The 114,085-nt window shown below is 71.7% G+C and carries 99 protein-coding genes, 1 tRNA gene, 1 other RNA gene and 1 pseudogene (2 of these 102 cut by a window edge); 42 read left to right on the top strand and 60 right to left on the bottom strand.

Annotation, left to right across the window (positions count from 1 at the left end; all coding sequences use genetic code 11):
* Together ASE68_RS05225 and ASE68_RS05220 are read left to right on the top strand one after the other, a co-directional pair.
* On the top strand, window positions 1-2,056 hold the 3' portion of the coding sequence (locus ASE68_RS05225) for an alkaline phosphatase family protein (RefSeq protein WP_162238249.1). The gene continues 788 nt to the left of window position 1, outside the view; only the last 2,056 of its 2,844 coding nucleotides appear in the window; its start codon lies off the left edge, out of view; its stop codon occupies window positions 2,054-2,056.
* 137 nt (window positions 2,057-2,193) lie between these two features.
* The gene (locus tag ASE68_RS05220; RefSeq protein ID WP_055855836.1) at window positions 2,194-2,694 is read left to right on the top strand and encodes a hypothetical protein; all 501 of its coding nucleotides are present in this window, start codon (window positions 2,194-2,196) and stop codon (window positions 2,692-2,694) included.
* A 74-nt stretch (window positions 2,695-2,768) separates the two neighbouring features.
* Here ASE68_RS05220 and ASE68_RS05215 read toward each other — a convergent pair whose 3' ends face one another.
* From ASE68_RS05215 to ASE68_RS05205, 3 genes are read right to left on the bottom strand one after another with little or no spacing between them, the layout of a single operon-like run.
* Window positions 2,769-3,131: a nuclear transport factor 2 family protein gene (locus ASE68_RS05215; protein ID WP_055855833.1), complete on the bottom strand. Its 363-nt coding sequence runs from the start codon at window positions 3,129-3,131 to the stop codon at window positions 2,769-2,771.
* 46 nt (window positions 3,132-3,177) lie between these two features.
* Window positions 3,178-3,774 carry a recombination mediator RecR gene (recR, locus tag ASE68_RS05210; RefSeq protein WP_055855830.1) on the bottom strand — a complete coding sequence of 199 codons (597 nt, stop codon included), beginning with the start codon at window positions 3,772-3,774 and terminating at the stop codon, window positions 3,178-3,180.
* Window positions 3,775-3,777: 3 nt separating this feature from the next.
* Entirely contained in the window at window positions 3,778-6,408 is a 2,631-nt protein-coding gene (locus tag ASE68_RS05205) for a DNA polymerase III subunit gamma and tau (protein WP_055855827.1), read from the bottom strand.
* 78 nt (window positions 6,409-6,486) lie between these two features.
* On the opposite strand from ASE68_RS05205, the gene ASE68_RS05200 reads away from it, so the two are divergent.
* Window positions 6,487-6,861, top strand: a complete 375-nt coding sequence (locus ASE68_RS05200) for a TraR/DksA C4-type zinc finger protein (RefSeq protein ID WP_235480768.1) — start codon at window positions 6,487-6,489, stop codon at window positions 6,859-6,861.
* 40 nt (window positions 6,862-6,901) lie between these two features.
* Here ASE68_RS05200 and ASE68_RS05195 read toward each other — a convergent pair whose 3' ends face one another.
* The 4 genes from ASE68_RS05195 to pta form a co-directional block, all read right to left on the bottom strand.
* Window positions 6,902-8,434, bottom strand: a complete 1,533-nt coding sequence (locus tag ASE68_RS05195; RefSeq protein WP_055855825.1) for an MFS transporter — start codon at window positions 8,432-8,434, stop codon at window positions 6,902-6,904.
* A complete protein-coding gene (locus ASE68_RS05190; RefSeq protein ID WP_055855822.1) occupies window positions 8,431-9,081 on the bottom strand; it encodes a helix-turn-helix transcriptional regulator in 651 nt (216 codons plus the stop codon). Before ASE68_RS05190 ends, ASE68_RS05195 begins: the two co-directional genes overlap by 4 nt.
* 303 nt (window positions 9,082-9,384) lie before the next feature.
* The gene (locus ASE68_RS05185; RefSeq protein WP_055855819.1) at window positions 9,385-10,593 is read right to left on the bottom strand and encodes an acetate/propionate family kinase; all 1,209 of its coding nucleotides are present in this window, start codon (window positions 10,591-10,593) and stop codon (window positions 9,385-9,387) included.
* The gene (gene pta / locus ASE68_RS05180) at window positions 10,590-12,755 is read right to left on the bottom strand and encodes a phosphate acetyltransferase (RefSeq protein WP_055855815.1); all 2,166 of its coding nucleotides are present in this window, start codon (window positions 12,753-12,755) and stop codon (window positions 10,590-10,592) included. The genes ASE68_RS05185 and pta overlap by 4 nt, the downstream gene beginning before the upstream one ends.
* 171 nt (window positions 12,756-12,926) lie before the next feature.
* On the opposite strand from pta, the gene ASE68_RS05175 reads away from it, so the two are divergent.
* The 5 genes from ASE68_RS05175 (at window position 12,927) to ASE68_RS05160 (ending at window position 16,476) form a co-directional block, all read left to right on the top strand.
* Window positions 12,927-14,282, top strand: a complete 1,356-nt coding sequence (locus tag ASE68_RS05175; RefSeq protein WP_055855812.1) for an NAD(P)/FAD-dependent oxidoreductase — start codon at window positions 12,927-12,929, stop codon at window positions 14,280-14,282.
* Window positions 14,279-15,313 carry a bile acid:sodium symporter family protein gene (locus ASE68_RS05170; RefSeq protein ID WP_082462026.1) on the top strand — a complete coding sequence of 345 codons (1,035 nt, stop codon included), beginning with the start codon at window positions 14,279-14,281 and terminating at the stop codon, window positions 15,311-15,313. The genes ASE68_RS05175 and ASE68_RS05170 overlap by 4 nt, the downstream gene beginning before the upstream one ends.
* Entirely contained in the window at window positions 15,310-16,290 is a 981-nt protein-coding gene (locus ASE68_RS05165) for an NAD-dependent epimerase/dehydratase family protein (protein ID WP_055855809.1), read from the top strand. The genes ASE68_RS05170 and ASE68_RS05165 overlap by 4 nt, the downstream gene beginning before the upstream one ends.
* A 6-nt stretch (window positions 16,291-16,296) precedes the next feature.
* Window positions 16,297-16,393, top strand: an RNA gene (ffs, locus tag ASE68_RS19775) — signal recognition particle sRNA small type.
* Window positions 16,392-16,476, top strand: a tRNA-Ser gene (locus ASE68_RS05160). The genes ffs and ASE68_RS05160 overlap by 2 nt, the downstream gene beginning before the upstream one ends.
* A 215-nt stretch (window positions 16,477-16,691) precedes the next feature.
* Here the strand turns inward: ASE68_RS05160 and ASE68_RS05155 are convergent.
* Window positions 16,692-17,264, bottom strand: coding sequence for an AAA family ATPase (locus tag ASE68_RS05155; RefSeq protein ID WP_055855805.1), 573 nt, complete (start codon window positions 17,262-17,264; stop codon window positions 16,692-16,694).
* Between the two features lie 182 nt (window positions 17,265-17,446).
* On the opposite strand from ASE68_RS05155, the gene ASE68_RS05150 reads away from it, so the two are divergent.
* Window positions 17,447-17,968, top strand: a complete 522-nt coding sequence (locus ASE68_RS05150) for a hypothetical protein (protein ID WP_055855802.1) — start codon at window positions 17,447-17,449, stop codon at window positions 17,966-17,968.
* Window positions 17,969-17,978: 10 nt separating this feature from the next.
* Here ASE68_RS05150 and ASE68_RS05145 read toward each other — a convergent pair whose 3' ends face one another.
* From ASE68_RS05145 to ASE68_RS20515, 6 genes are all read right to left on the bottom strand, one after another.
* The gene (locus tag ASE68_RS05145) at window positions 17,979-18,653 is read right to left on the bottom strand and encodes an N-acetyltransferase (protein WP_055855799.1); all 675 of its coding nucleotides are present in this window, start codon (window positions 18,651-18,653) and stop codon (window positions 17,979-17,981) included.
* A 56-nt stretch (window positions 18,654-18,709) separates the two neighbouring features.
* Entirely contained in the window at window positions 18,710-20,629 is a 1,920-nt protein-coding gene (locus ASE68_RS05140) for a helicase HerA-like domain-containing protein (RefSeq protein ID WP_055855796.1), read from the bottom strand.
* Window positions 20,630-20,702: 73 nt separating this feature from the next.
* Entirely contained in the window at window positions 20,703-21,206 is a 504-nt protein-coding gene (locus tag ASE68_RS05135; RefSeq protein ID WP_055855793.1) for a hypothetical protein, read from the bottom strand.
* A gap of 99 nt (window positions 21,207-21,305) precedes the next feature.
* Window positions 21,306-21,761, bottom strand: coding sequence for an SRPBCC domain-containing protein (locus ASE68_RS05130; RefSeq protein WP_157421552.1), 456 nt, complete (start codon window positions 21,759-21,761; stop codon window positions 21,306-21,308).
* Window positions 21,762-21,823: 62 nt separating this feature from the next.
* Window positions 21,824-21,970: a hypothetical protein gene (locus ASE68_RS20130; RefSeq protein WP_157421551.1), complete on the bottom strand. Its 147-nt coding sequence runs from the start codon at window positions 21,968-21,970 to the stop codon at window positions 21,824-21,826.
* A gap of 187 nt (window positions 21,971-22,157) precedes the next feature.
* On the bottom strand, window positions 22,158-22,715 hold the full coding sequence (locus ASE68_RS20515; RefSeq protein ID WP_082462025.1) for a helix-turn-helix transcriptional regulator: 558 nt from the start codon (window positions 22,713-22,715) through the stop codon (window positions 22,158-22,160).
* Window positions 22,716-22,783: 68 nt separating this feature from the next.
* On the opposite strand from ASE68_RS20515, the gene ASE68_RS05120 reads away from it, so the two are divergent.
* Both ASE68_RS05120 and ASE68_RS05115 read left to right on the top strand, forming a co-directional pair.
* A complete protein-coding gene (locus ASE68_RS05120) occupies window positions 22,784-23,743 on the top strand; it encodes an AraC family transcriptional regulator (protein WP_235480767.1) in 960 nt (319 codons plus the stop codon).
* Window positions 23,744-23,801: 58 nt separating this feature from the next.
* Window positions 23,802-25,037, top strand: a complete 1,236-nt coding sequence (locus ASE68_RS05115) for a DNA polymerase domain-containing protein (protein WP_055855787.1) — start codon at window positions 23,802-23,804, stop codon at window positions 25,035-25,037.
* Between the two features lie 33 nt (window positions 25,038-25,070).
* Here ASE68_RS05115 and pucL read toward each other — a convergent pair whose 3' ends face one another.
* Genes pucL through aceB form a run of 7 tightly spaced genes read right to left on the bottom strand, consistent with a single transcriptional unit; the run spans window position 25,071 to window position 31,897 of the window.
* Entirely contained in the window at window positions 25,071-25,970 is a 900-nt protein-coding gene (gene pucL / locus ASE68_RS05110) for a factor-independent urate hydroxylase (RefSeq protein ID WP_055855784.1), read from the bottom strand.
* A 2-nt stretch (window positions 25,971-25,972) separates the two neighbouring features.
* Window positions 25,973-26,341, bottom strand: coding sequence for a hydroxyisourate hydrolase (gene uraH / locus ASE68_RS05105; protein ID WP_055855781.1), 369 nt, complete (start codon window positions 26,339-26,341; stop codon window positions 25,973-25,975).
* The gene (uraD, locus tag ASE68_RS05100; RefSeq protein WP_055855777.1) at window positions 26,338-26,835 is read right to left on the bottom strand and encodes a 2-oxo-4-hydroxy-4-carboxy-5-ureidoimidazoline decarboxylase; all 498 of its coding nucleotides are present in this window, start codon (window positions 26,833-26,835) and stop codon (window positions 26,338-26,340) included. Before uraD ends, uraH begins: the two co-directional genes overlap by 4 nt.
* A complete protein-coding gene (gene allB, locus ASE68_RS05095; protein WP_055855774.1) occupies window positions 26,825-28,189 on the bottom strand; it encodes an allantoinase AllB in 1,365 nt (454 codons plus the stop codon). Before allB ends, uraD begins: the two co-directional genes overlap by 11 nt.
* Entirely contained in the window at window positions 28,186-29,037 is an 852-nt protein-coding gene (locus ASE68_RS05090; RefSeq protein ID WP_055855771.1) for a bifunctional allantoicase/(S)-ureidoglycine aminohydrolase, read from the bottom strand. Before ASE68_RS05090 ends, allB begins: the two co-directional genes overlap by 4 nt.
* Window positions 29,034-30,296, bottom strand: a complete 1,263-nt coding sequence (locus tag ASE68_RS05085) for an aldolase (protein WP_369800083.1) — start codon at window positions 30,294-30,296, stop codon at window positions 29,034-29,036. Before ASE68_RS05085 ends, ASE68_RS05090 begins: the two co-directional genes overlap by 4 nt.
* A gap of 2 nt (window positions 30,297-30,298) precedes the next feature.
* Window positions 30,299-31,897 carry a malate synthase A gene (gene aceB / locus ASE68_RS05080; protein WP_055855765.1) on the bottom strand — a complete coding sequence of 533 codons (1,599 nt, stop codon included), beginning with the start codon at window positions 31,895-31,897 and terminating at the stop codon, window positions 30,299-30,301.
* 125 nt (window positions 31,898-32,022) lie between these two features.
* Here aceB and ASE68_RS05075 point away from each other — a divergent pair, with 125 nt between their 5' ends.
* The 3 genes from ASE68_RS05075 to xdhC are packed head-to-tail and all read left to right on the top strand — an operon-like array spanning window position 32,023 to window position 36,833.
* Window positions 32,023-33,507 carry a xanthine dehydrogenase small subunit gene (locus ASE68_RS05075; protein WP_055855764.1) on the top strand — a complete coding sequence of 495 codons (1,485 nt, stop codon included), beginning with the start codon at window positions 32,023-32,025 and terminating at the stop codon, window positions 33,505-33,507.
* Window positions 33,504-35,894, top strand: coding sequence for a xanthine dehydrogenase molybdopterin binding subunit (gene xdhB, locus ASE68_RS05070; RefSeq protein WP_055855761.1), 2,391 nt, complete (start codon window positions 33,504-33,506; stop codon window positions 35,892-35,894). The genes ASE68_RS05075 and xdhB overlap by 4 nt, the downstream gene beginning before the upstream one ends.
* A gap of 15 nt (window positions 35,895-35,909) precedes the next feature.
* The gene (gene xdhC, locus ASE68_RS05065; RefSeq protein ID WP_082462024.1) at window positions 35,910-36,833 is read left to right on the top strand and encodes a xanthine dehydrogenase accessory protein XdhC; all 924 of its coding nucleotides are present in this window, start codon (window positions 35,910-35,912) and stop codon (window positions 36,831-36,833) included.
* Here the strand turns inward: xdhC and ASE68_RS05060 are convergent.
* Window positions 36,827-37,426: a nucleoside deaminase gene (locus ASE68_RS05060; protein ID WP_082462023.1), complete on the bottom strand. Its 600-nt coding sequence runs from the start codon at window positions 37,424-37,426 to the stop codon at window positions 36,827-36,829. The two genes, xdhC and ASE68_RS05060, sit on opposite strands and share 7 nt — an antisense overlap.
* Window positions 37,427-37,571: 145 nt before the next feature.
* On the opposite strand from ASE68_RS05060, the gene moaA reads away from it, so the two are divergent.
* The gene (gene moaA, locus ASE68_RS05055; RefSeq protein WP_055855758.1) at window positions 37,572-38,636 is read left to right on the top strand and encodes a GTP 3',8-cyclase MoaA; all 1,065 of its coding nucleotides are present in this window, start codon (window positions 37,572-37,574) and stop codon (window positions 38,634-38,636) included.
* On the opposite strand, the gene ASE68_RS05050 is transcribed toward moaA, so the two are convergent.
* Window positions 38,621-39,244, bottom strand: coding sequence for an FMN-binding negative transcriptional regulator (locus ASE68_RS05050; RefSeq protein ID WP_055855756.1), 624 nt, complete (start codon window positions 39,242-39,244; stop codon window positions 38,621-38,623). The two genes, moaA and ASE68_RS05050, sit on opposite strands and share 16 nt — an antisense overlap.
* A 20-nt stretch (window positions 39,245-39,264) precedes the next feature.
* Window positions 39,265-40,503 carry a ThiF family adenylyltransferase gene (locus ASE68_RS05045; RefSeq protein WP_055855754.1) on the bottom strand — a complete coding sequence of 413 codons (1,239 nt, stop codon included), beginning with the start codon at window positions 40,501-40,503 and terminating at the stop codon, window positions 39,265-39,267.
* Window positions 40,504-40,544: 41 nt separating this feature from the next.
* On the opposite strand from ASE68_RS05045, the gene ASE68_RS05040 reads away from it, so the two are divergent.
* Window positions 40,545-40,793 carry a MoaD/ThiS family protein gene (locus tag ASE68_RS05040; protein WP_055855752.1) on the top strand — a complete coding sequence of 83 codons (249 nt, stop codon included), beginning with the start codon at window positions 40,545-40,547 and terminating at the stop codon, window positions 40,791-40,793.
* Window positions 40,794-40,872: 79 nt separating this feature from the next.
* Here the strand turns inward: ASE68_RS05040 and ASE68_RS05035 are convergent, their stop codons facing one another.
* The gene (locus tag ASE68_RS05035) at window positions 40,873-41,520 is read right to left on the bottom strand and encodes a TetR/AcrR family transcriptional regulator (protein ID WP_055855749.1); all 648 of its coding nucleotides are present in this window, start codon (window positions 41,518-41,520) and stop codon (window positions 40,873-40,875) included.
* Window positions 41,521-41,682: 162 nt separating this feature from the next.
* On the opposite strand from ASE68_RS05035, the gene ASE68_RS05030 reads away from it, so the two are divergent.
* Window positions 41,683-44,109, top strand: coding sequence for a glycoside hydrolase family 3 C-terminal domain-containing protein (locus ASE68_RS05030; RefSeq protein ID WP_055855746.1), 2,427 nt, complete (start codon window positions 41,683-41,685; stop codon window positions 44,107-44,109).
* Between the two features lie 3 nt (window positions 44,110-44,112).
* Window positions 44,113-46,872: a glycoside hydrolase family 3 protein gene (locus ASE68_RS05025; RefSeq protein ID WP_055855743.1), complete on the top strand. Its 2,760-nt coding sequence runs from the start codon at window positions 44,113-44,115 to the stop codon at window positions 46,870-46,872.
* Window positions 46,873-46,960: 88 nt separating this feature from the next.
* Here the strand turns inward: ASE68_RS05025 and ASE68_RS05020 are convergent, their stop codons facing one another.
* The 10 genes from ASE68_RS05020 to ASE68_RS04975 all read right to left on the bottom strand — a co-directional run bounded on the left by ASE68_RS05020 (window position 46,961) and on the right by ASE68_RS04975 (window position 60,288).
* On the bottom strand, window positions 46,961-48,238 hold the full coding sequence (locus tag ASE68_RS05020) for an FAD-binding protein (RefSeq protein WP_055855741.1): 1,278 nt from the start codon (window positions 48,236-48,238) through the stop codon (window positions 46,961-46,963).
* Window positions 48,239-48,317: 79 nt separating this feature from the next.
* Complete coding sequence (locus tag ASE68_RS05015; protein ID WP_082462020.1) at window positions 48,318-49,331, bottom strand: arabinan endo-1,5-alpha-L-arabinosidase; 1,014 nt, start codon at window positions 49,329-49,331, stop codon at window positions 48,318-48,320.
* Window positions 49,307-50,818: an alpha-N-arabinofuranosidase gene (locus ASE68_RS05010; RefSeq protein WP_055860749.1), complete on the bottom strand. Its 1,512-nt coding sequence runs from the start codon at window positions 50,816-50,818 to the stop codon at window positions 49,307-49,309. The genes ASE68_RS05015 and ASE68_RS05010 overlap by 25 nt, the downstream gene beginning before the upstream one ends.
* Window positions 50,819-50,930: 112 nt before the next feature.
* A complete protein-coding gene (locus ASE68_RS05005; RefSeq protein ID WP_082462019.1) occupies window positions 50,931-51,872 on the bottom strand; it encodes a carbohydrate ABC transporter permease in 942 nt (313 codons plus the stop codon).
* Entirely contained in the window at window positions 51,872-52,888 is a 1,017-nt protein-coding gene (locus ASE68_RS05000; RefSeq protein WP_235480766.1) for a carbohydrate ABC transporter permease, read from the bottom strand. The genes ASE68_RS05005 and ASE68_RS05000 overlap by 1 nt, the downstream gene beginning before the upstream one ends.
* A 19-nt stretch (window positions 52,889-52,907) precedes the next feature.
* The gene (locus ASE68_RS04995) at window positions 52,908-54,239 is read right to left on the bottom strand and encodes an ABC transporter substrate-binding protein (RefSeq protein ID WP_055855738.1); all 1,332 of its coding nucleotides are present in this window, start codon (window positions 54,237-54,239) and stop codon (window positions 52,908-52,910) included.
* Window positions 54,240-54,620: 381 nt separating this feature from the next.
* Entirely contained in the window at window positions 54,621-55,652 is a 1,032-nt protein-coding gene (locus ASE68_RS04990) for a LacI family DNA-binding transcriptional regulator (protein WP_055855735.1), read from the bottom strand.
* A 124-nt stretch (window positions 55,653-55,776) separates the two neighbouring features.
* Complete coding sequence (locus ASE68_RS04985) at window positions 55,777-56,649, bottom strand: phosphatase PAP2 family protein (protein WP_235480765.1); 873 nt, start codon at window positions 56,647-56,649, stop codon at window positions 55,777-55,779.
* A gap of 309 nt (window positions 56,650-56,958) precedes the next feature.
* Window positions 56,959-58,233, bottom strand: a complete 1,275-nt coding sequence (locus tag ASE68_RS04980; RefSeq protein ID WP_055855731.1) for a multidrug effflux MFS transporter — start codon at window positions 58,231-58,233, stop codon at window positions 56,959-56,961.
* A gap of 309 nt (window positions 58,234-58,542) precedes the next feature.
* Window positions 58,543-60,288, bottom strand: a complete 1,746-nt coding sequence (locus tag ASE68_RS04975) for an FAD-binding protein (RefSeq protein WP_082462017.1) — start codon at window positions 60,286-60,288, stop codon at window positions 58,543-58,545.
* A gap of 55 nt (window positions 60,289-60,343) precedes the next feature.
* On the opposite strand from ASE68_RS04975, the gene ASE68_RS04970 reads away from it, so the two are divergent.
* Window positions 60,344-60,928, top strand: coding sequence for a TetR/AcrR family transcriptional regulator (locus ASE68_RS04970; RefSeq protein WP_235480764.1), 585 nt, complete (start codon window positions 60,344-60,346; stop codon window positions 60,926-60,928).
* A gap of 141 nt (window positions 60,929-61,069) precedes the next feature.
* Here ASE68_RS04970 and ASE68_RS04965 read toward each other — a convergent pair whose 3' ends face one another.
* The gene (locus tag ASE68_RS04965; protein WP_157421550.1) at window positions 61,070-62,245 is read right to left on the bottom strand and encodes an ROK family transcriptional regulator; all 1,176 of its coding nucleotides are present in this window, start codon (window positions 62,243-62,245) and stop codon (window positions 61,070-61,072) included.
* Window positions 62,246-62,380: 135 nt separating this feature from the next.
* Between ASE68_RS04965 and ASE68_RS04960 the strand changes: the two genes are divergently transcribed.
* Genes ASE68_RS04960 through ASE68_RS20510 form a run of 5 tightly spaced genes read left to right on the top strand, consistent with a single transcriptional unit; the run spans window position 62,381 to window position 69,725 of the window.
* A complete protein-coding gene (locus tag ASE68_RS04960) occupies window positions 62,381-63,676 on the top strand; it encodes an extracellular solute-binding protein (protein ID WP_157421549.1) in 1,296 nt (431 codons plus the stop codon).
* Between the two features lie 13 nt (window positions 63,677-63,689).
* Window positions 63,690-64,730: a carbohydrate ABC transporter permease gene (locus ASE68_RS04955; RefSeq protein ID WP_055855725.1), complete on the top strand. Its 1,041-nt coding sequence runs from the start codon at window positions 63,690-63,692 to the stop codon at window positions 64,728-64,730.
* Entirely contained in the window at window positions 64,727-65,596 is an 870-nt protein-coding gene (locus ASE68_RS04950; protein ID WP_055855722.1) for a carbohydrate ABC transporter permease, read from the top strand. Before ASE68_RS04955 ends, ASE68_RS04950 begins: the two co-directional genes overlap by 4 nt.
* Entirely contained in the window at window positions 65,593-68,004 is a 2,412-nt protein-coding gene (locus tag ASE68_RS04945) for a glycoside hydrolase family 3 N-terminal domain-containing protein (RefSeq protein ID WP_055855719.1), read from the top strand. The genes ASE68_RS04950 and ASE68_RS04945 overlap by 4 nt, the downstream gene beginning before the upstream one ends.
* Window positions 68,004-69,725, top strand: coding sequence for a glycoside hydrolase family 43 protein (locus ASE68_RS20510; protein WP_055855717.1), 1,722 nt, complete (start codon window positions 68,004-68,006; stop codon window positions 69,723-69,725). The genes ASE68_RS04945 and ASE68_RS20510 overlap by 1 nt, the downstream gene beginning before the upstream one ends.
* 80 nt (window positions 69,726-69,805) lie before the next feature.
* Here ASE68_RS20510 and ASE68_RS04935 read toward each other — a convergent pair whose 3' ends face one another.
* The gene (locus ASE68_RS04935) at window positions 69,806-70,840 is read right to left on the bottom strand and encodes a LacI family DNA-binding transcriptional regulator (protein ID WP_235480763.1); all 1,035 of its coding nucleotides are present in this window, start codon (window positions 70,838-70,840) and stop codon (window positions 69,806-69,808) included.
* A gap of 113 nt (window positions 70,841-70,953) precedes the next feature.
* Here ASE68_RS04935 and xylA point away from each other — a divergent pair, with 113 nt between their 5' ends.
* The 5 genes from xylA to ASE68_RS04910 all read left to right on the top strand — a co-directional run bounded on the left by xylA (window position 70,954) and on the right by ASE68_RS04910 (window position 77,174).
* Window positions 70,954-72,144: a xylose isomerase gene (gene xylA, locus ASE68_RS04930; RefSeq protein WP_055855710.1), complete on the top strand. Its 1,191-nt coding sequence runs from the start codon at window positions 70,954-70,956 to the stop codon at window positions 72,142-72,144.
* Between the two features lie 111 nt (window positions 72,145-72,255).
* Entirely contained in the window at window positions 72,256-73,650 is a 1,395-nt protein-coding gene (locus ASE68_RS04925; RefSeq protein ID WP_055855708.1) for a xylulokinase, read from the top strand.
* A 293-nt stretch (window positions 73,651-73,943) separates the two neighbouring features.
* Window positions 73,944-75,005, top strand: coding sequence for a sugar ABC transporter substrate-binding protein (locus tag ASE68_RS04920; RefSeq protein WP_055855706.1), 1,062 nt, complete (start codon window positions 73,944-73,946; stop codon window positions 75,003-75,005).
* A gap of 124 nt (window positions 75,006-75,129) precedes the next feature.
* Window positions 75,130-75,882 (top strand): ATP-binding cassette domain-containing protein, encoded by a 753-nt coding sequence (locus ASE68_RS04915; RefSeq protein WP_055855702.1) that lies wholly within the window; start codon window positions 75,130-75,132, stop codon window positions 75,880-75,882.
* Window positions 75,879-77,174: a sugar ABC transporter permease gene (locus ASE68_RS04910; protein ID WP_082462015.1), complete on the top strand. Its 1,296-nt coding sequence runs from the start codon at window positions 75,879-75,881 to the stop codon at window positions 77,172-77,174. The genes ASE68_RS04915 and ASE68_RS04910 overlap by 4 nt, the downstream gene beginning before the upstream one ends.
* A gap of 149 nt (window positions 77,175-77,323) precedes the next feature.
* Here the strand turns inward: ASE68_RS04910 and ASE68_RS04905 are convergent, their stop codons facing one another.
* The 14 genes from ASE68_RS04905 to ASE68_RS04840 form a co-directional block, all read right to left on the bottom strand.
* Complete coding sequence (locus tag ASE68_RS04905; RefSeq protein WP_055855699.1) at window positions 77,324-78,373, bottom strand: DUF1648 domain-containing protein; 1,050 nt, start codon at window positions 78,371-78,373, stop codon at window positions 77,324-77,326.
* Window positions 78,370-78,726 carry a GntR family transcriptional regulator gene (locus tag ASE68_RS04900; protein WP_369800060.1) on the bottom strand — a complete coding sequence of 119 codons (357 nt, stop codon included), beginning with the start codon at window positions 78,724-78,726 and terminating at the stop codon, window positions 78,370-78,372. Before ASE68_RS04900 ends, ASE68_RS04905 begins: the two co-directional genes overlap by 4 nt.
* Window positions 78,727-78,797: 71 nt before the next feature.
* Window positions 78,798-79,913 (bottom strand): glycerate kinase, encoded by a 1,116-nt coding sequence (locus ASE68_RS04895; protein ID WP_055855692.1) that lies wholly within the window; start codon window positions 79,911-79,913, stop codon window positions 78,798-78,800.
* A complete protein-coding gene (locus ASE68_RS04890) occupies window positions 79,910-81,988 on the bottom strand; it encodes a beta-galactosidase (RefSeq protein ID WP_055855689.1) in 2,079 nt (692 codons plus the stop codon). Before ASE68_RS04890 ends, ASE68_RS04895 begins: the two co-directional genes overlap by 4 nt.
* A 198-nt stretch (window positions 81,989-82,186) precedes the next feature.
* Complete coding sequence (locus ASE68_RS20680) at window positions 82,187-84,070, bottom strand: FAD-dependent oxidoreductase (protein WP_055855686.1); 1,884 nt, start codon at window positions 84,068-84,070, stop codon at window positions 82,187-82,189.
* 126 nt (window positions 84,071-84,196) lie between these two features.
* Complete coding sequence (locus ASE68_RS04880) at window positions 84,197-85,399, bottom strand: alpha-L-fucosidase (protein ID WP_055855683.1); 1,203 nt, start codon at window positions 85,397-85,399, stop codon at window positions 84,197-84,199.
* Complete coding sequence (locus tag ASE68_RS04875) at window positions 85,396-86,094, bottom strand: hypothetical protein (protein WP_055855680.1); 699 nt, start codon at window positions 86,092-86,094, stop codon at window positions 85,396-85,398. Before ASE68_RS04875 ends, ASE68_RS04880 begins: the two co-directional genes overlap by 4 nt.
* A gap of 7 nt (window positions 86,095-86,101) precedes the next feature.
* Window positions 86,102-87,016: a carbohydrate ABC transporter permease gene (locus tag ASE68_RS04870; RefSeq protein ID WP_055855677.1), complete on the bottom strand. Its 915-nt coding sequence runs from the start codon at window positions 87,014-87,016 to the stop codon at window positions 86,102-86,104.
* Complete coding sequence (locus ASE68_RS04865; RefSeq protein ID WP_235480879.1) at window positions 87,013-87,921, bottom strand: carbohydrate ABC transporter permease; 909 nt, start codon at window positions 87,919-87,921, stop codon at window positions 87,013-87,015. Before ASE68_RS04865 ends, ASE68_RS04870 begins: the two co-directional genes overlap by 4 nt.
* Before the next feature lie 167 nt (window positions 87,922-88,088).
* Window positions 88,089-89,402: an ABC transporter substrate-binding protein gene (locus tag ASE68_RS04860; protein WP_055855675.1), complete on the bottom strand. Its 1,314-nt coding sequence runs from the start codon at window positions 89,400-89,402 to the stop codon at window positions 88,089-88,091.
* 229 nt (window positions 89,403-89,631) lie between these two features.
* On the bottom strand, window positions 89,632-90,636 hold the full coding sequence (locus tag ASE68_RS04855) for a family 43 glycosylhydrolase (RefSeq protein ID WP_157421548.1): 1,005 nt from the start codon (window positions 90,634-90,636) through the stop codon (window positions 89,632-89,634).
* An 8-nt stretch (window positions 90,637-90,644) separates the two neighbouring features.
* Window positions 90,645-91,745 carry a Gfo/Idh/MocA family protein gene (locus tag ASE68_RS04850; protein WP_055855672.1) on the bottom strand — a complete coding sequence of 367 codons (1,101 nt, stop codon included), beginning with the start codon at window positions 91,743-91,745 and terminating at the stop codon, window positions 90,645-90,647.
* Window positions 91,742-92,542, bottom strand: coding sequence for a cupin domain-containing protein (locus tag ASE68_RS04845; RefSeq protein ID WP_055855669.1), 801 nt, complete (start codon window positions 92,540-92,542; stop codon window positions 91,742-91,744). Before ASE68_RS04845 ends, ASE68_RS04850 begins: the two co-directional genes overlap by 4 nt.
* On the bottom strand, window positions 92,539-93,516 hold the full coding sequence (locus ASE68_RS04840) for a PmoA family protein (RefSeq protein ID WP_082462014.1): 978 nt from the start codon (window positions 93,514-93,516) through the stop codon (window positions 92,539-92,541). The genes ASE68_RS04845 and ASE68_RS04840 overlap by 4 nt, the downstream gene beginning before the upstream one ends.
* A gap of 348 nt (window positions 93,517-93,864) precedes the next feature.
* Here ASE68_RS04840 and ASE68_RS04835 point away from each other — a divergent pair, with 348 nt between their 5' ends.
* The gene (locus ASE68_RS04835; protein WP_162238248.1) at window positions 93,865-95,766 is read left to right on the top strand and encodes a CocE/NonD family hydrolase; all 1,902 of its coding nucleotides are present in this window, start codon (window positions 93,865-93,867) and stop codon (window positions 95,764-95,766) included.
* A gap of 223 nt (window positions 95,767-95,989) precedes the next feature.
* Here the strand turns inward: ASE68_RS04835 and ASE68_RS04830 are convergent, their stop codons facing one another.
* A complete protein-coding gene (locus tag ASE68_RS04830; RefSeq protein WP_055855657.1) occupies window positions 95,990-96,256 on the bottom strand; it encodes a hypothetical protein in 267 nt (88 codons plus the stop codon).
* A gap of 86 nt (window positions 96,257-96,342) precedes the next feature.
* On the opposite strand from ASE68_RS04830, the gene ASE68_RS04825 reads away from it, so the two are divergent.
* Window positions 96,343-96,633, top strand: coding sequence for a hypothetical protein (locus ASE68_RS04825; protein WP_055855655.1), 291 nt, complete (start codon window positions 96,343-96,345; stop codon window positions 96,631-96,633).
* A gap of 21 nt (window positions 96,634-96,654) precedes the next feature.
* On the opposite strand, the gene ASE68_RS04820 is transcribed toward ASE68_RS04825, so the two are convergent.
* Window positions 96,655-97,251, bottom strand: a complete 597-nt coding sequence (locus ASE68_RS04820) for a DUF1992 domain-containing protein (RefSeq protein WP_055855652.1) — start codon at window positions 97,249-97,251, stop codon at window positions 96,655-96,657.
* Window positions 97,252-97,387: 136 nt separating this feature from the next.
* Between ASE68_RS04820 and ASE68_RS04815 the strand changes: the two genes are divergently transcribed.
* From ASE68_RS04815 to ASE68_RS04805, 3 genes are all read left to right on the top strand, one after another.
* Window positions 97,388-98,074, top strand: coding sequence for a HEAT repeat domain-containing protein (locus ASE68_RS04815; protein ID WP_055860727.1), 687 nt, complete (start codon window positions 97,388-97,390; stop codon window positions 98,072-98,074).
* Window positions 98,075-98,078: 4 nt separating this feature from the next.
* A complete protein-coding gene (locus ASE68_RS04810) occupies window positions 98,079-99,071 on the top strand; it encodes a MerR family transcriptional regulator (RefSeq protein ID WP_055855650.1) in 993 nt (330 codons plus the stop codon).
* Window positions 99,072-99,174: 103 nt separating this feature from the next.
* On the top strand, window positions 99,175-99,720 hold the full coding sequence (locus ASE68_RS04805; RefSeq protein ID WP_200921670.1) for a GNAT family N-acetyltransferase: 546 nt from the start codon (window positions 99,175-99,177) through the stop codon (window positions 99,718-99,720).
* Here ASE68_RS04805 and ASE68_RS04800 read toward each other — a convergent pair.
* Window positions 99,702-100,307, bottom strand: coding sequence for a dihydrofolate reductase family protein (locus ASE68_RS04800; RefSeq protein ID WP_055855647.1), 606 nt, complete (start codon window positions 100,305-100,307; stop codon window positions 99,702-99,704). The two genes, ASE68_RS04805 and ASE68_RS04800, sit on opposite strands and share 19 nt — an antisense overlap.
* A gap of 73 nt (window positions 100,308-100,380) precedes the next feature.
* Between ASE68_RS04800 and ASE68_RS04795 the strand changes: the two genes are divergently transcribed.
* On the top strand, window positions 100,381-100,938 hold the full coding sequence (locus ASE68_RS04795; protein ID WP_055855645.1) for a putative immunity protein: 558 nt from the start codon (window positions 100,381-100,383) through the stop codon (window positions 100,936-100,938).
* A gap of 22 nt (window positions 100,939-100,960) precedes the next feature.
* Here the strand turns inward: ASE68_RS04795 and ASE68_RS04790 are convergent, their stop codons facing one another.
* The 3 genes from ASE68_RS04790 to ASE68_RS04780 all read right to left on the bottom strand — a co-directional run bounded on the left by ASE68_RS04790 (window position 100,961) and on the right by ASE68_RS04780 (window position 102,889).
* A complete protein-coding gene (locus tag ASE68_RS04790; RefSeq protein ID WP_055855642.1) occupies window positions 100,961-101,419 on the bottom strand; it encodes an SRPBCC family protein in 459 nt (152 codons plus the stop codon).
* 20 nt (window positions 101,420-101,439) lie between these two features.
* Entirely contained in the window at window positions 101,440-101,985 is a 546-nt protein-coding gene (locus ASE68_RS04785; RefSeq protein WP_055855638.1) for a pyridoxamine 5'-phosphate oxidase family protein, read from the bottom strand.
* A gap of 88 nt (window positions 101,986-102,073) precedes the next feature.
* Window positions 102,074-102,889, bottom strand: coding sequence for a hypothetical protein (locus ASE68_RS04780; RefSeq protein ID WP_055855635.1), 816 nt, complete (start codon window positions 102,887-102,889; stop codon window positions 102,074-102,076).
* A 90-nt stretch (window positions 102,890-102,979) separates the two neighbouring features.
* Between ASE68_RS04780 and soxR the strand changes: the two genes are divergently transcribed.
* Window positions 102,980-103,456 carry a redox-sensitive transcriptional activator SoxR gene (gene soxR, locus ASE68_RS04775; RefSeq protein WP_055855632.1) on the top strand — a complete coding sequence of 159 codons (477 nt, stop codon included), beginning with the start codon at window positions 102,980-102,982 and terminating at the stop codon, window positions 103,454-103,456.
* A 43-nt stretch (window positions 103,457-103,499) separates the two neighbouring features.
* Here soxR and ASE68_RS04770 read toward each other — a convergent pair whose 3' ends face one another.
* Together ASE68_RS04770 and ASE68_RS04765 are read right to left on the bottom strand one after the other, a co-directional pair.
* Window positions 103,500-104,546 carry a Xaa-Pro peptidase family protein gene (locus tag ASE68_RS04770; protein WP_200921669.1) on the bottom strand — a complete coding sequence of 349 codons (1,047 nt, stop codon included), beginning with the start codon at window positions 104,544-104,546 and terminating at the stop codon, window positions 103,500-103,502.
* The gene (locus ASE68_RS04765; protein ID WP_055855629.1) at window positions 104,543-105,565 is read right to left on the bottom strand and encodes a LacI family DNA-binding transcriptional regulator; all 1,023 of its coding nucleotides are present in this window, start codon (window positions 105,563-105,565) and stop codon (window positions 104,543-104,545) included. Before ASE68_RS04765 ends, ASE68_RS04770 begins: the two co-directional genes overlap by 4 nt.
* Window positions 105,566-105,762: 197 nt before the next feature.
* Between ASE68_RS04765 and ASE68_RS04760 the strand changes: the two genes are divergently transcribed.
* From ASE68_RS04760 to ASE68_RS04740, 5 genes and pseudogenes are all read left to right on the top strand, one after another.
* Window positions 105,763-106,791, top strand: coding sequence for an NAD(P)-dependent oxidoreductase (locus ASE68_RS04760; protein WP_082462012.1), 1,029 nt, complete (start codon window positions 105,763-105,765; stop codon window positions 106,789-106,791).
* Window positions 106,788-107,708 (top strand): annotated as a pseudogene (locus ASE68_RS04755) (5-dehydro-4-deoxyglucarate dehydratase); the annotation flags it as partial. The gene ASE68_RS04760 and the pseudogene ASE68_RS04755, both read left to right, overlap by 4 nt.
* Window positions 107,709-107,857: 149 nt before the next feature.
* Window positions 107,858-108,922, top strand: coding sequence for a mandelate racemase/muconate lactonizing enzyme family protein (locus tag ASE68_RS04750; protein WP_055855626.1), 1,065 nt, complete (start codon window positions 107,858-107,860; stop codon window positions 108,920-108,922).
* Between the two features lie 71 nt (window positions 108,923-108,993).
* Window positions 108,994-110,556 (top strand): aldehyde dehydrogenase (NADP(+)), encoded by a 1,563-nt coding sequence (locus tag ASE68_RS04745; RefSeq protein WP_055855623.1) that lies wholly within the window; start codon window positions 108,994-108,996, stop codon window positions 110,554-110,556.
* 115 nt (window positions 110,557-110,671) lie between these two features.
* On the top strand, window positions 110,672-111,835 hold the full coding sequence (locus ASE68_RS04740; protein ID WP_055855619.1) for an MFS transporter: 1,164 nt from the start codon (window positions 110,672-110,674) through the stop codon (window positions 111,833-111,835).
* A 75-nt stretch (window positions 111,836-111,910) separates the two neighbouring features.
* Here ASE68_RS04740 and ASE68_RS04735 read toward each other — a convergent pair whose 3' ends face one another.
* Entirely contained in the window at window positions 111,911-113,320 is a 1,410-nt protein-coding gene (locus tag ASE68_RS04735; protein ID WP_157421547.1) for a Gfo/Idh/MocA family protein, read from the bottom strand.
* 264 nt (window positions 113,321-113,584) lie between these two features.
* On the opposite strand from ASE68_RS04735, the gene ASE68_RS04730 reads away from it, so the two are divergent.
* A protein-coding gene (locus tag ASE68_RS04730) for a LacI family DNA-binding transcriptional regulator (protein ID WP_055855617.1) crosses the window boundary here: on the top strand, window positions 113,585-114,085 show its 5' portion. It continues 567 nt past the right edge of the window; the window shows 501 of its 1,068 coding nt (coding positions 1-501); it begins with the start codon at window positions 113,585-113,587; the stop codon falls past the right edge of the window.

Genomic DNA, 114,085 nt, shown 5'->3' with positions numbered 1-114,085 from the left:
GCCCGACGGCATCAGCTCCCGCAAGGTGCTCTTCATCGACTTCGACGGTGTTCGTTTCGACAAGCTCACCGAGTACGCGACGCCGAACATCGACGCGCTCGCGGCGAAGGGCCAGATGGGCGTCGGCTACATGCAGGACAACGCGCTCGGCCCGACCGTCTCCGGTCATGGCCACGCCAACCTGCTCTCAGGCGTCTGGGTCGACAAGCACCGGTCCCCCGACAACAACTTCGCCAATCCGAACATCGAGGCCTACCCCGACGTCCTCACCCGGCTCGAGCAGGTCGATCCCGGGTTCGCGACATTCTCCACGGCCGACTGGAAGCCGCTGAACGACCACCTGATCCTCCGTCCGGACGTCAAGATCCAGCAGACCGGGGCCTCCGCCGCAGCCACCGACGAGCAGAGCGTCGCCGACGCTCTCGAGGTGCTCGGAACCCGGAACCCCGACGCGATGGTCGTCTACCTCCACAACGGCGACGCCACCGGCCACAGCTACACGGCCGAATCGCCCCAGTACAAGACCACGATCGAGAAGCTCGACGCGCAGGTCGGCGAACTCGTCGCCGCGATCGAGGCGCGAGAGGCGGCATCCGACGAGGACTGGCTGATCCTCGCCTCCACGGACCACGGCTTCACCGGCTACGGTCACGGCGGCGACCAGCACCTCACCCGCATGATCTGGACCCTCGCGTCCGGCGGCGACGTTCCCGTCTCGGGCACGGCGACCCGGCAGTGGCGACAGGTCGACATCGCGCCGACCGCGCTGGCGCACCTCGGCGTCGACATCGACCCCGAGTGGGGCCTCGAAGGCGTGCCCATCGGCACCGAGTCGACCGACCCGTTCGACACGCTCGTCGGGTCGCTCGGCGACGTCGTCGACGAAGCCCCGAAGCCGGTCTTCTCCGGCGGATGGACGAAGCAGACCCCCCGGGATTGGCAGATCGACGAGCAGACGCCCGACCTCGGCGTCGCCGAGTACCGCGGCTGGTCGTTCATGGACGGCGAGTTCTGGGCGACCAGCGAGGAGGGCCAGGGACGTGGCTCGTTCGTGCGCGCCCGCGACGTGATCGCGGTCGCCGACCCCGACGAGTGGAACGACAAGGGCAACCCCACGGCATCCGGGGCCCGTTTCGACTCGACGCTGTACTCGCCGTGGCAGGACGTGCGCCCCGGCGGCGCCGTCGACGTGTCGTTCCTGCAGCACTACCGGCAGATCACGGCCGGTGTGCCGCAGCATGCGGAGGTCATCGCCGAGTACGACGACGGCACGAGCCAGGTGCTGTGGTCCCGCGACGGCGTCGCCGACGGCGCCCTGTTCGAGATCAACCAGCCCGTCGCGTTCTCGACGACCGCACCGGCCGGTGACGTGAGCAAGGTGCGCATCGGCTGGCGACTCTCCGACGGTGCCAACAACGGCTACTGGGCCGTCGACGCACCCGAAATCCGCGCGGACGCCCCCGACCCCGCGATCGCCCCCGTCATCACGAGCTCGCTCACCGACGGTGCGATCCTCCGCGGCAAGGCGGATGTCTCGATGACCGTCGCCGGCGAGAACCTCCAGGCGTTCCACGCCCAGCTCTACACCGCCGACGGCGCTCAGGTCCCGTCGGTCAAGGGCTACCAGTGGGAGCCGAGCACCGATTCGCTCACCCTCCCGGCGGTCGACTTCAGCACGCTCGCCGACGGCGAGTACACCTTCGTGTTCTCAGCCAAGGCCACGAGCGGGCTTCGTGGCGAGCTCGAGGTGAAGGTGAAGGTGGACAACACCCGACCGACGCTCGACCTGACGATCGCCGAAGGTCGGGCCGACCTCGTCGCGACCGACGCCGTCGGCCTCCGCCGCGTCGCCGCGAACGTCTACGACGCCGCGAACTCCAAGCTGCTGAAGGCGATCGGCTCCACCTCGGCCTCGACCGCGATCGGCGCGACCGAATGGACCGGTGGATGGACGCTGCCGAGCGGCCTCGCCTCCGGCACCTATACGGTGCGCGCAGCCGTCACCGACCTCTCGGGCAACACCCGTACGGTCACCTCGACGGTGACGATCCCGTAGGCGATGCCGCACCGACCATCGTCGAGGTGCCCATGACGGCATCGCGATGAGGGTCCAGGAAGGGTCGGGCCTCCCCCGGCCCTTCCTGCGTGCCACGAGCCTCGCCATCGACGGGCCGCCGCCGATAGAGTGCGGGCATGTCCGAGGCGCTTGAACCATGGTCCGAGTTCAACGTGGCGATGGTCGGGGCGACCGCAGCGCTCGCGGGCCTGCTCATCGTGGCGATGTCGGTGAACATCGGCGCGATCATGAGTTCGAAGACGTTGCCCGCCCGAGCCGCCGCGTCGATCGCGACCCTCGTGCTCGCGATCGTGGTCACCGGCCTCGCGCTCGCGCCCGGACAGCCGCTGTGGGCCTACGGCATCGAGGCGCTCGTCGCGGCCGCCGTCGCCGCCGCATTCGAGGTGCATGCCGTGCGCGCGATCTTCCAGGACGACCAGCATCGGGGAACGGCGCGCGAGCTCGCCGCGAAGTCCGCGGCCGGGCTGCTGCCCATCGTCGCGTACCTCGTCGGGTCGGTGCTGCTGCTCGCGGGCGTCGTGCCGGCCGGCCTGATGGTGCTCGGCATCGCGACGATCCTGGCGATCGCCTCGGCGATCGTGCTCGCGTGGGTCGTGCTCGTCGAGGTGCTGCGCTGACGGATGCCGGTGGCGGATGCCGGTGGCGGATGCCGGTTGCAGGCCGCCCGTCGCGGGCCGCCCGTCGCCCGAGCTCAGTCCTTGTGGCCTCGCGCCATGTACCACTCGGTGTACTCGGTGGCACGGCCGTCGGGCGCGAGGCGGATGATCCAGAGGTTCAGGTAGTCGCTGCGGGCCGGATACACGGTGCGCCCCTGCACGACGACGAACCCGTCGTGCTCGTGCAGCACCTTCCAGTCGAAGGCCCAGGTGCCCGGCTCGTCGAGGTCTTCGAGCCAGCCCGCGACGATCTGCTCTCGCCCGACGCGCGGCTGCGAGTCGGGGCTCGTGAGGTAGACGGCGTCGTCGGTGAACAGCGCGCCGATCTCGTCGGGGTCGTTCGACTGCCAGGCGGCGACGTACCCCGCAACCCATTCGGCACCTCGACTGACGGCCATGCACCCAGTCCAGTCCACCGCGCGGTCGGCGTCAACCCTCGTCGGGTCAACCGACCACGCGCCGCCCCTCGAAGGCACGGCCGAGGGTGACCTCGTCGGCGTACTCGAGGTCGCCGCCGACGGGGAGGCCGGAGGCAAGACGGGTGACGCGGATCTCGAGGGTGGTGAGCAGTCGGCTGAGGTAGGTCGCCGTCGCCTCGCCCTCGAGGTTCGGGTCGGTCGCGATGATGACCTCGGTGACGGTGCCGTCGGCGAGGCGCTGCATGAGCTGACGGATGCGGAGCTCGTCGGGCCCGATGCCGTCGATCGGGCTGATCGCGCCGCCGAGCACGTGGTAGAGCCCGCGGAACTCGCGCGTGCGCTCGATCGCGACGACGTCCTTCGCCTCTTCGACCACGCAGATCAGGGCGGGGTCGCGGCGCGGATCACGGCAGATCGAGCAGGTCTCCTGCTCGGAGACGTTGCCGCAGATCGCGCAGAAGCGCACCTTCGTGCGCACGTCCATGAGGATCTCGGCGAGCCGGCTCACGTCGAACTGCTCGGTCTGCACGATGTGGAACGCGATGCGCTGCGCCGACTTCGGCCCGATGCCGGGAAGCCGGCCGAGTTCGTCGATGAGTTCTTGGACGATGCCTTCGTACATGCGCTAGCCACGCTCCCCGAAGCCGGGACGTGCCGGCGTCTCGACCTCTTCGAGGAAGGTCGCGCCGAGAACCTCGCGCACGACGGCCTCGCCGTAGCGCTGGATGCCGCCGCTGGTGGAGGCGCTGGTTGAGGCGCTCCGTGCAGCGTTCGCCGCGCGCTGCCTCGGCGCGGGAGCGGATGCCTCGGCCGAGGCCTCGGCACGCGCCGCCGGCTGCGTCGGCGCGACCCGCTGGGAACCTTGAGGTCGTCCCGCGCCCGGTTCGTCGGCCGGAACGCGGTCGAAGTCGGGATCGAAGGGCGGCTCCTCGTCGAGCGGAGGGGCATCGGCGTCGTCTGGGGCGCTCGGGGCCTCGATCGATCGCGTGGCCTCGCGCTCGACCACGGGCGAAGCGGACGGCGCGGACTCGACGGTCGCCGCAGCGGCGGGGCGCTCGGCCTCGCGCGTCGCGGTCAGCAGGGCCGTCGCGGTGCCGGCGGTGGCGCCTGACGCGCCGTCGGCCGGGTCGCCCGGGATCGCGACCGTCGCCCAGGAGTCGACCGGCGCCGAGGCTGCGGCCTTCGCCGAGGGTGCGGAGGTCTTCGGTGCGGACGTGCGACCGGCGTCGCGTGCGGCACCGGACTTCGTGCCCGACGTCGACGGAGCCCCGGAGGACGCCGCCGGCCCGGAGCCGGGTGCTGGTGGCGCCGCAGCCGCGCTCGGCGCCGCCGGTGCGGAGCCGGCGGATGAAGCGCCGGCGGGCGCGGAACCGGGCGGCGCGGAACCGGCAGGCGCGGAACTGGCAGGCGCAGGGCCGCCGGATGCAGGCGCGGCAGGCGCGGGCGACGCGCCGCCCCCGTCGGCCGCTCGGCCGGCGGGCTGCTGGCCCGGGGCCTGCGCGCCGATGACCCGCGGAATGAACTTGACCTGGATGCCGAGCACCTCGGTGATCGCCGCACGCAGCAGCTCTGCGGGGCTCTGCGCGCCGGCGGAACCCCTGAGGTCGTTCACGTCGTTCTGGCTGGGGAATCCGAGCAGGAGCACGCCGTCTTCGGAGCGGTAGTCGATGACCTGCGCGGTGAGCGCGGCCATCCACGCGGTGCGCTTGACCCGCTGCAGCGCGGCGAGCACCTCGGGCCACGCATCGCGCATCTGCTGCACCGTGACCGGCCCGACGAGCGCAGGTGCCGGGGCGGGTGCGGAAGGCGCCGGGGAGGTCTCGGGCGCGGCCGGCGCAGCGGCTGCCGGCGTCGTCGCGGCCGACTCCGGCGCGGCAGAAGCAGCCGCAGGCGGGGACGCCGGGGCCGACGTGGTGGGCGCTGGCGCAGACGGCGCTGCAGCAGGCGCCGGCGCTGCCGGCGCAGGAGCGGCCGGCGAAGGGGCGGCCGGCGAAGGGGCGGTCGGCGCAAGAGCAGCCGGTGCAGGGGCGGAGGTCGGGGCCGGCGCGGCAAGCGCTGCACCGCCGCCGGACGGCGCGCCCGCGGCATCCGAGAACCCGACGCGACGCTCGAGTCGCTCGACGCGTGCGAGCGCGCCGCGCTGCGTGTCGTCGATCGCGGGCACGAGCACGCGGGCGAGCATGAGCTCGAGGTGCAGGCGCGGCGAGGTCGCGCCGCTCATCTCGGTGAGGGTCTGGTTGACGAGGTCCGCGACGCGAGAGAGCTCGGCGGCCCCGAAGGCGGCGGCCTGCGTGCCCATGCGCGCGAGCTCGTCGGCCGGGACGCCGCGCAGCACCGCCGCGGCGGCCTCAGGCGTCGACGCGGCGACGATGATGAGGTCGCGCAGGCGCTCGAGCAGGTCTTCGACGAATCGGCGGGGGTCTTGGCCGGTCTGCACGACCCGGTCGGCGGCGGCGAACGCCCCGGCCGCATCGCCCTGGCCGATGGCGTCGACGACCTCGTCGAGCAGCGCGCCGTGCGTGTAGCCGAGCAGCGCGACCGCGCGCTCGTAGTCGATGCTCGTGCCCTCGGAGCCGGCGATCAGCTGGTCGAGCAGTGAGAGCGTGTCTCGCGGCGAGCCGCCGCCGGCGCGGACGACGAGCGGCAGCACGCCGGGCGCGACCTCGACGCCCTCTTCGCTGCAGAGTTGCTGCACGTACTCGAGCATCGGGCCGGGCGGCACGAGCCGGAACGGGTAGTGGTGCGTGCGCGAGCGGATCGTGCCGAGCACCTTGTCGGGCTCGGTGGTCGCGAAGATGAACTTGACGTGCTCAGGCGGTTCTTCGACGAGCTTCAGCAGGGCATTGAAGCCCTGCGGCGTGACCATGTGCGCCTCGTCGAGGATGAAGATCTTGTAGCGGTCGCGCGCCGGGGCGAACACGGCGCGCTCGCGCAGGTCGCGCGCGTCGTCGACGCCGTTGTGGCTGGCGGCGTCGATCTCGACGACGTCGAGCGAACCGCCGCCACCGCGAGCGAGCTCGACGCAGCTCGGGCAGGTGCCGCACGGCACGTCGGTCGGCCCCTCGGCGCAGTTCAGGCAGCGCGCGAGGATGCGCGCCGACGTCGTCTTGCCGCAACCGCGCGGGCCGCTGAACAGGTAGGCGTGATTGACGCGATCGGTGCGCAGCGCCGTCATCAGCGGATCGGTCACCTGCGACTGTCCGATCATCTCGGCGAACGTCTCGGGCCGGTAACGGCGATATAGGGCGGTGACCACGCCTCAATCGTAGTTGCCGCGTCTGACACGCGTTCCGGATGTCGTGGGCGTAGCATGCGGTGATCGAAAGGGGGCATGATGACGGCGACGACGATGACACCGGCACAGCTCACGAGATTCGAGGCGAGGCTGCGCGCCGAGCGCGCCGACGCCGAGCAGCGGCTGGCCGAGTTCGACGATGCGATGACCGCGGTGCGCATCGCGAGGAGCGACGCGACGGCCGACGACGAGCACGACCCGGAGGGCCCGACGATGACCCAGGAGTGGTCGCAGCGCAGCGCCGTGCTCGCCGATGTGCGGGCCGAACTCGCGGATGTCCAGCATGCGCTCGCGCGCATCGCCGACGGCAGCTACGGCGTCTGCTCGAACTGCGGCAAGCGCATCACGGTCGCACGCCTCGATGCGCGCCCGACCGCGGAGCTGTGCATCGACTGCGCGCGCCACGTGCGCTGAACCGAACCTGCCTCGACCGCCTCGGCGACATGCCGTCGCGCTACCGCGAGTAGTCTCGTTCTGCCGGTTCGCGCGGGTCGGAAGCCGCAGAACGCGACCGCTCGGCGTCGGCGCCTCGGCGCGCCGCATCGACTGGCGCGTCATCGTCCGCGGCGGTGACGGCGGTGCCGCCGGCGGCGGCGGCGAGGCCCGCGAACGCCCGGATGAACAGCGGACTCGCACCGAGCACGAGGTAGAGGCAGCCGGCGCCGATGAGCGTCGGCGTGAGGCCGACCTGCTCGACGGCGAACCCGCCGACCAGCGCGCCGAGCGGCATCGACGCCGCGACGCCGGCCGTCATCGCGCCGAACACCCTGGCCCGCATGCCGTCGGGCACCTGCCGGTACATGGCCGTGGCGATCATCGGGTTGAGCATGCCGGCCGCGAGACCCGAGCAGAGCAGCACCGCGAGCAGCACGGGCAGCGGCACCCCCGCCGCCATCGCGAGGTACGGCGGCGCGCCCGCGAGCATGAAGCAGGTCGCGAACAGCCCGCGCCCCGAACGGCGATGCCCCACCCAGCCGAACACGGCCGACCCGGTGAGCGCGCCGGCCGCGAAGCATGCGACCATTCCGCCCAGCAGCCCGGCCTCGCCGAGCACCTCGGTCGCATAGACGGGCTTCAGCACGGTGATGCCCGCGGCATCGATCGCGTTCGTCAGCGTCACGAGCAGCACGACCGCGAGCAGCAACGGCGAGTGCAGCATGAAGCGGATGCCGGCGACGAAGCCGCCCTTCGTCGCCTCGGGTTCGGGCGAGTCAGCACCTGAAGCGGCGCCGGAATCATCCAGTGCCTCGGCCGGCGACGACGACCGGGCCGCCGCCGCGCTCGGCACGAATGCGAGCACCAGCGCCGCGGAGACGAGGAATCCGGCCGCATCGAACACGAGCGCCGGCATCGGCCCGGCGAGCGCCACGGCCACGCCGGCGATGCCGGCCCCGATCATCGAGGCGGTGCGCTGCACGGTCGACTGCACGCCGGCGGCGCGAGCCAGTGGCATCCGCGCGAGGGCTGCGAGATCGGGAACGAGCACGGTCTTCGCCGTGTCGCCCGGCGGGTCGAGGAGCCCGCCGAGGAAGACGAGGGCGAGCAGCACGCCGAAGTGCAGCCCGATCGTGGCCGCGAGGATCGGGATCGCGATGACCGTGACGCCGCTCGCGACGTCGGCGACGATGCTCGAGAGGCGGTACCCGAAGCGGTCGACGAGCACGCCGCCGAGCGCGCCGCCGATCACGAGCGGCACGGTGGCGAAGACGCCGGCGACGCCCGCGGCGAGCGGGGATCCGGTCTGTTGCAGCGCAATGATCGGGATCGCGATGAGAGCGATGGCGTTGCCGGCGAGCGAGAAGAACTGCGCCGCGAACAGCGCGAGGATCGGCAGGCGACGGCGCGGCTCCACCGCCGGGCCGTCGGCCGGCACGTCTCCGGCCGGCGATGCGGAGTCGGCTGCCGTTTCCCGGGCAGGGCCGGCCGATGCCTCCGGTTCGTCGGCCGCGACCGAACCGGCGGATGCCGCGCCCGATTCGCCGCTCACGACCCGCTCCGCGGGAACACGTGCGTGATCCACCGCACGAGGCGCGTGTCGGGCTCGGGCTCGCGACCGCGGCCGAGCGCCCACCACTTCTCGTGGACGGCATCGAGCTCGGCCGCGAGCTCGCGCATCTCGTCGATCGAGAGGCGCGCACCGCCGTCGCTCGAGTCGGACGCGGCGACCCACTCGGGTTCGAGCGCGATCTCGGCGTCGAGCGCGTCGAGCAGCTCGCGGTGGTAGGACTCGAGCACGGTGCGCCGCATCGCCTCGGACGCCTCGCGCCGATCGGGGTCGCCGAGGAACTCCTCGGCGTGCATCACGGTCATCTCGTGCGCGGACTTCCACCAGCGCTCGCGACCGTCGCGCTCGCGCTCGGGCGCCGGCACGACGAAGCCGTGCTTGGCGAGCGTGCCCAGGTGGTAGCTGATCGATCCGGATGCCGCGCCGGTGGCCTCGACGAGCATGCCGACCGAGTGCGGGCCTCCGGCCCTCAACAGCCCGAGGATGCGGAGGCGCAGCGGGTGCGCGAGGGCCCGCATCGAGCCGGCGTCGTGCAGGCCGATGCGCCGATCGGCCGGGCCGGCACCCTCGACGGGGCTGCTGGCAGGGGTACCGGCGGAAGCGGCCGCGTCGGGTGCGGGAGTGTCCATGCTCGCCATGCTAGATCAGCAAGAGTTCTTGCACAACATTTCTTGCAGAAGGGGTCCCCGAAGTCAGTCAGTCAGTCCGTCCGTCGTCACCAGGAAACTCAGGAAATCCGGCATCATGCGCGCCCCACAGCGCCCATGGCGCCGAATCTCCTGAATTTCACGCCCGGCGCTACGCACGGCGGTACGCCCGGCGCTACGCCCGGCGGTACGCCCGGCGGTACGCACGGCGTCACCGGCGGCGGTGCGCAGCGGTACGCGCAGTGGGCGCGCGGTGGGAGCCGCAGTGCGGCGGTGCGCCGCGCGTCAGCCCAGCACGACCTCGAGCGCCTGCCGCGCGATCTCGAGCTCCTCGTTCGTCGGCACCACGAGCACCGCCGTGCGCGACGCGTCGGTCGAGATGCGGCGGGCGCCGCGCTCGCGCGACGCGTTGCGCTCCTCGTCGATCTCGACGCCGAAGCCCTCGAGTCCGGCGAGCGCCGCGCCGCGCACGGTCGCCGAGTTCTCGCCGACGCCGGCCGTGAACACGATCGCGTCGACGCGACCGAGCTGTGCCGCGTAGGCGCCGACGTACGAGCGCAAGCGGTGCGTGTAGACGTCGAACGCGATGACGGATGCCTCGTCGCCGGCCTGACGCGCGGCCTCGAGGTCGCGCATGTCGGCGTGGCCGCTGAGGCCGAGGATGCCGCTCTGCGAGTTCAGCAGCCGGTCGGTCGCGTCGGCATCGAGCGAGGCCCTGCGCTGGAGGTGCAGCAGCACCGCGGGGTCGATGTCGCCCGAGCGCGTGCCCATGACGAGCCCCTCGAGCGGGGTCATGCCCATGCTCGTGTCGACCGATCGCCCCTCGGCGACCGCGCACGCCGATGCCCCGTTGCCGAGGTGCAGCACGATCAGCCGCAGCTCCTCGACCGGGCGCCCGAGGAACTCGGCCGCCGCACGCGACACGAACCGGTGCGACGTGCCGTGGAACCCGTAGCGGCGCACGCGGTGCTTCTCGGCGAGCGCGCGGTCGATCGCGTAGGTGTACGCGGCGGGCGGCATCGTCTGGTGGAAGGCCGTGTCGAAGACGGCGATGTGCGGCACGTCGGGGAACGCCCGCTCGGCCGCGCGGATGCCGGCCAGGTTCGCGGGGTTGTGCAACGGCGCGAGCACCGAGAGCTCGTCGATGTTGATCTTCACGAGCTCGGTGATGACGGTCGGCTCGAAGAACCGGGCTCCGCCCTGCACGACCCGGTGCCCGACCGCGACCGGCGCGTGCTGCTCGAGCGAGGGCCCGTGCGATGCGAACGCCTCGAGCATGACCGCGAAGGCGGCGTCGTGGTCTGGTGCGTCGACCGCGGCATCCCACACCGACGGCTCGGCGGCACCGGGCGCGGAGGCCGTGTGCTTCACGTGCCCGTCGGTCGTGCCGATGCGCTCGACCAGTCCACTGGCGAGCGGATGCCCCGTCTCGACGTCGAGCAGCTGGTACTTGAGCGACGAGGAACCCGAGTTGACGACGAGCACGATGCTCATGACGCGTCGGCCGCCTGGATCGCCGTGATCGCCACGGTGTTCACGATGTCCTGCACGAGTGCCCCTCTCGAGAGGTCGTTCACCGGCTTCTTGAGGCCCTGCAGCACGGGCCCGATCGCGACCGCCCCGGCCGAGCGCTGCACGGCCTTGTACGTGTTGTTGCCCGTGTTGAGGTCGGGGAAGATGAACACGGTCGCCCGCCCCGCGACATCCGACTCGGGGAGCTTCGTGCGCGCGACCGCCGCGTCGGCCGCGGCGTCGTACTGGATCGGCCCCTCGACCGCGAGCTCGGGCGCGCGCTCGCGCACGAGCTCGGTGGCCCGCCGCACCTTGTCGACGTCGGCGCCCGTGCCGGACTCGCCGGTCGAGTACGAGAGCATCGCCACGCGCGGCTCGATGCCGAACTGCGCGGCCGTGCGCGCCGACGAGATCGCGATGTCGGCGAGCTGCTCGGCGGTCGGGTCGGGAACCACGGCGCAGTCGCCGTAGACGAGCACGCGATCGGCGAGCGCCATGAGGAACACGCTCGAGACCACCTCGACGCCCGGCTTCGTCTTCACGATCTCGAAGGACGGGCGGATGGTGTGGGCCGTCGTGTGGACGGCCCCCGACACCATGCCGTCGGCGAGTCCGAGCTCGACCATCATCGTGCCGAAGTACGAGACGTCCTGCACGGTGTCGCGGGCCTGCTCGAGCGTGATGCCCTTGTGCGCACGGCGCTTCTGGTACTCCTCGGCGAAGCGGGCGACGTGCACGAAGTCGTGGTTGGAGAGCACCGTGGCGCGGGAGAGGTCGAGGCCGAGGCCGATCGCTCGCGAGCGCACCTCGATCTCCTCGCCGAGGATCGTGAGGTCGGCGACGTCGCGCGCGAGCAGGGTCGCCGCGGCGCGCAGCACGCGGTCGTCGTAACCCTCTGGCAGCACGATGTGCTTGCGGGCGCTGCGGGCGCGCTCGAGCAGGCCGTACTCGAACATGAGCGGGGTCACGACCTCGGGCGCGGCCACGTCGAGCAGGTCGAGCAGGGCCTGGCCGTCGACGTGCTTCTCGAAGAGCGAGAGCGCGGTGTCGCGCTTGCGCTGCGACTCGGCGGCGAGCCGCCCTCGGGTCTGGGTGATCGCGACCGCCGTGTCGTAGCTGCCGAGCGTCGTGCGGATGATCGGCAGGCCGGCTCGCAGGCCCTCGACGAGCCGCTCGACCTGCTCGGAGAGCGGGAACCCGCCCACGAGCACGATGCCCGAGATCGACGGGAAGTTCGCCGACGCGTGCGCGGTCAGCACGCCGAGCAGCACCTCGCTGCGATCGGCCGGGATGATCACGATCGAACCCTCGATGAGGCGCGTGAGCACGTTCTCCATCGACATCGCGGCGATGACGACGCCGAGGGCCTCGCGGTCGAGCAGGTCGGGGTCGCCGGTTGCGAGCTCGCCGTCGACGGCCTCCATGATCGAGCGCACCGACGGCGCCACGAGCACCTGGTCTTCGGGGATCGCCCAGACGGCGACGGATGCCGCGCCCTCGGCGTCTCGACCGGCCGCCTCGTGGGCGGGCACGCGCTTCATGACGGGCTGCACGGCTGCGACGATCTCGTCGAGCCGATCGCCGTCGGCGCGGTTGACGACGACGCCGAGCAGCGTGGAGTGCTCGCGCGCGAGTTCTTCGACCGCGAGGTCGGCGAGCTGGGCGACGTCGTCTGGCGTGCGCGCCTCGGCCTGCCCGAGGTGCTCGGCGCGCTGGCGCCCGCCGCCGACGCGGCCGCCGAGCACGAGCAGCACGGGGGCGGCGAGGTTCGCCGCGATGCGGGCGTTGTAGGCCAGCTCGGTGGGGCTGCCGACATCCGTGAAGTCGGAGCCGAGGATCACGACCGCGTCGCAGCGGTGCTCGATGGCCTTGTAGCGGCGCACGATCTCGGCGAGCGCGCCCTCGGGGTCGGCGTGCACGGCGTCGTAGTCGACCCCGATGGCCTCGTCGTAGGCGAGGGGCACGACCGCGTCGTGCGCGAGCAGCAGGTCGAGCACGTAGTCGCGCTCGTCGATCGACCTCGCGATGGGCCGGAAGACGCCGACGCGCGTCGCGCGCCTGGTCAGGGTGTCGAGCACCCCGAGGGCGACCGTCGACTTTCCGGTGTTGCCTTCGGCCGAGCAGATGTAGATCCCGTGCGCCACCCTGCAAGCCTATTGGGCGGGGCCCCGAAGCGGACTGGGAGTCTCCCGCGAGCGCCCTCCCGAGCCGCGTGAGAGCGTGTGCAGAGAACCGAGCAGGCTTCGCTTATGCTGGGTCGGCCCCACGGCCGGGCCGTCTCCCCCAGCGGTCCGCATCCAGCACAGGAACCACCAGTGAACCCCATCGCCCTCATCGGAGCGGGCCCCTCCGGCCTCGCAGGCGCCCGCGCGCTCAGCCGCGCCGGCATCCCCTTCCACGGATTCGAGGCCGGCCCCGACGTCGGCGGCCTCTGGAACATCGACAACCCGCGTTCGACCATGTACGAGTCGGCGCACCTCATCTCGAGCCGCACGACGACCGAGTTCGCCGAGTTCCCGATGCGCTCGACCGCCGACTACCCGAGCCACCGCGAGCTCCTCGGGTACTTCGGCGACTACGCCGACGAGTTCGGGCTCCGCCGGCACTTCAGCTTCGGCACGCGCGTGACGAAGGTCGAGCCCGTCGACGGCGACGCGACCGGCGCGAGCGGCTGGCTCGTGACCTCGACCGGCCCCGGCGGCGAGACGACGGGCGAGTACTCGGCCGTGGTGCTCGCCAACGGCACCCTCGCCGAGCCGAACCTTCCGGCCTTCCGCGGCGAGTTCTCGGGCGAGATCATGCACACGAGCGCCTACAAGTCGCCGAAGGTGTTCGACGGCAAGCGCGTGCTCATCATCGGCGCCGGCAACTCGGGCTGCGACATCGCGGTCGACGCGGTGCACCACGCGGCATCCGTCGACATGTCCGTTCGTCGCGGCTACTACTTCGTGCCCCGCTACCTCTTCGGCAAGCCGTCGGACACCCTGAACCAGGGCCGCCCGCTGCCCGCGCCGATCAAGCAGTTCATCGACAAGCGCGTCCTGCAGGCGTTCACCGGCGACCCGGTGCGGTTCGGGTTCCCGAAGCCCGACTACAAGATCTACGAGTCGCACCCGATCGTGAACACGCTGATCCTGAACCACCTCGGTCAGGGCGACCTGCGCATCGTGCCCGACATCGACCGCTTCGACGGCAGCACGGTGCACTTCGCAGACGGCACCTCGGGCGAGTACGACCTCGTCATGCTCGCGACGGGCTACCACCTCGACTACCCGTTCGTGGATCGCGCGCACCTGAACTGGACGAAGGCCTCGCCCGAGCTCTTCCTCAACATGTTCCCGCCGTCGTTCAACGGGCTCTTCGTGCTCGGCATGATCGAGGCGTCGGGCATCGGCTGGCAGGGCCGCTTCGAGCAGGCGGAACTCATCGCCGCCTACCTCGCCGCGGTGCGCGACGCCCCGGAGACCGCGGCCGCGTTCCGATCCCGAGCGGATGCCGCGTGGCCCGACCTCAGCGGCGGCTACCGGTACCTCGGGCTCGAGCGCATGTCGTACTACGTCAACAAGGACGCCTACCGGCGCACCGTGAAGAAGCTGCTCGGCACGCTGCCCGCGGCATCCGCCCCCTCCGCCTCGATCAGCTCGACCACCGCCCAGGAGGCACGCGCATGAACATCGACGACGTCGTCCTGAACTTCACGCCCGGCTCGATGGTCGCCCTGAACATCGTGCTCGGGTTCATCATGTTCGGCATCGCGCTCGACACCGCGCCGTCGGACTTCAAGGCCGTGCTCAAGGCGCCGAAGGCCATGATCATCGCGATGCTCGCGCAGATCATCCTGCTGCCCGCCGTGACCTTCGGGCTCACGCTGCTGCTGAACGTGCAGGCTTCGATCGCGCTCGGCATGATCCTCGTGGCGTGCTGCCCGCCGGGCAACATCTCGCAGGTGCTCACCTACCGCTCGCGCGGCAACGTCGCGCTCTCGGTGTCGATGACGGCCGTCGCGAACGTGCTCTACATCTTCATCCTGCCGATCAGCGTCGTGTTCTGGGGCAGCATCCACCCGACGGCGTCCGAGCTCGTGCGCACCGTGAGCCTGAACGGCTGGCAGATGCTGCTCGAGATCTTCCTCATCATCGGCCTGCCGTTCTTCGCCGGGCTCCTGATCCGCGCCAGGTGGCCGCGGTTCGCGAAGCGCGTGCAGCCGTACGCCCGCTGGATCAGCCTCGCCGCCCTCGTCGGCTTCATCGCGATCGCGCTCATCGGCAACTGGGCGGTCTTCATGGCGTACATCGGCGTCGTGCTCGTCGCCGTGTTCCTGCACGATGCGATCGCGCTCGGCCTCGGCTACGCGAGCGCCCGCATCGGCGGCCTGCCGAGCCGGGAGCGCAAGGCGATCACGTTCGAGGTCGGCATCCGCAACGCCGGCCTCGGGCTGGGCCTCGTGTTCACGTTCTTCGGCGGCATCGGCGGCATGGCGATCGTCGCCGGCTGGTGGGGCATCTGGGACATCATCGCCGGCCTCCTGCTGGCGACGGCCTGGGCCCGCGTCACGCGCAAGGCGGATGCCGCGTGGGCGGCGTCGCACGCGGCCGAGACGTCGGGCGAGGCGGGCGCCGACGGCGGCCCGGTCGGCGGCTCGCCCGTCAGCTCGCCCGTCGAGGCGCCGGTCGACGGCGCCCGCCCCGAGGCCTCCGCATGAGGCGCATGCTCGTCACCGGCGGCAGCGGCTTCCTCGGATCCAACGCCGTGCGCGCCCTCGCCGCCCACCCCGGCGTCGAGCTCGTCGTCTCGGGCGACGTACGGCCGCCCGCGGCATCCGCCCCCGACGGCGTCGTCGTCGAGACCTGCGACGTGACGGATGCCCCGACGGTGGCCGCAGTGGTCGAACGCCACGCGATCGACACGATCGTGCACCTCGCCGCCATCGTGAACCCGGGCGGCCTCAGCGAGGAGGTCGAGCGCCGCGTCGACGTCGACGGCACCCGCAACGTGCTCGACGCGGCCGTCGCCAACGGCGTGACGCGCATCGTCGTCTCGTCGTCGGGCGCCGCGTACGGCTACCACGCCGACAGCCCCGAGTGGCTCACCGAAGACGACGCGATCCGCGGCAACGAGGCGTTCAGCTACTCGCGGCACAAGCGCCTCGTCGAGGAGATGCTCGCCGCCTACCGCGCCGAGCACCCCGAGCTCGGCCAGGTCGTGCTGCGCATCGGCACGATCCTCGGCCCGTCGGTGTCGAACCAGATCACGGCGCTCTGGGAGGGCCGGCGCATCCTGAAGATCCGCGGCTCCGAGAGCCCGTTCGTGTTCATCTGGGTCGACGACGTCGTGGGCGCCATCGTGCAGGGCGCGACCGGTGACGTGACTGGGGCGTTCAACGTGGCCGGCGACGGCAGGGTCACCGTCAGCGAGATCGCCGAGGCGTTCGGCACACCGACGCTCGAGCTCTCGCCCGGGCTGCTCGCCGGCGCGCTCCGCGTCGGACACGCCCTGCGGCTCACCGTGCACGACGCGAACCGCGTCGGGTTCCTGCAGTACCGCCCCGTGCTCGACAACGCGCGCCTCAAGCGCGTGCTCGGCTACACGCCCGCCAAGACGAGCCGCGAGGCGTTCGACGCGTACCTCGCGGCGCGGCATCCGGAGCTCGCGTCCAATTCGGCCCCGCGGCTCGGGTAGACTGTCCGAGGCTCCTCACGTGGCGCCATCCAGGCCAACTCCCCCAGGGCGGAAACGCAGCAAGGGTAACCGGGCTCTGGCGGGTGCGTGAGGGGTCATCAGGAGGATTCGCCTAGTGGCCTATGGCGCACGCTTGGAAAGCGTGTTGGGTGCAAGCCCTCGGGGGTTCGAATCCCCCATCCTCCGCAGAAGAGGGAAACGAATTCCGGGTGACGCACAGCGCTCATCCGGGGTTCGAATCCCCATCCTCCGCAGAAGAGGGAAACGAATTCCGGGTGACGCACAGCGCTCATCCGGGGTTCGAATCCCCCATCCTCCGCCAGCACCACCCGAACGGCCCGATCGCCTCGCGATCGGGCCGATTCGCATTCCGCCGGCGTGGGTCCCGCGCGGGTCGCCGATCAGCCGTCGGAGACGCGCGCCTCGGCCCGTCGCTCGAGGATGAGGTCGACCGTCGCCTCGACGCTGAGCTCCGACGAGTCGATCCAGAGGCCGAGCCGGGGCGTCTCGCGCAGCGCGGCGTCGAAGTCGGCAACGGACCAGTCGCCGTAACCGCGCTTCGGGCGCGACGCCTCGCGCGCCTCGACGACGTCCGGCCGCGGGGCGAGCACGATCACCGAGAGCGGACGATGGCAGATCCGGCCGACCATGCGTTCGAGGTCCTCGCCGAGGTAGAGGTCCTGGACGACCGCCGAGATGCCGGCGTCGGCATAGGCGTCGGCGACGGTCGCCGCGAGGCGATGCCGCAGCTCGAGTTGCGCCTCGGCCGCCGGACTCAGCGGATTCGACATCTCGGCACGGCCCGAGACGAGCATGCGCCGGAATCCGTCGCCGCGAACGTGCGCGGCGTACGGCAGCCGCCCGGCGAGCACCTGCGCCACGGTGGACTTGCCGGCCGCCATGACGCCGGTGATGAGGAACACCTCAGCTGCCCCGACGCGGGCGTGATTCGGGGCGGCATCGGCGGTCGACATCGGGTCAGCATATGGCCGGACGGCGCGCCGCGGCATCCGTGTCCTCATTAATGCCGAATAGCGCGAAGGGGCGCCCCTCCCGGATGATTTCAGAGATGTCAGCGGCGAAGGTGGATACACGGAGTGGGGACGCAGGGGGCTCCTCCATCGTGGCCGGGGCAGTAAGGGGCGACGGCCTCAGGGTGTATACCCTGAGGCCGCGTCGCACCCTCGGCCGCAACATCGGGTTCTCGATCGCGGCGCTCGTGCTGCCGATCCTGGCGACGCAGCTGTGGGTGCTCGATCCGACCGGCGCCTGGTCGGTCGTCGCGTGGGCCGGCGCGATCATCGCCGCGCTGCTCGTGACCGCCTGGATCTCGTACCAGCGCACGCAGGCCTCGGTGAGCCGGTACGGCATCGTCGAGCGCGGCTTCTTCGGCGGCACCTACACGGTGGCCGCGAGCGACATCGCGACCGTGCTGCGCATCCAGCTCTACCGCGGCAGCAGCCTCGACACCACGCAGGAACTGTTCGTCGTGAACCGCGCGGGCCGCGGCGTGTTCCGCATGCGCGGCCGGTTCTGGAACACCTCGAGCATGGACCGCGTCGCGAAGATCCTCGACGTCGAGGAGGTCGTGCGCACCGAGCCCGTGACCCTCGCCGAGCTGCGCGAGACCGACCCGAACCTGCTCTACTGGTTCGAGCGCCGGTCGCTCACGCGCTGAGCGGCAGGATCTAGCGGGCCGTCGCGATGCCGAGCAGCGGCGAGCTCGGCTTGTGCGCGGCGAGCTCGTGGAACCCGAGTCGGTCGTAGAACGCCCGTGCGTTCGTGTTGTTCGGGTCCATGCTGAGGTGCACGCCCGGAACGCCCCGTTCGGCGAGCGCGTCGCGCAGCGTGTCGATGAGTCGGCGTCCGAAGCCCTTGCCCTGCAGCTCGGGCAGCAGGTCGATGTGCAGGTGCGCGGGGAACTCCCCCAGTTCGGCGATGCGCATGCGCTCCGGGTCTGCGCCCGCCTTCAGCAGGTCGGCCTCGGTGAACTTCGGGGCGTGCGAGGTGGCGGCGCCGGGCGACGGATGCCGCGACGTGAAGCCGGGGGTCCACTCGCGCTTCCACCAGTCGATGAAGTCCGCGGTGTCGGCGACGCCGATGATGTAGCCGACCGCACGCCCGGCCCCGTCGTCGACGACGAACGCGAGGTCGGGCGCGTACGTCACGTAGGGCAGAGCGAAGACCTCCGGCATCAGCGAGTCGTCGGAGTACACCCCGGTCGCGTCGCCGCCGCCCGACGCGGTGAGCAGGCAGATCCGCGCGACGTCGGCCCGGTCTTCGGGCCGGTAGCCCCGGATGAACGGATGCCGCGCCTCGGCGGACTCTGCGGACTCGGAGGAAGCGGACGACTCGACGGGCACGAACGGTGAGCCTACGCCATCCGTCGGACCCGGACCTGCGGCGCCGTGGCCGACGCTCACCGCCGACGCCGCGTGCCGAAGATGCCCTGTACGACGCTCGTCAGCACATCGCGTGTGGCCTTGGATCCCAGCACCTGCTCGAGCACCGAGGCGTCCTTTCCGCGGGAGGTGCCCGTGCTCCGCGACGAGCCCGACCGCGAGCCGCCCGAACCGCCCGAACCGCCCGCCGTGCCGGAGGTGCGCTTCATCATGCGGTCGTACTCGGCCTGCGCGGCCTTCTCCTCCTTCGCACGCTGCTGCTCGACGGCGGCCTGCTGCTTCGCGAGCTCCGCGTCGGACTTCGCCTTCGCGGCGGCGTCCTCGGCGGCCTGCGCCGCGGCCGCCACGGCGTTCATCTTCGCGGTGAGGATCTCGTGCGCGGACTCGCGGTCGACGGCCGTGCCGTACCTCGCCTGCAGCGGCGAAGCCGCCACTGCGGCGTCGATCGCGGCATCCGTCGTGGGAGACATGAGGGCCTGCGGGGCGCGCAGCCGCGTCCAGGCGACGGGCGACGGGGCGCCCTTCTCGTTCATCACGGTGACGATCGCCTCGCCCGTGCCGAGCGAGGTGAGGACCTCCTCGAGGGCGTAGCCCGACTTCGGGTAGGTCGACACGGTGGCCCGCAGCGCCTTCGCGTCGTCGGGCGTGAAGGCCCGCAGCTGGTGCTGCACGCGCGAGCCGAGCTGCGCGAGCACGTCGCCCGGCACGTCCTTCGGCGTCTGGGTGACGAAGAAGATGCCGACGCCCTTCGAGCGGATCAGGCGCACCGTCTGCACGACCTGCTGCAGGAAGTCCTTCGAGGCGTCGGCGAAGAGCAGGTGCGCCTCGTCGAAGAAGAACACGAGCTTCGGCTTGTCGAGGTCGCCGACCTCGGGCAGGTCGTTGAAGAGGTCGGCGAGCAGCCACATCAGGAAGGTCGAGTACAGCGCCGGCTTGTCGGCGACGCCCGGCACCTCGAGCAGGCTCACGATGCCGCGCCCGTCGGATGCCACCCGCAGGAACTCCGCGGTGTCGATCTCGGGTTCGCCGAAGAACACGTCGGCGCCCGACTCGGCGAAGGCGACGAGCTCGCGCAGGATCACGCCGACCGTGGCCTTCGAGAGCCCGCCGAGTCCGTCGAGCTCGCCCTTGCCCTCGGCGCTCGTGAGGTACTGCAGCACGGCGCGCAGGTCTTCGAGGTCGAGGAGCGCGAGCCCCTGGTTCTCGGCGTAGTGGAAGACCAGGCCGAGGCTCGACTCCTGCGTGTCGTTCAGGCCGAGCACCTTGCTGAGCAGCAGCGGTCCGAAGCCGGCGACGGTCGCCCGGATCGGCACGCCCTTGCCGATGCCGCCGAGCGAGAAGAACTCCACGGGGAAGGATGCCGCCTCCCACGCCTGCCCGATGCCGGCGGTGCGCTTCAGCAGCTTCTCGTTGCCCTCACCCGGCGTCGCGATGCCCGACAGATCACCCTTGATGTCGGCGGCGAACACGGCGACGCCGTTGGCGGCGAGCTGCTCGGCGAGCACCTGGAGCGTGCGCGTCTTGCCCGTGCCGGTGGCGCCCGCGACGAGCCCGTGCCGGTTCGTCATGGCGAGCGGGATGCGCACCTGCACGTCGGGCATGGCCTCGCCGTTCACGAGGGCGCCCATCTCGAGCGCGGCGCCCTCGAACGCGTACCCGGAGCGGATGCCGGCGACGCCGTCGGCGTCGAGCGGCCCTGCGGGGGTGGCGCCGGCGGCGGGCGGGTCGGAGGGGGCGTCGGAATCCCCGGATGCCTCCGGCGACGCGTTCGCCGCGGCATCCGTCGCCTGCTGCTCGGCCTCGATCGCCGCCTGCGCGAGCGCCGCCGCCTCTTCGGCCCTGCGGACCGCCTCCGCCGCCTGCGCCTGCAGCGCTGCCGCCGCCTCTGCCGCGGCTGCCGCCGCCTGTTGTGCCTGCTCGACCGCGTCGTCCCCCATGCGGCCAATGCTAGCGACGCACCTCGGCGAGTCGACAGGCCGCGAGCGCGGCGCGCCGGGCGACGCCGCGACGCTACGTCAGTCGGACGGGCTTCGGCAGGCGCCCGGGCTTCGCGATGCCGAGGCGTTTCATGCGCATCGCCGAGTTCAGGTAGAGGTACGCGAGCAGCGCCGACTCGATCGTGCCGCCGATCGTCGTGCCGAGGGCGGGCGCACCATCGAGCCGTGGCGCGGCCGTGCCCTCGCCCACGCCGGCGAGCTGGATCGCCACGCTGAACACGCCCATGGCGGCGACGACGATGAACAGCACGCCGAGCCGTCGACTCAGCGTCGGCCACGCCGTCATGCGCCACCACGCCCGCGGCGGGTCGACCGGCTCGTCCTGCCCGCGGAAGATGCGCACCGCGAGCGCGAACGACACGGCCAGCGTCAGCAGGTTGACGAGGTTCAGGATCAGCGGCGGTACGCCGAGCGCGACGAGCGCGTTGACGATCACGACGCCCGCGATCCACGCGACCGCGATGTAGAGCACCTTGAACTCCCAGCGCACGATCCGGAAGTCGAGGATCCGCCGCATGATCGCTCCCTGGTGCTCGGCCTGGCTCCGACGTCGTCGCCGGGTGGTCGCCTCAACCTACTGCAGCGACCGGCCGCCCAGGCGCAGCACACGGCCCGATCAGGACGGGAACGGCAGCGCCCTGCCCGTCTCGATCCACGACTTGAAGCTCGAGAGCACGAGGGGCCACGTGCCCTCGGTCTCGGCCTCGGCGGGGTGGGCGTCGCTCCACTGATCGTTCGTGAACGTGAGCTTCGTGAGGTTCTCGGCCGCCGACTCGAGGCGCCAGGTCATGCGGCTCGTGAGCTCGGCGTGGTTCTCGCGATAGGTGGGGCCGGGGTGCTCGGTGAGCTGCAGCAGCGCACCGGGCTCGGCCTGCAACACCTCGCCGTAGACGTGCACGGTCTCGTCGCCGTCCTGCCCGGGTCCGACGTACTCGTAGCGGCTGCCCGGGGTCAGCTCGCCGCGCAGCGCCGAGCCCCACATGACGGCGCGGCTGCCCTCCTCGCCGGTGATCGCGTCCCACACGCGCTGCGGCTCGGCGGCGATGTACAGGGTCATCTCGAAGTCGCTCATGGTCTCCTCCTCGTCTGCGTCGCGACGGGTCGCCGCGACGGGTTCTGGTGACCTGCGTCACGCTACGGATGCCGCGTCTGCGCGTCTTGAACAAACGCGACGTCGGCGGATTGCTGCCAACCGACCGCGTGCGGCGGCGGGATGCCGCGGCCGGATGCTGCGGCCCGACCGACCTCGGCGACCCATGCGGCGCCGGCGGATTCACGCACGTCATGGGAGCGTCGGCCAGGTACTCATCGCTCCGAATCCCATATGCCAGTTCCGCCTCATCGATGAGGCGGAACTGGCATATGCGATTCCGAGCACAGATGGATCGGAATCGGTGGGCTCGTTCGACGAGGCACGCCGGTGCGGCCAGACGGCCGGGAGAGCCCGCGGCCACGAGGGTGGCGCCGATCAGGTGGGAGGTTCCCTCCCCTCCCAGGAGGCCGATTCGCCGCGGCCGGCGCCACGTCGACCCTTGCGACCGAGGCGATGAGGGCGTTGCCGGTCACCGCGCACGGACCGCTCACGCCCGACGTGGGGCGTGCGCGGCGGCGTGGGCACGGAGATCGGCGCGTGCTCCGAGCCGAAGCCGTACCGGTGGTCCCAGAGGTGGAAGAGTTCGCCGACGGCGGCGTCCAAACGGTGCAGGAAATCGTCTTCGAGGCCGTACAGCCGCTCGGCGGAATCCGGCAGCACCGACACCGCGCGCACCGCGCGGAGGATGCGAAGGTGATGGGAGACCGCCGATCGGGAGACTCCGAACTCCACCGCGATGACCTCGTTGAGCACGCCGACGGGGTGCCGGCCCGTCGCCAGGACCTCGAGGATCCGCCGACGAACCGGTTCGGCCACGACCTCGAACGGATGCATCATGCCGGAACGATACGGACGCTCCCCCGCCGGCGCATGCCGTGGAGCCGGTGCCCGGCTCGGAGTGCATGGCGACGCAACTTGGGAGGAGACGACCATGGCTTCATCGGCGTCGGCGGTGCGTCGACGGCGGTGATGGCCATACTTGGGGCATGCGGAATGGCGGGGTGCGCGATGCACCGGGCAGCGTGCGCCACGAGCGCGACGAGCCCGGCGAGTACTGGCGGCGGCGAGCGGGTGGCGCGGCCACGAAGGGCGTGCTCGCGAACGCACCGGGCGAGCCGGGCATCGCGCCGCTCGCCGACGCCGCGGCCGAGCAGGCGGCCTCCGGTGACGCGCCCGTGCGGCTCGCCCGCCATGCCGTGAGCGCGGATGTCGCGCATCTCGTGCGGCACGTCTGGATCCCCCGCTGGAACCTGCCACCCGGCGTCGTGATCGAGCAGGGCGTGCTCGAGTACCCCTCGGCGAACCTCGTGATCGACGCGACGTCGGCGGCCATGCACGGCCCGGCCCTCGGGCGGGGATTCCAGCGGCTCGAGGGCACGGGGGCTGCGTTCGGCGCGCTGCTGCAGCCGGGGGTCGCGCATCTCCTCGTCGCCGGGCGCATGAGCGCGCTCGTGGGCTCGTCGATTCCCCTCGGCGCGCTTCGGCTCGCGCCCGATGCGTCGACGGCCGAGCTGCCCGACCGCGTCCGGTCGGCCGTCGCCGCCGGCGACGACGCCGCCGCGGTCGCGGTGTTCGAGCGGTGGCTCCGCGCGCAGCGGCTCGAGCTCGACGCCGACGCCGACCTGCTGCGGCGCATCGTCGAGCTCGCCGAGACCGACCGCGGCATCCTCCGCGTCGACCAGCTCGCCGACGCGTGCGGCATCGGCGCGCGGGCGCTCCAGCGCCTCGTGCACGAACGGCTCGGGCTCACGCCGAAGTGGCTCATCGGCCGCTACCGCATGCAGGAGGCGGCGCAGCGGCTCGCGGCATCCGACCCGCCCCAGCTCGCCGAGCTCGCGGCCGAACTCGGGTTCGCCGACCAGGCGCACTTCTCGCGGCAGTTCCGCGCCGTCATCGGCGAGACACCGCGCCGATACGCGCGCGCCGCGGCATCCGTCGCCGTCGGCTCCGACCGAGGGTGAGGAGGCGGCCCCCACCGCCCCCTGTCGCCCCGACGGCGCCCGCCATAGTGTTGAACCCGTGAGTCCGTCGAAGGGCGAAGCCACGACCATCGAGGTCGACGGGCACGAGGTGCGCATCTCGAGCCCGGGCAAGGTCGTGTTCCCAGAGCCCGGCATCACCAAGTTCGACCTCGTGCACTACTACCTCGCCGTCGCCGACGGGGCCTTGCGCGGGGCCGGCGGGCGCCCCATGGTGCTGAAGCGCTTCGTGAAGGGCATCGGCGCCGAGGCGTTCTTCCAGAAGCGCGTGCCCGAGAACCACCCCGACTTCGTCGACACCGCGACGCTGCACTACGCGCGGGGCACATCGGCCGAAGAGGCGGTGATCCGCAACCGGGCGGCGCTCGCCTGGGTCGTGAACCTCGGATGCCTCGACCTCAACCCGCACCCGGTGCGCGCTGACGACCTCGAGCACCCCGACGAACTGCGGGTGGATCTCGACCCGATGCCGGGCGTCGAGTGGGCGCAGATCATCGACGTCGCCATGGTGGCCCGCGAGGTGCTCGAAGACCACGGACTCGTGGGCTGGCCGAAGACCTCCGGCTCGCGGGGCCTGCACATCAACGTGCGCATCGAGCCGAGGTGGGACTTCCGCCAGGTGCGGCTCGCCGCTGAGACGCTCGCGCGCGAGGTCGAGAACCGGGCTCCGGGAATGGCCTCTGCCCGGTGGTGGAAGGAGGAGCGCGGCGAGAGCGTGTTCGTCGACTTCAACCAGAACGCGAAGGACCGCACCGTGGCCTCGGCCTACTCGGTGCGTCCGCTGCCCGACGCGCGCGTGTCGACCCCGCTCGACTGGAGCGAGGTGCGCGACTCGCACCCAGAGCGCTTCACAGTGGCGACCGTGCTCGAGCGGTACGCCGAACGCGGCGACGCGGCATCCGGCATCGACGAACCCGGCGCCGTGGGCAGCCTCGACGCGCTGCTGCGCCTCGCCGAGGAGCTCGGGCCCGCCGAGAAGCCACCCTCGTCGAAGGACGGGTCGGGCCGGCGATCGTCGAGCATGCCGCTCATCGAGGTCGCACGCACGAAGACGAAGCCCGAGGCGCTCGAGGCGCTCGAGCGGTGGAAGGCGAAGCATCCCGAGGTCGTCGACCTGCTGCGCCCGGCCGACGTGCTCGTCGACGGCATGCGCGGGTCGAGTTCGCTCTGGTACCGCATCCGCGTGAACCTGCAGCACGTGCCGGCGGCCGAGCGCCCGGAGCAGGGCGAACTCGAGGCCGACTACGACCCGTGGGCCGGGCGCACCTGGGGATGAGACGGGGCCGGCCCACCGCCGTCGCGAGCGATCTCAGCAGAAGCCGGCGATGCCCGCCCAGGCGACGTCCGCGGGGGCGATCCCCTCACGCATGACGGTCGCCTCGATGAGGCCGTACGGCCGGTCGGCGGCGTAGAACACCTCGTTCGGGTTGTCGAGGCCGAACGGGGTGAGGTCGACGACGAAGTGGTGCTTGTTGGGCATCGAGAGGCGGATCTCGGCGATCTCCGGACATTCCTCCAGAACGCGCGCGCCCATCTGGAACAGGGTCGCCTGCAAGGCCGCCGAGTACCCTTCGGTGAACGCCTCGAGCAGCAGCGCTCGCACGCGGTCGTACACGGCGTTGTAGTCGACGCTCGCGTCGGAGTAGCGCCATCGCGCCGCGACATCCGTCGCGAGGACGCGGTCGCCCGTCTCCTGGAGCGTCGTGTACCGGTCTCTCGGAAAGCCCTCGAAGCCCGACTGCGTGGTCTTCAGCACCGTGAGGCCCTTGAGCCCGGCAAGCACGTGGCGGTCGGTTCCGTCGGCGACGACCAGTGCCGTGCGCGTCTCCTGCCCGGAGCGCACGAAGGAGTGGTCGTGCGGGGCGCCGTGCGCCTGGATGCGCTGCCACGCGAAGCTCTCGGCCTCCCACCGACCACCCGAGACCCAGTCGAACGACGAGGTGAAGTGCTCCGCGAGGCGCAGCAGGAACGCCTCGGGCGAGCCGATGCCCGCCCGCGCGAACGCGAAGACGGTGTTCTTCTGCGTGTCGGTGGCGATGACGTGCGAGTTGTCGCCCTCGAGGTGGGCGCCGGCGAAGTCGCCGCGGAGCTGCGACGTGACGCTGAGGTCCTCGATCTCGTGGCGAGGGCCGTCACGGGTGACCTTGACGACGCGCACCTCGGCCTTGCCGTACTGGTTGGGCCCGAGCACGATGGCGGGGTCGGTCATGATCAGCTCCCTCGGTAGGTCGAATAGGCGAACGGACTCAGCAGGAGCGGCACGTGGCAGTGCGCGCCGCCGGCCACGACGAAGGTGATCAGGACCTCGGGGTAGAACGTGTCGACGGAGCGCGCGGCGAAGTAGGCGCCGGTGTCGAATCGAAGGCGGTACTCCCCCGCCGCGAGCGGCTCGGATCCGAGCTGTGCGACGCGGCCGTCGGCATCGGTGACGGATGTCGCGACGAGACGCCACCCGTCGCCGACGCCGACGCCGTCGGCGTCGGCGTCGGCGTCGCGGGCGAGGAGCTCGACGGCGACGCCCACGGCAGGCCGGCCGGCCGTGGTGTCGAGGACGTGCGTGGTGATCCCGGAGGCATTCATGTGGCGAAGAGTCCCTTCAGTCGCAGCGTCGCGATCTGACGCAATTGCTCGGCGACGATGAGATCCTCCTCGGCGCCCGTGTGCCCGAGCCGTTCGGTCAACGCCTCGAGGATCTCGCTCGAGGTACGGCCCGCCGCGCGAATGAGGAAGACCCGGCCGAATCGCCGTTCGTACGCCGCGTTGCCTGCCGCGAGCGCTGCGGCGACGGCGACGTCGCCCTGATCGACCCCGGCCTGCTCGGCGCGCGAGAGCGCAGCCTCGCGATGCGCGCCCGCGGCGCGTTCGCCGATGCGCGGGTGTCGGGCGAGCGCGCCCTCGACCTCCGCGGCGGTGAACGGCGACGCTGCGCTGTTCGCTCGGGCCGCGAGTTCGTCGACGGAGTCGTACGGGCGCCCGTCGACCAGCTCCTCGCACCAACGGCTGATGTCGAGGCAGGGCCTCAGCAGGGCGATCGCGGCTCCGCGATCTGCGGCGTTGTACTCCTCAAGCAGCATCGTGCGCTCCTGCCACGGCTCGGCGCAGCAGTCGGCCGCGCGGGGTCGAGCGGTCGATCGGGGTGCCGGCGAGGAATGCCGACCGGACGACGCCGGCGAGCTCGCGGCCGTCGTAGGGCGTCATCGGATGCCGGTGCTCGAGTGCCTCGCCGTCGACCGTGAACGTGGCCTCGGGCGCCACGACGGCGAAGTCCGCGGCGCCCGCTTCGGCGATGCGGCCCTTCGTCGTGAGTCCGACCCGTCGGGCCGGCGCGGTCGACATCCACTCGACGACCCTGGCGAGCGGGATGCCGCGCCGCCTCGCCTCGGTCCAGACGAGGGGCAGCCCGAGTTGGAGGGAGGCGATGCCGCCCCAGGCCGCCTCGAAGTCGCCGTCGCCCGCATGCTTCAGTTCGGCCGGGGCCGGCGAGTGGTCCGAGACGACGAAGTCGATGACGCCCTGCTCGAGGCCGTGCCAGAGGGCGTCGCGGTTCTCGGCGCCGCGGATCGGCGGACAGCACTTGAACGCGGTGGCTCCCCTGGGCACCTCGTCGGCTTCGAGCACGAGGTAGTGCGGGCAGGTCTCGACGGTGAGCCGCACCCCCTGACGCTTCGCCGCCGCGATCCGGTCGAGGGCGTCGGCCGCGCTCAGGTGCAGGATGTGCGCCCGCGCCCCGGTGCGGGCCGCTCGATCGATGACCGCGGCGACGGCGGCGCCCTCGGCCTCGCGCGGGCGGGAAGCGAGGAAGTCGGCATAGGCGGGTCCGTGGCGGTGCGGCGCCGCGTCGATGAGCGCGGCATCCTCGGCGTGCACGATCAGGAGGGCGTCGGATGCCTCGAGCACGGCCATGGCCGCCTCCATCTCGTCGGCCGTGACCGGCGGGAACTCGTCGACCCCCGAGGACACGAGGAAGCACTTGAACCCGAACACCCCCTCGGCGACGAGCGGCTCCAGGTCGGCCGAGTTGCCGGGCACCACGCCGCCCCAGAACCCGACGTCGACGAACACCTGCCCCTCGGCCGCGGCCCGTTTCACCTGCAGTGCGGCGACGTCCGTCGTCGGCGGGATGCTGTTGAGCGGCATGTCGACGATCGTCGTGACACCACCCGCCGCGGCGGCCCGGGTTGCCGAGGCGAACCCCTCCCACTCGGTGCGGCCCGGCTCATTGACGTGCACATGCGTGTCGACGAGCCCGGGGATCAGCACTTCGTCGTCCGCGAGTCGCACCGTTCGCGCCGCGACGAGCCCGGTACCGAGCGCTGCGAGGCGAACGACCAGTCCGTCGCGCACCCCGACCTCCGCGGGAGAGAACGCACCGTCGACGAGCACCCGCTCGCCCGTGACGACGAGGTCGAGGCCCGAGGCATCCGTCATCGCAGGCCACCGGGTACCGGGCCGCCGGCCGCGGGATCCGTGAGCCGAACCTGCCGATTGACGTCTTTGTAGAGCAGGTACCGAAAGGGCCCGGGCCCGCCCGCGTAACAGGCCTGCGGACAGAACGCCCTGAGCCACATGAAGTCGCCCGCCTCGACCTCGACCCAGTCCGCGTTCAGCCGGTAGACGCCCTTCCCCTCGAGCACGAAGAGGCCGTGCTCCATGACGTGCGTCTCGGCGAACGGGATCGAACCGCCGGGTTGGAACGTCACGATGTTCACGTGCATGTCGTGGGCGAGGTCGTCGGGGTCGACGAACCGGGTCGTCGCCCATGCCCCGTCGGTGCCCGGCATCGTCTGCGCTTCGGTCTCGGCATCGCTCGTCACGAACGATGCGGGCGTCGGCACGTCCTCGAGCGGCTCGTAGGCCTTGCGGATCCAGTGGAAGCTGGTCGGCTCGCCGCTGTCGTTCGCGAGCGACCATTCGGCGCCCGCCGCGAGATAGGCGTAGCCGCCGGCCCCGAGCACGTGACGCTGCCCGGCGAGCGCCAGGCCGAGCTCACCGGAGGTCACGAACACGACCCCCTCGACGCCGGCCTCCCGCTCGGGGCGCTCGGCGCCTCCGCCGGGCCCTATCTCGACGATGAGCTGGGAGAAGGTGGTCGCGAAGCCGGCGATCGGGCGGGCGAGGATCCACGATCGGGTGGTCGTGAAGCCCGGCAGCCGACTCGTGACGATGTCGCGCAGCACGCCCTTCGGAATCACGGTGTACGCCTCGGTCACGATCGCCCGATCGCTGAGGAGTTCCGTCTGCGAGGGCAGTCCGCCCTCTGGGGTGTAGTAGCTCATCTGCTCTCCTCGTGAAGCCTCGGATGTGCGAGCGCGACGAGCGCCGGCTCGTCGATCCCGGTGTCGGCGGCGACCTCGAGTGCCGAGATCGCCCCACAGCGAAGCCCTCGCAGCACGAACCCGGCGAGCGCGCGCACCGTCGCCGGCTCGTCGAGCACCGCCCCGGAAGCCCCGACGCGGGCGTCACGGAGCCGCGCGGACGCGTCGGGATACCCCTCACGGTAGAACGCGTACGTCGCGATGAACCGCGTGGGCAGTTGGAGCGCGTGCAGGTCCCACCCCTGGGGGAATCCGCGCTCGAGTGATCGCCGCACGAGCCGTGCGTGCAGTCGCCACGCCGCCTCGGCCCGGTCGCCGATGGGCAGGATGTTCGTCGACCCGTCGGACAGGCGGATGCCGGTGCCCGCGACCGCGAGCTGCATGACCCCCTTCGCGAGATCGGCGGCGGGATGCTCCATCGACTGGTAGCGCGCCGGGATCTGCAGCGACGCGCTGTAGTCATAAGTGCCGTAGTGCATCGCACTGATGCGGCCGGGCACCGCGAGCGGGAGCCTCGCGACCGGGGACGTGCCGTCGGCGCCGAGCACCAGCTGCGGCGTCTCGACCTGCACCTCGAATCGCAACCGCCCCTCGGGCAGTCCGTGAACGCGTTCGAGGGCGGCCGCGACCTCCGCCGCCGCCTGCACCTGGGCAACGGTCGACACCTTCGGCAGGGTGAGCGCGAGGCCGTCGGGCAGGCCGCCATGGTCGATGAGGGCGGTCACGAAGAGGTCGAGGGTCCGGATGCCACGTGCCCGCGTCGTCGCCTCGAGCGACTTGAACCGGATGCCGATGCAGGGCGGCGCGACCCCCGCAGCCTCCGCCGCCGCGACGCGCTCGGCCGCGCGAACGGCGTCGGCGTCCTCGACGTCGTCGCCGCGTTCGCCGTAGCCGTCCTCGAAGTCGATGCGCAGATCCTCGATCGGCTCGACCTCGAGCTTCTCGCGCACCGCCGGCGCAACCGCGGCCGCGATCTCGGCGTCGAGCCCGGCCATGACGGCGAACGCCTCGACGCCGCCGGCCGCGTCGACGGCGGCGCGGGCGGTACGGCCCCATTCGATCGACAGCTCCGGCGTGAACCGGTCGGCCGGCACGTACACGGTGTGCACCGGCTGTCGCGATCCGTCGTCACCGGGATAGGCGGTGGCGAGCAGCGCGTCGGTCTCGGCGAGACCGGCGTCGATGCCGGCGAGGGCGGTGGCGGGGAGCGCCGTGCGCATCCTCATTCCAGCAACTCGTAGGCGGGCAGGGTGAGGAAGTCGACGTAGTCGGCTCCGAGGCAGAGGTCGGCGATGAGCGAGGCGGCGGGCTCGTAGTAGGCGGCGTATCGTTCGGGTGGGACCTCCGTCCGCAGGAGCTCGACCTCCTCGGCGAGCACCGCGCGCACGAGCTCGGGGGTCATCGTGCGGCCGGTGTCGGCGAGCACGACCCGATGCTGCAGGTGCTGCCACACCTGCGACCGTGAGATCTCGGCGGTCGCGGCATCCTCCATCAGGTTGTGGAGCGCGACGGCGCCGTTGCCGGCGAGCCAGGCGGCCGTGTAGGCCACGCCGACCGAGAGGTTGGTGCGCAGGCCGGCCTCGGTGACCTCGCCGCCGGCGGACGCCACGTCGAGCAACTGCTCCGCGGTGACCTCGACCTCGCGCCGCTGCCGATCGATCTGGTTCGGCCGATCGTCGAGCACGGCGTCGAAGACCTCACGACACACCGGCACGAGGTCGGGGTGCGCGACCCAGGATCCGTCGAACCCGTCGTTCGCCTCGCGGGTCTTGTCGGCGCGCACCTTCTCGATGGCCGCCGCGGTCGCCTCGGGGTCGGCCCGGTTCGGCACGAAGGCCGCCATGCCGCCGATCGCCATCGCCCCCCGCCGATGGCAGGTCTGCACGAGGAGATCGGTGTAGGCGCGCATGAGCGGCGCCGTCATCGACACGCTGGCGCGGTCGGGCACGATGAACTCCGGCCCGGCGTCGCGGAAGACCTTGATCAGGCTGAACAGGTAGTCCCAGCGGCCGGCGTTCAGGCCCGACGCGTGCTCGCGCAGCTCGAAGAGGATCTCGTCCATCTCGAAGGCGGCGGGGATCGTCTCGATGAGCACGGTCGCGCGGATGCTGCCCGCCGAGATGCCGAGATGCCCTTCGGTGAACGTGAACACGTCGTTCCAGAGCCGCGCCTCGAGGTGGCTCTCGAGCTTCGGCAGGTAGTAGTACGGGCCGTGGCCGTTCTCGAGGAGCTGCGCCGCCGTGTGGAAGACGTGCAGCCCGAAGTCCACGAGCGAGCCGGAGACGCGTTCGCCGTCGACGAGCACGTGGCGCTCCGAGAGGTGCCACCCTCGCGGCCGGGTGACGACCGTCGGGCGTCGGATGTCGGTGCGGAGCGTGTAGGCCCTGCCCTCCGGCGAGGTGAAGGCGAGCGTTCCGCGAGCGGCCTCGCGGAGGTTCAGGATGCTGCCGACGACGTTGCCCCACGTGGGACTCGACGCGTCCTCGAGGTCGGCGAGCCAGACCCGTGCGCCCGAGTTCAGGGCGTTGATGGCCATCTTGGGCGGCGATGCCGGACCGGTGATCTCGACCCTTCGGTCGAGGAGCGCCTCGGGCGCGGGCGGCACCTGCCACTCGCGTTCGCGGATCTCCCTGGTCTCGGGGAGGAAGTCCAGCCGCCCCCCTTCCGCGATGCGCTCGCGGCGGTCGGCTCTCGCGGCGAGCAGCCCACGGCGCCGCCGATCGAAGCGACGATGCAGTTCCTCGACGAAGGCGAGCGCCTCGCCGGAGAGGATCTCCTCGCCGTCGGGGACGTCGATGGCGCGGGCGAATTCGATGGTCATGCGGTTGCCGCTCCCTTCCGGGTCTGCTCCACACGCTCTGCTCATCTTCGCGCAGATGCCCTCGCGGCGTAACCGGAACATCCGGAATGCCGCGGCGTAGACTCCCGAGAACGAGGAGTTCGATCATGGAGCACATCGACGTGACGGTCAACGGGGCCCTGCGCCCGTTGCTCGGCATCCGCGCACACACGACGGCGCTCGACTGGCTCCGCGAGTCCGGCCTGACCGGGGCCAAGGAAGGCTGCGCCGAGGGCGAATGCGGCGCGTGCGCCGTGCTGCTCGCGACCTCCGACGAGCGAGGCGGCACCGTCTGGACTGCCGTCAACGCGTGTCTCCTGCCGGCTGCCGCACTCGACGGCCAGGAGGTCGTCACCGCTGAAGGCCTCGGCTCCCCCGAGGCACTGCATCCCGTGCAGGCCCGCCTCGCCGAGGCCGGGGGCTCCCAGTGCGGCTACTGCACGCCCGGGTTCGCGTGCAGCATGGCGGCCGAGTTCTACCGACCCGAGCGCGCGCCTTCGGCGGCTGCGGCAGGCGCAAGCGCAGGCGCAGGCGGCGAGGCGGATGCCTCGGCCGGCGACTGCGGCCCGAACGGCTTCGACCTGCACGCCCTGAGCGGCAACCTCTGCCGGTGCACCGGCTACCGTCCCATCCGCGATGCCGCCTACGCCCTCGGCGAGCCGGAACCCGACGACCCGCTCGCGGAACGACGCCGGCAACCGGCGCCGAAGCCCCGGACGACCCGGCTCGACGGGCCCGGCGGCCGGTTCGTGCGCCCACGATCGTTCGAGGATGCGCTCCGGATCCTGCGCGAGGAACCCGGCGCAGCGGTCGTCGCGGGCTCGACCGATTGGGGCGTCGAGGTGAACCTCCGCGGTCGCCGCGCACCGCTCACCGTCGCGATCGACCACCTGCCCGAACTCCGCGACGTCACGTTCGGCGACGCCGCGATCGAGATCGGCGCAGCGCTGCCCCTCGCCGACGTCGAGCGGAGGCTCGAGGGCCGTGTGCCGGTGCTCGGCGAGCTCTTCCCGCAGTTCGCCTCCCCGCTCATCCGCAATCGCGCCACGATCGGCGGCAACCTCGGCACCGCCTCGCCCGTCGGCGACACCTCGCCCGTGCTCCTCGCCCTCGCGGCCCGCGTCGTGCTCGTCTCGGTCGACGGCGAGCGCGAGGTCGACCTCGCCGACTACTTCACCGGCTACCGCGAGACGCTGCGCCGGCCCGACGAGCTGATCCGCTCCGTGCGCATCCCCCTGCCGCTCGCCCGGCTCACCGCGTTCCACAAGATCGCGAAGCGCCGCTTCGACGACATCTCGAGCGTCGCCGTGGGCTTCGCCCTCGATCTCGACGGCGACGTCATCGCCTCGGCCCGAATCGGACTCGGCGGGGTCGCGGCCACCCCGCTTCGCGCTCGCGCGACCGAGGCCCACCTGGTCGGCCGGCCGTGGAACCTCGAGACCGTCCGCGACGCGGCATCCGTGCTCGAGTCGGAGGGCACGCCGATGTCGGACCACAGGGCGAGCGCCGAGTACCGCTCGCTCATGCTGGGCGCGGCGCTCCTGAAGCTCTTCCGCACCAGCCCCCGAACCGCCGAGGGGGCATCGGCATGAGCGAGCTCGCCGCCCGTCCCTCGCACGCGGTCGTCGGAACCCCGATGGCGCACGAGAGCGCCTCCCAGCACGCGACGGGCACGGCCGTGTACACCGACGACCTCGCGGCGCGACGTCACGACGCGCTCACCGCCTGGCCGGTGCCGTCGGAGCACGCGCACGCGTTGGTGACCATCGATGTGCGGCAGGCGCTCTCGGTACCCGGCGTCGTGCGGGTCCTGACCGTCGATGACGTGCCCGGCCACAACGACGCCGGGGTGAAGGACGACGAGCCGCTCTTCCCGAGCGAGGCGATGTTCCACGGGCAGGCGCTCGCCTGGGTGCTCGGCGAGACGCCCGAGGCCGCGCGACTCGGAGCCGCCGCCGTCGAGGTCGGGTACGAACCGCTGCCCTCGATCCTCACCGTGCCCGAGGCGATCGAGGCCGGGTCGTTCCAGGGCATTCCCCGCACGATTCGTCGCGGCGAGCCCGAGGCTGCCCTGGCCACCGCGCCGCATGTATTCGAGGGCATCTCCGAGGTCGGCGGGCAGGAGCACTTCTCGCTCGAGGCGCAGGCCTCGCTCGCCCACGTCGACTCCGAGGGCCAGGTGTTCGTCGAGTGCAGCACGCAGCACCCTTCCGAGACGCAGGAGATCGTCGCGCACGTGCTCGGCGTGCCGAACAACCGGGTCACGGTCCAGTGCCTTCGCATGGGCGGCGGCTTCGGCGGCAAGGAGATGCAGCCGCACGGATTCGCGGCCGTCGCGGCACTCGGATCGGTGCTCACGGGCCGGCCGGTGCGCCTGCGCCTGAATCGCACGCAGGAGTTCACGATGACCGGTAAGCGGCATCCGTTCCACCTCGCATGGAAGGCCGGATTCGACGACGACGGGCACATCCTCGCCCTCTCGACGACGCTCACCGCCGACGGCGGCTGGAGCCTCGACCTCTCGGAGCCGGTCATGGGCCGGGCGCTCTGCCACGTCGACAGCGCGTACTGGATTCCGAACTTCGTCGCGCACGGGCGTGTCGCGAAGACGCACAAGACCTCGCAGACGGCGTTCCGCGGGTTCGGCGGCCCGCAGGGGATGTTCGTGATCGAGAACATCCTCGGCCGCGTTGCGCCGGTGCTCGGCATCGACCCGGCGACGCTGCGCCGTCGCAACTTCTACGAACCCGGCCAGACGACGCCCTACGGACAACCCGTGCGCCACGCCGAACGCCTGCACGACATCTGGCGACAGGTGCGCGACGGGAGCGACTTCGACGAGCGTCGCGCCGCGGTCGCCGAGTTCAACGCCCGGCACCCCGACGCCAAGCGGGCCCTCGCCATCACCCCCGTGAAGTTCGGCATCTCCTTCACGCTCACCGCGTACAACCAGGCCGGCGCGCTCGTGCACGTCTACAAGGACGGCTCGGTGCTGATCAACCACGGCGGCACCGAGATGGGTCAGGGGCTGCACACCAAGATGCTGCAGGTCGCGGCGACCGCCCTCGGGGTCGAGGTCGCCTCGGTCCGACTCGCACCGACTCGCACCGACAAGGTGCCGAACACCTCGGCCACCGCCGCCTCCTCGAGCGCCGACCTCAACGGCGGCGCGGTGAAGGACGCCTGCGAGCAGATCCGCGACCGCATGGCCGCGGTCGCCGCACGCATGCTCGGCATCGACGAACGCGACGTGCGATTCGGTCGCGGTCGCGTCTCCGGCCTTCGTCCGACGGGGCCTTCGCTCGGGTTCGCCGAGGTCGCGAACGCCGCCTACGACGCGCGCGTGCAGCTCTGGGCCGCGGGCTTCTATCGCACCGAAGGGCTGCACTGGGACACCGAGGCCATGCAGGGCTCGCCGTTCAAGTACTTCTCCTACGGCGCCGCCGCGACCGAGGTCGAGGTCGACGGGTTCACCGGCGCAACGCGCATCCTCCGCGTCGATATCGTGCACGACGTGGGCGACACGCTCTCGCCGCTCATCGACCTCGGCCAGATCGAGGGCGGATACGTGCAGGGCGTCGGATGGCTGACCCTCGAGGAACTGCGCTGGGACACGGGCGACGGGCCCGGTCGAGGTCGCCTGCTCACGCAGTCGGCGAGCACCTACAAGCTTCCGAGCTTCTCGGAGATGCCCGAGGTGTTCAACGTGGGCCTGTTCGAACGCGCGACCGAGGACGGCGTGGTCTATGGATCGAAGGCGGTGGGCGAACCGCCGCTCATGCTCGCGTTCAGCGCGCGCGAGGCGATCCGCGAGGCCGTCGCCGCGTTCGGGCCAGGCGGGCACAGCGTCGAACTCGCGTCACCGGCGACACCCGAGGCGGTGTTCCGGGCGATCCGGGATGCGCGACGCGCCGCCGAGGGGGTCGCGGCGGATGCCCAGGCGGGGCCTGAACCCGAACTCATGCCCGTCGATCGCTGAGTGGCGGGTCGAGCGATGGACTGGTTGGATGCGGCGCAGGCGCTCCGTGCGGCACGGACGCCGTCGGTCATCGTGACCGTGGCGACGGTGCGCGGCCACGCTCCACGCAACGGCGGGGCCAAGATGGTCGTGTCGGCGACCGCAACGTTCGGCACGGTCGGCGGCGGCAACCTCGAGGCCACGGTCATCGCCCGCGCCCGCGAGCTGCTCGGCGAAGCCGCCGACGAGCCCGAACTGATGAAGCTGACGTTGAGCGACCGGGTCGCGACGGAGTACGGCGTGCAATGCTGCGGAGGCGAGGTCACCATGTTGCTCGAACCGGTACTGGCCGTTCCCGTGGTCGCCGTCTTCGGGGTCGGACACGTCGGACTGGAGCTGGCGCGGATCCTCGTCCGGCAGCGGATCGAGCTCCATCTCGTGGATTCCCGCCCCGAGATGCTCGCGCCGGAGCGGATCGGGGTCCCGGGGTCGAGCGGGCCGCTCGCCGACGCCGTGGCCACCGTGCTCGTCCACGGCCCGCAGGTGCCCGAGTCGGCGCTGATGCTGCTCCCCACCGGCGCGCACGTGCTCGTCATGACGCACGATCACGTCGAGGACCTCGCGATCATCGAAGCCGCACTCGGCACCGACGGCCTCGCGTCGATCGGCCTGATCGGGTCGAGATCGAAGTGGGCACGCTTCGAGCAGCGGCTCCGCGAGGCCGGCCACGAGGACGCGTCCCTCGCCCGCGTCGCGACCCCCATCGGCATCGACGGCATCGGGTCGAAGGATCCGGCCGCGATCGCGGTGAGCGTCGCGGCACGGGTGCTCCAGCAGATCGAGGAGCAAGCCGTGACGCGTGGGCACGCCGAACAGGGGCGCACGACGCCGGTCGCGCCTGCTCCGCCTGCTCCGCCTGCCGTGTCTGCCCGGGTAGCGGCCACGTGGACGGCTCAGTAGTCGACGCGGTCGCCCTTGCGCTTCCACGCGGTGAACGGCGCGACGCTCCGATCGTGCCCGAGGTCGATGCTGCCGACCGGCATGATGCGACGGTCCTCCTCACCACCTTCGAAGTAGCGATCGAAGACCGCGTCGTCGAAGCCGGCATCGGCCGCATCGTCGCGATCCGCCGCGAAGAAGACCCGGTCGATGCGCGCCCAGAGGGAGGATGCGAGACACATCGGGCACGGTTCGCAGCTCGCGTAGAGCGTCGCGCCGCTCAGGTCGAAGGTGCCGAGTCCCGTGCAGGCGGCACGGATCGCGGTGACCTCCGCGTGGGCGGTCGGGTCGAGGTTCGCGGTGACCCGATTGACGCCCTCGAACACCCGTCCGTCGGCGGCGACGACGACCGCCCCGAACGGCCCGCCCCCGTGCTGCACGTTCGCGGTGGCCAGGTCGACGGCATGGGCGAGGTAGGCGGCCGCCCGATCGGCGACATGGTCATCGGCAACGGTGCGATCGGCGACCGTGCCATCGGCGCCGGCACCGGCTGCGGTGCCCGACGCGGAACCGGAACCGGGACTCGACTGGAGCGAGTGGTCGAACGAATCCATGGTGACCTCCTTGCTGCGTCCATGCTAGGCGTCGAGCCCGGCCGCCACCGCGTCGCGCTCGAGCGTCCCCTGACCGGGGCGGGGCGGATGAAGCCCGAGGCATCCCCACCCCGGTGTTAGCGTTGACGCCACGGAAGGGGATGCGATGACGAGCACGGCGATGCGTCTGCCCTCGACCGGGCGACTCGCCGACCTGCGCGACCGGCCCCTGCGGGACCTGCGCATCTCGGTGACCGACCGCTGCAACTTCCGCTGCGTGTACTGCATGCCAAAGGCCGTGTTCGGGCGCGACTACGCGTTCCTCGACCGCGACGAGCTGCTGAGCTTCGAGGAGATCACCCGCATCGCCCGCATCGCCGCCGCGCACGGCGTCGAGAAGTTGCGCCTCACCGGCGGCGAACCGCTGCTCCGGCGCGGCCTCGAGGGGCTCATCGCACAGCTCGCCGAACTGCGCACGCCAGACGGGCGCCCGCTCGAGATCGCCCTGACCACGAACGGCTCGGCGCTCGCGATGAAGGCGGCCTCGTTGAAGGCCGCTGGGCTCACGCGCGTCACGGTGTCGCTCGACTCGCTCGACGACGAACTGTTCCAGTCGATGAACGACGTGCGGTTCCCGGTCGGGCGCGTGCTCGACGGCATCCAGGCCGCCCACGACGCCGGCCTCGGCCCGGTCAAGGTGAACATGGTCGTCAAGCGCGGCCTCAACGACCACGAGATCCTGCCGATGGCCGAGTACTTCAAGGGCACCCCGTTCACGCTGCGCTTCATCGAGTACATGGACGTCGGCACGTCGAACGGGTGGGAGCTCGGCGAGGTCGTGCCGTCGGCCGAGATCGTCGAGCGCATCGGCGAGCGGATGCCGCTGGCCGCCGTCGGCGCGACGGCCCCCGGTGAGACGGCCGCACGCTGGCGCTACCTCGACGGGGGCGGTGAGATCGGCGTGATCTCGAGCGTGACGCAGGCGTTCTGCGGCACCTGCAACCGGGCCCGCATCTCGACCGAGGGGCGCCTGTTCACGTGCCTGTTCGCGTCGGAGGGGCACGACCTGCGGGCCCTGCTGCGCGGCGGCATCGACGACGACGGCCTCGCCGACGCGATGGGCGCGATCTGGGGCGCGCGCGACGACCGCTACTCCGAGGTGCGCGCGACCCTCACGCCCGAGCTGCGCGCGGCGCGGCCCAAGGTCGAGATGAGCTACATCGGCGGCTGAGGAGCTGCTGGCGCGTGCACGCGACGCATCTCGTCGGCGAGGGCCGGATTGCGCTCGTCGAGGTTGGCGATCACGTTCGCCGCGACATCCGGAGCCTTGTTCTGGCTCAGTTTCGCCCTCGCATCGAAGCGGTCGACGCGCATGCGCAGGCCGACCGTGCCCTTCGCCACCCGTCGGGTGCCCGCCTCGTCGTCGGCGAGGCTGCGACCGCCCGCCTGGTGCTGCTCGAAGTGGTCCGTGAGCCGGTTGAGCATCTCGTAGTTCTCGTCGTCGCTGAGGATCTCGGGGGTGCCGTACAGGTGGGCGGTGACGTGGTTCCAGGTCGGGATGACCTCGCCGGGGGCGTACCAGCTCGGCGAGACGTAGTCGTGCGGGCCCTGGATGATCACGAGCACCTCGTGCGCGCCCAGCTCGTGCAGCACCTCGTCGGGCCGCCCGAAGTGGCTGACGATCGTGATGCCGTCGGCCGCCTCGTCGAGGATGACCGGGTAGTGCGAGGCCACGAGCCCCGTGCTCGCCGGCGAGACGAACGTCGCCCACGCGTTGGCACGGATCAGGCGCTTCACCTCGTCTGGGTCGGTCATCAGGTAGTGCGGCGTGTGGCGCATGTGTGCGGTTCCTCCAGGGCTCAGCGCTGCACGAGGTCGTCGGCGACGCTCGCGAACCGGTCGATGCCGCCCACGAGGAACACGACGTCGTCGTGCCCGCGCTCGAGCAGCAGCCGTGCCGCGCGACGCGAGCGGAGGTCCTGTTCGCAGTACACGACGAGCGGGGCGTCGCCCGGGTGCGGCTCGGCGCCGGCGACGAGGTCGCCGAGGGGCAGCAGCTCGCTGCCCTCGATGCGGCGCAGCTCGGCCTCCGCGGGCTCTCGAACGTCGAGCAGGCGCACCGGCTCGCCGCCGCGCACCCGGGCGAGCAGGTCGGCCGCGGTGACCCCGCGCGGCGCGGATGCCTCGGCGAGCGCGGCGGCCGCGGCATCCGCCTCGGTCGCGCCCGTCGACGTCGCCGTCGGCAGGCCGCAGAAGAGCTCGTAGTCGACGAGCGACGTGATCTCGGCGGCATCCGCGATCGCCCGGTACGAGAGCTCGCGCGAGCGGCCCGAGAGGGCGTCGATCGTCGTGACCCGCCCGAGCAGCGGCTCGCCGACGCCCGTGACGAGCTTCACGACCTCGGTCGACATGAGGGCGCCGACCCACGCGCACACGCTCGGCAGCACGCCGCCCTGCGCGCAGGAGAGCACCTCGTCGGGCGACGGCGGCACCGGGAACAGGTCTCGGTACGTGGGCCCGGACGCGTGCCACGAGACCCCGACCTGACCGTGGAAGCGCAGGATCGAACCCCACACGAGCGGGATGCCGGCGAGCAGCGCCGCGTCGTTCACGAGGTAGCGGGTCGGGAAGTTGTCGCTGCCGTCGACCACCAGGTCGTAGCCCGCGAGCACCTCGAGCGCGTTCGCCGAGGTGAGGCGATCACGATGACGGATGACGCGGCACGCCGGATCGATGCTCGCGACCGCGTCGGCGAGCGAGTCGACCTTCGGGCGGCCGACGTCGGCGACGCCGTGGCTGACCTGCCGATGCAGGTTCGACAGTTCGACGGTGTCGTCGTCGACGAGGCCGATCGTGCCGACGCCGCTGCCCGCGAGGTACGGCACCAGGGCGCTGCCGAGACCGCCCGCGCCGACGACGAGCACCCGTGCGGCCGCGAGGCGCCGCTGCGCGAGCTCGCCGAAGCCGGGAAGCATCAGCTGGCGGCTGAAGCGCGAGACCTGCTGGGCCGTGAGCGGCGGACCGGGCTCGACGAGCGGGCCCGGCCGCGATGCGACCGTCGGGCCGGTCTCGACCCCCGCGTTCGGCGCCGGATTCATGCTGCCATCCTCGCACGCACCCGCCGGGTAGCATCGAGGTCGTGACGCTCGTGACCGTTCGGTACTTCGCTGCGGCCGCCGAGGCGGCCGGCCTCGAAGAGGAGCGACTCGAGCTCGCGGCATCCGCCACCGTGGCGGATCTGCGCGACCTGCTGCTCGCCCGCTACGGCGCCCCCATGGAACGCGTGCTGAAGTCGGGCTCGTTCCTCGTCGGCGGGCGCGTCGAGCGCGACCCAGCTGCCGCGCTGTCGGAGCAGGTCGACATCCTGCCGCCGTTCGCCGGCGGGTAGTCGCGGCGGGCCGGAGCGTCGGGCCGGAGCGTCGGGCCCGAGCCCGGGTCGTCGAGCCGGGTGCCGGCCGGAGCGCGGGTCAGGCCGCGTCGGGCTCAGCCAGCCCGAAGGCGCGCCGCAGGGCTCGCCCGAGCAAGTCGGGAACGTCGAGTTCGCACGGGTTCAGGGCGTCGTAGACCTGCAGGCCCTCCCAGGTCGCGATCACGACGGCGGCGGACTGCTCCGGCGTCAGCCCGTCGTCGTCGACCGCACCGGCGATCCGCTGCGCGCGGATCGTGTCGGCGATGACCTGCTTCGGGATCTGCTGGCGGCGCTGCAGCAGCTCCCTCGCCGGGTGGTCGGGCGCGCCGGCCTCGGCGGTCATGACGGAGAGCAGCTGCACGAGACCGGGGGCGCCGACGTTGCGCTCGGCGGTGGCGACGAAGCCGTCGGCCACGGTCTCCGGCGAGGACGGCAGCGACGGGGCAGACGACGAGAAGTCGACCGGCAGGTGCTGCGCGTCCTGCCACTCGAGCACGGCCAGCAGGAGCGAGGTCTTGTCGCCGAAGTGGTGCAGGAGCGTCGAGTGGTCGACGCCGGCCGCCCTCGCGATGCCGCGCACCGAGGCGCCGTGGAAGCCCTGCTGCGCGAACGCCTCCGCGGCGCGGGCGACGATCTGGTGCTTCGTGGCACGGCCGTTGACGTAGCCCTCGAGGTGTCTGATCAGTTCGTCGTCGCCGGTCGTCATCACGCCTCCATGCTTCCACGCCTCGTCGCTGCGTCCGCTCGAATTCCACCACATGGTGGAATTCGGCTACGATAGCACTCGCGCACCCCCAGCGCGTCGGCATCCGCTCCGTCTCCGACAGGGCAGCCAGCACATCGACCAGCGTCGTCCGAGGAGTCCCCCATGCCTGAGCGCGTTCAGCACCTGCTCGACCAGCTGACCCTCGCCGAGAAGGCATCGCTCATGTCGGGCGCGAACTTCTGGAACACGAAGGCGATCCCCCGTGTCGGCATCCCCTCGATCATGCTCACCGACGGCCCGCACGGCCTGCGCAAGCAGGGTGGCGCCGCCGACCACCTCGGCCTGAACGCGAGCATCCCCGCCACCTGCTTCCCGACCGCGGCGACGCTCGCCAACAGCTGGGATCCGGTGCTGCTGCGCCGCGTCGGCGAGGCGCTCGGCACCGAGGCGGCGGCCGAGCAGGTCAGCGTGCTCCTCGGGCCGGGCCTGAACATCAAGCGCAATCCGCTCGCGGGGCGCAACTTCGAGTACTTCTCGGAGGACCCCCTGCTCTCCGGCACGCTCGCCGCCTCGTTCATCTCCGGCGTGCAGTCACGGGGCGTCGCGGCATCCGCCAAGCACTTCGCGGTGAACAGCCAGGAGACGCACCGCATGAGCATCGACGAGGTCGTCGACGAACGCGCGCTCCACGAGCTCTACCTCGAGGGCTTCCGTCTCGCGATCACGGGCGGCGACGCCTGGACCGTCATGAGCTCGTACAACCGCGTGAACGGCACCTATGCGAACGAGAACCAGGAGCTCATGCAGCAGGTCCTGCGCCGGCGATGGGGCTTCGACGGGCTCGTCGTCACCGACTGGGGCGGCAGCAACGACCGCGTCGCCGGCCTCATCGCAGGGAACGCCCTCGAGATGCCGTCGACGAACGGGGTCACCGACCAGGAGATCGTGCGTGCCGTCGAGGCCGGCCTGCTCGACGAGGCCGTGCTCGACGCACGCGTGGCCGAGGTGCTCGAGCTCATCGAGCGCACCGCGCCCGGCGATGCGGCTCCCGCCGACCTCGATGCGCACCACGAGCTCGCCGTCGAGGCCGCGCGCGCCTCGGTCGTGCTCCTCGCCAACCGCGACCGCACGCTCCCCCTCGCGCCAGGGCGCGGTCGCGTCGCCGTCATCGGCGACTTCGCCGAGACGCCGCGCTACCAGGGCGCCGGCAGCTCCCTCGTCAATCCGACCCGTGTCGATTCCGCCCTCGACGCCTTGCGCGCCTCGGCGCTCGACGTCGCCGGCTTCGAACCGGGCTTCACCCGCATGGACGGCTCGTCGAAGCGGCTGCGGCGACGCGCCCTCGAGCTCGCCAAGGGCTCCGACGTTGTGCTGCTCTTCCTCGGCCTCGACGAGTCCGCCGAGGCCGAGGCGGTCGACCGCACCCACATGCGCCTCGCCCGCAACCAGCTCGACCTCGCCGAGGAGCTCATCGCCGTCGGCCGGCCCGTCGTCGTCGTGCTCGCGGGCGGTTCCCCGGTGGAGCTGCCGTTCGCCGACCGCGTCGACGCCATCGTGCACGGCTACCTCGGGGGCCAGGGCGGCGGGCGTGCGATCGTCGACGTGCTCACCGGCGCATCCGAACCGGGCGGCAAGCTCGCCGAGACCTACCCGCTGCGGTACTCCGACGTCGCGTCCTCGACGACCTTCCGGCTCACCGAGGCGACCTCCGAGCACCGCGACAGCATCTACCTCGGCTACCGCTACTACGACAAGATCGGCGCCCCGGTGCGCTATCCCTTCGGGCACGGGCTGGGCTACACCGAGTTCGCGTACGCCGACCTCGTGGTCGACGAGACGACGGCACGACTCACCGTGACGAACACCGGCGAGCGCGCCGGCTCCGAGATCGTGCAGGTCTACGTCGAGGCTCCGGATGCCGCGAACGGCGAGTTCCGCGCCCCGCGCGAGCTGCGCGGCTTCGCGAAGGTCCGACTCGAGCCGGGCGAGCACGCCCGGGTCGAGGTGACGCTCGCCGAGCACGCCTTCTCGGCGTACGACGTCGGAACCCACGACTGGCGCACGGTGCCCGGCAGCTACGCCGTGCTCGCCGGCGCGTCGTCCCGCGACATCCGGCTTCGCGCGACGATCGGGATCGAGGGCGAGGCGTGGTCGCTCGGCGATGCCGCCGACCTGCCGCACTACGTCTCCGGCCACGTGCAGAGCGCCGGCGCCGGCGAGTTCGAGGCACTCCTCGGCCGGTCGCTGCCCGCGGCGGACTGGCCTGCGAACCGGCCGCTCACGCGCGACGACATCATCGCCCAGACGAAGGGCCGCGGCGGATTCGGCGGCTTGCTGTACCGGCTGATCACGACGAGCCACCGCGTGCTCATGCTGCTCAAGCGACCCCATGCGGCGAACAACACGTACTTCGCGCTCGACCTCCCGTTCCGCTCGATCCCGCGCCTCTCGGGCGGGGCGTTCGACGAGGACATGCTCGACGGACTGCTGCTCATGGTGAACCGTCACTTCTTCCGCGGCACTCGCCGCCTCATCAGCGCGGCATGGAAGCTGCGCGCACGAAACACCCGAATCCCGAAAGCGAACTGAGACATGGTCACCCGGAAAGAGATCAAGCAGGACGCGGTCGCCCGCGTCCAGGCCGAGAAGGCCGCGAAGCGCGAGCGACGCGCGGAACTGAAGGCGATGTCGCCTGCGGACCGCTCGGCAGCCAAGAAGGCCGACCGCGCTGCGGCCCGCGAGGCCCGCGCCACCGCGAAGCAGGAGCGCAAGGCGGCCCGCGCCTCGATGTCGCGCGCCGAGCGCCGCGAGCTGAAGCGTCGCGAGCGCGCGTACCGCCGGGTGAAGGCACGTCCGCGCCGCCTCGTCGGCTGGGGCGTCGCCGTCGCCGTCGTCGGCGTCGTCGCCGTGGTCGCCGCACCGACCGTCGCCGACGTCGGCCGCCTGACCTCGGTCAGCGTCGACAGCTCGACGGCCGAGGGCATCGCGGCCCGCGAGCACTCGACCGAGCTCGCCGGCCGCATCTCCGACGAGGGCATCGTGCTGCTCGAGAACGACGACGACGTGCTGCCGCTCGCCGACGACACCGTCAACGTGTTCGGCTTCGAGTCGTTCAACCTCCGCTACGGCGGCGGCGGCTCGGGCGGCGCCGACCAGTCGAGCGCCGTCACGCTCTACGACGCGCTCGAGACCCAGGGCATCGCCTACAACCCCGAGGTGAAGGCCGCCACCGAAGACGCCGGCGCCGAGACCAAGTCCGGCGGATCGGCTAACGGCCTCGTGCAGATCTTCAGCTCGATGCTCGCGGGCGCCGAGGAGAAGGAGCCGTCGCCCGACTACCTCACCGACGACGTGCTCGCCCAGGCGAAGGACTTCTCGGACACCGCGCTCATCGTGCTCGGCAACGACGGGGTCGAGGCCTCGGACTTCACGGCAGATGAGCTGCGCATCACCGACACCCAGCGCGAGCTGCTCGACGTCGTCACGACGAACTTCGACGACGTCGTCATCGTCGTGAACTCGGGCAACCAGATGGAGCTCGGCTTCCTCGACGAGTACCCGCAGATCAAGGGCGCCGTGTGGATCGGCACGCCGGGTCCGCAGGGCGCGACCTCGCTCACGAAGATCCTCCACGGCGACGTGAACCCGTCGGGTCACCTGACCGACACCTACGCGTACGACATCACGAGCGCTCCGTCGACCGAGAACTTCGGCAACTACTCCTACGAGAACGTCGCCCGCGGGCTCGTCGACTACGAGGAGGGCATCTACGTCGGCTACCGTTTCTACGAGACCTTCTACGAGGGCGACGAGGCGGGCTACGAGCAGGCCGTGCAGTACCCGTTCGGCCACGGCCTCAGCTACACCACGTTCGACTGGAAGGCGACCGCCCCGGTCGTCGCCGACGACGAGGTGAACCTCGACGTCACCGTGACCAACTCGGGCGATGTCGCCGGCAAGGACGTCGTGCAGGCCTACTTCTCGGCGCCATACACGCCGGGCGGCATCGAGAAGTCGGCGATCGAGCTCGCCGGCTACGCCAAGACCTCGCTGCTCGAGCCCGGCGCGTCCGAGACGGTGACGATCTCGTTCCCGGTGCGCGACCTGGCGTCGTGGGACGAGCGCGGCGAAGGCGCGTACGTGCTCGACGCGGGCAGCTACGACGTCTCGGTCTCCACCGACGTGCACACCCCGGTCGCCTCGTTCCCGATCGAGATCGCCGAGCAGGTCGTCTTCGACACGGATGCCGCGACCGGCGCCGAACTCGAGAACCGCTTCGGCTACGCCGACGGCGACCTCACCTACCTGTCGCGCGACGACTGGGCGGGCACCTACCCCGATGACGCCGACGTCGCCACGGAGGCATCCGACGAGCTCCTCGACGAGATGTTCCCCACGATCGAGCCGGCCGAGGGCGATGCGCCGGCCTACGGCGCCGACAACGGCCTGCAGCTCGAGGACCTCGCCGGCCTCGCCTACGACGACCCGAAGTGGGAGCTCTTCCTCGACCAGTTCACGAAGGACGAGCAGCTCGCGATCTTCGCGAAGGGCGCCTACCGCACCGAAGCCGTCGAGCGCCTCGGCGTGCCGTCGGCGGTCCTGCTCGACGGCCCGGCCGGCATCAACTCGCTCTTCAGCAAGGTGACGGCCGCGTCGTTCCCGACCGAGGTCGTCATCGCCTCGACGTGGGACGTCGACCTGGCCCGCGACATGGGCGAGGCCGTCGGCGACGAGGCGAACGCCTACGGCGTGCAGGGCTGGTACGCCCCCGGCATGAACATCCACCGCACCCCGATGGGCGGCCGAAACTTCGAGTACTACTCGGAGGACCCGCTCGTGTCCGGCACGATGGGCGCCGCCATGGTCGAGGGTGCGCAGAGCAGGAACGTGCTCACGTTCATGAAGCACTTCGCGCTCAACGAGCAGGAGACCAACGCCCGCACCGGCATCAACGTGTGGGTCGACGAGCAGGCGCTCCGCGAGATCTACCTGCGTCCGTTCGAGATCACGGTGAAGGAGGGCGGCGCCAACGGCGCGATGAGCTCGTTCATCCACGTCGGGCCGCGTTGGTCTGGCGGCAACGAACAGTTGCTGCAGGAGGTGCTGCGCGGCGAGTGGGGCTTCGACGGCATCGTGTCGACCGACGCCGTGCTCGGCGCCTTCATGGACCCCGCCCAGGCGGTGCGGTACGGCAACGACCTGATGCTGGCGATGCTCGGCAACTCGACCGTCTCCACCACCGAGAAGGCGCTGGCCGACGACCCCGTGGGCGTCGGCGAGGGCCTGCGCGACCGCGTGCACAACGTCATGTACGCCCTGCTGCAGACGGACCTGTTCGTCGACGCCGACTGACGCCGGCCGACCTGGTCTGCTTCGTCCCCCGGATCCCGCCGCACGGCGGGATCCGGGGGACGTTCGCTTTCAGGGGCGGATGCCGCGGTCAGAGCCCCAGCCGCTCCAGCAGGTCGTTGCGGAACACGCCGTTCGGGTCGAGGCCGGCCCGGAGCGCGGCGAAGTCCTGCCAGCGCGGGTAGAGCCGCGACATCCGCTCGGCCGCCTCGTCGACGTCGAACAGCTTGCCCCAGTGCGGGCGGGCGTCGAACGGCTCGAGGGCGGCCTGCAGGAGCGGCAGCAGCGCCTCGACCGCGGGCTGGTCGGGCAGCCAGGTGAAGTGGATGCCGACGGTGTCGTGTCCGTGGGCAGGCGAGAGCCAGAGCCCGTCGCCGGCGACGGTGCGGATCTCGCACACCTGCAGCAGTGGGGCGATCGACGACGCGAGCGAGCGCACGACCCCGATCGCCTCGGCCGCGCGCGCCCTCGGCACGAGGAACTCCGACTGCAGCTCGTCGCCGTTCGACGGAGTGAAGCCGAGCTTGAAATGCGGCAACCGCTCGAACCACGGCCCCGGCACGCCCAGCTGGTCGGTGCAGTGCTCGGCCGAGACGCCGGGCAGCGGGTGCCGCTTCACGGTGGCCGCGGTCGCGCCCATCGCCGCGAGCGCGGCCGGCAGGGCGACGGATGCCGCGGCCTCCGTGCGCTGCTTCAGCCACAGCTGGTCGATCACGTCGGGGTCGCGCCAGGTCGTGAACAGGCTCGTCGACGTCGCGCCGCCGGTGACGGCGTCGAGGTCGGCGAGGACCGCGTCGAGGGGCAGCCGCTCGAACACGTGCTGGGCGATCTCGTAGGTCGGCTGGATGTCGAGCTCGAGGGCGGTGACCACGCCCAGCGCGCCGAGCGCGACCACGGCGCCGTCGAAGTCGGGTTCGCCACGGCGGATCGCCCGCACCGAGCCGTCGGCCGTGACGAGCTCGACCGCGGCGACCTGCGTCGCGAGGGAGCCGACCGCGTCGCCCGACCCGTGTGTGCCCGTCGCGACCGCGCCGGCGATCGAGATGTGCGGCAGCGAGGCGAGGTTCGCGAGCGCCCAGCCGTCGCGCTCGAGCGCCTCGGCGAGTTCGCCGTACCGCAGGCCCGCCGAGACGCGCACGGAGCGCGCCGCCTCGTCGACCTCGACGACCTCGGGCAGTCCGCCGGTCTCGATCGACAGCCCCTCGGTGTCGGCGATGCGGTTGAACGAGTGGCGCGACCCGAGCGCCCGCACGCGGGTGCCGTCGTGCGCCGTCGCGGCGACGAGTTCGGCGAGTTCGTCGACCGAACCCGGCCGTGCGAAGCGGCGCGAGCCGTAGGCGAGGTTGCCGGCCCAGTTGCGTTCGGTCATCGTGCTCCTGTCGTCTTGGCTGGTGCGGATGCCGCGGGCATCACGAGTTCGCGGCACGGGGTCGCGTCACGGGGTCGCGTCACCACCGTACGACGGGCCAGCCTTCTTCGTCCCAGTCGATCGTCGCGAGCGCGAGCCGGAACGTCCCGCCCGCGTCGGCGTCGTAGTAGTGGAACGCCAGCACGCCGTCGGCGACGGACTGGCCTCCGGGCCCCACGCGGGCGCCGTCGGTGACGAGCACCGGCGTGCCGCCGTCGTCGAGCATCGGCACGCCGTCGCGGTCGACGAACGGGCCGGTCGCGGCATCCGCTCGGCCCACCGCGATGTTGTAGGTGCTCTTCGCGCCCTGGCAGCAGCTGTCGCGCGAGACAAAGAGGAACCAGTCGCCGTCGTGCTCGACGAGGTACGGCGCCTCGATCGCGGTCGGCGGCGCACCGCGGTCGGCGATGCGAAGCGGCTCCGCGTCGTCGGCCCGCAGCCCGGTCGGCCACGAGAGCTCGACCATGCGGATGCCGCTCCAGAAGGAGCCGAACGCCATCCACGGCGTGCCCTGCTCGTCGATGACGACGCCCGGGTCGATCGCGTTGAAGTCGTCGGACGTGGTCGACTCGATGACCGCTCCCCCGTCGACCCAGTCGAAGTCGGGATCGTCGGGGTCGAGCGTGGAGTTCGTCGCGACCGCGATGAGCGAGGTGTTCTTGCCGAACCGCGACGCCGAGTAGTACAGGTACCAGGTGCCGTCGTGCTCGACGAGCTCGGGCGCCCAGAGGTTGTCGACGCCCTTCACGGCGTCGGTGAGCCACTCGGGCTTCTCGGGCCAGACCTCGCCCTCGTACACCCAATGCTCGCCGTCGGTCGAGGAGCGGATCTGGATGTCGCCCTCGGCGACCGTGCCGTTGCCGGTCGAGTAGACCCACCACGTGCCGTCGTCGTCGCGGGCGAGCGCCGGATCGTGGGTGGCGAGGTCGCCGGAGGCCTCCCACACGCCGCCCGGTGCGCTGCACGCGGTGAGTCCCCCCAGGAGTCCCACCGAGAGCAGCGCCGCCGCGACGCGGGGCGTCGCCCCGCTCAGCCGAGCGAGACGGCCGACCACGACACCGGCGGCAGGGTGATGGTGAGCTCGCCGCCGTCGATCACGATCGACTCGTTCGCGCTCGGGGCGACCCGCTCGGGCTGCTCGAGCGTGTTCTTCGCGTACACGTCGTCGTCGGTGAGGGTGTGCGACTCGAGCACCGACACCTCGCCGAGGCCAGAGATGTCGACCGTCACGGTGAGCGCCTCGGTCTGCGAGCGGTTCACGAGGAACACCGCGGAGCGACCGGTCTCGGCGTCGTGCGTGGCGACGGCGTCGACGAGCGGGACCTCGCCGTAGGCCTTCGTCGAGTACGTCGGCGCGTCGAGCTTCAGCTCGAGCGCGTCGCCCTGCGCGAGGCGCGAGGTGATCGAGAACGGGAAGAACGTCGTCTGGCGCCAGGCGATGCCGCCGGGCTCGGTCATGATCGGGGCGATCACGTTGACGAGCTGCGCGAGCGAGGCGCTCGTCACCCGGTCTGCGTGCTTCAGCAGCGAGATCATGAGGTTGCCGAAGACGACCGCGTCGGCGACCGAGTAGACGTCCTCGAGCAGGCGCGGGGCGACCGGCCAGTTGTCGATGCCCTCGATCTTGTCGACGCCGTGGAAGCGCTCGATGTACCAGACGTTCCACTCGTCGAACGAGATGTCGATGGTCTTCGAACTGCCGTTCACGGCCTTCACGTGGTCGGCGGTCGCGACGACCGACTCGATGAAGTGGTCCATGTCGACCGCCGACGCGAGGAACGAACCGAGGTCGCCGTCGCGCTCCTCGTAGTAGGCATGGCACGAGATGTAGTCGACGTCGTCGTAGGCGTGGGTGAGCACGACGCGCTCCCACTCGCCGAAGGTCGGCATGTGCGCGCTCGACGAGCCGCAGACCACGAGCTCGACCGAGGGGTCGAGCTGGCGCATCGCCTTCGCGGTCTGCGAGGCGATCTTGCCGTAGTCGTCGGCCGAGCGATGGCCGAGCTGCCACGGGCCGTCCATCTCGTTGCCGAGGCACCACATCTTCACGCCGAACGCGTCGGTGCGGCCGTTGTCGATGCGGCGCTGCGAGAGTGCCGTGCCGCCCGCGATGTTCGTGTACTCGAGCAGGTCGAGGGCCTCCAGCGTGCCGCGCGTGCCGAGGTTGACGGCGAGCATGAGGTCGCTGCCGACCTTGTCGAGCCAGCCCTGGAACTCGTGCAGGCCGACCTCGTTCGTCTCGGTCGAGTGCCAGGCGAGGTCGAGGCGGCGGGGGCGCTCCTCGCGCGGACCGACCGAGTCCTCCCAGCGGAAGCCCGACACGAAGTTGCCGCCCGGGTAGCGGATCGTCGAGACGCCGAGCTCCTTCACGAGGTCGATGACGTCGGAGCGGAAGCCCTCGGCATCCGCGCTCTCGTGGCCGGGCTCGTAGATGCCGTCGTAGACGTGGCGGCCGAGGTGCTCGACGAACCCGCCGAAGACGCGGCGGTCGATGCGGCCGACGGCGAAGTGCGGGTCGACGGTGAGGCGTGCGGTGCTCATGATGCTCATTTCAGGATCGAAGTCGAGGGTCGGTCGAGGTCGAGTGGTCGAAGGGTCGAGAGGTCGTTCGTCGCGTGGTCGCGCGAAGGGCGAGCGGATGCCGCGGCATCCGTCACTTGATGGAGCCGATCGCCAGGCCGCCCTGCCAGTAGCGCTGCAGGAACAGGAACGACAGCACGAGCGGGATCACCGAGATGAAGGCGCCCGAGGTGATGAGGTTCCAGACCTGCTCGCCGCCGGCGCCCGCGTTCGAGAGCGCGGTCCACCGGTTCAGGCCGACGGTGACCGGCAGCAGCTGCGGGTCGGTCAGCACCGCGAGTGGGAGGAAGAAGTTGTTCCAGGTACCGACGACCGACAGCAGCAGCACCGTCACGATGGCGGGCTTCAGCATCGGCAGGGCCACCTGGAAGAACGTGCGGATCTCGCCGGCGCCGTCGATGCGGGCCGCCTCGAGCATCTCGTCGGGCACGGCGTCCTGCGTGTAGACGCGCATGAGGTAGACGCCGAACGGGCTGAGCAGCGACGGCAGGATCACGGCCCACGGCGTGTTGATGATGCCGTACTGGCTGAGGAGCATGAACGTCGGAATCACGAGCGCCGTGAGCGGCACCATGACCGAGCCGAGGATGACGCCGAACACGCCGTTGCGTCCGCGGAAGTTGTACTTCGCGAAGCCGTACCCGGCGAGGATCGCCAGGATCGTCGCGCCGATGCCGCCCGCGAACGCGTAGAGGAAGGAGTTGGCGAGCCAGCGCCAGTAGATGCCGCCCTGGTGGGTGAACAGCTCGGCGACGTTCGCGAAGAAGGCGAAGTTGCCGTCGAACCAGAAGGCGGGGCTTCCGAACAGGCCGGCGGTGTCCTTCGTCGCGGCGACGAAGAGCCACCAGATCGGCACGATGAAGTAGATCGCGAGGATGATCAGGAACACGTGCGAGCCGATGCGGCGTCCGCCGGAGCGGCGGTTGCCGCGGGGACCGCGGAACGCGTGGTCGGGAACGCCGGTGACCGTGGTGAGGGCGTCTTTGGGGGCGGCGTCGTTGGCGAAGATGGCCATCACTTGAGTCCGCTCTGCTTGCGGGTGAGGAAGAGGAAGAGGTAGGACCCGGCGAAGACGAGCGCGCCGAGCGAGAACGCGATCGCCGAGGCGTAGTTGAACTGGCTGTACGAGAAGGCCAGCGAGTACGCGTACATGTTCGGCGTGTAGGCCGCGTCGATCGCGCCCTGCGCGATGTTGCGCAGCACCACCGGTTCGGTGAAGAACTGCAGCGTGCCGATGAGGGCGAAGGTGATCACCATGACCATCGACGACGAGATCATCGGGAGCTTGATGCGGGTCGCCGTCTGCCATCCGTTGGCGCCGTCGATGCGGGCGGCCTCGTAGATCGACGGGTCGATCGAGCGCAGCGCCGCGTAGATGACGACCATGTAGTAGCCCGACCACTGCCACGTGACGATGTTCACGAGGCTGCCGAAGACGGTGTCGGAGGCGAGGAAGTCGGGCGTCGGCAGGCCGACGGCGGTGAAGAGCGTCGCGCTCGGGCCGAACTTCGGGCTGTAGAGGAAGCTCCACATGAGCGCGCCGATGACGACCGGGATGGCGTAGGGCACGAAGATGAGCAGCCGCGAGAGCTTCGACAGCCACGACGTGAGCGAGTCGAGCACGAGCGCCGCCGCGAGGGCGACGATCAACTGCGCCGGGATCATGACGATCGCGAACGCGGCGACGCGCAGCAGCCCCTCGAGGAAGAGCGGGTCGGTGAACGCCTTCGCGTAGTTCCCGAGGCCCGTGAACTTCGTGCCGGTGGCCAGCGTCGACGTGAACAGGCTCATGCCGAAGGCGTAGAACAGCGGGAACACCAGGAACAGGGCGAACACCGCGAGGAACGGGGAGACGAAGAGCCAGCCCCAGCGTTGGCGGCGTCGTTCGAGGCGCGAGCCGCGGGAACGCGGCGCGGACGTGCGGCGCGTCGCGACGGGCTGCGGCCCGGCAGTGGTCTGGGTGGTCATGCTCGTCTCCTCGTCGAGGCGGTCGGTGGTGAAGAGGTGGGCGGATGCCTCGTGGTCGGCCACGAGGCATCCGCCCCGCCTGCTACTTCAGGGTGAAGCCCTGTTCGCCCGCATACGCCTCGAGCGAGGCCTGCAGGTCGTCGAGCGCCTGGTCGGAGTCCTTCTCGCCCTGCGTCATCGCGTAGAGCTGCTCGGTGAGCTGGTCGTACGCGTAGTTCTGGAACGGGCTGAACGTGAAGCCGGTGTAGCCGGCCGCGGCGTCGAGGAAGACGTCCTTGTTGATCTGCTGACCGCCGAAGAACGGGTACTCGAGGTCGCGGAAGTAGTCGGACTCGAGGATCGGCTTCCACAGCGGGAACAGGGCGGCCTTCTCGATGCCGATCTTCCACGCCTCCTCGGTGCCGAAGACCTCCTTGGCCACGACGGCCGCGGCTTCCTTGTCCTTCGCCTGGCTGGTCACGGCGAAGGTCGAGCCGCCCCAGTTGATCTGCACGGGGTTCGCGGGGTCCCACTGGGGAACCGGCGCGGCGCGCCACACGGCGTCGCTGTCGGCATCCGAGAGGCCGCCGAGGTAGCCGGGGCCCCAGGCCGCGGCGACGTAGATGGCGTAACTGCCGTCGACGAGCTTGGTGTTGTAGTCGGCCGTGAACGCGTCGTCGGTGGCGACGAGGCCCTTCGAGACGAGGTCGTTCCAGTAGGCGTTGACCTTCTTCGAGCCCTCGTCGTTGACGTCGATGCCGATCTCGGTGGGGTTCGCGTTGTCGTACTCGAACGGCACGGAGCCGGCCTGGGCGAAGAGCGCCTGGTTGTAGGCGCGGCCGTTGGTCGGGAAGTCGGCGAGGACGCCCGGCGCGCCCGCGTCCTTCAGCGTCTGCGCGGCGGCGGCGAACTCGTCCCACGTGGTGGGGGCCGTGATGCCGTACTCGTCGAGGATGTCCTGGCGGTAGAGCATGCCCATGGGGCCGCCGTCGACCGGGATCGCGTAGACCGCGGCGCCGCTCGAGACGTCCTTCCATGCGCCCTCGGTGTAGTCGCCCTTCACGTCGTTCGCCCCGAACTCGGTGAGGTCGACGAGTCCGTCGCGGATCGAGAAGCTCGAGAGCACCTCGGACTCGAGCATGATGACGTCGGGCGCGCCCGAGCCGGCCTCGAGCGCCGTCGAGAACTTCGTGTACTCGTCGTTGCCCTGGCCTGCGTTCGTCCAGCAGATCTGGACGTCGTCGTGGCTCTCGTTGAACAGGTCGACGACCTCTTCGAACGACGGGTACCAGGCCCAGACACTCACCTGGGTGGCGTCGGCGTTCACGATCTTGTTGGTGCATTCCGTGGCGGAGGATTCGCCTGCGCTGCAGCCGGTGAGGGCTGCGGCCGCGATGGCGACCGTGCCGCCGACGGCGAGGAGCTTGCTCTTCATCGTGCGGTGCTCTTTCTGTTGCGGTGGACAACTCTGTCTGTGGTGCGCCCGGTCTCCGGGTTGTACAACGTTGTAAAGTAAACGTTGTAGACACATGATGCCGAAGGGTTCGTGCGCTGTCAAGTCCGTTCGGGACAGGGCGTGCGTCCGGGCGGGACGGGGCTTGCCAACTCCCGCCTCGCGGCGCGCGGAGGCCCGCCGACACGCCGAGCAGTACCCGCGAGGGACACGAGTTGCGGCCTCACGCGGCGCCATCCCGCAGAATGCGTCCCCGCGGCGCTCGGGCCCCGCATGTCGTCGCGGCGGGCGGGCGGGTCGCCGCACCGGGCGGGCCGGGCGCCGGCCGCCGGGCGCCTGGCGCCTGGCGCCGGCATCCGCCGCTCAGGAGACGCGCTGCGCGACCGTCGCGACGGCGGATTCGCGCTCGGCGATGCGGAAGTCGGCCAGCAACAGGCGCGGCGGGCCGGGTTCGGCGCCCGCCGCGATGCGCTCCATGAGCGTCGCGACGGCGGTCTGCGCGATCCAGTCCTGGCCGGGATCGACCGTCGTGAGCGAGGGGATCGAGTACCCGGCCTCGTCGAGGTCGTCGAAGCCCATGACCGCGACATCCTCGGGCACCCGACGACCCGAGACCTGGAGCACGCGCATCGCACCGAGCGCGAGGGTGTCGTTCAGGCCGAACACCGCGTCGAACGAGGCACCGCGGTCGAGCAGCTCGGTCATCGACCTGGCCCCGTTCGAGCGGTGCCAGAGCGTGGTGTACCCGATGAGCGACTCGTCGTACTCGATGCCGTGCGCCTCGAGCGCCTCGAGGTAGCCCTGCATGCGCAGCGCGGCCGACCCGACGACCTCGCCCTCGTGCGCGCCGACCACGGCGATGCGACGTCGTCCGGATGCGATGAGGTACTCGGTCGCCGCGCGCGCCGCCTCGACATTGCGCATGGTGACGTGATCGGTCGGCCCGCCGAAGATGCGCTCGCCGAGCAGCACGATCGGGAAGTCGACCGCGAGGCTCGCGACATCCGCCTCGCTCATGCCGAGGGCACTGAAGATCAGGCCGTCGGTCATCTTGAGGCGTGGGCTGCGCAGCAGCTCGAGCTCGCGATCGCGATCGCCGCCGGTCTGCTCGACGAGCACCACGAGCCCGGCGGCCTCCGCCGCCTCGATGACGGCCGCCGCGAGTTCGGCGAAGTAGCTGAGGCCGAGTTCGGGCACGGCGAGGGCGATCGCCCCGGTGCGGCCAGACTTCAGGCTGCGCGCCGTGAGGTTCGGCACGTAGCCGAGTTCGACGATGGCCGCTTCGACGCGCTCACGCGTGGCGGGGCGGATGTGCGGGTACGCGTTGATGACGTTCGACACCGTCTTGATCGACACGCCGGCGACGCGCGCCACGTCGTGCAACGTCACAGCCATGTCGCCTCCCGGTTTCCTGCGGGTACTCTACAACGTTGTATCCCAGTACTGGCGCAGAAGCTCGTCGGCGACCGGTTCGACGGGCGGTGCCGGCGGCGTCACGTGCGCGAGCGGTGCGGCCGCGTCACGTGCGCGGGTGCGCCGGCGGCGTCACGTGCTCCTGTGCGAAGGCGGCGTTCCGTTCGGAGATCACCGCGAGCCTTCGGAGCCGCTCCCGCTCCATCGGCACCGCGAACACCGCCCACAGCAGCAGGGCCGCGCCGGCACCGACGAGCGCGCCGCCGATCGTGTCGGTGAGCCAGTGCACGCCGAGGTAGGTGCGGCTGATCGCCATGAGCACGGTGTAGATCACCCCGCACACCCAGACCCAGACCCGCGGAAAAATGATGCCGAGCGCGACGGCGATGGTCGCCGCGTTCGCGACGTGCCCCGACGGGAACGAGCCGAAGTCGCTCGTGACCATCATGTCCTCGGGGCGAGGCCGCCCCAGCAGGCCTTTCAGCACCTGCACCACGAGCGCGCTCGCCGCCGAGGCCGCGACGAAGTACAGCGCAGCCCACGGCCGCCGCAGCACCAGCAAGGCGATCGCGATCGCCAAGGGAACGACGATCACGCCCACGATGCCACCGCCCAACGTGTTCATGAAGAGGGCGAACGCGTCGGCCCACGCCGAGTGGGTCTCGAGCAGCTCGACCGACCATTCCTCGTCGATGCCGAGCGGCAGCCCGCTCGCGCGCACGGCGATGACCACGCCGAGCAGGGCTCCGAGCACCACGGCGATGCCCCCCGCGATCAGCGGCACCCTGCGGCCCATGCGGTGCACGCGCGCGGCGCGCTGATGCGGCACGAGGTCGTCGGACGTTGCCGCGGTCGCATCGGGGCGCCCGGCCGGCTGGGCGGCGGCGGCGCGCTCGGCGTCGTTCGCCGCGTCCGGCGCCGCGGCGGGCTCTGCGCCGCGCTCGGCGGCGTCGTCAGGCGGCTCGGCAGGCACGGTCATGGCCCAACGCTATCGAGGCGACGGATGCCACGGCGCGCGGCACGCGGCATCCGTCGGCGCCCGGTCGGGCCGCCTCGCTGCGCGCATGCGGTCGTGCAGGGGTGCGGAGGTCGCCGGTGCGAGGCCGCCCCGGACCGCCCATGACGCAACTCCGGATGTCGGTGGCGGCCCGCCGGGACGATCGGGTCGACACGCGGGCGGCCGCCACCGACATCCGGAGTTCGGTTGCGGGCGCGAACCCGGATGCGACCCCCGGAAGCGGACGGAGGCCATGGCGAGCGGGGGCGAAGCAGGCCAGGACCGACCGTGTCAGTCGCTGAGCGGCGGAACCGTCTTCGGCCGCACCAGGAACCAGAGCGCGGCGATCGCGACGGCGGCTGCGCCGATCTGCACGATCGCCATGGGCACGGCGCTGCCGACGCCCATGAGGCCGATGAGCGGCGAGATGAGGCCCGCGAGGCCGAAGTTCAGCGCACCGAGCAGCGACGCCGCCGTACCGGCCTCTGCGCCGTGGTGCGCGAGCGCGAGCACCTGCACGGCGGGGAACGAGAAGCCGCAGGCGAGGATGTAGATCCACAGCGGGATCGCCGTGCCCCAGAACCCGGCGCCCGACGAGTCGAGCACCATGATCGCGACCGCCATTGCGAGGTGCACGATCGTCGTGATCGCGAGGATCCACTGCGGCGCAACGCGCCCGCGCATGAGCCGCGAGCTCGTCTGCACGCCGATGATGACGCCGACCGAGTTCACGGCGAAGAGGATGCCGTACTGCTGCGCCGTGAAGGCGTAGACCTCCTGGAACAGGAACGACGACGTCGAGAGGTAGCCGAAGAGGCCGGTGAAGGTCATGCCGCCGATGATCGCCGCGCCCAGGTACACGCGGTCGCGGAAGAGCGCCGCGTAGCGGTCGCGCAGGCTCGAGTGGCCGGCCACGTGACGTCGCGACTCCGGCAGGGTCTCGATGATGAGGAACGCGACCGCGAGCACCACGACGACGCCGTAGATCGCGAGCACGACGAAGATGCCGCGCCAGTCCATGACGTTCAGCAGCTGCGAGCCGATGACCGGCGCGAGCACGGGTGCGAGGCCGTTCACGAGCGCGAGGCGCGAGAGCATGCGCACGAGCGGCTTGCCGCCGAACAGGTCGCGCACCATGGCCATCGCGACGACGCCGCCGGCCGCGGCGCCGAAGCCCTGCAGCAGGCGGAAGGCGCTGAGCCACACGATGTCGGGCGCGAAGGCCGCCCCCACGGAGGCCGCGATGTGCAGCATCGTCGCGAGGATGAGCGGGAGGCGGCGGCCGACCTTGTCGCTCCACGGGCCGACGATGAGCTGGCCGAGGCCGAAGCCGACCATGGTTCCCGTGAGGGTGAGCTGCACCGCCGCGGCGGAGACGCCGAGCTCGTCCTGCAGCACGGGGAACGCGGGCAGGTAGAGGTCGATCGTGAAGGGCCCGAGCGCGGTGAGGGCACCGAGCACGAGCACGTAGACGAGGCGCTGGCGGCGACTCAGGAGGTCGCCGGGGTGGGCGGGAACCTCGTAGTCGGACGGGCGGAGGATCGGGATGGAGGCGGTTGATGACATGCGGGTGTCCAGGCGTGCTCGAGTGCGGCGGCGCACGCCCTCGGACGCCGGGAGACAGGAAACGGCGCCCCGTAGGGCGCCGTCGTGGTGCGATCCGGCCCCGCGACGGGCTCGAATCGATTCGACTGTCGTCAAGTGTACCCGAGGCCCCCTCCTCGGCCGCAAGTACGAGTCGCATTCGGTTTTCACGGATGCCGCGGCCGGCCGTCTCGTGTCGAACGGACCGCCGCCGGACGGACCGAGCGGATGCCGCGACGCGCCGTCGCGGCATCCGCTCACCGGATCTTCGGGGTCACCGCCCCCTCGCGGTCAGGCGGCCGGCACCTCGACGGCCGCCGCCTCGCCGGCCGCCGTCTCGCCGGTGGCCGCGCCGGTCGCCGACGCCCCACCCGCCACCGCCCCGGCCCCGAGCCCGGCTGCATGCACGGCCGCGAGGTATCCGAACACCGCGGCCGGCCCGATGGTCGAGCCAGGTCCGGGATAGGTGCGCCCCATGACCGAGGCCGTGGTGTTGCCCGCGGCGTAGAGGCCCTCGATGGCCTCGCCCTCGACGTCGAGCACGCGCGCATGCTCATCGGTGAGGAGACCGCCCTTGGTGCCGAGGTCGCCGGGCACGAGCTGCACCGCGGTGAACGGGCCACGCTCGAGCGCGGCGAGGTTGGGGTTCGGCTTGACCCGCGGGTCGCTGTAGTAGCGGTCGTACGCGGTGTTCCCCCGACCGAAGTCGAGGTCGACGCCGCCGCGGGCCATGCCGTTGAACCGCTCGATCGTCGCGCGGAAGGTGGCCGCGTCGACCCCCATCTTCGCGCCCAGCTCGTCGAGCGTGTCCGCCTTCACGACGACGCCCTGCTCGACGAGCGCCTTGCCGCCCATGAGCAGCGCGCCGAACATGTAGCGCTGACGGTGCCGCTTCTCGACGACGAGCCACGACGGGTTCGCCGGCGAGACCTGGTTGCGCTCGAGCAGGTGGTGGCCGAAGTCGATGTAGCTCTCGGACTCGTTGAGGTAGCGCGCACCCGACTGGTCCACCACGAGGCTGAACGGGTCCGAGCGCTCATTGAGCACGAACTGGGCCTGCTTGCCCGGGATCGGCACCGAGGCGCCCCACCACGCGTCGTCCATGAGGGCGACGTCGGCGCCGGCCTCGACGCCCGCCTCGATCGCCGTGCCGAGGTCGCCCTCGGCCGCCGACGTGTAGCCGGGGATGCCGTGGTACCGCTCGCGCCAGGCGGTGTTCGCCGCGAACCCGCCCGCGCCGAGGATGACGCCGTGCCTCGCGCGGATGCGCAGCACGCCGTCGGGCGTCGCCACGACGGCGCCGACGACCCGGCCGGCGTCGTCCTTCACGAGCTCGGTCAGGGGCGAGCCGAGCAGGATCTCGACGCCCTGCTCCTTCGCGATGCAGCCGAGCTGCAGCATGAGTCCGCCGCCGAACCCGTAGAGCTTCTTTCCGGCGATGAGCCCGCCGAGGGTGCGGAACACGAACCGGGCGCCGCGCACGAATCCCGAGAAGCTCGACCAGGCGCGCATCAGCAGCCACACGTCGTCGGTCTGCATCGGCGCCGGGATCGAGTCGCCCGTGCGCGAGGTCGCGCGCCAGTCGCCGAGCTTGCGCGCGTCGAACGGCTTGGACTCGATGCCGCGCCCGATCTTGCCGCCCGGCCGGTCGGGGTAGTAGTCGGGGTAGTCCTTGGCGACCGCCCACCGCACGCCGAGCTGCTCGAGCCGGGTGACGAGCTCGGGAATGGTGTCGACGAACGCCTCGCGACGGGCCTGCGAGCTCGCCGGGCCGATGGCCTCGACCGGGCCGATGGCCGACTCGAGGTAGGTGAGCGCCTCGGCACGCGAATCGGCGATGCCCCTGCGCTTCATGACGGGGTTGTTCGGCATCCACAGTCCACCGCCGCTGCGCATGGTCGTGCCGCCCCAGCGGTCGGTGCTCTCGACGATGAGCGTCGACATGCCGCGGTCGGCGGCGGTGATCGCGGCGGTCATGCCCGCGGCGCCGGTGCCGGCGACGAGCACGTCGACCTCGCGGTCCCAGGATCCGGTCATTGCTTCCTCCTCCTACCGGACATCGTTGTCCGGTAACGGTTGTACGCTAACACCCGTGCTGGATTCAGGGAAGGGCGAGACCACGCCCACGAAGGCCAACCGCGGCCCGGGCGCCGGCCCCGAGAACCGTCGCGCGATCATCGCCGCGGCGCGCGAGATCTACGCGGAGGCCGGCCTCCAGACGCCGTTCAGCGCCGTCGCGAAGCGAGCGGGGGTCGGCCAGGGCAGCCTCTACCGGCACTTCCCCGACCGCGTCGAGCTCGCCCTCGCGGTGTTCGACGAGAACTTCGACGCGCTCGAGGCATCCGTCGCCGCGCCCGACACGACGCTCGACGGGCTGATCGACGACATCATCGACCTCGCGGCCGTCTCGACCGCGCTCATCGACCTCATCTGGCAGCACCAGCACGAGGAGCGCGTCGCGCACCTGACCACGCGACTGGCCGCCATCGTCGGCACCGTCGTGACCCGCGAGCGCCTGGCCGGCCGGCTCGGCGACCACGTCACCGACGACGACGTGCTGCTCGCGATCACGATGCTCGCCGACCTGCTCGCCAGGGCGGATGCCACGGAGCGCCGCCCGATCGCCGACCGGGCGTGGGCGATCTTCCGCAGGTCGTTCGCACCGGCGCGCGACTGAACCCCGGGCGGCTTGCCGCCGCGCCGCGTCGCGCGAGATGACGACTTCGGGCGGTCGACAGGGCGTGACGACCGCCGAGACTTGTCCTCTCGCGCTCAGGTCGGGCCGGCCGGGTCGGCACCGCCCGCCGCGCCGGCGGCGTCAGCCGACGAGCGGGTCGGCCAGCAGCTCGGCGAAGGCGAGTTCGGCGGCGCCGATGAGCAGCCGGTTCTCGCCCAGCTCGGCGACGCGGAGGTCGAGCCCTTCGGATGCCACGGGCAGCGCCTGTGCGGCGACGGCCGCCTCGAGCGCCTCGGGGTTCCACTCCGCGAGGGTGGCGAGGAACCCGCCGAGCACGATGAGCGACGGGTTCAGCACGTTGATGGCATTGCCGAGGGCCGTCGCGAGGATGCGCTGCTGCCTGGCGAGCTCGTCGGCGACGGCCGGGTCGTCGGATGCCTCGAGCAGGCCGGCGAGCGTCGGCTCGTCGGCGCTCGCACGGCCGACGACCTCGAGCAGTCGTGCGCGGCTGACCTCGTCTTCGAGCACGCCGTCGGGGGCGCGCCGGTCGCCCTCGCGCGAGATGCCCGGACGGTTCTGCCCGAACTCCCCCGCGTAGCCCCGGGCGCCGCCGACGAGCCGGCCCTCGACGACGAGGCCGCCGCCGATGCCGCTCGCGCCGCCGTTGAGGTACACGAGGTCGTCGACGCCTCGCCCGGCGCCGAAGAGGTGCTCCGCCCTGGCGCCGAGCGTCGCGTCGTTGGCGACGTGCGTCGGCAGGCCGGTGGCGGCCTCGACGAGCGCACGCACCGGGGCATCCGTCCACTCGAGGTGCGGCGCCCAGCGCACGAGCCCGTCGGCGTGGCGCACCTGGCCGGGCACCGCCAGGCCGGCGCCGATGAGCCGCACGTCGGCGAGTTCGGCGCGGCGCCAGCGCGCGATGGCCGCGGCCACGAGGTCGGCGGTCTCGTCGGGCGTCACGAGGTGGTCGACCTCGATGCGTTCTCGCACGACGATGCGGGCGTTCAGGCCGACGGCGGCGACCGTCACGGCGTCGACCTCGGGGTTGACGGCGATCGCCTGCACGCGCGGGTGCACGGCGACGACGGGCGACGGTCGGCCGACGCGCTTCGTGGGGTCGGGCGCCCGCTCCTCGACGAGGCCGAGGTCGACGAGCTCGGTGGCGAGGGCGGCGACCGTCGACCGGTTGAGTCCGGTCTCGGCGGTCAGTCGGGCACGCGACAACGGCCCCTCGAGATGCGCGAGTGCGAGAAGTTTCGAGAGGTTTCGACGATGCACGCCGTCGAAGGTTCCGAGTCGATCGACCACGGAGGCCACTCTATGTTCCCGCGCGCCGCCGTTGCGGGCGGCACGCGGTATTTGTTGCTCTTGACGGCAAATCCCCTCCGGGTTAGAGTTCCATCGTCCAGATCACTTTCGGCGTTGAGGCCGAAACTTTCGAGAGGTTCGATGATGAACAGACGACGCATGGGCAGGGTCACCGCCATCAGCGCCGCAGCAGCACTGGCCATGGGCGCCCTGGCCGGCTGCAGCGCCGGCAGCGACGACTCCGGCGACGGAGAGGTCACCCTGTCCTTCTGGCACAACTCCACCACCGGCGACGGCAAGGCCTACTGGGCGGCGACCGCCGCCGACTTCGAGGCCGAGCACCCCGGCGTGAAGATCGAGATCCAGGCGATCCAGAACGAGGACATGGACGGCAAGCTCCAGACCGCCCTCAACTCGGGTGACGCCCCCGACATCTTCATGGCCCGAGGCGGCGGCAAGCTCGCCGCGGTCGTCGAGGCCGGCCAGGCGCAGGATCTCAGCTCCGCGCTCTCCGACGACACGAAGGCGGTCCTCGGCGAGGGCTCGCTCTCCGCCTTCACCGTCGACGACAAGCTCTACGGCGTGCCGTCCTCCGTGCTGCCCGGCGGCATCTACTACAGCAAGGACCTCTTCGAGGAGGCCGGCATCACCGAGACGCCGACCACGTTCGACGAGCTCGGCGACGCCGTCGACAAGCTGAAGGCCGCCGGCATCGATCCGATCGCGCTCGGCGCGAAGGACGCCTGGCCCGCCGCCCACTGGTTCTACTTCTTCGCCCTCCGCGAGTGCGGCCAGGACGTCATCACGGGCCTCACCGACGACCCGAGCTTCTCCGACGAGTGCTGGCTGCGCGCGGGCGAGGACCTCGCGGACTTCGCGGGCATCGAGCCGTTCAACCAGGGCTTCCTGACCACGACCGCCCAACAGGGCGCCGGATCCTCCGCCGGCCTCGTGGCGAACCACAAGGCCGCGATGGAGCTCATGGGCGCCTGGGATCCCGGAGTGATCGCCTCGCTCACGCCCGACGAGAAGCCCCTGCCCGACCTCGGCTGGTTCCCGTTCCCCGCGGTCGACGGCGGCGACGGCGCAGCCGGTGCCCTGATGGGCGGCGTCGACGGCTTCTCGTGCTACGTCGATGCGCCGAAGGAGTGCGGCGAGTTCCTCGAGTTCGCCTCGCAGAAGGAGTACCAGGAGGGCTACGCGAACGCATTCGTCACCCTCCCCGCCAACAAGGACGCCCAGGGCGTCGTCACCGACCCCGCCCTGCAGGAGGTGCTCGCCGCCGTGAACGAGGCCCCCTACGTCTCGGTCTGGCTCGACACCCTGCTCGGCCAGAACGTCGGCAACGCGCTGAACGTCGGCGTCGTGGACCTGCTGGCAGGCAAGGGCTCGCCCCAGGGCATCGTCGACGCGGTCGACGACGCGATCAAGAAGGGCTGAGGCCGAGCACATCATGAGCGTTCGCACCCACTCACCCGCCGACGGGCGAGTCGAGGCGGACGACGTCACGGCCGGGGGCGGTTCGCCGTCCCCGGCCACCGGCCGGGTCGCCGCGACGTCGTCCCGCCCCGGACGTCGTCGCCCCCGCAGAGACCACCTGAAGACCATCGAGATCGCGGTGCTCGTCGGGCCCGCCCTGCTCGTCTTCCTGGCCTTCGTCATCTTCCCGGTCGTCATGGCCGGCTACTACGGGTTCTTCCGGTGGAAGGGCTTCGGGCCGCCCACCGACTTCATCGGCCTGCAGAACTACGTCACGATCTTCCAGGACCCGTCGTTCCACGAGGCGCTCTGGCACAACGCGATCATCGTCGTGATGTCGCTGGTGCTGCAGGGCCCGCTGGCCCTCCTGCTCGCACTGCTCCTGAACCGCCCCATGCGCGGGCAGTCCGCGATCCGCGTGCTCATCTTCGTGCCGTACGTCATCGCCGAGGTCGTCGTCGGAACGGGCTGGAGCCTGATGCTGCAGAGCGAGGGCGCCCTGAACGGACTCCTCGAGAAGATCGGGCTCGGCGCCTTCACGCAGGACTGGCTCGCCGATCCGAACATCGCCATCTGGACCCTGCTCGGCATCATCACCTGGAAGTACATCGGCTTCGCCGTGATCCTCTTCCTCGCCGGCCTGCAGGGCATCCCCCAGGAGCTCACCGAGGCCGCCCAGATCGACGGCGCCTCCTACTGGCAGATCCAGCGTCGCATCACGCTGCCCCTGCTCGGCCCGACCCTGCGCATCTGGGCGTTCCTGTCGATCATCGGCTCCCTGCAGCTCTTCGACCTCGTCTACATCATCTGGGGCCAGTACGTCGCCTCGACCGCGGGCACCTCGACGATGGCGACCTACATGGTCGCGAACGGGCGGAACGCCGGCAACTACGGCTACGGCAACGCCGTCGCCGTCGTGCTGTTCCTCATCTCGCTCGTCGTCGCCCTCGTCTACCAGCGCTTCGTGCTCCGCCGCGACACGGCGGGCGCCCTCACCGAACGGAATGACCGATGACCGCATCGATCGCCATCCCCCGGCCCCCGCGGCCACGGCAGAGCGGCAAGCTGCCATGGGGCAGCCCCGCCATCTACTTCGTCGGCTTCGTGGTCGTCTCCCTCATGCTCGCGCCGATCGCGTACATCATCATCGGCGGCTTCCGCACGAACTCGCAGATCACGACCGACCCCTCCGCGCTGCCCGCGCCGTGGGTGTTCACGAACTACGCCGACGTGCTCGTCAGCACCACGTTCTGGGGCGAGGTGCTGAACTCCACGGTCGCCGCGGTCGTGACCACCGTGGGCGTGGTCGCCCTCGGCCTCATGGCGAGCTACGTGCTCGCCCGCTACCGCTTCAAGGCCCGCGGCGTGCTCTACGCGGTGTTCGCCGCGGGGCTGATGTTCCCGATGACCGTGGCCATCACGCCGCTGTACCTCGTGGTGCGCAACCTCGGCCTGATGAACTCGCTCGGCGGCATCATCCTGCCGCAGATCGCGTTCGCCTTGCCGACGACGATCATCATCCTCGTGCCGTTCCTGCGGGCGATCCCCGACGAGATCGAGGAGGCCGCCTCGATCGACGGGTGCTCGCGCCTCGGGTTCTTCTGGCGCATGGTGCTGCCGCTCGCGCTGCCCGGCGTCATCACGGTCGGCATCCTCGCGTTCATCGCGAGCTGGAACAGCTACATCCTGCCGCTGTTCATCCTGAACAACGAGGCGTCGTTCACGCTGCCCCTCGGCGTGCAGGCGTTCGCCTCGCAGTACTCCGTCGACACGGCGAAGGTGCTCGCCTTCACCTCACTGTCGATGATCCCGGCCCTCGTGTTCTTCAGCATCTTCGAGCGTCGCATCGTCGGCGGCCTCACGGGAGCGGTGAAGGGATGAGCGCGCACGAGGACACGACGGTGACGGATGCCGCGGGTGCCGTCTGGCACGATGTCACGCGTCCGATCGGGGACCGGGTCGAGGCGCTCATCGCCGAGCTCGACCTCGACGAGAAGATCGCCCAGCTCTACGGCGTCTGGGTCGGCGCCTCGGCGGAAGGACTCGACGTCGCCCCGAACCAGCACGAGATGAGCGGCGACGTCGACCTCGACGAACTGCTGCCGAAGGGCCTCGGGCAGTTGACGCGTCCGTTCGGCACGGCACCCGTCGACCCGGGTCTCGGGGCCCTGTCGCTCGCGCGAACCCAGCGCCGCATCGTCGCCGAGAGCCGCCTGGGCATCCCGGCCCTCGCCCACGAGGAGTGCCTCGCCGGGTTCGCGACCTGGGGTGCGACCGCCTACCCGGTGCCCCTGTCGTGGGCGGCGACCTTCGACCCCGAGCTCGTCGAGCGGATGTCGCGGCGCATCGGCGACGACCTGCGCCGGGTCGGCGTGCACCAGGGGCTCGCTCCGGTGCTCGACGTCGTGCGCGATGCCCGCTGGGGCCGCGTCGAGGAGACGATGGGCGAGGATCCGTTCCTCGTCGGCACGATCGGGGCGGCCTACGTGCGCGGCCTCGAATCAGCCGGCGTCGTCGCGACGCTCAAGCACTTCGTCGGATACTCGGCGTCGAAGGCCGGCCGCAACCTCGCCCCGGTCTCGGTCGGGCCGCGCGAGCTGGCCGACGTGCTGCTGCCGCCGTTCGAGACGGTGCTCCGCGAGGGGCGCCCGCGATCGGTCATGAACGCGTACACCGACCTCGACGGCGTGCCGACGGCGGCCGACGCGGCCCTGCTCACCGACCTCCTGCGCGACACGTGGGGCTTCGCCGGCACGGTCGTGGCCGACTACTTCTCGGTCGCGTTCCTGCAGACGCTGCACGGCACCGCCGGTTCGCTGGCGGATGCCGCGGCTGCGGCGCTCGTCGCGGGCATCGACGTCGAACTGCCGACCGTGCACGCCTTCGGGGCACCGCTCGTGCAGGCGGTCGCCGACGGACGGCTCGACGAGGCGGTGCTCGATCGCGCGCTGCGTCGGGTGCTCGCGCAGAAGGCCGAGCTCGGCCTGCTCGACGCCGACTGGGATCCGACGCCGGCCGCGCTCGCCGGCCTCGCCGACGACCCAGACGCGGTGCGCGGGGCGATCGACCTCGATCCCCCGGCGAACCGTGCGCTCGCGTCGGAGGTGGCCGAGCGGGCCGTCGTGCTGCTGCGCAACGACGGCACGCTGCCGCTCACCGGCGGCAGCCGCACGGCCCCGGCCCGCATCGCGGTCATCGGCCCGACGGGCGACGACCGGTTCGCCGTGCTCGGCTGCTACGCGTTCCCGACGCACGTGGGCGTGCACCATCCGGAATCCGGCGACGGCATCGAGCTCGCGACGCTCGTCGAGTCGCTGCGAGCCGAGTTCCCCGGCGCCGACGTCGAGTTCACCGCGGGAACGAGCATCTCGGGCGGCGAGACCGACGGGTTCGCCGCGGCGGTCGCCGCGGCATCCGGGGCCGACGTGGTCGTGCTCGCCCTCGGCGACCGGGCCGGGCTCTTCGGGCGCGGCACGAGCGGCGAGGGCTGCGACGCCGAGACGCTCGCGCTGCCCGGCGCCCAGGCGCAACTGCTCGAGGCGGTGCTCGACGCCGGAACCCCGACGATCGTCGCCCTGCTCGCCGGCCGGCCGTACACGCTCGGCAGCGCACCCGAGCGCGCGGCGGGCATCGTCGCGGCGTTCTTCGCCGGCGAGGAGGGCACCCGGGCCGTGGCCGGCGTGCTGAGCGGTCGCATCGCACCGAGCGGCCGACTGCCGGTCTCGATGCCCGCCTCGGCCGGCGTGCACCCGTCGACCTACCTGGCATCCAAGCTCGCACGCCGCAACACGGTCTCGAGCATCGACCCGACGCCGCGGTATCCGTTCGGCCACGGCCTGACCTACACGGAGTTCGAATGGACCGACCTCGTCGGCGATGCGCCGACGGTCGACATCGGCAGCGAGGTCGGCGTGGGCCTGCGGGTGCGCAACTCCGGCGAGCGCGCCGGCGTCGAGGTCGTGCAGCTCTACCTGCACGACCCGGTGGCCTCGGTCGTGCAGCCGGTGCAGCGCCTCATCGGGTTCGCCCGGGTCGAGCTCCCCGCCGGCGCAGCCGCCGACATCCGCTTCACCGTGCCGACCGACCTCGCGTCGTTCACCGGGCGCGACGGCGTGCGCATCGTCGAACCCGGGGCGCTCGTGCTGAGCGCCGGCCGCTCGAGCGGCGACCTGGCGTCGGCGCACGAGGTCGAGCTGACCGGCCGGGTGCAGGTCGTCGACCACACCCGGCGCCTCCGGCCGGCGGTCGCGATCACGGCCGCTCGGGCGGCTGCGGACGTCGCGGGCTGATGGCGCTCGCCCGCAACCCGGTGCTGCCCGGCTGCCACCCGGATCCGAGCGTGTGCCGGGTCGGCGAGGAGTTCTTCGTCGTCACGTCGAGCTTCGAGCTGTTCCCCGGCCTCCCGGTGCACCGGTCGCGCGACCTGGTGCACTGGGAGCTCGTGGGCCACGCGATCCACCGCGAGACGCAGGTCGACCTCTCCGGCGTGCGTTCGAGCGGCGGGCTCTTCGCGCCCACGATCCGGCACCACGACGGTCGCTTCCTCGTGGCGTGCACGCTCGTCGGCGGCACGGGCCGCTCGGGCAGCTTCGTCGTGACGGCGACCGACGCAGCCGGGCCGTGGTCGGATCCCGTGTGGGTCGAGGAGGCGGAGGGCATCGACCCGTCGATCCTCGTCGACCGCGCCGGCCGCGCCTGGTGGAGCGGCACTCGGCTCGCCGACCCTCCGGCGTGGCCAGAGCAGACCGAGGTATGGGTGCGCGAGCTCGACCTCGAGACCCTGCAGCTCGTCGGCGAGGAGCGGGTCGTCTGGAACGGCGCGCTCACGGGCGCGGTCTGGGCCGAGGGCCCGCACCTTTACGACCTCGGCGACCGCGACGGCGACACCTCCGCCGACATCGCTTCCGGCGGCGGCATCCTGCTCCTCGCGAGCGAGGGCGGCACCGAACGCCATCACGCCGTGAGCGTCGCCATGGCCGATTCCCCGCTCGGCGAGTACCGCGGCAACCCCGGCAACCCCGTGCTCACGCACCGGCACCTCGGGGCGTCCGCGCCCGTCGCGAACGTCGGCCATGCCGATCTCTTCGACGACGGCCGGGGCGGCTGGTGGATCACCGCACTCGCGACCCGCCGGGTCGACGGCCGCGACGCCCTGCAGGCGAGGGAGACCTGGCTCGCACCCGTGGCCTGGGAGCACGGCTGGCCCGTCCTCGCGCCGGGGCTCGGTCGGCTGACCGACACGGTCGACGTACCGTGGGCGGATGCCGCGGGCGAGTCGTCGGTCGCAGGCGAGCGTGCCGAACGGTCGCTGTCCGGCCTCCTCGACGAGGCCGTGCACCCCGAGCTCGCGCTCGTGCGCACCGCCCCGGACCGCCCCCGCGTCACCGTGGATCGCGCCGCCGACGCAGTGCGCCTGCATCCGTCGTCCCGGTCGCTCTCGGAGACCGCGCCGCACGCCGTGCTCGCCTGGCGGCTGGAGGAGATGCGTGCGACCCTGTCGGCCTCGGTCGCCGTGTCGTCGCACCCGGCGTCCGGCGCGGACACTGCGAGCGCGGACACTGCGAGCGCGGACACCGCGAGCGGCGACGCCTCCAGCGGCGACAGCTCCAGCGGCGACACCTCCACCGGCGCCGCGAGCGGCGGACTCGTGCTGCGCCTCAGCGACGCGCGGTTCGTCACCCTGGCGCTGCGGCGAGCGATCGGCGGCGAGGCCGCGGCATCCGACGTGCGCATCGAACTCGCACGCCACGTCGACGGGGTCGACGAGGTGATCGCCGTCGCCGTGCCGCCCGCCGGAACGGGCGACGGCGAGGTTGCGCTCGTGCTCGAGGTCGACGGGTTCACGTGCCGGGCGAGCGTCGACGGGGTCGGGCTCGGCGATGCCGACCTCGCCGCGCTGAGTCCGAGCGAGGGCGGCGGCTTCTTCGGCGTGCTCGCGGGCGCGTTCGCGGTCGGCGCGCCGACGACGATCGCGACGTTCTCGGACCTCCGGCTCGCCCACCACGCCTGACGGGCGGATCGGCGCACAGGCCGGCCCGCGCACAGGCGGGCCCGCGCGCAGGCGGGCCCGCGCCTCGCTGGAGCTTCGGGTCAGCCGCGCGGCGGCGCCGTGCTCTCGCGCACGATGAGGTTGGTCGCGAGGTCCATGCGCGGCGTGACCTCTGGGTGCTGCTCGCCGCTCAGGCGAATAGCGAGGCGCGCCGCCTCCTCGCCCATGCGCCGCAGCGGTTGGTGCACGGTCGTGAGCGGCGGACTCACCCACGGCGCGAGCGTGATGTCGTCGTAGCCGACGATCGAGAGGTCCTCGGGCACCGACAGGCCCGCCTCGCGCGCCGCGTCGAGCGTGCCGAGCGCCTGGAGGTCGCTGCCGGCGAAGATCGCGGTCGGCCGCTGCTCCGGCGGGAGGGCGAGCACGGCTCTGGCATGGTCGCGCCCGCCGCCGACCTCGAAGGTGCCGAAGTGGATCCATGCCGGGTCGATGGGCAGCCCGGCGGAGTTCATCGCGCTGCGGTAGCCGTCGAGCCGTGCGAGCGAGCACATCATGTCCTCCGGCCCGGTGATCGCGGCGATGCGGCGATGGCCGAGCTCGATCAGGTGCCGCGTGGCGGCGAGCCCGCCCGACCAGTTCGCCGAGCCCACGCTCGGCACGTCGGGCGACGGGTCGCCCGCCGGGTCGACGATCACGTACGAGATCGCCCGCGCTCGCAGGCGCTCGCGGTACTCGGGCGAGAGCTCCGAGAAGACGAGCACGACGCCGACCGGACGGCGACGGATGACCCCGTCGATCCACTCGGGGTCCGGTGCGTGGCGGTCGCCGCTGACGGTGAGCACGACGCTCAGGCCGTGCTCCTTGGCCACGGCCTCGACGCCGCCGATGAGCTCCATCGACCAGATCGGGTCGAGGCCGTGGAAGACGAGCTCGAGCAGTTCGGGCCTGGACTCCGACCGGCCGACGCCGCGGCGCACGTATCCCCGCTCCTGCAGCACGCGCTCGACCCGCTCCCGGGTCGGCCGCGACACGTCGGTGCGTCCGTTCAGCACCTTCGAGATCGTGGAGAGGCTCGCACCGGTCGCCTCGGCGATCTCGGCGAGGGTGACTCGGTCGCCTGAGGCATCCGTCTTCATGTTTCGAAGCATAGACGCGAAAGTTGCGGGACACGAGACTTGCGCCGGATGCACGGCCGGGTTTATGTTGTACGTGCCAACAAATCATCGAAGACGCTGAAAGGCGGATCTCCATGGCCAGCGCGCCCACCCGCGACGACAAGTTCTCCTTCGGCCTCTGGACGGTCGGGTACAACGGCACCGACCCGTTCGGCGGCCCCACCCGCGAGCCCCTCGACGTCGTGCACGCCGTCGAGAAGCTCGCCGAGCTCGGCGCCTACGGCCTCACGTTCCACGACGACGACCTGTTCGCCTTCGGCTCGAGCGATGCCGAACGCCAGAACCAGATCGACCGCCTGAAGGGCGCCCTCGACGACACCGGGCTCATCATCCCGATGGTCACCACCAACCTCTTCAGCGCACCCGTCTTCAAGGACGGCGGCTTCACCGCCAACGACCGCGACGTGCGCCGCTTCGCCCTGCGCAAGGTGTTCCGCCAGCTCGACCTCGGCGCCGAGCTCGGCGCGAAGACGTTCGTCATGTGGGGCGGCCGCGAAGGCGCGGAGTACGACTCCGCGAAGGACATCCGGCAGGCCCTCGAGCGCTACCGCGAGGCCGTGAACCTGCTCGGCGACTACGTCACCGACAAGGGCTACGACATCAAGTTCGCGATCGAGCCGAAGCCCAACGAGCCCCGCGGCGACATCCTGCTCCCGACCCTCGGCCACGCGATCGCGTTCATCGACTCGCTCGAGCGCCCCGAGCTCGTCGGCCTCAACCCCGAGGTCGGCCACGAGCAGATGGCCGGCCTGAACTTCGCCGCCGGCATCGCCCAGGCGTTGTACCACGGCAAGCTCTTCCACATCGACCTCAACGGCCAGCGCGGCATCAAGTACGACCAGGACCTCGTGTTCGGCCACGGCGACCTGCACAACGCGTTCGCGCTCGTCGACCTGCTCGAGAACGGCGGCCCCGGCGGCGTGCCCGCCTACGAGGGCCCCCGCCACTTCGACTACAAGCCCTCGCGCACCGAAGACGAGAAGGGCGTGTGGGAGTCGGCTGCGGCGAACATGCGCACCTACCTCCTGCTCAAGGAGCGCGCCGCGGCCTTCCGCGCCGACCCCGAGGTGCAGGAGGCGCTCGAGGCCGCGAAGGTCTTCGAGCTGACGACCCCGACGCTCAACCCGGGCGAGACCTACGACGAGTTCCTCGCCGACCGCTCGGCCTACGAGGACTTCGACGCCGACGCGTACCTCGGCGGCAAGGGCGGCGGCTTCGTGCGCCTGCAGCAGCTCGCGACCGAGCACCTGCTGGGCGCCCGCTAGGCCGGAATCGGCACAAGCCACCCCTGCGCCGCGTTCGACGACACGGCGCAGGGGTTTTCCCATACCTGCACCACACCCATACCTGCACCACAGACGAGAAAGGGGCGGGCCGTGACGCTCGTCGCAGGGGTCGACTCATCGACCCAGTCATGCAAGATCGTGATCCGGGATGCCGCGACGGGGGCGCTCGTGCGCTCGGGTCGCGCGCCGCATCCCGACGGCACCGAGGTCGACCCGTCGGCCTGGTGGGGCGCCCTGCTCTCCGCGATCGGCGACGCGGGCGGGCTCGACGGCGTCGAGGCGATCTCGGTCGGCGGGCAGCAGCACGGCATGGTCGTGCTCGACGCCGAGGGCCGCGTCATCCGCGACGCCCTGCTCTGGAACGACACGCGTTCGGCGCAGGCCGCGTTCGACCTCATCGACGAGGTCGGCGCCGAGGAGTACGCGAAGCGCACGGGCGTCGTGCCGGTCGCCTCGTTCACCGCGACGAAGCTGCGCTGGCTACGCGACGCCGAGCCCGAGTCCGCGGCGCGCGTCGCCGCGGTGGCCCTTCCCCACGACTGGCTGACCTGGCGCCTGCGCGGCTACGGTCCGCTGGGCGAGTCGCCGCTCGGCCCCGTGCTCGACGAGCTCACGACCGACCGCTCCGACGCGAGCGGCACGGCGTACTGGGGCCCGGCCGGCTACGACCGCGACCTCCTCGTGCGCGCGCTCGGGCACGACGCGATCCTCCCCCGCGTGCTCGGGCCGTCGGATGCCGCGGGGCGCACGCCCGACGGCATCCTCGTCGGCGCCGGGGCGGGCGACAACGCCGCCGCCGCACTCGGGCTCGACGCGGCGCCCGGTGACGTCGTCGTCTCGATCGGCACGAGCGGCACGGTCTTCGCGGTGACGGATGCCGCCATCGCCGACGCCTCGGGCACGGTCGCCGGGTTCGCCGACGCGGCGGGCGGGTTCCTCCCGCTCGTGGCCACGCTCAACGCCGCTCGCGTGCTCGACGCCTTCGCCCGCGTGCTCGGCGTCGACCACGACGGACTCGGGCGGCTCGCGCTCGAGGCCGAGCCCGCGGCATCCGGTGCCGTGCTCGTGCCGTACTTCGAGGGCGAGCGCACGCCGAACCTGCCGAACGCGACGGCGCACCTCGACGGGTTGAGCCTCGCGAGCATGACGCGCCCGAACCTCGCGCGCGCCGCGATCGAGGGCATGCTCTGCGGGCTCGCCGACGGCCTCGAGGCCGTCGAGCGCCTCGGCGTCGCCGTCGACCGGGTGCTGCTCATCGGCGGCGCCGCGCAGAATCCCGCCGTGCGGGCGGTCGCCGCGCAGGTGTTCGATGCGCCGGTCGTGATCCCGGCGCCGGGCGAGTACGTCGCCGACGGAGCGGCACGACAGGCCGCATGGGCGCTCTCGGGCACCCGTCCGGCCTGGCCGATCGAGCTCGCGGCGAGCCCGTCGGGTGACCACCGGCCGCTGATCCGCGAGCAGTACGCGCGGGTCTCCGGGCGCTGAATCGATTCGACTCCGAAGAATGTTCGGCCGCCGCTGCGGCACCGTTTCGGGCCTGCGGCGGCGGCCGTCCGGTTCATGTGACAGTCCCATGCGCCGACCCGCGCGGACGGGCCGATCGGCAACCGATTTCCCGTTTCCGTGTGACGTGTCACATCCGGAATCGCGTTACTCGATCGTTATCAGCGGGCGGCTCCGCATTGCTTACAGGGTCGTAAGTTTCGTCATGCCGATGTCAGTGCAGACACCGGCGGATGTGAATGTCCTGCACACTCACCAGTCAGAAGGGGAGAACGATGAAGAAGACTTCATTGATCTCGATCACAGCCCTCGCCGGAGCATCGATGCTGTTGCTCGCAGGGTGTTCCAGCAGCGGAGGCGACGGCGGAAGCTCCGACGAAGCCACCGCGACCCGCGCCTGCGTCATCCTGCCCGATGCCGCGTCCTCGCCCCGTTGGGAGAACGGCGACCGTCCAGCGCTCGAGACCGCGATCACCGACGCCGGCTTCGAGGCCGACATCCAGAACGCCCAGGGCGACACCAGCAAGTACGCCACGATCGCCGACCAGCAGCTCAGCAAGGGCTGCGGCGTCATGCTCCTCGTCGACTACAACGGCGCAGCCGTCGCCGTCGCAGCGAAGGCCAAGGAGCAGGGCATCCCCGTCATCGCCTACGACCGTCCCATCGAGGGCGCCGACTACTACGTCTCGTTCGACAACGAGCAGGTCGGAGCGCTCGAGGGCCAGTCGGTCCTCGACGGCCTCGAGGCGGCCGGCAAGGACCCGAAGACCGCGGTCGTGGTCTACATGGGCGGCGACCCCGCCGACGGCAACGCGAAGATGTTCCACGACGGCGCTGTGAGCGTCATGGAGCCGGCCGGCATCAAGCCCGCCCAGGAGCCCGCGGGCGTCTGGGACGGCGACAAGTCGGCGACCAACTTCGAGCAGGCCCTGACCGCCCTCGGTGGCAAGGTCGACGCCGTCTGGGTCGCCAACGACACCAACGCCGCCGGCGTCATCACGATCCTCGACAAGAACGGCCTCACCGTTCCCGTCTCGGGTCAGGACGCCTCGATCGCCGGGCTGCAGAACGTGCTCCTCGGCAAGCAGACCGCCACGGTCTACAAGCCGTTCGCACTCGAGGCCGACGCGGCATCCGAACTCGCCATCCAGCTCCTGAACGGCGAGACCCCCTCGGTCGACAAGAAGCTCGACGACGGCACCCCCTACATCGCCGTGACGCCCGTGCTGGTCGGACCCGACGACGTGCAGACCGTGGTCGACGACGGCAACGCCGACGCCGCCGAGATCTGCACCGCCGAGGTCGCCGACGCCTGCGCCGCACACGGCGTGGGCTAGTCGGACTCGTTCCGACACCGGTCGACGGGAGGCTCCGGGGCGAATGCTCGCCCCGGAGCCTCCCGCTCCCGCGCATGAGAAGAACTCCCCGGGACAGCGCTGTTCCCCAGAGAAAGGAACCGGCATGGACATGCCGATCATCGAGCTGAAGGGGGTTGTGAAGAGCTTCGGCCCCGTCGATGTACTGAAGGGCGTGAACTTCGCGGCATACCCCGGAAAGATCACCGCCCTCGTCGGCGACAACGGCGCCGGCAAGTCGACGCTCATCAAGGGCCTCGCGGGCGTGCAGCCCTACGACGGCGGTGAAGTGCTCTTCAACGGCGAGCCGGTCAACCTGCACACCCCGCGCGAAGCCGGCCACCTCGGCATCGAGGTCGTCTACCAGGACCTCGCGCTCTGCGACAACCTCGACATCGTGCAGAACATGTTCCTCGGCCGCGAGGAGCTCTCGGCCGGCACCTTCGACGAGGGCGTCATGGAACGCGAGGCCGCCGAGACCCTGCGCCAGCTCTCGGTGCGCACCGTCAAGTCGGTTCGTCAGAAGGTCTCGTCGCTCTCGGGCGGCCAGCGCCAGACCGTGGCGATCGCCCGTTCGGTGCTGAAGAAGGCCAAGGTCGTCATCCTCGACGAACCGACCGCCGCACTCGGCGTCGCCCAGACCGCCCAGGTGCTCGCGCTCGTGAAGCGCCTCGCCGAGCAGGGCGTCTCGGTCGTCATCATCAGCCACAACCTCGTCGACGTCTTCGAGGTCGCCGACTACATCAGCGTGCTCTACCTCGGCCAGATGGTCGCCTCGGTGAAGACGAGCGAGACCACGAACGAAGACGTCATCGGCTACATCACGGGCGCCAAGACCTACGAGGGAGAGCGCGCATGAGCGGCCAGAAGACCGGCGCGCCGGCCCCCGATTCGACGAGCGCGCTCTCGGCGCTCAGCACCGAGCAGCTCATCGGCAGCGGCCAGGAGGGCGGCCTGGGCGACCAGGTGCGCGCCTACGTGCAGCGGGTGCGCAGCGGCGAGATGGGCGCACTGCCCGCGGTCGCCGGCTTCGTGGTGCTCAGCATCCTGTTCACGATCCTCAGCCCCTACTTCTTCACCGAGCGCAACTTCGCGAACCTCCTCACGCAGGCCGCGACACTCGTGATGCTCGGCATGGCGCTCGTGTTCGTGCTGCTGCTCGGCGAGATCGACCTCTCGGCCGGCGTGACGGCGGGCCTGACGATGGTCATCTTCGTCGTGCTCATCGCCGTCGTGAACCTGAACTGGATCCTCGCGCTCGCGATCGCGTTCCTCACCGGCATCGCGATCGGCACGTTCATCGGCTTCTTCGTGGCGAAGGTGGGCATTCCATCGTTCGTCGTGACCCTCGGCCTGTTCCTCGGGTTCCAGGGGCTCGAGCTGATCATCATCGGCGCCGGCGGCCTGTACCGCGTCGAGACGCCCGAGATCCTCGCGATCCAGAACAGCACGATGCCGCCGTGGGCGGGCTGGGTCATGATCCTCGTCATGCTCGGCATCTCGGCGACGATGTCCTTCATCGACCGATCGCGTCGCACGCGAGCAGGGGTGCCGAACCGCACGATCTCGCTCGTGTGGGCGAAGCTCATCGCGATCGCGGTGCTCGGCGGCATCGTCGTGTTCATCCTCAACCAGAACCGCGGCACCGGGTTCAAGGCCATCGAGGGCGTGCCGATCGTCGTGCCCATCACGCTCGCGATCCTCTGGCTCGGCACCTTCGTGCTCGACCGCACGAAGTTCGGCCGCTACATCTACGCGGTCGGCGGCAACGCCGAGGCCGCGCGTCGTTCGGGCGTCAAGGTCGCCATGATCCGCTGGTGCGCGTTCATCGTGTGCTCTTCGCTCGCGGTCGTCGCGGGCCTGTTCAGCATCAGCAAGGTCGGCTCGGTGGATGCCGCAGCCGGGCGCGAGATCGTGCTGAGCGGTGTGGCGGCGGCCGTCGTCGGCGGCGTCAGCCTGTTCGGCGGACGCGGGCGCCTCATCCACGCGGCGATCGGCGCGCTCGTGATCGCCGTGATCACGAACGGACTCGGCCTGCTGAACCTCCCGGCCGGCGTCAACTACGCCGTCACCGGCGGCGTGCTGATCCTCGCGGCCACGGTCGACGCGGTCTCCCGCAAGCGCGCGGGCGGCTCGATCCTGCGCACCTGACCTCCGGGTTCCCGAGGCGGACGGGCCCGTGCACCTGGTGCACGGGCCCGTCCGTCGTTCCGGGCGGGCGCGGGCGTTCCGGGCGGGTGCCGGCGGTCCGGGCGCGGGCTGCGCGGTGGCGGGACGCGGTGGCAGGCAGCGAGGGCAGCTCAGCTGCGCGGCTCGCCGTGACGCTCGGTGCCGGCCAGCGCGTTGAGCAGCGCGGCCCCCGTGCGGGCGTCGCCGACCGTGACGACGAGGGGCGGGGCATCCGCTCGCTCGACCTCGAGGCCGGGGCCCGACCGGAGGATGATGCCACGACGGCCGCGCACGTCGAAGCGGAAGCCCCAGCCGCCGAACTCAGCGGGCAGCACGTCGACGTCGGCCGCCGACACGACCTCGGCGAGCGGAACCTGCGAGAGCCGCAGCCCGAGCACCGTGCGCACCGTGAGCCCGTGGCGGTCGACCGTCACCCGGATCCACGCCGTGGTCGCGAGCACGAGCAGCAGCACGAACACCGCCGCCCAGAGCCACCAGGTCTCCGGCGCGAGCACGAGCGGAACGAGCACGGCGGCGAGCACGAACCCGAGGAGCGCGAACACGGGCCACGGCGCCGACGTCGTGGCGGTCCAGACGGCGACCTCGCCCGGCGCGAGGTCGAGGGCCGGAGTCGCGGCCGGGGCATCCGCCGCCGTGAGCTCGGGAGCCGGCAGTGCACGCCAGGTGATCCAGCCGACGAGGCCGGCGAGCAGGATCCCGCCGATGACGGCGACGGGGGTCGCCCAGGCCGGCGGCACGGCGCCGTCGAGCTGCGTGCCCGTGAGCGCGAGCATGGTCACCGCGAGCAGCGTCGCGACCGCCGGACCGAAGGACGCGGTCGGGCGTACGCGCGCGAGGAGCCGCGACGGACGGCCGTCGGCTGGGCGCATCATCGCGCGGGCGCCCCCGAAGCAGGCGATGGCGATCGCCCCCGTGACGGCGATCGAGATCACGACGAAGGCGAGCACCGCCCGGCCGGGTGTGGTCCACCCGTCGGCCTGACCGCTCGCGTCGAAGTGGATCGCGACCTGCTCGGGCATCCGCGGGATCCAGAGCAGCAGGATGACGGTCGTGACGACGATGATCGCGAGGGGGATCCAGATGACGACGACCGAGAGCACGCGGCGGTCGCGCCGGCGCTCGGCGAGTTCGGTGGAAGCCTCGGCGGCGGGGTGGGTCATCGGTCGAGTTCCTCTCTGACGATCGCCAGCACGGCGTCGGCGGCGATGCCGCGCTCGCGCGCGGTCGTGACGAGTTCGGCGGCGAGGCGCCGCGTCTGCTCGAGTTCGGGTGACGCGGCGCGCACGACGGCGCCGCGCCCGCGGCGGAGCTCGATCAGGCCCTCGTCGCGGAGCGTCTGGTAGGCGTGCAGCACGGTGTGCTGGTTCACGTCGAGCGACTGCGCGAGATCGCGTGCGGCGGGCAGGCGCTCGCCGGCGGCAACACGGCCGGCCAGGATCTCGCCGCGCATCGCACGCGCGAGCTGCTCGAACAGCGGAGTGCTCGAGGCGGGGTCGATGCGGATGATCACCATTCCATTGTTCTAGTTGCGGCTAGAACAAGTCAAGTTTCGTGAGCGGTTCGCGGATGTCGCGCCCGGCGGCGTCAGGCGGAGGCGGCCGCGAGGGCCGCGCCGGCGGCCTCGAGCCAGCGCACGGGCTCGGCCATGGCCGCGGCGGCGGATCCGGCGAGGTCGCTGAGGGACGCGGCGGCCGCGAACGCGGAGGCATCCGCCGTGATGGATCCGGCGACGAGGGCGACGGGCACGCCCGCGGCTCGCGCGAGCGCGGCGACCTCGGTCGGCGCCTTGCCCGCCTCGGACTGGCCGTCGAACCGACCCTCGCCCGTGACCACGAGGGCGGCGTCGGCGATGGCGCCGGCCAGGCCGACCGCCTCGGCGACGAGCCGCGCGCCGGCGCCCATGCGAGCGCCCCACGCGAGCAGCCCGAAGCCCGTGCCGCCGGCCGCCCCGGACCCCGGCTGCTCGGCGAGGCCCTCGCCGCCGGGCATCGCGGCGCTCACCGCGTGGGCGAGGCGAGCGAGGTTCGCGTCGAGCACCTCGACGGTCGCCGGGTCGGCGCCCTTCTGCGGGCCGAAGACCGCTGCCGCGCCTGAAGGGCCGAGCAGCGGATTCGTGACGTCGCCGAGGATCAGCACGCCGCCGGGCGGCAGCTCGCGCAGCCCCGCGAGGTCGGCGGAGGCCACCGAGGCGAGTCCGCGGGAGCCGAGCAGCACGGGCCGACCCGCATCGTCGAGGAAGCGCGCGCCCAGCACGGCGAGCGCACCGGTTCCGCCGTCGCTCGAGGCGCTGCCGCCGAGCCCGAGCAGCAGGCGTGTCGCACCGGCGTCGAGCGCCGCGGCGATGGCCTCGCCGAATCCGCTCGTGTGCGCATCGAGCGGCTGCAGCGGGTCGACCAGCCCGAGTCCGCAGGTCGTCGCGAGCTCGACGACCGCGGTGCCGTCGGGCAGGCGCAGCCACGAGGTGCCGACCGCGGAGGATCCGGGAGCCGGCGGGGCCACCGTGAGCGGCATGCGCTCCGCGCCGGGCACCGAGGCCGCGAACGCGTCGAGCGTGCCCTCTCCCCCGTCGGCCATCGGCCGCAGCACGAGCTCGTCGCCCGGCCGCACACCGCGCCATCCGCGTGCGAGCGCCGCAGCCGCGTCGGCCGCGTCGACGGTGCCCTTGAACGAGTCGGGCGCGAAGACGATGCGACGGCTCATGCGCCACCGCCCTCGGTCGCCTCGGCAGCGGCGGTCTCGAACGAAGCATCGCGCACGATCGCCCACTCCCAGGCCGCGAGCTCGAGGCCGTCGACGGCCGCCCCGGTGATGAGGTCGGTTCCGGCCAACGGCACCCGGGTCGGCGCGCCGCCGTGGTTGATCACGGTCACGACGTCGCCGCGTCGGGCGACCTCGACGTGCTCGGGCAGTCCGGGCAGCACGGGCGCGACCGCCGCGTCGGCGAGCACGTGGTCGACGACGGCCTGCGTTCCGCGCTCGTCGGGCACCGTCGCGAGGTAGCGGGCGGTTCCGGCACCGGAACGGCGAGCCGTGAGTGCGGGCCGACCGGCCAGGCGGCCGCCGGAGAACGAGGCCTCGACCGCGGCATCCGTCACGTGGATCTCCTCGGCGAGCAGGGTGCCGATCGATTCGGCGAGCGACGCCGAGGCCGACGCCGACGAAGCCGACGCCGACGCCGCGCCGGCGGCCGCCGGGCCGAACGGCGCAGTCCGCTCCCCCGGCGCGGCGGCCGGCGCATCGGGCGCGACGAGCGCGCCGAAGTCCTCGAGCCGAACGCCGAACATGCCGCCGAGCTGGGTGAGGAACCCGCCCTCGCGGAAGCGGTCGGCCTCGTCGACGACGTCGGTGTACGGGCCGGCGAGCAGGTGCCCACCGCCCTCGACGAACGCGGTCAGCGCCGCGGCATCCGCTGCACGGACCAGGCCGAGCAGCGGTGCGACGACGAGGTCGTAGCGCCCGTCGACCCGCGCGGCCGGCACGAGGTCGACCTGCACGTGGCGGCGGTGCAGCGCGCGGTGCCAGCGCTGCACGACGGCGACGTAGTCGAGCCCGTTCATGGGGTGGTCGGATGCCTCGACGGCCCACCAGTTCTCCCAGTCGAACACGATCGCCACGCGGGCGTCGTGGCCGCCGACCGGCAGCTCGGGCAGGGCGGCGAGCGCCTCGCCGAGCGCGGTGACCTCGCGCCAGGTGCGGGTGTCGGTGCCCGCGTGGGGCAGCATCGCCGAGTGGAACTTCTCGGCGCCCGCGCGCGACTGGCGCCACTGGAAGAAGAGGATGCCGTCGGCTCCGCGCCCGATCGCCTGCGCGCTGAGCGCCGCCATCTGCCCCGGCGCCTTCGGCGCGTTCGACGGCCGCCAGTTGAGGGCGTTCGTCGCCTGCTCCATGAGGATCCACGGCACGTCGGGCTTGAACGAGCGCACGAGGTCGCGCTGGAACGCGGCCGCCCGGAAGCTCTCTGGGTCGTTCGGGTCGGGGTAGCAGTCGTCGCTCACGAGGTCGAGGTGCGGCGCCCACTGCTCGTAGTTCGCGGGCTTGAACGCACCCATGAAGTTCGTGGTGATCGGCTGCGCCGCCCCCGCCGCGCGGATGAGGTCGCGCTCCATGAGGTAGCACTCGAGCAGCATGTCGCTCGTGAACCGGTGGTAGTCGAGCATCTGGCCGGGGTTGAGGCTGTACGGCGCCTTGCGCGGCGGGAACACCTCGTCGAAGGACTGGTAGCGCTGCGCCCAGAAGTTGGTGCCCCACGCGAGGTTCAGCGCGTCGACGTCGCCGTAGCGGTCGGCGAGCCACCGCCGGAACGCGTCGCGCGCGGCATCCGAGTAGTCCATGTTCAGGTGGCAGCCGTACTCGTTGTTGACATGCCACATGACGACGGCCGGATGCCGCGAGTACCGCTCGGCGATGGCGCTCACGAGTTCGCCGGCGAGGCGTCGGTAGACCGGCGACGACGGGGCGAACTGCTGGCGGCTGCCCGGCCAGTACGTGGCGCCGTTCTCGTCCTGCGGGAGCAGCTCGGGATACGCGGCGCTCGCCCACGGCGGCGGCGAGGCGGTGGCCGTGGCGAGGTCGACGGCGATGCCGCCCTCATGCAACAGGTCGATCACCCGGTCGAGCCAGGCGAAGTCGAACTCGCCCTCGCGCGGCTGGATGCGCGCCCACGAGAAGATGCCGAGGCTGACCATCGTGACCCCGGCCTCGCGCATGCGCGCGACATCGTCGGGCCAGATCTCCTCTGGCCACTGCTCGGGGTTGTAGTCGGCGCCGTAGTGCACGTGGTCCTCCGTCGTTGGATGGGAAAGCGTATTCCCTACCCTATCGGGCGAGGGAGCGGTGTGCGTCAGGGCGGCGGGCTCCTGCTCGCCGGCCCGGTCGGTGGCTCCCAGACCCGTGATGTCGCGCAAACGGTCGCCATCCCGACCGATGCAGACGATTTGCGCGACATCACGGGTGGATTCCGGGCCCGGACGGGATCAGGCTCCCACGGATCCGCGTTCGAGCGCGAGGTACTGGTGCACGAACGCGATCGCCATGCCGCCCTCGCCGACGCCCGCCGCGACGCGCTTGACCGACCCCGAGCGCACGTCGCCCACCGCGAAGACGCCCGGGGTGCTCGACTCGAGTGCGAACGGACGACGCGCCTCTGGCCACGAGCCGCTCGCCGCGGCATCCGCCCCGGTCAGGATGTAGCCGCGACCGTCGCGCGCGATCTCGGCAGGCAGCCACCCGGTCACCGCGTCGGCCCCGATCATGACGAACACGACCGTGAAGGGGCGCTCGGTCGTCGCGCCCGCAGCGCCCGGCTCACGCTGCGCGCCCGCGCCTCGCGAGCGCACGTCGACCGAGCTCAGGCCGTCGGCGCCGTGCAGCCCGACGACCTCGCTGCGCGTCTCGACGTCGATGCCGCCGTGGGACTCGATCTGGTCGATGAGGTAGCGCGACATGCTCGCCTCGAGCGACTCGCCGCGCACGAGCATCGTCACCGAGCGCGCGTGCCGCGAGAAGAACAGCGCTGCCTGCCCGGCCGAGTTGCCCGCGCCGATGATGCACACGTCGGCGCCCTTGGCGACGGCGGCGTCGCTGCGGGCGGCGCCGTAGTAGACGCCGTTGCCGAGGAACCGCTCGACCCCGGTCACCGGCAGGTCGCGCCACTCGACGCCGGTCGCGACGATCACGACGGCAGCGCGGAGCGTGTCGCCGCCGTCGAGCACGATCACGTGCCCGGCCGCGCTGTCGGAGCGCAACGGTCCGCCGATGCCGATGCCGATGCCGACGTCGCCGATGACGGCCCCGCCGTCGACTCCCTCGCCGGTCTCGTCACCGACCACCCCGCCGCCGTCCCCGCCCCCCGCCGGCCGGATCGCCTCGACCGTGCGCGTCACGACGATCTCGGCGCCCAGCCGCTTCGCCTGCTTCAGCGCGCGACTCGCGAGGTCGTCGCCCGAGATGCCGTACGGGAACCCCGTGTAGTTCTCGATGCGGGTCGACGTTCCGGCCTGGCCGCCCGGTGCCAGCGACTCGATGATGACCGTGCGCAGGCCCTCGGCCGCGCCGTTCACCGCAGCGGTGAGGCCCGCGGGCCCGGCTCCGAGGATCACCACGTCGTACTCGTCGGCGGACGGCTCGACGTCGAGCCCCACGGCGACGGCGACCTCGCGCATGCTCGGGTCGACGAGCCTGACCCCGCCGGCCGCCTCGAGCACCGGGAAGGCGGATGCCGCGGCATCCGCCCCGCTCGAATCCCGCGAATCGGCCGAATCGGGCGAATCGGCCGAATCGGGCGAGCCCGGCGCGACACCCGAACCCCCGGCCGCCTCGCGCACCGCCTCGGTCGTGACCCGGTCGAACGAGACCTGGTTGCGCGTGAGGAAGCGCGCGATGCGGTGCGTCTTCGCCTCGTTGCGCGGCCCGATGAGGCGGATGTCGGTCTCGGGCGCCTCCGCGGCGATCACCTGCAGCGAGTCGAGGTAGCGTCGCGCCAGCCCCGCCACCCGCGCGGGAATCGACGGCGCCATCGCCGCGAGCGTGTAGAACGCGGTCACGTCGACCTTGATGATCCGCGACGGCCGACCCGCTCGCCCGCTCGCCGGGAACGGCGTGCTCAGCGTCATCGGCACCTCGCCGAAGAACTGGCCCGGCTTGCGCGTGCCGATGACGCGCTCGTCGCCGTTCACGACCTTCGTGATCTCGGCGCGGCCCTCGACGACGACGAACAGCGCCCGCTCGTCGCCCTCGTGCGCGAAGTACTCCCCCGCCACGAGTTGGATGTCTTCGACCACTCCGGCCAGGTAGTCGAGCGTCGCATCGGGCAGGGGCGCGAAGATCGGGATCGTGCGCAGCACGTCGGTCGTGATCATGCGCGAACCCGCTGCGTCGTCGATCCGAACCGCGTCCTGGCCCCGCCCGTCACTCGCACCATGCGACCGTATCCGCGGCGGGCGGCACGGTCAATGACCGCGGGCACCGTCCACGAGCTGGTCGACTCAGTCGGGCAGCACGATGCGGGTGATCGGGCGTCCGTCGACGCTGCGAACGGATGCCGCGGGCGCGTCGACGACGACCACGATGCCGTCGGGCGTGGCCCAGGCCCGCCACCACGCGGCATCCGTCACCTCGACCTCGTCGGCGCCGAGCATGCGGCGGCCGAGCGTGTGCGGCTTGATCGCGGTCATCCACGGTGCGACGCCCTCGAGCGTTCGGCGCTGCACGCCCGGGATCTCGCCGGCGGCGGTCGGTCCGACGTTGAGCATCAGGCGCCCGCCGCGCGAGACGACGTCGGCGTAGAGGCGGGCCAGCTCGCGCGGGCTCAGGGTGAGCGACTCGTCTTCGACGCGGTTGTAGCCGAACGAGAAGCCGAGGCCGCGGCAGTGCTCCCACCCGGTGCCGGTCTCGTGGTCGGTGTCGTGCGCGTACTCGCTCGTGGCGTAGTCGCCGACGGGGGCGCCCCAGCGGTCGTCGACGACGCCGTGGGGCACGGCCTCGCGATACCGGGCGAGCAGTGCCTCGATCGAGCGCGGACCCGGCCGCTTGCCCGCGTCGGGCCAGTCGATATCGTTCCAGATCAGGTCGGGCGCGTACCGCTCGATGAGGTCGACGACGTGTGCGAACGCGTAGTCGTTGTAGTCGGCGCCCTTCGGGCGCTGGAGCTCGATGTCCGCGCTCGAGCGGTGCGGCGGGCCACCGGTGAACGCCCAGTCGAGGCCGCCCGAGTAGTAGACGCCGAACCGGATCCCCTCGGCGCGCACGGCCTCGGCGAGCGGGCCGATGAGGTCTCGACGGGGTCCACGGGCGACGGTCGTGAGCTCACCGGAGCCGGGGGCGTCCCAGAGCGCGATGCCGTCGTGGTGCTTCGTGGTGGGCACGACGTAGTCGGCGCCGACCGAGCGGAACAGCCGTGCCCACTCGGCGGGGTCGTACGACTCCGCCCGCCACGCGTCGAGGAGCGCGTCGTACGGCGCGCCCCCGAACTCGCGCGCGTGGTGATCGGCGGCCGGCGAGCCCTCGATGCGGATCGTGTTGGCGTACCACTCGGCGTAGGCGTTGTGCGCGAACCACTCGTCGTCGGGCACGGTGCCGAGCGCGCCCGACGGCTCGGCCCAGGCCGGCACGGAGTACGCACCCCAGTGCACGAAGAAGCCGAGGCTCGCCTCGCGCGCCCACTCGGGCAGCGGTCGGCCTGCGGTCATGCGTCGAGCTCCGCGCGCGGGCCGTCGGCGTCGTCGAGGTCGTCGCGTCGGCGGCGCGGGCGCTCGGGCACGGCCACGATCGCGAGGGCGATGCAGCCGAGCGCGGGGATGACGAGGGGGAACAGCTGCCAGGTGACGACGCCCGCGAAGATCGCCGTCGCCAGCAGGTAGGCGGCTCCGGCGAGGTCGCCGCGCAGCGCGGCCGGCACGCCCTTCAGGGCGCCCAGCCAGCCCAGCTCGGGCGTCCAGCCACCGGATGCCGCGAACAGGGCGAGCACCAGAGCGGCGAGTCCGACCCACCCGACGACCGCGATGAGCTGCCCGCCGGGCAGCGCACCCGACCCCGCCAGATCGAGGTCGAGCACGAGGATCAGCGCGAGCACCGCGGCTGCCGCGCCCACCGCCGTGCCGCCGAGCAGCGCCGAGCGCACGTCGCGCCAGAACCACCCGAGCCCGGAGTCCTCGGCCCTCAGGAACCGGCGGAGGTGGCGCACGCCGGCGGCGAGCGCCGCGGGCAGCGTGATGATCGGCAGCGACACGATCGCGATGAGCACGCCGATGACGAGCACCTCGCCGAGCAGCCCGAACGCGCTCTTCGCGCCCGGAAACCTGGCCTGCCCCGCCGCGTCGTCGCGCGTCGGACCGCTGCCCGTCGCCGCGGCGTGGCGGGCGGCGCGTTCGGCTGCTCGAGACATCCGGAACCTAGCCCTTCAGTCCCTGGGTGGCGACGCCGTCGACGAGGAAGCGCTGGAACACGATGAAGAAGATCAGGATCGGCAGCAGCGCCAGGAACGACACGGCCATGGTCGCGCCGTAGTCGGACGTCGAGGTCTGATCGTTGTAGAGCTTCAGCGCGATCGGCAGCGGGTACTCCTCGGGCGTGTTGATGTAGAGCAGCGGGCCGAGGAAGTCGTTCCACGTCCAGATGAACGTGAAGATCGCCGAGGTGATCAGGGCCGGCTTGATGAGCGGGAGGATGATCGAGAAGAAGATGCGGATGTGTCCGGCGCCGTCGATGCGGGCCGCCTCGTCCATGTCGCGCGGGATGTTGCGGATGAACTGCACGATCAGGAACACGAAGAACGCCTCGGTCGCGAGGAACTTCGGCAGGATCAGCGGCCAGTACGTGTCGACCAGTTCCAACTTATTGAACATGATGTACTGCGGGATGATGATGACGTGGAACGGCAGCAGCAGCGTTCCGATCATCGCCGCGAACAGCAGCCCGACGCCGCGGAACTTGATGCGCGCGAACGCGTACGCCGCCAGCGCCGACGAGAACAGGGTTCCGATCACGGCCATCACCGCGATGAACAGCGAGTTCGCGAAGAACCGCCACAGCGGGGTGCCGGCGATGCCCTCGACGACCTTGACGTAGTTGTCGACCGTCGGGTTGTCGGGCATCAGGCCGGGGTTCTGGCCGAACTCGCTCGACGGCTTGAAGGTGGCGAACAGCATCCACACGAGCGGGTAGAGCACGATCGCGGTGAGCGCGAGCAGCACGATCATCCAGATGATCGTATTGACGGTCTTGCGCTTGATGCGACGACGGCGCGGGGTGTTCGGTTCGGTGGAGATCTCGAGGAACTCGGCCCTGGGGACTTCGATCGTGCTCATCGGTTCTCTCCTGCGTAGTGCACCCAGCGCGTCGACGTCTTGAAGAGGATGAAGGCGATGATCGCGACCACGATCACCAGCACCCACGCCATCGCCGAGGCGTACCCCATCTGCAGGTCGGCGAAGCCGCGCTTGTAGAGGTACACGGTGTAGTAGTTGGTCATGCCGGCGGGGCCGCCGGAGCCGTTCGAGATGATGTACGCCGAGGCGAAGATCTGGAACGCGTTGATGAGCTCGAGCAGCAGGTTGAAGAAGATCACGCTCGAGAGCATCGGGATCGTGACCGAGCGGAACTTGCGCACCGGCCCGGCGCCGTCGACCTCGGCGGCCTCGTAGAGCTCCTGCGGTATCTGCTTGAGCCCGGCGAGGAAGATCACCATCGGGGCGCCGAACTGCCAGACCGCGAGCAGGATCATCATCGGCACGACGAGGGCGACGTTGCCAACCCAACCGCCGAGCTCGATGCCGAAGAGGCTCAGGCTGTTGTCGACGGGACCGTCGCTGGAGAACATGGCCCGCCACACGATGGCGACCGAGACCGAGGCGCCGATGAGCGACGGCGCGTAGAACGAGGAGCGGAAGAAGCCGGACCCCTTGTTGCGGTAGTTCAGCAGCATCGCGATGCCGAGCGCCGCGGCCAGCTTGATCGGAGTGCCGACGAGCACGTAGATCAGGGTGATCTGCACCGACTGCAGGTACTGCGGGTCGTCGGTGAACATGCGCACGAAGTTGTCGAACCCGACCCACTCGGGGTCCTTGAACAGGTTGTACTTCGTGAACGCGAGGTAGAGGGAGTAGATCATCGGCCCGAGCGTGAGCCCGAGGAACCCGATCAGCCACGGCACGAGGAACCCGTAGCCGGCGATGGACTCGCGCCTCGAGGCACGGCGTCGGCCGGGACTCATCGAGGGCCCGCCGCGCTCGGCGCGGCGAAGCTCGCGGCGCATGGCCTTCGTGTCGGCTCCCGCCGTCACGATGGACTGGGTGGTGGTCACGTGGAACTCCGATCTCTCCCGAATGGGACTCCGGGCGGGGCTGCCTTCCCCGCCCGGAGTTGCGGCGCGAGCGCCGACTACTGGTTCAGGACGACGTCCATCTCGCTGAAGAACTGCGAGACCGCGTCATCGACCGTGAGGGTGCCGTAGCCGAGCTCCTGGCCGATCTGGCGGAACTTCTCCTCGAGGGTGCCGTAGCCGACGATCGGCACGGGCGGGGCGTCGCCGAGGCGGTCGGCGATCGAGGCCTCGTAGTCGGCGATCTGCTGGCTCAGCGGGTCGAGGTCTGCGCCCTCGAGCGCGGTCGTCGAGGCCGGCAGGCCGCGGTTGGTGCCGAAGGCGGCACCCGACTCGGGGCTGTTGATGAGGAAGTTCACCAGGGTGGCCGCCGCCTCGGGGTGCTCGGTCTTCGCCGAGATCGAGTGCAGCATGGAGGGCTTGAGGTAGAGGTCCTTCGCGCCTTCCTCGGTGACGGGCGGTGCGAGCAGGCCGAGCTCGGTGAAGTCGGTGCCCAGGTTGCCGAGGTAGCCCGCGCCGAAGTTGTCCCAGGTGAGCTCGCTCGCGGTGAGGGCCGAGTCGAAGCCCGAGAGGGGGTAGATCTCCTCGAGGCGCTGCTGGCCGATGACCGTGCCGTCGGTGCGGATCGCGTCGCCCTGCTCCCAGAAGGCCTTCAGGTCGTCTTCGGTGAAGTTCGGCTCGCCGTCTTCGGTGAAGAGGTCCTCACCCTTGGCGCGCTGCTGCACCTCGAAGTTCTGGATGCGGCCGGTCCAGTCGGTGCCGCCCCAGAGTTCGACGCCCTTGGCGGTCGCCGCGTCGGTGACCTCCTTCATCCAGGCGTCGTAGTCCTCCCAGTCGCCGCCGGCGAACTCGTCGACGCCGGCCTCCTCGAGGAGCTTGGGGTTCGTGTAGAGGCCCCAGGCGTTGGTCGAGGTCGGGATGCCGGTGGTCTCGTCACCGACGACGCCGATGTCGAGGATGTTCTGCGCGAGCGGCTCGGTGTCGATGACGTTGCCGAGGTACGGCGTCAGGTCGAGCAGGAGGCCGTTCTCGGAGTACTGGCGCAGGTACGAGTAGTCGAACTGCATGACGTCGGGCAGACCGCCGCCGGCGGCCTCGGTCTGGCGCTTCTCCCAGTACTCGGGGAAGCCGAGGAACGAGGTGTTCACCGTGATGTTCGGGTACTCCTCGTTGAACGAGGCGATCGCGGTGTCGTAGAGGTCGGCGCGAACGTCGTTGCCCCAGAAGGCGAGGTCGAGGGTGACCTTCTCGTCGGGGTCGTAGGTGGCTGCCGTGTCGGCGCCGCCACCGGAGCACCCCGTGAGCACGAGTGCCGCGCCTGCGGTCAGTGCCGCCGCGGCGAGCGCCGTGCGTCGCGTGCGAATGTTGAACATCGTTGTCCTCCCGGAAACGTCAGTGTCTGCCTGGTGCCTGCTGCGCCTGCCCCTGCCTACGGGAAAGCGCTTGCCCAAATGTAACCGAGCGATGGCGGGCGGTCAACTGAAATCGCAAAATCGTTTCAATCCGTGATCATCATCGGATGCCGCGACCACTGCCTCTCCGCGGGAATCCCAGGTCAACGCAGGATCCGAGCCGTCGGGCCGGTTCGTGATCGGGTCTCGCTCAGGCCTCGGGCAGGGCCGAGACCGGCGTGTCGCGGTCGCACACCAGCCTGCCATGCTCGACGCGGAGCTCCGCCGCGAAGACCGCACTCGCGCGCGCGGCGGGCGCGTCGCTCGAGCCGAGCTCACCGCCGTCCCAGTGCGGATGCGTGAAGTAGTAGAGCACTCCCCGGCCGCCGTCGACCACCACGTCGCCGTGACGGCCGAAGGTGCCGTCGCCCGCCCGCCGTCCGGGCTCGCCGAGGATCACGTCGTCCGGGCCGCCCTGGCGGGTCCAGGCGCGGGCATCGGGCGACCGATGCACGCCCATGCCGCGCCACTCGTCGACGAGCATCCACCACCATCCGCCGAGCTCGAAGACGTTCGCCCCCTCGTGCGGGCGTCCGCCGATCGCGCGGCCCTCGACGGCCCACGAGCCCAGGTCGTCGCTCACGGCAGCCCAGGTCGTCGAATCGTCGGCCTCGTCCTTGTACCAGAGCCGCCATCGGCCGTCCGGGCTCTGCGCCACGCAGGCGTCGATCACGCGATCCGAGCTCAGTTGCACCTCCCCAACTCGGCGCCAGCGCTCGAGGTCGTCGCTCACGAACTCGACGATGCGGCGCGGGTGGTCCCAGTCGGCGAACACGCCGTCGATGACCGTGAGGTACATGCGGTACCGCTCGCCGTCGTCGATCACCTCCGGCGCCCAGTGCGTCTCACGGGGGCGGTCGCGATCGACGGATGCCGCGGCATCCGCCTCGAGGCCCTCGACCGCGCCCGCGTACCGCCAGTCGAGCCCGTCGGCCGATCTGGCGATGCCGATGCGGCTGCCGTGCACCCAGGCGACGCCCGGCTCGTCGACCGTCGCGCGGCGCTGCGTGTAGAACATCCACCACTCCCCCGTGCCGCGGTGGCGGATCACGGTCGGGTCGGTCGCGCCGTCGTGCACGGGATCGTGGAAGATCGCGTCGTCGAGCGCGTCACCGTCGGCGTCGGATGCCGCGGGCCGGCGCTCGGCGTGGGCCATCGAGCTCGTCACGCCCGGCGCAGGTCGGCCACGGGGCTCTCGAGGCTCCGGCGGTGCGCGGCATCCGCTCGCAGGGTCTCGGGGGTCACGACCTGCCCGATCGCGGACGACGAGTAGATCGCCGTGACGATCTCGAACGAGCGGGCGACCTCGGTCGCGGTCGGCGGCAGCGGCTCGCCCGACCGCAGCGCGGCGTAGATGTCGCGCACGAGCGGATCGTGGCCGCTGCCCTCCTCGACCTCGGGCAGCGCCCAAGCGGCCTGCACCTCGGCCGGGACATCCGGCGCCGGCGTGATGCGCCAGTGCTCGTGCGCGTGCCCGTAGAGGTGGTCGACGGTGATCGTCGCGAGTTCGGTGTCGATGCGGATCGAGCTCGTCTGCCGCGGCGAGAGCGCACTCGTGACGACGGATGCCACGACGCCGCCCGCGAACGTCACGACCGCCGTCGAGACGTCCTCCATCTGGGTCTCGCGGTCGAGCCGCCAGAGCTGTCCGTGCACGCTGGTCCAGTCGCCGAGCAGCCACGCGAGCAGGTCGATCTGGTGGATGCCGAGGCCGAGCGTCGGCCCGCCGCCCTCGGTGGCCCACTTGCCGCGCCAGGGCACCGCGAAGTACGCCGGGTCGCGGTACCAGAGGGTGTTGCACATCGCCACGAGCGGGCGTCCGAGCGCCCCGGAGTGCAGCAGGTCGCGCACGTGCGCCGGCGCCGTGCCAGTGCGCTGCTGGAACACGACCGCGAGGCGACGGTCGCTGCGAGCTGCGGCATCCGTCATCGCGTCGAGCTCGTCGAGGCTGAGGGCCGCCGGCTTCTCGCAGACGACGTGCAGGCCCGCGTCGAGCGCCGCGATCGCCTGCTCGGCGTGCACGCCCGGCGGGGTCAGCACGTGCAGCACGTCGATGCCGCCGCGCTCGAGCAGCTCGGCGAGCGAGTCGTCGACGCGAGGGATGTTCCAGCGGTCGGCGAAGCGCCGGGCGTGCTCGGGGTCACGGTCGGTCACCGCCACGAGCTCGGCGTCGGGCGTCGCAGCGAGCGCGGCGGCATGCGCGTCGGCGATCGCGCCCGTGCCGACGAGGGCGGCGCGGAGGGGGGCGGAGGCGGTCTCGGTCATCGGGGTCCTTCCGAGTGGCGGGGGTCGCGGGCGGGGTCGAGTCGGTCGCGGCCGGCGGGGTCGGGGCCGGCGAGGTCGTAGCGGTCGAGCACCCCGCACATGCCGAGGCTCGCGGGCTCGGGGCGTACCGCGGTCACGCGCGCCGCGGCGAGCCCCGGATCGCGTCCGGACTCCAGCGCGTCGAGGCGCACCCCGGTCGCGTTCGCCTCGGCGAGCGCGCCGTGCTGCCAGAGGGTGCGCCAGTCCGACGCCTTCGCCGCGACCAGTGCGAGGGCCCGCGAGTACAGGCGATCGAGCCGCTCATGGTTCAGGTGGGCGTCGTCGGGCACGCCGTCGTCGAAGAGGTCGAGGAATCCGCGCACGGCGAGGTCTCGGCGAGCGGCGGCTGCGGCCCGTCGCTCGGCGGTCGGCCGGTCGGCACCCGGCAGCGACGCCGCGGCGAGGTACGCCTTGGCATCGGCGAGCACGTCGTCGGGAAAGGTCATCACCGCGTCGCCGGCCTCCGGCAGCCCGGCGTTCGCCATGATCACCCGCACGTCGAGGCCGCCCCGGTTCACCGCCCGGTGGATGACGCCAGGCTCGAACCAGACGAGCGCACCCGGCCCGAGCGTGTGCTCGGCGAACCCCGACGCGTCGACGGTCTGCAGCGTGCCCGCCCCGGCGACGACGAGGTACGCCTCGCTCGACACGGTGTGCAGGTGCGGGGTGCCGCCGGCGAGGCCGTCGGGCGCGGCATCGGAGTAGGCCTCGAGCCGGCTGATCGAGGTCGCACCGGGGAATCGCGGTTCGCGGCTCATGCGTCGACCTCCCCGCCGAGCGATGCGCCGAGCAGTCCGTCGAGCGCCCCGTCGAGCCCCGCCGCGCCGGCCGTCGCGAGCCGCTCGGCCCGCTCCGGGTCGCTCGCGCCGTCGGCGATCACGACGCCGTACCGCAGCGCGAGCACCTGACCCGGCTCGACGACGTGCTCCTCGCTGAAGAACGGCGCCGGGCAGAGGCAGGCGAACTCCTCGGCGCGGGCGAACCACTGCGGCGGGTGCTGCACGTTCGCCGCGTGGTCGACCATGACGACGGTCGACGCCGTGCCGGTGCCGTCGTGGCGCCCGCTGAAGCCCATCCAGGGCGAGCGGATGCCGCGCAGCTCGTCGCCGCCCGCCACGCCCGGCGCCAGCACGGTGCCGTTCGTGAACGAACGAGGGCCGCGCCAGAACAGGCCGCCGTAGCCGGCGTTCTCACGGCCGCGGGTCGTGGGCGAGCCGATCGGCATCGGGCGATCGCCCACGTTGCGCAACCGGGTGGCGAACGCGAGCAGCCAGGCGTCGTCGGCGAGCGTCGTCGCGGCGATCGTGCGCTCCTCCTCGAAGACGTGCCCCCCGGCCTCGGTGACCCAGTCGAGGCGCTCGGTTCGACGAGCGGATGCCGCGACATCCGCTCGGCTCGGTTCGGTACCGGATGCCGCGTCGAACCCGAGGTGCCGCTGCTCGCCGTTGTTCGGCAGCTGCACGTAGCCCTCGCCGCGCACGAAGGTCGGGCCGCCCCAGAAGTTCTCGTCGCCGACGACGGGCAGCGACCAGGCGATGCCCTTGTGCCACACGTGGTCGTGCGGGCGGAAGAGCGACACGACCTCGCCGCCGAGCGTGCGGATCGGGCTGAAGTACGGACGCGGCGACTCGAGGCGCACGTCGGTCGGCCGGAACACGTACTCGGCGAGCACCGCCTCGCCACCGCGGATCAGCAGGCGGTCGTCGGCCTCGTCGATGCGGATGTCGAGCATCGGTCTCCTTCGGTCGTCGTCGATCCGGGGTCTGGTGCGCGCTCCATTTGGGAAAGCGTTGTCCAAGCGTACCGGCCCGGCCGGCATCCGCCATCCCCTCGAACGATTGTCGACCAATCTCGGCCTGGATTGTTGATCAATCCTGGCCAGCCCCATAGGTTGCTGAGTAGCCGCGAGACCCCGGAATCGACCGGGCGCGGCCGGGATTTCGGTGCGCCCTTCAGCTTCATTCGGGACTGAAGGGCGCTGGTGTCCGACGTCCGAGGAAGTTCATACGGAATGCCCATCACCCTTTGGGACAGCGCTGTTCGCGACAGCACCGCGTCGTCCTCGAACGGAAGGACCGGAATGAAATACAGAACCCTCGCCATTGCGAGCTCGTTGGCCATCGCAGCGCCACTGGCACTCGTCACGGCGGGCGCGGCCAGCGCGGCGCCGACCGACAACCCACCGGTCACGCTGGTTGACGGCACCACCGCCCCGATCTACGACTACGCCGGAGCCATTCGCGAGACGGTCTGGGTCGCCGCCCCCGACCTCGACGGCGACGGCGTCGACGAGCGGATCGCGACCGACATCATCCGACCGGGCGAACTCGACGGCAACGCTCAGGTGCCGATCATCATGGATGCCAGCCCCTACTACCTGAGCTCCGGACGCGGCAACGAGGCGGAGCGCAAGCAGTACGACGCCGAGGGCAACCTGGTCACGTTCCCGCTCTACTACGACAACTACTTCGTGCCCCGCGGGTACGCCTACGTCGCCGTCGACATGGCCGGCACCGCCCGGTCCACGGGATGCACCGACGAGGGCGGCCGCTCGGACATCGAGTCCGTCAAGGCCGTCGTCGAATGGCTCGACGGCAACGGGGTCGCCTACGACGCCGACGGCGCGGTCGTCGATGCGGACTGGAGCAACGGCAAGACCGGCATGATCGGCAAGTCCTACGACGGGACCCTGGCCAACGGGGTCGCCGCCACCGGCGTCGACGGCCTGAAGACGATCGTGCCGATCAGCGCGATCAGCTCGTGGTACGACTACAACCGCTGGCAGGGTGCGGTGAAGTCCAACAACTACCCGAGCAGCCTGTCCCGGTCGGTCGCCGCCAACCGCACCATCGCGACCGACTGCTCCGCGCGTCTGAACTTCATGAACGCCAACGACGGTGACGAGACGGGCGCCTACACGGACTTCTGGGCCGAGCGCGACTACCGGGACGGCACCTTCTACGACGTGTCCAAGGTCAAGGCCAGCGTCTTCGTCGTGCACGGACTGCAGGACACCAACGTCAAGACGATGAACGCCTCGAAGTGGTGGGCCGATCTCGGCGAGCAGGGCGTCGACCGGAAGATGTGGCTCACTCGCCTCGGACACGTCGACCCGTTCGACTCCGAGCGCGCCCTGTGGGTCGACACGCTCCACCGCTGGTTCGATCACGAGCTCATGGACATCGACAACGGCATCGACCGCGAGCCCGCGGTGAGCGTCGAGACTGCGCCGAACCGGTGGGAGCAGTCACCGACCTGGCCGATCTCATCGGCCCGCACCCAGACGCTGAACCTGCACTCCGACGGCACGATGATGCTCGGCAAGAAGGACCGCTCGACGGCCAGCTACGTCAACTCGGCATCGCTCAGCGAGGCGAACGCCGTCAGGATCGGCGCGAACCCCAACCGGCTGCAGTTCCTCACCGGCACCACCAAGCACGAGATCCGGATCTCGGGCACGCCGACCCTCGATCTCGACGTCGCGCACACGGCACCCGTCGGGCAGGTGTCGGTCATGCTGGTCGACTACGGGGCGATGGATCGCATCAGCACCGCGGGTGACGGCGCGGAAACGCTGAGCACGGAGTCCTGCTGGGGTCCGGCGACCGCCACCGATGACGCCTGCTACAACGAGGTGGGCAAGCGCATCTCGAGCACCGAACTGCAGGTGCTGGCCCGCGGATGGGCGCGCCTCGACGGGGCGGGCGACCACGAGGTCAGCGTCGAACTGGCTGCGAACGACGTCATCGTGCCGGCAGGGCACCAGCTCGGCGTCGTGATCAGCGGCAGCCGCAACGGCGTGCTGGCCGTCGACACCGCGGCGACGACCTACACGGTCGACCTGAGCGGTTCGAGGCTGAACCTGCCGGTCTCGGGTCCGATGGCCGGATTCGGCCCTGGTCACGTGAAGCCGAAGAACACCGAGAACCTGCGTCAGGGCACCCTGCCCGACCTCGATGCGACGGTGTGGCCCGGCAACTGACCGCATTCCGGGAGGTACCGCACGCGCGGTGACCACCCGGCTCGCGAGCCCGGCGGTGTATGGAGACTCCGTATGCCGCCGGGCTCGTCTGGGTTCCGGCCACACCGACAACCCGCGCGGTTCATCGGGCTCGCCGGTGAGAACCCCGCGTCGATCAGGCCGGCCTGGCAAGTTCGCCCGCGACGAGGCCTGCTGTCGAGAAGCGGACCCGCGGGACCCCGCCTCAGGTCCGCCGACCGCGGGCGAGCGCGAAGCCGACCACGCCGGCCAGCGCCGCGAACCCGAGCGCGGCGAGCATCGCCCCGACGACCGCGGGCGTCGTGAGCAGCACGGCGCCGCCCGGCATGAACGCCGATCCGGCCAGCGGCTGGTAGGCGAACCAGCCGAACGAATCGACCGGCTGCACCACGCGAGCGACGAGGATGAGCACCGCACCGACGACGACGAGCGCCGCCGAGGCGACCAGCACGAACAGCAGGGAGCGCGGCATCCGATTCACCGTCGCAGCGTAGCCCGATCGGGCGACATGGCGCGCGCGGCTTTCAGCGAACGACCGGGGATCGGTATGGTGACCGGATGCCACGGACGCGCCTGCTCGCCCTCACGACACTCATCCTGTCGGGGGCGATCATCGTCACCGGTGCCGTGATCGTGAGCATCTCGAGCCAGGCGCCCGTCTCGTTCGGATTCGTCGGAGGCGTGTCGGTGTTCGACACGTTGTTCAGTCCGGGCGGATACGCCTTCGTGGCGCCGCTCGAGCTGGTGGGCGCCCTGGTGATCGTGCTCGGTCTCGTCGGGACGGCCGGCTGCGCCGGGTTCATGCTCGGTCGGCGGGCCCCGCAGCGACCGGGCACGGAACCCGTCTGAGCAGCTCGCGAAGAGCGGTCGTCAGCCGCGTCGCCGCCACCACTTCCGAGTTCGCGATGCTGCTTGCTCCTGTTCGCGCTGCGCGCGCTCCTCGGCCACCTTGCGCTGTCGGGCGTCACGGCGCTCGCGCCACGCCCGAACCTCGATGCCGGCATCGCGAGTCGGAGTCACGACGGGCGGTCCGCCGAGCAACTGTCGGCGTGCCTCGACCACGCGGCGGTTGAAGTCCTCGACGGCCTCACGCACCTCGGATTCGCGGTGCATCCGATCGAGGGTGGCGTCGAGCTGGGCGTTCTCGACCCGCAGGGTGAGCGCGGGTGGACCCAGCCCGGTCAACTGCTCGCGCTCGATCTTGCGGCGGATCCACCAGTCGGGGTCGTGCTGGCCGGTCAGCCCTTCGAGCGGCTTGCCCGCGCCCGGGAGGTCGTCGAACTCACCGCGTCGGATCGCCTGCTGGATCGCGTTCTCCACGAACGCCGATCGCTCGGCCTCCGTCGACTGACGAGGCGGGTCCGGCGCCTCGTCGACGCCGGGCTCCTCGCCACGGGCGATCGCCTCATCGCGGGCGAGCCGATCGAGCCGGTACTGCGACGCGGCGCGCTGAGGATCCTCGCTCATCGTCGACCTCCTCGCGGCGTGGGACTCCGTCTTCCACGATACGACGCCGCGGAGGGCGGCCCGTGAAGCCGGAAAACGTCTCGACTTGACCTTGACATCATGACAAGGTCTTGACTGGGTGCAGGAGGTGGTCGAGATGACCCGAACATCGATGGGCGAGCCGGCGATGCGATTGCGAGACGCACTGCGCACGCCCGCGGCATCCACTCGGCTGCAAGCGGCGCTCACGGCCGGCAGCACGCCCACCCCCGAGTACGTCGAGGTGCTGGTCGAGCGGTGCGCGATCGAGCCGGACTTCTTCGTGCGCGACATGTTGACGTGGGCGCTCATTCGACACGACTCGTCGGCCGTGATCGAACGGCTGCTGCCCGAACTCGACTCCGAGGTCCCGCAGGCCCGGGCTCAGGCCCTCCACACGCTCTCGAAGATCGGAGACCCCGACATCTGGACCGCCGTCACGCCCGCCCTCCTGCAGGACGACGACGAGGAGGTCGCTCGCGCCGCCTGGCGCACGTCGGCGGGCCTGGTTCCCGGCGGCCGCGACGCGGAGGGCCTTGCCGAGACGCTGTCGACCCAGTTCGACCGTGGAGGTCGCGACCTCCAGCTGAGCCTCAGTCGCGCGTTCGTCGCGCTCGGAGACGGGGCGGTCGCCGTCGTCGAGCGAGCGAAGTCGGCACCCGACGCGGGCGTGCGCACGCACGCGGCGGCGACCGAACGGCTGATGCAGGACCCTTACCTGGGGTTCGACGCCGCGATCGCCGAAGCCCGCCGCATCGTCGCCCTTCGCGAGGCGCCGGTCGTGGAGCCGGTCATGGAGCCGTGAGCGGATGCTGATCGGCGAGCTCTCCGAGCGGTCCGGCATCAGTGCCCGCATGCTGCGTCACTACGACCGCATCGGGCTCGTCTCCCCGACCGGTCGCACGCAGGGCGGCTATCGCGACTACTCCGAGGAGGACGCTCGCCGGCTCTTCCACGTCGAGGGGCTCCGCTCGCTCGGTCTCAGCCTCCGCGAGATCGCGGAGGTGCTCGAGGACCTCGCGTTCGATCCGGCGCCCATGATCGAGCAGATGATCGTGAGCACCCGCACCCGCATCGCGCAGGAGCAGGAACTGCTGGATCGCCTCGAACAGGTGCGCGGCCGTGATCCCGCGGCGTGGTCTGAGGTGCTGGGCACCATCGGGCTGATGCGAGCGCTCGACGCCGACGATCCGTCCGCGCGCCAGCGCCTCGCCCTCGCACTCGACCGCGAAGCGGAGACGGATGTCGCCGCGCTCGTCGATGCGGTGCTGCGAGAGACCGACCCGAATGTCGCGGGTGCGCTCACCTGGGCCATCGCGCGACGCGACGAGGACGCGATCCCGGCGCTCGTGCGGGCGTTGGATGCGCCCGGGGCCGACCGGCGTCGACGAGCGGTCGAGGTGCTGGAGAAGCTCGGCTCCCCGCGAGCGCATGCCGCACTGGGGGATGCCGTCGCGAACGCCGACCCGTTCGTCGGCAGCCGGGCCGCGCTCGCCCGTGGCGCACTCGGTGACGCCGCCGCCGTGCCGGCCCTGATCGCGCTCATCGTCGACGGGCGTTACGACGTCGACGCCGCGGAGACGCTCGGCGTGCTCGCGGCAGACGGCGGCCGCGCTCACCAGATCGTCGACGCGATCGTCCGCGAGATCGCGCGCACTCCGGTCGCCGCTCGGAGGCGGCTGGCAGCGGCGCTGGCGGAGATTCCGGGCGACGACGCAGTGGCCGCCCTCACGACGATCGCCGACGACCCCGACCGTGGGGTTGCGCTCGCCGCGTCATCCGTTCTCCGCATGCGCCGCTGAGGAGCCGCGCAGGCACCGGGTCGTCGGAGCCCCGGCCAGAAACGTTCAGGCCGTCGCTCGATCCCATCCGACCGGCGGCACCGGGTGTCGCTAAGGTTCGGCCATGGACTCCCCGGTCACGGACTCCCCGATCGCGGTGCGGCCCGCCCGCGTCGGTGATGTGCCTGCCATGGCCAGGGTGCTGGTGCGCTCATGGCAGGAGACCTACCGCGGCCTCATGCCCGATTCGGTGCTCGACGATCCCGGGCTGGTCGGCGTGCGCGAGCGGTTCTGGAAGGCGGCGCTCGTCGACGAGCGCTACCGTGCGAATCGGGTGGCCGTGGCCGAGCGCGACGACGCGATCGTCGGCGTCGCGATGGCGGGGCCGCCCGAGGTGCCGGAGCCCGCATGGGAGCTTCACCTGTACGTGCTGTACGTGCTCGCGGCCGCCCACGGATCCGGTGCGGGTGCGGCCCTGCTCGACGCGGTCATCGGCTCCGACCAGCCGGCGGCGCTGTGGGTCGCCGACCCCAATCCTCGGGCGCAGGCGTTCTATGCGAAGCACGGGTTCGTCGCCGACGGCACGGTGCAGGTGGATCGCGGGGTGCGGGAGATCCGCATGGTGCGCGGCTCCCGCCGCCCTGCTGCGCCTCAGCCCACCCGGCGGTAGCGGATGTGCGTGGCCAGCGGCGACTGCAGGACCTCGACCGGCTCCAGTCCGAAGGACTCGACGCCGTCGAAGATCCGCTCGCCCGCTCCGAGCAGCACGGGCGCGATGTCGAGGGTGAGCTCGTCGATGACCCCGGCGACGAGTGCCTGCCGAACGGTGGATGCACCGCCGGCGATGTCCACGCCGCCGTCGCCGGCCGTCTCGAGCGCCAGGGCGTAGGCGGCGTCGAAGCCGTCGGTGACGAAGTGGAAGGTCGTGCCGCCCTCCATCTCGATCGGCTCGTGGGCATGGTGGGTGAGCACGAACACGGGTGCGTGATACGGCGGTTCGGCGCCCCACCATCCGCGCCAGTCGCCGTCCCACTCACCGCGGATCGGACCGAACATGTTGCGGCCCATCACGTAGGCGCCGCGCGGGCGCATCAGCCAGCTCGCGGCGATCGCATCGGCCTCGTTGGCGCGCTCGTCGCCGATGTGCCAGCGATGGAGCTCGATGCCGCGCGTGCCGAGCCCCTGCTCGAGGCTCTGGTCGGGCCCGGCGACGTAGCCGTCGAGCGAGATGGACATGTGGCAGGTGGTGTCGGACATCCGCGATCCCTTCGAACTGCGATCGTCAGCAGTGCTCGCAATCTACCCGAGGGCGGTATGGCAGGCTGCTGGCATGCCGTCTGCGCAGTCCCTGAGCGAAGCCGATCGCCGCCTGGTCGCGAGCTGGGCGGCGGACTGCGCCGAGCGGGTCCTCGCGCTGTTCGAGGCCGAAGCCCCCGACGACGATCGGCCACGCAATGCGATCGCCCGCGCCCGTGCGTTCGCTCGCGGAGAGCTCGACGCCGCCGACGAGATCCGACGTCGCTTCGTCGCCGGTCGAGCCGCGCATGCCGCGAGCTCGCCCGCGGCCGTGGCGGCAGCGCGCGCCGCGGCGCAGGCCGCCGGTGTCGCCCACATGGGCGCGCACGCGCTCGGTGCCGCGGCGTACGCCGCGAAGGCGGTCGGGCTGGCCCAGCCGCATCGACCCGAGGCCGTCCGCGACGAGATCACCTGGCAGCTCGAGCGCATGAGCGAACCGATGCGATCGGCGTTGCGGCAGTTGCCACCGCTCGGCGAGGACCCCTCGGGTCCCCTCGGCTCCGGACTTCTGGCCACCGGCATCCTCGGGTCGACGATCCGCGAGCTCCAGGCTTCGATCGGCGCCGCGTCGCAGCCGGCCGCCGATCAGTAGGCCGGTGGACGGCAGCGACCGTTCACGCGCTCGATCGCGGGCCGAGCGAGTCCACCACGTGCCGATTCCGCTGCTCGATCAGCCATCGCAGGTACGGAACGAGTACGACGCGCTCGGCGAGGCGTCCGAAGACCGGCGAGGCGATCGTCAGCGTGTCGACCATCACGCTCCCTCGGCCGTCGGCGGCGAAGGCGTGCTCGTGATGGAACGAGCGGAACGGCCCCCGCACCTGCTCGTCGACGAATCGCCGCGGTCGGTCGAGGCTCGTGATGCGCGAGGTCATGGTGAACCAGATGCCGAAGTGCCGCGCCCGCCACGTCACCGTCTCGTCGAGCCCGATCGATCCGCTCGTCACGCCGCCGATCGCCCGCTCACCGGAGCGTTCCATCGACGCCACGTGCGCGTCGATGCTGAGGCAGGCGTCGAACAGGAGCTCCACGGGAGAGTCGGCGCGGGTGACGATGCTGAAGCTGCTGACCACCCGTCGATCCTCGCAGGATCTCAGGTGATGAGTCCCGGCAGGCCGTCGATGCTCATCGAGTTCTTCTCGACGCGGTACTCCGCCATGCCGTCGACGCCCTTCTTCTCCGCCTGGAGCCGCAGGAGGTCGCGCTCGCCGGTCATCTCCATGACGGGCACGCCCCACCCGCAGGAGTCGCTGATGCGGGTCACGTCGACGATGATGACAGCTCGGGTGCTCTGATGCTCGGGGTGGAGCGCCACGACCTCGTCGAAGGCGGGGTCTCCGAGCAGCGCGACCGAGCCCGTGCCGTGCAGGCGCACGATGCGCGGGCGACTGTCGAAGGAGTTGAACATCAGGCACACGCGCCCGTTCTCCCGGATGTGGGAGATCGTCTCGACGCCGCTGCCCGTGTAGTCGACCCACGCGACGCGGTGCTCGTCGAGCACCGAGAACGTGTCGTGCCCGCGCGGCGACAGGTTGACGTGACCCTCGGCGCTGAGCGGCGCGGTCGCGACGAACCACATCGGCTGGGCCTCGATCCAGGACCTGAGTTTCTCGTCGATTGAGTCGAATCGCTTGCCCATCCCCACAGGCTAGGGCGAGCCGACCCGAGCCCGTGGCCGCTCACCCGGTCGCCGAGCGCCAACCTTCGGAAGGTTCTCGCCGACCAGGTCATTCAGGGATCTCGTCGCGGAGCCAGCCGAGGTAGCGCAGCAGTGAGCGCTCGGTGATCTCGTGCGCCTGCGCGGGCACCTGCCCGAACGCGCCGTAGAGGCGATCGAACTCCAGCGCCAGGACGGTGTCCATGATGCGCCGCACCGCCCGTTCCGGCAGCGGGATGTTGTTCACGAAGCTGCGCATGACGTTGACCGAGGCGCGGTCGGCGCCGATCGCGATCGTGTCTCCGGTCAGGAGCGCGCCCCGGCCCTCGGCTCCGTCGGGCCAGTGCACGACGCTGCTGCCCGCGAAGTGGCCGCCGCACTCGAGCATCACCAGCCCGGGCAGGAGGTCGACGCGCTCGTGCCAGAGCCGGATGACGGGATCCGGCCGCCTGATCCAGGCTTCGTCCTTCGCGGCGACGTAGACCGACGCCCGGTCGAACGCATGGCTCCACTGGATGGACGACCCGGTCAGGTGCGGATGGCTCGACGCGATCGCGGCGACGCCGCCGAGACGACGCACCGCGTCGACCCCGGCGTCGTCGATGAATCCCGGGGGTTCGAAGAGCAGGTTGCCGGCCTCGGTCTGCACGAGCAGTCCGCGCTGCCCGATGCCGATCTCGGGTTCGGTCGTGACGGCGTGCAGGCCCGGCTCGATCTCGGACGTGGTGACGCGGTGCCCCTGGTCGGCCAGTTGCTCGCGCGTCGTCCACCGCTGTCCGGTCGCGGGAACGTATTGGCGGTCATCCGAGCAGATGGCGCAGGATGCCGGTGGCTCGACGGTGTCGGAGTGCTCGATCGCGCACGTGGCGCAGGTCCAGATCGTCATGGGAAGGCCCTTCGTTTCGGTGATGGCACGGGTCAGCCTGCATGCTCAAGTGGACTTGAGGTCAAGCCCACGGGCACCGAGAATGAACCCGTGCCCCCCATCGCTCCGAACGAGTTGCTCTCCATCGGCGAGACGGCCTCGCGCTCCGGGCTCACGGTGCCGACGCTCCGGTACTACGAGGACCGGGGCCTCGTCGCCGCGGTGCGCGACCCGGGTGGGCGGCGCCGATTCCCGCGTCACACCCTGCGGCGTCTCGCGGTCATCGCCGCCGGGCAGCGCGTGGGTCTCTCGCTGGAGCAGATCCGCCTCGCCATGGCGCAGCTGCCGACCCACCGCGCTCCCAACCAGCGCGAGTGGCGCGCGATGAGCGTCGAGTGGGCGAAGCTGCTCGCGGTCCGCGTGCGCGAACTGCAGGCGCTGCAGACCGACCTCGACGGCTGCATCGGCTGCGGCTGCCTCTCGCTCGGCCGCTGCGTGCTGTTCAATCCCGACGACGAGGCACGAGCCGAGGGCCCGGGCAGCAGGTGGCTGCGGCACGCGGTCGAGGAGGGCGCTGCACCGGAGTGAGCAGGCGGTCGGTGCTCGCGCGTCGAGACCTCGGCCGGATGTCTCAGCCCAGGTCGAGCTCGAGCGGCCGTTCGACGCCCGCGATCGACACCGTCGGCCAGCGCGGGTCGACCGTCAGCACGTCGATGCGACCGGAACCCGCGAGCACGGTGTCCTCGACCTTCGCGCCAGCGGCCGTCGGGTTCCACGCGAACGCCTGGCCCTCGTGCACGACGTCGGCGATGCCCGGCACCGCCCGCGGATCTCGCCCGGCGTATCCGGCCGCCCCGCCCTGGTGGTGGTGCCGCCACTCGTCGGCGTCGAATCCGTGTCGCGGGTACGCGGCGACGCCGGCGTCGAACACCTCGCCCAGGGTCGCGCCGGGCCGGGTCGCCGCGAAGACGTCGGCCTCGACGTCGAGGATCCGCCGCATCGCGTCCTGCTCGCCATGCGCGGCCGGCCCGAACCGCAGCCATCTCGTCGCGTTCGCGATGAGGCCGTGCCGCCGACCGCAGACGACGAGCATCGCACGGTCGCCGATCGGCGCTTCGGTGGCCAGCGGATGCCGGTGCACGAGCCTCGAGCGCCCGGCCACGAGCGTCACGAGCGGGTCGATGCCGCGCGCGGCGAGCTCACCGGCGAGGCGGGCGGCGAGCCGCCGCTCGGTCACGGCGGGATCCGCGGCGGACGCGACATCCGTCAGCACCTCGGCGACCTCGCGGCAGAGTCGTCGGTACCGGTCGAGCTCCCCCGGCAGCATGCTCGCGCGGGCGGCGCGCAGCTCGGCGGCGGCGTCGGCCTCGTCGAGCTCGGCCACGCCGGGTGCTGCGAGGGTCTCGTGCCAGGGCACCTGCACGACGTCGAGGCGGTCTGTCGAGACGAGTTCCTCGCCGAGCAGGCGGTCGGCCTCGTTCGCGAACACCCGCAGCTCGTCGCCGCCCCGCCGCGCGACGACCGCCGCGACAGGGTCGCCCGCGAGCGACACGTGCGTGCGCGCGCCGTCGAGGTACCACGACACGGCCGTGTGCGATCGCAGCACGATCGACGCCGCGCCCCGGCGGTCGAGCAGGTCGAGCACGCGGGCGCGCTTGACGGCCCGGTCGGCGATCATGCGACGGCCTCGACGACGGCCGCGGTGCTGCCGCGCGCCTCGAGCCGAGGGCTGTAGAGCACCGAGTGCTCGACCGGCCCGCCCTCGATGAGGGTGCGCAGCCGCAGCCACACCTGACCGCCGATCTCGCCGCGCGGCACCGACATGCTCGTGAGCCGCGGCGTCGCGAAGCCGGCCATGGGCACGTCGTCGAATCCGGCGATCGAGAGGTCGCGCGGCACCTCGACGCCGAGCTCGTGCAGGCGCGTCATGAGGCCGAGGGCGACGAGGTCGTTGAAGGCGATGACCGCGGTGCAGCCGTCGCGGTGTGCGGCGAGCACCGCATCGGACGCCGCGTAGCCGTCGTCGAGGCGCGAGCCGCCCGGCACCTCGTCGATGCGCACGTCGGGGTGGGCGGCGAGCGCCTCGGCGACCCCGCGGCGGCGCTCGGCGTTGGACGCGCTGGTCGGCGGGCCGCTGACGTAGGCGATGCGGCGGTGGCCGAGGTCGTGCAGGTGGTCGACGAGATCGCGGATGCCGCGCACGTAGTCGACCCCGACCACGGGCACGTCGGCGCCCGGCAACGGCCGGTTCACGACGACGACGGGCGAGACCGCGTCGACGAGGGCGCGGAGCTTCGCCTCCGGCATGCGTGGCGCGCAGAGCACGAGCGCGTCGCAGCGCTGTCTGGCCTCGACGGCGATCGCCTCCTCGTCGTCGACGTTCTCGGCGGTGTCGGCGACGAGCACGCGATAGCCGTCGCGGGCCGCGGCGAGGCTGAGCCCCTTGAGGATGCCCTGGAAGAGCGGGTTCTCGAGGTCGGGCACGACCATCGCGACGGTGTTGTTGCGCCCGTTCACGAGGCTGCGCGCCGTCGGGCTCGGGCGGTAGCCGAGCTCGGCGATCGACGCCTGCACGCGCTGCACGATCTCGGGATCGACGGTCGAGCGTCCGTTCAGCACGCGGGAGACGGATGCCTGCGAGACGCCCGCGTGCGCGGCGACGTCGGCGATCGTGGTCGCCCTGCTGCGCTGGCCCATGTGGATCCTCCCGTTCGTTCGCGACCCGGCTCACGGCGTGGCCCGGCTGCGCGAGGGCGACGCGAGAAACCGATTCCCCGAAACGATCCCGGAGTTGTCGGCGGCCTCAGTCGTGACCTATGGTAGCGACCAGAAAGCGGTTTCCCAACCGCATCCGAAGACCATCCCCGGCCTCACCGGCTCACCGAAGGAGCGACATGCGGGTCATCGTCACCGGTTCTGCGGGCAGGCTCGGGCGCAGCGTCGCCGCCGGCCTCGCGGCATCCGGCCATCAGGTCGTCGGGGTCGATCGCACGACCGCCGACCTCGCCGGGGTCGACGAGCGCAGGGTCGACCTGATCGACGCGTTGGCCACCCAGCGACTCTTCGACGAGGTGCGCCCCGACGCCGTCGTGCACCTCGCGGGCATCGCCGTGCCGTTCAGCGCCCCCGAGCGCCGCATCCTCATGACGAACACCGCGCTCGTGCACACCGTGCTGGCCGCCGCCGTCGAGGCCGGCGTCGAGCGCGTGCTCGCCGCGAGCAGCCCGACCGTGCTCGGCTACAGCGCGCCGACCTGGCACGCCGATCGGCTGCCGCTCGACGAGGCCACCACGCCCGAGCCGGCCAACGCCTACGCGCTCTCGAAGCTCGTGATCGAGCAGACGGTGCAGATGTTCGCGCGCACCTCGCCCGGCGCGTTCGGGTTCTTCCGCCCCTGCTACGTCATCTCCCCCGAGGAGTGGGCCGGCGCCCCCACGCAGCAGGGCCACACGCTCGAGCAGCGCCTTGCCGATCCCGCGCTCGCGGCCGTCAGCCTGTTCAACTACCTCGACGCGCGCGACGCCGCCGACTTCGTCGGAGCCTGGCTCGACGCGCCCGCCGAGCTCATCGACGGCGAGGGCTTCTTCGTCGGCGCCGCCGACGCGCTCGCCGTGCACCAGGTCGCCGACCTCTGGCGCGAGTTCGCCCCCTCGATCGGCGAGGCGGCCGATGCGCTCGGCCACGGCCGCCCCGTGTTCGCGATCGACAAGGCCGAGCGACTGCTCGGCTGGCGGCCCGAACGCACGTGGCGCACCGAACTCGAGCCGGCGGCGCTCGAGCGGGTGCTCGGGGCGTCCGACCGCCCTTCGTCGGCAGAGCGCCCATCGGCGTCCGACCGCGCCGCATCCGACCACGCCGCATCCGACCGCGACGACGCAGACCGCACCCGACACGCAGACCGACTCGAAACGAGGGCCAGATGACCACCACCACCCCCCTGCAGGCGCCCTCGTTCGACGGCGTGCTGTTCTTCCCGGTCACGCCGTTCGGCGCCGACGGCGCGCCCGACCACGACCTGCTCGCCGAGCACGTCGACTCGCGGCTGCCGTTCGGCCCCGGCGGCGTGTTCCCGGCGTGCGGTACCGGCGAATTCCATGCGCTCTCGGCGGGCGAGGCGATCGACGTCGTGCGCACCACGGTGCGGACCGTCGACGGGCGCGTTCCCGTCATCGCGGGCGCGGGCGGCCCGCTCGGCCACGCGATCGAGCTCGCGCGCGGCGCCGAGGCCGCGGGCGCCGACGGCCTGCTGCTGCTGCCCCCGTACCTCGTCTCGGGCACGACCGCCGGACTCGTGGCGTGGGTCGAGGCGGTCGCCGCGGCATCCGACCTGCCCGTGATCGTGTACCACCGCGGCACGGCGCGCTACACGGCCGACGCCATCACCCGCCTCGCCGCGAACCCGAAGGTCGTCGGCTTCAAGGACGGCACGGGCGACATCGGCCTCGCGCAGGAGATCGTGCTCGCCGCCGAGGCTGCGGGCCGCGACTTCGCGTTCTTCAACGGCCTGCTCACGGCCGAGCTCAGCCAGGGCGCGTACCGCGGCATCGGCATCCCGCTGTACTCGTCGGCGGCGTTCGCGATGATCCCCGAACTGGCCGCCCTGCACTACCGCGCCTACACCGACGGCGACGAGGCGACCCGCCTGACCCTGCTCGCCGAGTTCTACCGGCCCCTCGTGAGCCTGCGCGATGAGACGCCCGGCTTCGGCGTCTCGCTCATCAAGGCGGGCCTGCGCCTGCGCGGCCTGCCCGTCGGCTCGGTGCGCCCGCCACTCGTCGACCCGACGCCCGACCAGGAGCAGCGCCTCGGCGCGATCCTCGAGCGCGGGCTGGAGCTCGCCGAGCGGCTCGGCGGCGGTTCGGACCGAGCGGATGCCTCCGGCGCGAGCGCCGGCCGGGTCTCGGCGACGGGCGACGCGGCCGACGCGACCGACGGGGCCGACGGGGCCGCAGCGGCCGCTGCGGCGAGCGCCGAGGCGGTGCCGGCCCGGTGACCGCGGCGATCCGGAGCCTCGCGACCCGGCGCATCCGCGTTCCCCTCAGCCGCCCATGGGGACCGGACGTGCGCGACCTCTCGCTCGTCGAGGTCGTCGTCGAGGATTCCGACGGCGCGCAGGGGCGCGGCTTCTCGTGGACCCCGTCGATCGGCGCGGCCGCCGTCGAGGCCCACCTCGCGAACGACATCACCGCGTTCGCACTCGGACGCGACGCCGACGCGGCGACCCTGTGGCATCCGCTCTGGGCGCACCTGCACGAGGGCGGCAGCGGCGGCATCACCACGATCGCGATGGCCGGCCTCGACCTCGCCCTCTGGGATCTCGCGGCCCGCCGCGCCGGGCTCGGCATCACCGACCACCTCGGCCGGCAGCACGACGCGGCGACCGTCTACGGCAGCGGCGTCAACCTGCACTACCCGCTGCCCGAGCTCGTCGCCCAGGCCGAACGCTGGGTCGAGGCGGGCTTCGAGGCCGTGAAGGTCAAGGTCGGCAGCCCCCACCTCGCCGACGACGTGGCCCGCATCCGCGCGGTGCGCGAGGTGCTCGGACCCGACCGCGGGCTCATGATCGACGCCAACCAGCGCTGGAGCCTCGAGCAGGCCGAGCGCGCCATCGGCGAGCTGTCGGCGTTCGACCTGGGCTGGATCGAGGAGCCCCTTCGGGCCGACGACCTCGCCGGGCACGTCGCCCTGCACGCACGCATCGATGTGCCGATCGCCCTCGGCGAGAACGTGCACACGCGCTACCGGTTCGCCGAGTTCATCGACGCCGGCGCAGTGGATCTCGTGCAGCCAAACATCGTGCGCGTCGGCGGCATCACGCCGTTCCTCGAGATCGCCGCGCTGGCGACCTCGCGCGGCGTCGACCTCGCCCCGCACCTGCTGCTCGAACTCTCGGCGCAGCTCGCGCTCGCCCTACCGGGCGATCACCTCGTCGAGGCCGTCGAGGACGCCTCGTTCGAGTCGCTCGGCGCGCTCGCCTCGCCGACTCCGATCCAGGTCGACGCGAGCCTCGCGCGCACCACCGGGCAGCTCGGCCTCGGCCTGCAGTTCGCCTGACCGCTTCGAACTGCGGATGCCGCGGCATCCGCCCGACCCCGCTCGACTCGCTCGACCCCTCTGGAGGACGCATGACCACCGACCGCTCAGCCCTCGCCGCACCGTCGACGGATGCCACGGCGCTCGTCGACGAGGCCGCCGCCGCGGCCCGCCGGGCCTTCGCCACGACCGTCGCGTCGACCGCCGCCGAGCGGTTCGCCTGGCTGACCGCCGTCGCCGACGCGCTCGACGCCGCGCGCGACGAGCTCGTGCCGCTCGCCGACGAGGAGACGCACCTCGGCCCCGTGCGCCTCACGAGCGAGCTCGCCCGCACGACATCGCAGCTGCGGCTCTTCGCGCGCGCGATCGTCGAGGGCTCCTACCTCGAGGCGACGATCGACCACCCGGATGCGACGACGATCCCGCCGACGCCCGACCTGCGGCGGATGCTGCGGCCGCTCGGACCCGTCGCTGTGTTCGGGGCGTCGAACTTCCCGTTCGCGTTCTCGGTCGCGGGCGGCGACACCGCGTCGGCGCTCGCCACCGGATGCCCCGTCGTGGTCAAGGGCCACTCCGCGCACCCCCGCCTGTCGCGACGCACCGCCGCGATCGTCGGCGACGCCCTCTCCGCCGCGGGCGCACCCGACGGCGTGTTCGCACACGTCGAGGGACGCGCGGCCGGCGTCGCCCTGGTGCAGCACCCCGAGATCCGGGCGGTCGGGTTCACCGGCTCGCTGCACGGCGGGCGAGCGCTGTTCGACCTCGCGTCGTCGCGTCCCGACCCGATCCCGTTCTACGGCGAGCTCAGCGCCGTCAACCCGGTGCTCATCACGCCGGCCGCCGTCGAGGCGCGCGCGACCGAGCTCGCCGCCGGCCTCGCCGCGTCGTTCACGCTCGGCGCCGGCCAGTTCTGCACGAACCCGGGCGTCGTCTTCGTACCCGCGGGCTCCGGCTTCGCCGAACTCGTCGCCGCGCAGGCGGTCGGGTCGGGCGATGCGGATGCCGCGGTGCCGATGCTCACCGACGGCATCGCCGCCGCGTTCGCCGCCGGGGTCGCCGCACTCGCCGCCCATGCCGACGTGCGGGTCGTCGCGGGCGTGGTGAGCGGGCCGGGCCGGCCGGGCCGGCCGGGCCGGCCGGACGACGTGGACGGGTCGGGCAACGCCCCGGCCGCGGCATCCGCCACCGGAACCGGCTCGCCGGTCGTGCTCGCCACCACCGCCGCCGCCGTCGTCGCCGACCCGCAGGCGCTCTTCGCCGAGTGCTTCGGCCCGTCGACGCTCGTCGTGGAGTACGCCTCGATCGACGAGGCGCTCGCGGCGATCCGGGCCGTCGGAGGCAGCCTCACGGCCACGGTGCACGCCGAGCCCGGCGAGGACCTCGCCGACATCCTCGCCGTGCTCACCGAGATCGCCGGGCGCGTGCTCTTCGCCGGATGGCCGACCGGCGTCGCGGTGAGCTGGGCGCAGCAGCACGGCGGCCCGTGGCCCGCGACGACGACCATCCACACGTCGGTCGGCGTCAGCGCGATGCGCCGGTTCCTCCGGCCGGTCGCCTACCAGGAGGCTCCGGATGCCGCGCTTCCGCCCGAACTGCGCGAGGCGAACCCGCTCGGCATCCCCCGCCGCGTCGACGGCGTGCCGACCCTGCCCTGACGCGTCCGAGCGACGCCGGCCCGCGGCATCCGCTCGCGACGACGGCGGCGTCGGCTGCGCCCCGAGCCCGCGGGTACGCTCGAACCCTCGTGTCCCGTCACCAGTTCGCCGCCCCATGAGCGCCATCGCCTACCTCGCCGCCGCGACCCCGCCGCGCCTCGCGGTCGGCGGCATCACGGTCGCGATCCCGGTGCTCGCCGTCGAGCAGCTGGGCGACGTCGCGCTCGGCGGGCTCCTCGCGGCCGCGGCGCTCGGGCCGAGCATCGTCGCCGCACCGATCGTCGGCGCCGTGCTCGACCGCACCCGCCGGCCCGGCGCCCTCGTCGCCGGCGCCGGCGTGGTGACGGCCGCGGCGTTCACGATCGCGGCCTTCCTCGGCGCCGTCGCGCCCGGCATCGTCGCGGTCGCCCTCGTCGTGGCCGGCATGGCGACGCCGTTCGTCATGGGCGGCCTCTCGAGCTTCGTCACGGAGGCCATCCCCGACGAACGCCGCGCCTACGCGATCGATGCCCTCGCCTACAACCTCGGCGCGGTCGTCGGCCCGGCGACGGTCGCCGCGGCCGCCGCGTTCGGGTCCGCCAGGCTCGCCACGCTGCTCATGGCCGGCAGCGCGCTGCTGGGGGCGATCGGAACGATCCCGCTTCGCCTCCGACCGGTCGCCGCACAACCGCACGGCTCCATGCTGCGCACCATCGCCGCAGGGTTCCGGCACATCTCGACCCACCGGCCGCTCGCCGTGATCACCTCGAGCGGAACCATCAGCCAGTTCGGCGCCGGCGGCCTCGCCATCGCGGCTGTCGCCCTCTCCGTGCAGCGAGGCGGCGACGCGGGCGGCGGCGCACTCATCGTCACGGCCTTCGCGATCGTCGGCCTGCTCGGCGCACTCTGGAACTCGGCGAAGACGCCGGCCTTCCGGCCCGAGTTCACGATGGGTGCCGGGTTCGCCGCGACGGGCGTGTTCACCGTGCTCGCGGCGTTCGACCTCGGCACGCCGTGGACGATCGTCGCCATCGGCGCCTCTGGCCTGTTCACCGCGGCGAGCTCGGCGGCGATGCTCCTCATCCGCAAGCAGCAGAGCCCGCCCTCGCTGCGCTCCCAGGTGTTCACGGTCGGCGCCGGCCTGCGCGCTGCCGCGGCCGCCGCGGGGGCGGCCGTCGCCGGCCTCGCCGCCGGGCTCGGCGCGGAGGCGCTCCTCGTCGCGATCGGGCTCGTGTGGATCGCCTCCGGCGCGATGCTGTTCGCCTACCCGCGGCACGCCCCGGCCATCGACGGCGCCTGACCGGCCTCCCCCGGCGCCAGCGCCGGCCCTCCACGTCCGAATCGGTGACGGATGCCGCGGCATCCGCCCTGGAGGTCAGACCCCGAGCTCGAGCTCGCCGATGAGCACAGGCCTGCCGGTCTCGAGCGAGAGGTTGCCGGCGATGCCCACCGACACGGCGCGCACGCCGTCGGCGTAGCCGGCCACGCGGCCGAGGGGCGCGTCATCGGTCACCCTTCGGAAGAGGTGATCGAGCAGGAACGCGTCGCCGCCGCCGTGGCTCCCGATGCCCTCGGGGATCGGCACGACCTCGGCGCCCTCCCAGTGCCGTTGCACGACGAGCCGCTCGCCGTGCGGCCGCACGTCGTCGCCGGACGAGGCATCCGGATGCATCGAGGGGTCGACGATCACGCGGCCGTCCTCGCCGATGAGCACGGCCCCGCGCTCGACGACCTCGAGCTCGGCGCGACCTTCGGTGCCGTTCACGGTCACGCGGTAGCCCTCCCAGGGGGCGTGGGCGTTCAGCGAGTAGCTGAGCGTCGCGCCGGAGTCGTAGTCGACGAGGGCGGCGAGGTTGTCCTCGATCGTGATGCCCGCGTCGAACACGTCGCGGTCGCGCAGGTAGCCGTCGTGGTGCTCCTGGTCGAGGTAGAGCTCCTTCATGCGGGCGTCGCCGGCGAGGTCGAGCGCGAACGGGTCGCCGCTCGTGCCGGTGCCGCGCGATGGACGCTCGCCGAGCCCTCGCGCCTCGGCGTTCTCGGCGCCGTAGAAGCGCAGGCCGCCGCTGGCGAAGACGCGCACCGGGGTCGCATCGATCCACCAGTTGACGAGGTCGAAGTGGTGCGACGCCTTGTGGATGAACAGGCCCCCCGAGTTCTGCTTCTCGCGGTGCCAGCGGCGGAAGTAGTCGGCCCCGTGCACCGTGTCGAGCGCCCACTCGAAGTGCACGCTCGTGACCCGTCCGATGCGTCCGTCGGCGATGACCCGGCGCAGCGTCGAGTTGCGCGGGCTGTAGCGGTAGTTGAACGTCGTGATGACCTCGCGGCCGGTCTCGGCGATCGCCTCGCCGATGCGGCGCACGCTCTCGGCGTCGATCGTGAGCGGCTTCTCGACGACCACGTCGGCACCCGCCCGCAGCGCCCGCACGACGTACTCGGCGTGCGTGAAGTCGGGTGTGGTCACGACGACCCGGTCGATGCGCTCGTCGACGATCATGCGCTCGAGGTCGTCGACGGCATAGCGCACGGGCGCCGGATGTCCCGTCGCGACGACCTCGCGCTCGTAGACGTCGAGCCGGCCCGGGTTCACGTCGCACCAGGCGACGAGGTCGGCGACCTCGGCGACATGCTCGGCGCCGAACGCGGTTCCGGACATCGCGGCGATGTACATGCCCGCGCGGCTGCCCGTGCCGATGAGCGCGTAGCGTTCGCGCCCGGGCCCGCGCTCGTGCCCCTGCTCGTGCCCCTGCTCATGTCCGCGCTCGCGTCCGGGTTCGTGCTGCGCCATGCTGTGCTCCATCGCCTCGCTGGTGGGTGGCGGCATCTGCCGAGAAACCGCTTGCTCAGCGGCATCCGTCTCACGCCCGGATCGGCGGGAAACCTGCGGGAAAGCGCTATCTCGCTTTCGCTACAGGTCTACCAGAAACACGTGACGCGGCAAAACCCCCGTCACCCGCGACCCGCGGTAGAGTCGAGGCCCATCGGCCCGTACGGCACGACGAACCGCGCGACGACCCCGCGCGATCCGGCCGACCTGCGACCAGGAGGACCCATGGCTGAGGGCGGCCCCCAGACCCGGCGATCGACGCCGGCCACCCTGCACGACGTCGCCCGAGAGGCCGGCGTCTCACTCGCCACCGCATCGCGTTCGCTGAACGGCAGCACCCGCAAGGTCAACGAGGAATACCGCGAGCGCGTGCTCGCCGCCGCCGCGAAGCTCGGCTACACGCCGAACCTCTCGGCCCAGGCCGTCGCCCGCGGCACCTCCACCACGGTCGCCCTGCTCGTGGCCGACATCGCCGACCCGTACTTCTCGTCGATCGCCGCCGGGGTCGTCGGCGCCGCCTCGGGCGAACGACTCATCGTCACCATGGCCGAGACCGAGCGCGACAGCGAGCGCGAACTCGAGCTCGTGCGCGCCATGCGCGGCCAGCGACCCCGCGTGATGATCCTCTCCGGCTCCCGCTCGATCGACGACGGGCTCGCCCCTGCGCTCGAGGCCGAGCTCGCCGCCTACGAGCAGACCGGCGGACGCGCCGTCTTCATCAGCGCG

The sequence above is a fragment of the Agromyces sp. Leaf222 genome, assembly GCF_001421565.1.
Lineage (GTDB): Bacteria > Actinomycetota > Actinomycetes > Actinomycetales > Microbacteriaceae > Agromyces.
Note: the sequence above shows the minus strand (reverse complement) of the source record. Positions and strands in the feature narration are given on the sequence as shown.

Bases quoted from the DNA above. Each gene is read 5' to 3' on its own strand.
- ASE68_RS05220 (WP_055855836.1), top strand. From the start codon at position 2,194: ATGTCCGAGGCGCTTGAACCATGGTCCGAGTTCAACGTGGCGATGGTC.
- ASE68_RS05215 (WP_055855833.1), bottom strand. From the start codon at position 3,131: ATGGCCGTCAGTCGAGGTGCCGAATGGGTTGCGGGGTACGTCGCCGCC.
- recR (WP_055855830.1), bottom strand. From the start codon at position 3,774: ATGTACGAAGGCATCGTCCAAGAACTCATCGACGAACTCGGCCGGCTT.
- ASE68_RS05200 (WP_235480768.1), top strand. From the start codon at position 6,487: ATGACGGCGACGACGATGACACCGGCACAGCTCACGAGATTCGAGGCG.
- ASE68_RS05190 (WP_055855822.1), bottom strand. From the start codon at position 9,081: ATGGACACTCCCGCACCCGACGCGGCCGCTTCCGCCGGTACCCCTGCC.
- ASE68_RS05185 (WP_055855819.1), bottom strand. From the start codon at position 10,593: ATGAGCATCGTGCTCGTCGTCAACTCGGGTTCCTCGTCGCTCAAGTAC.
- ASE68_RS05170 (WP_082462026.1), top strand. From the start codon at position 14,279: ATGAACATCGACGACGTCGTCCTGAACTTCACGCCCGGCTCGATGGTC.
- ASE68_RS05165 (WP_055855809.1), top strand. From the start codon at position 15,310: ATGAGGCGCATGCTCGTCACCGGCGGCAGCGGCTTCCTCGGATCCAAC.
- ASE68_RS05155 (WP_055855805.1), bottom strand. From the start codon at position 17,264: ATGTCGACCGCCGATGCCGCCCCGAATCACGCCCGCGTCGGGGCAGCT.
- ASE68_RS05140 (WP_055855796.1), bottom strand. From the start codon at position 20,629: ATGGGGGACGACGCGGTCGAGCAGGCACAACAGGCGGCGGCAGCCGCG.
- ASE68_RS05135 (WP_055855793.1), bottom strand. From the start codon at position 21,206: ATGCGGCGGATCCTCGACTTCCGGATCGTGCGCTGGGAGTTCAAGGTG.
- ASE68_RS05130 (WP_157421552.1), bottom strand. From the start codon at position 21,761: ATGAGCGACTTCGAGATGACCCTGTACATCGCCGCCGAGCCGCAGCGC.
- ASE68_RS20515 (WP_082462025.1), bottom strand. From the start codon at position 22,715: ATGGTCGTCTCCTCCCAAGTTGCGTCGCCATGCACTCCGAGCCGGGCA.
- pucL (WP_055855784.1), bottom strand. From the start codon at position 25,970: ATGACCGACCCCGCCATCGTGCTCGGGCCCAACCAGTACGGCAAGGCC.
- uraH (WP_055855781.1), bottom strand. From the start codon at position 26,341: ATGAATGCCTCCGGGATCACCACGCACGTCCTCGACACCACGGCCGGC.
- uraD (WP_055855777.1), bottom strand. From the start codon at position 26,835: ATGCTGCTTGAGGAGTACAACGCCGCAGATCGCGGAGCCGCGATCGCC.
- allB (WP_055855774.1), bottom strand. From the start codon at position 28,189: ATGACGGATGCCTCGGGCCTCGACCTCGTCGTCACGGGCGAGCGGGTG.
- ASE68_RS05090 (WP_055855771.1), bottom strand. From the start codon at position 29,037: ATGAGCTACTACACCCCAGAGGGCGGACTGCCCTCGCAGACGGAACTC.
- ASE68_RS05085 (WP_369800083.1), bottom strand. From the start codon at position 30,296: ATGCGCACGGCGCTCCCCGCCACCGCCCTCGCCGGCATCGACGCCGGT.
- aceB (WP_055855765.1), bottom strand. From the start codon at position 31,897: ATGACCATCGAATTCGCCCGCGCCATCGACGTCCCCGACGGCGAGGAG.
- ASE68_RS05075 (WP_055855764.1), top strand. From the start codon at position 32,023: ATGGAGCACATCGACGTGACGGTCAACGGGGCCCTGCGCCCGTTGCTC.
- xdhB (WP_055855761.1), top strand. From the start codon at position 33,504: ATGAGCGAGCTCGCCGCCCGTCCCTCGCACGCGGTCGTCGGAACCCCG.
- xdhC (WP_082462024.1), top strand. From the start codon at position 35,910: ATGGACTGGTTGGATGCGGCGCAGGCGCTCCGTGCGGCACGGACGCCG.
- ASE68_RS05060 (WP_082462023.1), bottom strand. From the start codon at position 37,426: ATGGATTCGTTCGACCACTCGCTCCAGTCGAGTCCCGGTTCCGGTTCC.
- moaA (WP_055855758.1), top strand. From the start codon at position 37,572: ATGACGAGCACGGCGATGCGTCTGCCCTCGACCGGGCGACTCGCCGAC.
- ASE68_RS05050 (WP_055855756.1), bottom strand. From the start codon at position 39,244: ATGCGCCACACGCCGCACTACCTGATGACCGACCCAGACGAGGTGAAG.
- ASE68_RS05045 (WP_055855754.1), bottom strand. From the start codon at position 40,503: ATGAATCCGGCGCCGAACGCGGGGGTCGAGACCGGCCCGACGGTCGCA.
- ASE68_RS05035 (WP_055855749.1), bottom strand. From the start codon at position 41,520: ATGACGACCGGCGACGACGAACTGATCAGACACCTCGAGGGCTACGTC.
- ASE68_RS05030 (WP_055855746.1), top strand. From the start codon at position 41,683: ATGCCTGAGCGCGTTCAGCACCTGCTCGACCAGCTGACCCTCGCCGAG.
- ASE68_RS05025 (WP_055855743.1), top strand. From the start codon at position 44,113: ATGGTCACCCGGAAAGAGATCAAGCAGGACGCGGTCGCCCGCGTCCAG.
- ASE68_RS05020 (WP_055855741.1), bottom strand. From the start codon at position 48,238: ATGACCGAACGCAACTGGGCCGGCAACCTCGCCTACGGCTCGCGCCGC.
- ASE68_RS05010 (WP_055860749.1), bottom strand. From the start codon at position 50,818: ATGAGCACCGCACGCCTCACCGTCGACCCGCACTTCGCCGTCGGCCGC.
- ASE68_RS05005 (WP_082462019.1), bottom strand. From the start codon at position 51,872: ATGGCCATCTTCGCCAACGACGCCGCCCCCAAAGACGCCCTCACCACG.
- ASE68_RS04995 (WP_055855738.1), bottom strand. From the start codon at position 54,239: ATGAAGAGCAAGCTCCTCGCCGTCGGCGGCACGGTCGCCATCGCGGCC.
- ASE68_RS04990 (WP_055855735.1), bottom strand. From the start codon at position 55,652: ATGGCTGTGACGTTGCACGACGTGGCGCGCGTCGCCGGCGTGTCGATC.
- ASE68_RS04985 (WP_235480765.1), bottom strand. From the start codon at position 56,649: ATGACCGTGCCTGCCGAGCCGCCTGACGACGCCGCCGAGCGCGGCGCA.
- ASE68_RS04980 (WP_055855731.1), bottom strand. From the start codon at position 58,233: ATGTCATCAACCGCCTCCATCCCGATCCTCCGCCCGTCCGACTACGAG.
- ASE68_RS04975 (WP_082462017.1), bottom strand. From the start codon at position 60,288: ATGACCGGATCCTGGGACCGCGAGGTCGACGTGCTCGTCGCCGGCACC.
- ASE68_RS04960 (WP_157421549.1), top strand. From the start codon at position 62,381: ATGAACAGACGACGCATGGGCAGGGTCACCGCCATCAGCGCCGCAGCA.
- ASE68_RS04955 (WP_055855725.1), top strand. From the start codon at position 63,690: ATGAGCGTTCGCACCCACTCACCCGCCGACGGGCGAGTCGAGGCGGAC.
- ASE68_RS04950 (WP_055855722.1), top strand. From the start codon at position 64,727: ATGACCGCATCGATCGCCATCCCCCGGCCCCCGCGGCCACGGCAGAGC.
- ASE68_RS04945 (WP_055855719.1), top strand. From the start codon at position 65,593: ATGAGCGCGCACGAGGACACGACGGTGACGGATGCCGCGGGTGCCGTC.
- ASE68_RS20510 (WP_055855717.1), top strand. From the start codon at position 68,004: ATGGCGCTCGCCCGCAACCCGGTGCTGCCCGGCTGCCACCCGGATCCG.
- ASE68_RS04935 (WP_235480763.1), bottom strand. From the start codon at position 70,840: ATGAAGACGGATGCCTCAGGCGACCGAGTCACCCTCGCCGAGATCGCC.
- xylA (WP_055855710.1), top strand. From the start codon at position 70,954: ATGGCCAGCGCGCCCACCCGCGACGACAAGTTCTCCTTCGGCCTCTGG.
- ASE68_RS04920 (WP_055855706.1), top strand. From the start codon at position 73,944: ATGAAGAAGACTTCATTGATCTCGATCACAGCCCTCGCCGGAGCATCG.
- ASE68_RS04915 (WP_055855702.1), top strand. From the start codon at position 75,130: ATGGACATGCCGATCATCGAGCTGAAGGGGGTTGTGAAGAGCTTCGGC.
- ASE68_RS04910 (WP_082462015.1), top strand. From the start codon at position 75,879: ATGAGCGGCCAGAAGACCGGCGCGCCGGCCCCCGATTCGACGAGCGCG.
- ASE68_RS04905 (WP_055855699.1), bottom strand. From the start codon at position 78,373: ATGACCCACCCCGCCGCCGAGGCTTCCACCGAACTCGCCGAGCGCCGG.
- ASE68_RS04900 (WP_369800060.1), bottom strand. From the start codon at position 78,726: ATGGTGATCATCCGCATCGACCCCGCCTCGAGCACTCCGCTGTTCGAG.
- ASE68_RS04895 (WP_055855692.1), bottom strand. From the start codon at position 79,913: ATGAGCCGTCGCATCGTCTTCGCGCCCGACTCGTTCAAGGGCACCGTC.
- ASE68_RS20680 (WP_055855686.1), bottom strand. From the start codon at position 84,070: ATGATCACGACCGACGTGCTGCGCACGATCCCGATCTTCGCGCCCCTG.
- ASE68_RS04880 (WP_055855683.1), bottom strand. From the start codon at position 85,399: ATGACCGCAGGCCGACCGCTGCCCGAGTGGGCGCGCGAGGCGAGCCTC.
- ASE68_RS04875 (WP_055855680.1), bottom strand. From the start codon at position 86,094: ATGTCTCGAGCAGCCGAACGCGCCGCCCGCCACGCCGCGGCGACGGGC.
- ASE68_RS04870 (WP_055855677.1), bottom strand. From the start codon at position 87,016: ATGAGCACGATCGAAGTCCCCAGGGCCGAGTTCCTCGAGATCTCCACC.
- ASE68_RS04865 (WP_235480879.1), bottom strand. From the start codon at position 87,921: ATGAGTCCCGGCCGACGCCGTGCCTCGAGGCGCGAGTCCATCGCCGGC.
- ASE68_RS04860 (WP_055855675.1), bottom strand. From the start codon at position 89,402: ATGTTCAACATTCGCACGCGACGCACGGCGCTCGCCGCGGCGGCACTG.
- ASE68_RS04855 (WP_157421548.1), bottom strand. From the start codon at position 90,636: ATGGCCCACGCCGAGCGCCGGCCCGCGGCATCCGACGCCGACGGTGAC.
- ASE68_RS04850 (WP_055855672.1), bottom strand. From the start codon at position 91,745: ATGACCGAGACCGCCTCCGCCCCCCTCCGCGCCGCCCTCGTCGGCACG.
- ASE68_RS04845 (WP_055855669.1), bottom strand. From the start codon at position 92,542: ATGAGCCGCGAACCGCGATTCCCCGGTGCGACCTCGATCAGCCGGCTC.
- ASE68_RS04840 (WP_082462014.1), bottom strand. From the start codon at position 93,516: ATGCTCGACATCCGCATCGACGAGGCCGACGACCGCCTGCTGATCCGC.
- ASE68_RS04835 (WP_162238248.1), top strand. From the start codon at position 93,865: ATGAAATACAGAACCCTCGCCATTGCGAGCTCGTTGGCCATCGCAGCG.
- ASE68_RS04830 (WP_055855657.1), bottom strand. From the start codon at position 96,256: ATGCCGCGCTCCCTGCTGTTCGTGCTGGTCGCCTCGGCGGCGCTCGTC.
- ASE68_RS04825 (WP_055855655.1), top strand. From the start codon at position 96,343: ATGCCACGGACGCGCCTGCTCGCCCTCACGACACTCATCCTGTCGGGG.
- ASE68_RS04820 (WP_055855652.1), bottom strand. From the start codon at position 97,251: ATGAGCGAGGATCCTCAGCGCGCCGCGTCGCAGTACCGGCTCGATCGG.
- ASE68_RS04815 (WP_055860727.1), top strand. From the start codon at position 97,388: ATGACCCGAACATCGATGGGCGAGCCGGCGATGCGATTGCGAGACGCA.
- ASE68_RS04810 (WP_055855650.1), top strand. From the start codon at position 98,079: ATGCTGATCGGCGAGCTCTCCGAGCGGTCCGGCATCAGTGCCCGCATG.
- ASE68_RS04805 (WP_200921670.1), top strand. From the start codon at position 99,175: ATGGACTCCCCGGTCACGGACTCCCCGATCGCGGTGCGGCCCGCCCGC.
- ASE68_RS04800 (WP_055855647.1), bottom strand. From the start codon at position 100,307: ATGTCCGACACCACCTGCCACATGTCCATCTCGCTCGACGGCTACGTC.
- ASE68_RS04795 (WP_055855645.1), top strand. From the start codon at position 100,381: ATGCCGTCTGCGCAGTCCCTGAGCGAAGCCGATCGCCGCCTGGTCGCG.
- ASE68_RS04785 (WP_055855638.1), bottom strand. From the start codon at position 101,985: ATGGGCAAGCGATTCGACTCAATCGACGAGAAACTCAGGTCCTGGATC.
- ASE68_RS04780 (WP_055855635.1), bottom strand. From the start codon at position 102,889: ATGACGATCTGGACCTGCGCCACGTGCGCGATCGAGCACTCCGACACC.
- ASE68_RS04770 (WP_200921669.1), bottom strand. From the start codon at position 104,546: ATGATCGCCGACCGGGCCGTCAAGCGCGCCCGCGTGCTCGACCTGCTC.
- ASE68_RS04765 (WP_055855629.1), bottom strand. From the start codon at position 105,565: ATGGGCCAGCGCAGCAGGGCGACCACGATCGCCGACGTCGCCGCGCAC.
- ASE68_RS04760 (WP_082462012.1), top strand. From the start codon at position 105,763: ATGCGGGTCATCGTCACCGGTTCTGCGGGCAGGCTCGGGCGCAGCGTC.
- ASE68_RS04745 (WP_055855623.1), top strand. From the start codon at position 108,994: ATGACCACCGACCGCTCAGCCCTCGCCGCACCGTCGACGGATGCCACG.
- ASE68_RS04740 (WP_055855619.1), top strand. From the start codon at position 110,672: ATGAGCGCCATCGCCTACCTCGCCGCCGCGACCCCGCCGCGCCTCGCG.
- ASE68_RS04735 (WP_157421547.1), bottom strand. From the start codon at position 113,320: ATGGCGCAGCACGAACCCGGACGCGAGCGCGGACATGAGCAGGGGCAC.